Source organism: Paenibacillus sp. JDR-2, assembly GCF_000023585.1.
Taxonomy (GTDB): domain Bacteria; phylum Bacillota; class Bacilli; order Paenibacillales; family Paenibacillaceae; genus Pristimantibacillus.
This window is the reverse complement of sequence record NC_012914.1, coordinates 6003735-6119077: the sequence shown is the minus strand read 5'-3', so window position 1 is coordinate 6119077 and position 115343 is coordinate 6003735. Positions and strand designations below refer to the sequence as shown.

General features: G+C 50.0%; 100 protein-coding genes (2 of these 100 cut by a window edge). 87 read left to right on the top strand and 13 right to left on the bottom strand.

The genetic code is table 11. From position 1 onward, the window contains the following. Window positions 1–113, bottom strand: the start of a protein-coding gene (locus tag PJDR2_RS26760) for a glycerophosphodiester phosphodiesterase (RefSeq protein WP_015846874.1). It extends 619 nt beyond the left edge of the window; only the first 113 of its 732 coding nucleotides appear in the window; it begins with the start codon at window positions 111–113; its stop codon lies beyond the left edge, outside the window. A 171-nt stretch (window positions 114–284) separates the two neighbouring features. Between PJDR2_RS26760 and PJDR2_RS26755 the strand changes: the two genes are divergently transcribed. From PJDR2_RS26755 to PJDR2_RS26700, 11 genes are all read left to right on the top strand, one after another. Beyond that, on the top strand, window positions 285–623 hold the full coding sequence (locus PJDR2_RS26755; RefSeq protein ID WP_015846873.1) for a metal-sensitive transcriptional regulator: 339 nt from the start codon (window positions 285–287) through the stop codon (window positions 621–623). Window positions 624–643: 20 nt separating this feature from the next. Then, entirely contained in the window at window positions 644–844 is a 201-nt protein-coding gene (locus PJDR2_RS26750) for a copper ion binding protein (RefSeq protein ID WP_015846872.1), read from the top strand. 449 nt (window positions 845–1293) lie between these two features. Further along, the gene (locus tag PJDR2_RS26745) at window positions 1294–2220 is read left to right on the top strand and encodes a hypothetical protein (RefSeq protein ID WP_015846871.1); all 927 of its coding nucleotides are present in this window, start codon (window positions 1294–1296) and stop codon (window positions 2218–2220) included. A gap of 67 nt (window positions 2221–2287) precedes the next feature. Next, window positions 2288–3028, top strand: a complete 741-nt coding sequence (locus PJDR2_RS26740) for a GTP cyclohydrolase II (RefSeq protein WP_015846870.1) — start codon at window positions 2288–2290, stop codon at window positions 3026–3028. An 84-nt stretch (window positions 3029–3112) separates the two neighbouring features. Continuing rightward, window positions 3113–4489, top strand: a complete 1377-nt coding sequence (locus tag PJDR2_RS32165; RefSeq protein ID WP_015846869.1) for an AraC family transcriptional regulator — start codon at window positions 3113–3115, stop codon at window positions 4487–4489. Between the two features lie 199 nt (window positions 4490–4688). Beyond that, window positions 4689–6212: a response regulator gene (locus PJDR2_RS26725; protein WP_015846868.1), complete on the top strand. Its 1524-nt coding sequence runs from the start codon at window positions 4689–4691 to the stop codon at window positions 6210–6212. Between the two features lie 3 nt (window positions 6213–6215). Beyond that, a complete protein-coding gene (locus PJDR2_RS26720; RefSeq protein ID WP_015846867.1) occupies window positions 6216–8012 on the top strand; it encodes a sensor histidine kinase in 1797 nt (598 codons plus the stop codon). 19 nt (window positions 8013–8031) lie between these two features. Then, on the top strand, window positions 8032–9591 hold the full coding sequence (locus tag PJDR2_RS26715; RefSeq protein ID WP_015846866.1) for a response regulator transcription factor: 1560 nt from the start codon (window positions 8032–8034) through the stop codon (window positions 9589–9591). 91 nt (window positions 9592–9682) lie between these two features. Next, entirely contained in the window at window positions 9683–11404 is a 1722-nt protein-coding gene (locus tag PJDR2_RS26710) for an ABC transporter substrate-binding protein (RefSeq protein WP_015846865.1), read from the top strand. 83 nt (window positions 11405–11487) lie between these two features. Beyond that, entirely contained in the window at window positions 11488–12450 is a 963-nt protein-coding gene (locus PJDR2_RS26705) for an ABC transporter permease (RefSeq protein WP_015846864.1), read from the top strand. Between the two features lie 16 nt (window positions 12451–12466). After that, entirely contained in the window at window positions 12467–13369 is a 903-nt protein-coding gene (locus tag PJDR2_RS26700; RefSeq protein WP_015846863.1) for a carbohydrate ABC transporter permease, read from the top strand. Window positions 13370–13774: 405 nt separating this feature from the next. Here the strand turns inward: PJDR2_RS26700 and PJDR2_RS33655 are convergent, their stop codons facing one another. Next, window positions 13775–13885, bottom strand: a complete 111-nt coding sequence (locus tag PJDR2_RS33655) for a DUF6254 family protein (RefSeq protein WP_015846862.1) — start codon at window positions 13883–13885, stop codon at window positions 13775–13777. A gap of 130 nt (window positions 13886–14015) precedes the next feature. Between PJDR2_RS33655 and PJDR2_RS26695 the strand changes: the two genes are divergently transcribed. Genes PJDR2_RS26695 through PJDR2_RS26680 form a run of 4 tightly spaced genes read left to right on the top strand, consistent with a single transcriptional unit; the run spans window position 14016 to window position 18286 of the window. Continuing rightward, window positions 14016–15545 carry a spore germination protein gene (locus tag PJDR2_RS26695; RefSeq protein ID WP_015846861.1) on the top strand — a complete coding sequence of 510 codons (1530 nt, stop codon included), beginning with the start codon at window positions 14016–14018 and terminating at the stop codon, window positions 15543–15545. A gap of 25 nt (window positions 15546–15570) precedes the next feature. After that, window positions 15571–16746 carry a Ger(x)C family spore germination protein gene (locus PJDR2_RS26690; RefSeq protein ID WP_015846860.1) on the top strand — a complete coding sequence of 392 codons (1176 nt, stop codon included), beginning with the start codon at window positions 15571–15573 and terminating at the stop codon, window positions 16744–16746. Further along, window positions 16747–16980 (top strand): hypothetical protein, encoded by a 234-nt coding sequence (locus tag PJDR2_RS26685; protein WP_015846859.1) that lies wholly within the window; start codon window positions 16747–16749, stop codon window positions 16978–16980. 1 nt (window position 16981) lies between these two features. Continuing rightward, a complete protein-coding gene (locus PJDR2_RS26680; protein WP_015846858.1) occupies window positions 16982–18286 on the top strand; it encodes a GerAB/ArcD/ProY family transporter in 1305 nt (434 codons plus the stop codon). Between the two features lie 436 nt (window positions 18287–18722). On the opposite strand, the gene PJDR2_RS26675 is transcribed toward PJDR2_RS26680, so the two are convergent. Next, window positions 18723–19061, bottom strand: coding sequence for a winged helix-turn-helix transcriptional regulator (locus tag PJDR2_RS26675; RefSeq protein ID WP_015846857.1), 339 nt, complete (start codon window positions 19059–19061; stop codon window positions 18723–18725). 153 nt (window positions 19062–19214) lie between these two features. Here PJDR2_RS26675 and PJDR2_RS26670 point away from each other — a divergent pair, with 153 nt between their 5' ends. Then, a complete protein-coding gene (locus tag PJDR2_RS26670) occupies window positions 19215–20189 on the top strand; it encodes an aldo/keto reductase family protein (RefSeq protein ID WP_015846856.1) in 975 nt (324 codons plus the stop codon). 76 nt (window positions 20190–20265) lie between these two features. Continuing rightward, window positions 20266–21420, top strand: a complete 1155-nt coding sequence (locus PJDR2_RS26665; protein ID WP_015846855.1) for an MFS transporter — start codon at window positions 20266–20268, stop codon at window positions 21418–21420. A gap of 43 nt (window positions 21421–21463) precedes the next feature. Here the strand turns inward: PJDR2_RS26665 and PJDR2_RS26660 are convergent, their stop codons facing one another. Continuing rightward, window positions 21464–22213 carry a hypothetical protein gene (locus tag PJDR2_RS26660; protein ID WP_015846854.1) on the bottom strand — a complete coding sequence of 250 codons (750 nt, stop codon included), beginning with the start codon at window positions 22211–22213 and terminating at the stop codon, window positions 21464–21466. A gap of 371 nt (window positions 22214–22584) precedes the next feature. On the opposite strand from PJDR2_RS26660, the gene coxB reads away from it, so the two are divergent. The 20 genes from coxB to PJDR2_RS26560 all read left to right on the top strand — a co-directional run bounded on the left by coxB (window position 22585) and on the right by PJDR2_RS26560 (window position 41315). Further along, window positions 22585–23631 carry a cytochrome c oxidase subunit II gene (gene coxB, locus PJDR2_RS26655; RefSeq protein WP_015846853.1) on the top strand — a complete coding sequence of 349 codons (1047 nt, stop codon included), beginning with the start codon at window positions 22585–22587 and terminating at the stop codon, window positions 23629–23631. A gap of 67 nt (window positions 23632–23698) precedes the next feature. After that, on the top strand, window positions 23699–25543 hold the full coding sequence (gene ctaD, locus PJDR2_RS26650; RefSeq protein WP_049790179.1) for a cytochrome c oxidase subunit I: 1845 nt from the start codon (window positions 23699–23701) through the stop codon (window positions 25541–25543). Further along, window positions 25540–26157, top strand: coding sequence for a cytochrome (ubi)quinol oxidase subunit III (locus tag PJDR2_RS26645; RefSeq protein ID WP_015846851.1), 618 nt, complete (start codon window positions 25540–25542; stop codon window positions 26155–26157). The genes ctaD and PJDR2_RS26645 overlap by 4 nt, the downstream gene beginning before the upstream one ends. A 3-nt stretch (window positions 26158–26160) precedes the next feature. Next, a complete protein-coding gene (locus tag PJDR2_RS26640) occupies window positions 26161–26478 on the top strand; it encodes a cytochrome C oxidase subunit IV family protein (RefSeq protein WP_015846850.1) in 318 nt (105 codons plus the stop codon). Window positions 26479–26564: 86 nt separating this feature from the next. Then, window positions 26565–27494: a cytochrome c oxidase assembly factor CtaG gene (gene ctaG / locus PJDR2_RS26635; RefSeq protein ID WP_015846849.1), complete on the top strand. Its 930-nt coding sequence runs from the start codon at window positions 26565–26567 to the stop codon at window positions 27492–27494. A 117-nt stretch (window positions 27495–27611) separates the two neighbouring features. Further along, window positions 27612–28076 (top strand): DUF420 domain-containing protein, encoded by a 465-nt coding sequence (locus tag PJDR2_RS26630; RefSeq protein WP_015846848.1) that lies wholly within the window; start codon window positions 27612–27614, stop codon window positions 28074–28076. Between the two features lie 161 nt (window positions 28077–28237). Then, complete coding sequence (locus tag PJDR2_RS26625; protein WP_015846847.1) at window positions 28238–28963, top strand: hypothetical protein; 726 nt, start codon at window positions 28238–28240, stop codon at window positions 28961–28963. Between the two features lie 19 nt (window positions 28964–28982). After that, on the top strand, window positions 28983–29372 hold the full coding sequence (locus PJDR2_RS26620) for a GntR family transcriptional regulator (protein WP_015846846.1): 390 nt from the start codon (window positions 28983–28985) through the stop codon (window positions 29370–29372). Between the two features lie 3 nt (window positions 29373–29375). Next, window positions 29376–30284 (top strand): ABC transporter ATP-binding protein, encoded by a 909-nt coding sequence (locus PJDR2_RS26615; protein ID WP_015846845.1) that lies wholly within the window; start codon window positions 29376–29378, stop codon window positions 30282–30284. A 222-nt stretch (window positions 30285–30506) separates the two neighbouring features. Next, entirely contained in the window at window positions 30507–31412 is a 906-nt protein-coding gene (locus tag PJDR2_RS26610) for an ABC transporter ATP-binding protein (protein WP_015846844.1), read from the top strand. Beyond that, window positions 31405–32718 (top strand): ABC transporter permease, encoded by a 1314-nt coding sequence (locus tag PJDR2_RS26605; protein ID WP_015846843.1) that lies wholly within the window; start codon window positions 31405–31407, stop codon window positions 32716–32718. The genes PJDR2_RS26610 and PJDR2_RS26605 overlap by 8 nt, the downstream gene beginning before the upstream one ends. 138 nt (window positions 32719–32856) lie before the next feature. Then, the gene (locus tag PJDR2_RS26600) at window positions 32857–33297 is read left to right on the top strand and encodes a cell wall hydrolase (protein WP_015846842.1); all 441 of its coding nucleotides are present in this window, start codon (window positions 32857–32859) and stop codon (window positions 33295–33297) included. Between the two features lie 147 nt (window positions 33298–33444). Next, window positions 33445–34323 carry a hypothetical protein gene (locus PJDR2_RS26595; RefSeq protein ID WP_015846841.1) on the top strand — a complete coding sequence of 293 codons (879 nt, stop codon included), beginning with the start codon at window positions 33445–33447 and terminating at the stop codon, window positions 34321–34323. A 218-nt stretch (window positions 34324–34541) separates the two neighbouring features. Further along, window positions 34542–34904 (top strand): NUDIX hydrolase, encoded by a 363-nt coding sequence (locus PJDR2_RS26590; RefSeq protein ID WP_015846840.1) that lies wholly within the window; start codon window positions 34542–34544, stop codon window positions 34902–34904. A 186-nt stretch (window positions 34905–35090) separates the two neighbouring features. Further along, complete coding sequence (locus PJDR2_RS26585) at window positions 35091–35681, top strand: DUF6199 family natural product biosynthesis protein (protein ID WP_190276169.1); 591 nt, start codon at window positions 35091–35093, stop codon at window positions 35679–35681. A 279-nt stretch (window positions 35682–35960) separates the two neighbouring features. Continuing rightward, window positions 35961–36692 (top strand): hypothetical protein, encoded by a 732-nt coding sequence (locus PJDR2_RS26580; RefSeq protein WP_322597428.1) that lies wholly within the window; start codon window positions 35961–35963, stop codon window positions 36690–36692. An 11-nt stretch (window positions 36693–36703) separates the two neighbouring features. Beyond that, window positions 36704–38392, top strand: coding sequence for a vWA domain-containing protein (locus tag PJDR2_RS26575; RefSeq protein ID WP_015846837.1), 1689 nt, complete (start codon window positions 36704–36706; stop codon window positions 38390–38392). Between the two features lie 21 nt (window positions 38393–38413). After that, the gene (locus PJDR2_RS26570) at window positions 38414–39553 is read left to right on the top strand and encodes a toxic anion resistance protein (protein ID WP_015846836.1); all 1140 of its coding nucleotides are present in this window, start codon (window positions 38414–38416) and stop codon (window positions 39551–39553) included. Window positions 39554–39766: 213 nt separating this feature from the next. Then, window positions 39767–40597: a PPK2 family polyphosphate kinase gene (locus tag PJDR2_RS26565; protein ID WP_015846835.1), complete on the top strand. Its 831-nt coding sequence runs from the start codon at window positions 39767–39769 to the stop codon at window positions 40595–40597. Between the two features lie 178 nt (window positions 40598–40775). After that, window positions 40776–41315, top strand: a complete 540-nt coding sequence (locus PJDR2_RS26560) for an RDD family protein (protein ID WP_015846834.1) — start codon at window positions 40776–40778, stop codon at window positions 41313–41315. A gap of 3 nt (window positions 41316–41318) precedes the next feature. Here PJDR2_RS26560 and PJDR2_RS26555 read toward each other — a convergent pair whose 3' ends face one another. Continuing rightward, window positions 41319–42209: a YihY/virulence factor BrkB family protein gene (locus PJDR2_RS26555; RefSeq protein ID WP_015846833.1), complete on the bottom strand. Its 891-nt coding sequence runs from the start codon at window positions 42207–42209 to the stop codon at window positions 41319–41321. Window positions 42210–42324: 115 nt separating this feature from the next. Between PJDR2_RS26555 and PJDR2_RS26550 the strand changes: the two genes are divergently transcribed. Then, entirely contained in the window at window positions 42325–42780 is a 456-nt protein-coding gene (locus tag PJDR2_RS26550) for a DinB family protein (RefSeq protein ID WP_015846832.1), read from the top strand. A gap of 36 nt (window positions 42781–42816) precedes the next feature. Here the strand turns inward: PJDR2_RS26550 and PJDR2_RS26545 are convergent, their stop codons facing one another. Further along, entirely contained in the window at window positions 42817–43215 is a 399-nt protein-coding gene (locus PJDR2_RS26545; protein WP_015846831.1) for a hypothetical protein, read from the bottom strand. A gap of 360 nt (window positions 43216–43575) precedes the next feature. Between PJDR2_RS26545 and PJDR2_RS26540 the strand changes: the two genes are divergently transcribed. From PJDR2_RS26540 to PJDR2_RS33650, 4 genes are all read left to right on the top strand, one after another. Beyond that, the gene (locus tag PJDR2_RS26540; protein ID WP_015846830.1) at window positions 43576–43809 is read left to right on the top strand and encodes a DUF896 domain-containing protein; all 234 of its coding nucleotides are present in this window, start codon (window positions 43576–43578) and stop codon (window positions 43807–43809) included. Window positions 43810–43893: 84 nt separating this feature from the next. Further along, window positions 43894–44292: a DoxX family protein gene (locus PJDR2_RS26535; RefSeq protein WP_015846829.1), complete on the top strand. Its 399-nt coding sequence runs from the start codon at window positions 43894–43896 to the stop codon at window positions 44290–44292. 95 nt (window positions 44293–44387) lie between these two features. After that, window positions 44388–45416: a LacI family DNA-binding transcriptional regulator gene (locus PJDR2_RS26530; RefSeq protein WP_015846828.1), complete on the top strand. Its 1029-nt coding sequence runs from the start codon at window positions 44388–44390 to the stop codon at window positions 45414–45416. 157 nt (window positions 45417–45573) lie between these two features. Continuing rightward, a complete protein-coding gene (locus PJDR2_RS33650; RefSeq protein WP_015846827.1) occupies window positions 45574–48507 on the top strand; it encodes a fibronectin type III domain-containing protein in 2934 nt (977 codons plus the stop codon). Between the two features lie 44 nt (window positions 48508–48551). Here the strand turns inward: PJDR2_RS33650 and PJDR2_RS26520 are convergent, their stop codons facing one another. Beyond that, window positions 48552–49853, bottom strand: a complete 1302-nt coding sequence (locus PJDR2_RS26520) for a Gfo/Idh/MocA family protein (protein WP_015846826.1) — start codon at window positions 49851–49853, stop codon at window positions 48552–48554. A gap of 29 nt (window positions 49854–49882) precedes the next feature. Then, entirely contained in the window at window positions 49883–51418 is a 1536-nt protein-coding gene (locus PJDR2_RS26515; protein ID WP_015846825.1) for a glycoside hydrolase family 31 protein, read from the bottom strand. Window positions 51419–51662: 244 nt separating this feature from the next. Here PJDR2_RS26515 and PJDR2_RS26510 point away from each other — a divergent pair, with 244 nt between their 5' ends. From PJDR2_RS26510 to PJDR2_RS26450, 12 genes are all read left to right on the top strand, one after another. Then, complete coding sequence (locus PJDR2_RS26510; RefSeq protein WP_015846824.1) at window positions 51663–52997, top strand: ABC transporter substrate-binding protein; 1335 nt, start codon at window positions 51663–51665, stop codon at window positions 52995–52997. Between the two features lie 83 nt (window positions 52998–53080). After that, window positions 53081–53950, top strand: coding sequence for a carbohydrate ABC transporter permease (locus tag PJDR2_RS26505; protein WP_015846823.1), 870 nt, complete (start codon window positions 53081–53083; stop codon window positions 53948–53950). 20 nt (window positions 53951–53970) lie between these two features. After that, entirely contained in the window at window positions 53971–54801 is an 831-nt protein-coding gene (locus tag PJDR2_RS26500; RefSeq protein ID WP_015846822.1) for a carbohydrate ABC transporter permease, read from the top strand. A gap of 121 nt (window positions 54802–54922) precedes the next feature. Beyond that, entirely contained in the window at window positions 54923–61348 is a 6426-nt protein-coding gene (locus tag PJDR2_RS32160; RefSeq protein WP_015846821.1) for an S-layer homology domain-containing protein, read from the top strand. Window positions 61349–61484: 136 nt separating this feature from the next. Beyond that, window positions 61485–63005, top strand: a complete 1521-nt coding sequence (locus PJDR2_RS26485; protein WP_041613649.1) for an ABC transporter substrate-binding protein — start codon at window positions 61485–61487, stop codon at window positions 63003–63005. A 34-nt stretch (window positions 63006–63039) separates the two neighbouring features. Further along, complete coding sequence (locus PJDR2_RS26480; RefSeq protein WP_015846819.1) at window positions 63040–64749, top strand: histidine kinase; 1710 nt, start codon at window positions 63040–63042, stop codon at window positions 64747–64749. A gap of 2 nt (window positions 64750–64751) precedes the next feature. After that, entirely contained in the window at window positions 64752–66365 is a 1614-nt protein-coding gene (locus PJDR2_RS26475) for a response regulator transcription factor (RefSeq protein WP_015846818.1), read from the top strand. After that, entirely contained in the window at window positions 66362–67192 is an 831-nt protein-coding gene (locus PJDR2_RS26470) for an acyltransferase domain-containing protein (RefSeq protein WP_015846817.1), read from the top strand. The genes PJDR2_RS26475 and PJDR2_RS26470 overlap by 4 nt, the downstream gene beginning before the upstream one ends. Before the next feature lie 99 nt (window positions 67193–67291). Further along, window positions 67292–68149 carry a sugar phosphate isomerase/epimerase family protein gene (locus PJDR2_RS26465; RefSeq protein WP_015846816.1) on the top strand — a complete coding sequence of 286 codons (858 nt, stop codon included), beginning with the start codon at window positions 67292–67294 and terminating at the stop codon, window positions 68147–68149. A gap of 184 nt (window positions 68150–68333) precedes the next feature. Continuing rightward, a complete protein-coding gene (locus PJDR2_RS32155) occupies window positions 68334–69806 on the top strand; it encodes a PAS domain-containing sensor histidine kinase (RefSeq protein ID WP_015846815.1) in 1473 nt (490 codons plus the stop codon). 168 nt (window positions 69807–69974) lie between these two features. Further along, a complete protein-coding gene (locus PJDR2_RS26455; protein WP_015846814.1) occupies window positions 69975–70811 on the top strand; it encodes an SPL family radical SAM protein in 837 nt (278 codons plus the stop codon). Between the two features lie 87 nt (window positions 70812–70898). Next, window positions 70899–71558 carry an SGNH/GDSL hydrolase family protein gene (locus tag PJDR2_RS26450; RefSeq protein WP_015846813.1) on the top strand — a complete coding sequence of 220 codons (660 nt, stop codon included), beginning with the start codon at window positions 70899–70901 and terminating at the stop codon, window positions 71556–71558. An 85-nt stretch (window positions 71559–71643) separates the two neighbouring features. On the opposite strand, the gene PJDR2_RS26445 is transcribed toward PJDR2_RS26450, so the two are convergent. The 3 genes from PJDR2_RS26445 to PJDR2_RS26435 all read right to left on the bottom strand — a co-directional run bounded on the left by PJDR2_RS26445 (window position 71644) and on the right by PJDR2_RS26435 (window position 76841). After that, complete coding sequence (locus PJDR2_RS26445) at window positions 71644–74028, bottom strand: MMPL family transporter (protein WP_015846812.1); 2385 nt, start codon at window positions 74026–74028, stop codon at window positions 71644–71646. 36 nt (window positions 74029–74064) lie between these two features. After that, window positions 74065–74703: a TetR/AcrR family transcriptional regulator gene (locus tag PJDR2_RS26440; RefSeq protein WP_015846811.1), complete on the bottom strand. Its 639-nt coding sequence runs from the start codon at window positions 74701–74703 to the stop codon at window positions 74065–74067. Window positions 74704–76037: 1334 nt separating this feature from the next. Further along, window positions 76038–76841, bottom strand: a complete 804-nt coding sequence (locus PJDR2_RS26435; protein ID WP_015846810.1) for an alpha/beta hydrolase — start codon at window positions 76839–76841, stop codon at window positions 76038–76040. A 372-nt stretch (window positions 76842–77213) separates the two neighbouring features. Between PJDR2_RS26435 and PJDR2_RS26430 the strand changes: the two genes are divergently transcribed. From PJDR2_RS26430 to PJDR2_RS26410, 5 genes are all read left to right on the top strand, one after another. Further along, on the top strand, window positions 77214–78173 hold the full coding sequence (locus PJDR2_RS26430) for an ABC transporter permease (RefSeq protein ID WP_015846809.1): 960 nt from the start codon (window positions 77214–77216) through the stop codon (window positions 78171–78173). An 11-nt stretch (window positions 78174–78184) separates the two neighbouring features. Then, on the top strand, window positions 78185–79066 hold the full coding sequence (locus PJDR2_RS26425) for a carbohydrate ABC transporter permease (protein WP_015846808.1): 882 nt from the start codon (window positions 78185–78187) through the stop codon (window positions 79064–79066). Window positions 79067–79141: 75 nt separating this feature from the next. Then, on the top strand, window positions 79142–80761 hold the full coding sequence (locus tag PJDR2_RS26420; protein WP_015846807.1) for an extracellular solute-binding protein: 1620 nt from the start codon (window positions 79142–79144) through the stop codon (window positions 80759–80761). Window positions 80762–80779: 18 nt separating this feature from the next. Next, window positions 80780–83020 carry a helix-turn-helix domain-containing protein gene (locus tag PJDR2_RS26415; RefSeq protein WP_015846806.1) on the top strand — a complete coding sequence of 747 codons (2241 nt, stop codon included), beginning with the start codon at window positions 80780–80782 and terminating at the stop codon, window positions 83018–83020. A 196-nt stretch (window positions 83021–83216) separates the two neighbouring features. Next, window positions 83217–84908, top strand: coding sequence for an alpha-L-rhamnosidase C-terminal domain-containing protein (locus tag PJDR2_RS26410; protein WP_015846805.1), 1692 nt, complete (start codon window positions 83217–83219; stop codon window positions 84906–84908). Window positions 84909–85013: 105 nt separating this feature from the next. On the opposite strand, the gene PJDR2_RS26405 is transcribed toward PJDR2_RS26410, so the two are convergent. Beyond that, window positions 85014–85265: an IS1182 family transposase gene (locus PJDR2_RS26405; RefSeq protein WP_015846804.1), complete on the bottom strand. Its 252-nt coding sequence runs from the start codon at window positions 85263–85265 to the stop codon at window positions 85014–85016. A 364-nt stretch (window positions 85266–85629) separates the two neighbouring features. Here PJDR2_RS26405 and PJDR2_RS26400 point away from each other — a divergent pair, with 364 nt between their 5' ends. The 11 genes from PJDR2_RS26400 to PJDR2_RS26350 all read left to right on the top strand — a co-directional run bounded on the left by PJDR2_RS26400 (window position 85630) and on the right by PJDR2_RS26350 (window position 94447). Then, window positions 85630–86181 (top strand): hemerythrin domain-containing protein, encoded by a 552-nt coding sequence (locus PJDR2_RS26400; protein ID WP_015846803.1) that lies wholly within the window; start codon window positions 85630–85632, stop codon window positions 86179–86181. A 20-nt stretch (window positions 86182–86201) separates the two neighbouring features. After that, on the top strand, window positions 86202–86774 hold the full coding sequence (gene mobA / locus PJDR2_RS26395) for a molybdenum cofactor guanylyltransferase (protein ID WP_015846802.1): 573 nt from the start codon (window positions 86202–86204) through the stop codon (window positions 86772–86774). 97 nt (window positions 86775–86871) lie between these two features. Then, the gene (gene pflB, locus PJDR2_RS26390) at window positions 86872–89142 is read left to right on the top strand and encodes a formate C-acetyltransferase (RefSeq protein ID WP_015846801.1); all 2271 of its coding nucleotides are present in this window, start codon (window positions 86872–86874) and stop codon (window positions 89140–89142) included. Window positions 89143–89185: 43 nt separating this feature from the next. Further along, entirely contained in the window at window positions 89186–89920 is a 735-nt protein-coding gene (gene pflA, locus PJDR2_RS26385) for a pyruvate formate-lyase-activating protein (protein WP_015846800.1), read from the top strand. 104 nt (window positions 89921–90024) lie between these two features. Beyond that, window positions 90025–90735 carry a Crp/Fnr family transcriptional regulator gene (locus PJDR2_RS26380; protein WP_015846799.1) on the top strand — a complete coding sequence of 237 codons (711 nt, stop codon included), beginning with the start codon at window positions 90025–90027 and terminating at the stop codon, window positions 90733–90735. Between the two features lie 155 nt (window positions 90736–90890). Further along, window positions 90891–91331 (top strand): hypothetical protein, encoded by a 441-nt coding sequence (locus tag PJDR2_RS26375; RefSeq protein WP_015846798.1) that lies wholly within the window; start codon window positions 90891–90893, stop codon window positions 91329–91331. After that, window positions 91331–91984, top strand: a complete 654-nt coding sequence (locus PJDR2_RS26370) for a response regulator transcription factor (RefSeq protein ID WP_015846797.1) — start codon at window positions 91331–91333, stop codon at window positions 91982–91984. The genes PJDR2_RS26375 and PJDR2_RS26370 overlap by 1 nt, the downstream gene beginning before the upstream one ends. Beyond that, window positions 91977–93080, top strand: coding sequence for a PAS domain S-box protein (locus tag PJDR2_RS26365; protein ID WP_015846796.1), 1104 nt, complete (start codon window positions 91977–91979; stop codon window positions 93078–93080). The genes PJDR2_RS26370 and PJDR2_RS26365 overlap by 8 nt, the downstream gene beginning before the upstream one ends. A 76-nt stretch (window positions 93081–93156) precedes the next feature. Then, a complete protein-coding gene (gene ndk, locus PJDR2_RS26360) occupies window positions 93157–93582 on the top strand; it encodes a nucleoside-diphosphate kinase (protein ID WP_015846795.1) in 426 nt (141 codons plus the stop codon). Between the two features lie 119 nt (window positions 93583–93701). Then, window positions 93702–94235: a DoxX family membrane protein gene (locus PJDR2_RS26355; RefSeq protein WP_015846794.1), complete on the top strand. Its 534-nt coding sequence runs from the start codon at window positions 93702–93704 to the stop codon at window positions 94233–94235. A gap of 11 nt (window positions 94236–94246) precedes the next feature. Further along, window positions 94247–94447, top strand: a complete 201-nt coding sequence (locus PJDR2_RS26350) for a hypothetical protein (protein WP_015846793.1) — start codon at window positions 94247–94249, stop codon at window positions 94445–94447. 52 nt (window positions 94448–94499) lie between these two features. Here PJDR2_RS26350 and PJDR2_RS26345 read toward each other — a convergent pair whose 3' ends face one another. Further along, entirely contained in the window at window positions 94500–95948 is a 1449-nt protein-coding gene (locus PJDR2_RS26345; RefSeq protein ID WP_015846792.1) for a family 43 glycosylhydrolase, read from the bottom strand. Between the two features lie 291 nt (window positions 95949–96239). Between PJDR2_RS26345 and PJDR2_RS26340 the strand changes: the two genes are divergently transcribed. From PJDR2_RS26340 to PJDR2_RS26260, 17 genes are all read left to right on the top strand, one after another. Beyond that, the gene (locus PJDR2_RS26340; protein WP_015846791.1) at window positions 96240–97379 is read left to right on the top strand and encodes a glycoside hydrolase family 88 protein; all 1140 of its coding nucleotides are present in this window, start codon (window positions 96240–96242) and stop codon (window positions 97377–97379) included. Window positions 97380–97435: 56 nt separating this feature from the next. Further along, window positions 97436–99196 (top strand): cache domain-containing sensor histidine kinase, encoded by a 1761-nt coding sequence (locus PJDR2_RS26335; RefSeq protein WP_015846790.1) that lies wholly within the window; start codon window positions 97436–97438, stop codon window positions 99194–99196. Beyond that, complete coding sequence (locus PJDR2_RS26330; RefSeq protein WP_015846789.1) at window positions 99189–100787, top strand: response regulator transcription factor; 1599 nt, start codon at window positions 99189–99191, stop codon at window positions 100785–100787. Before PJDR2_RS26335 ends, PJDR2_RS26330 begins: the two co-directional genes overlap by 8 nt. Before the next feature lie 500 nt (window positions 100788–101287). Beyond that, the gene (locus PJDR2_RS26325) at window positions 101288–102220 is read left to right on the top strand and encodes a carbohydrate ABC transporter permease (protein ID WP_015846788.1); all 933 of its coding nucleotides are present in this window, start codon (window positions 101288–101290) and stop codon (window positions 102218–102220) included. A 74-nt stretch (window positions 102221–102294) separates the two neighbouring features. Next, on the top strand, window positions 102295–103065 hold the full coding sequence (locus PJDR2_RS26320; RefSeq protein WP_083778274.1) for a carbohydrate ABC transporter permease: 771 nt from the start codon (window positions 102295–102297) through the stop codon (window positions 103063–103065). Between the two features lie 107 nt (window positions 103066–103172). After that, on the top strand, window positions 103173–104549 hold the full coding sequence (locus PJDR2_RS26315; protein WP_015846786.1) for an ABC transporter substrate-binding protein: 1377 nt from the start codon (window positions 103173–103175) through the stop codon (window positions 104547–104549). Window positions 104550–104646: 97 nt separating this feature from the next. Beyond that, window positions 104647–106461 (top strand): glycoside hydrolase family 35 protein, encoded by a 1815-nt coding sequence (locus tag PJDR2_RS26310; protein ID WP_015846785.1) that lies wholly within the window; start codon window positions 104647–104649, stop codon window positions 106459–106461. Window positions 106462–106572: 111 nt separating this feature from the next. Then, window positions 106573–107817: an alpha-L-fucosidase gene (locus PJDR2_RS26305; protein WP_015846784.1), complete on the top strand. Its 1245-nt coding sequence runs from the start codon at window positions 106573–106575 to the stop codon at window positions 107815–107817. A 215-nt stretch (window positions 107818–108032) separates the two neighbouring features. Beyond that, window positions 108033–108917: a LysR family transcriptional regulator gene (locus PJDR2_RS26300; RefSeq protein ID WP_015846783.1), complete on the top strand. Its 885-nt coding sequence runs from the start codon at window positions 108033–108035 to the stop codon at window positions 108915–108917. Window positions 108918–109053: 136 nt separating this feature from the next. Then, entirely contained in the window at window positions 109054–109587 is a 534-nt protein-coding gene (locus tag PJDR2_RS26295; protein ID WP_015846782.1) for a GNAT family N-acetyltransferase, read from the top strand. Window positions 109588–109610: 23 nt separating this feature from the next. Then, window positions 109611–110480, top strand: a complete 870-nt coding sequence (locus PJDR2_RS26290; protein WP_041613646.1) for a transporter substrate-binding domain-containing protein — start codon at window positions 109611–109613, stop codon at window positions 110478–110480. Between the two features lie 40 nt (window positions 110481–110520). After that, entirely contained in the window at window positions 110521–111309 is a 789-nt protein-coding gene (locus PJDR2_RS26285; RefSeq protein ID WP_015846780.1) for an amino acid ABC transporter permease, read from the top strand. Then, complete coding sequence (locus PJDR2_RS26280; protein ID WP_015846779.1) at window positions 111299–112009, top strand: amino acid ABC transporter permease; 711 nt, start codon at window positions 111299–111301, stop codon at window positions 112007–112009. Before PJDR2_RS26285 ends, PJDR2_RS26280 begins: the two co-directional genes overlap by 11 nt. Continuing rightward, window positions 112006–112758, top strand: coding sequence for an amino acid ABC transporter ATP-binding protein (locus tag PJDR2_RS26275; RefSeq protein WP_015846778.1), 753 nt, complete (start codon window positions 112006–112008; stop codon window positions 112756–112758). Before PJDR2_RS26280 ends, PJDR2_RS26275 begins: the two co-directional genes overlap by 4 nt. Window positions 112759–112782: 24 nt before the next feature. Then, window positions 112783–113793, top strand: coding sequence for an LLM class flavin-dependent oxidoreductase (locus PJDR2_RS26270; protein ID WP_015846777.1), 1011 nt, complete (start codon window positions 112783–112785; stop codon window positions 113791–113793). Between the two features lie 23 nt (window positions 113794–113816). Then, window positions 113817–115004, top strand: coding sequence for an amidohydrolase (locus PJDR2_RS26265; RefSeq protein ID WP_015846776.1), 1188 nt, complete (start codon window positions 113817–113819; stop codon window positions 115002–115004). Continuing rightward, window positions 115001–115343, top strand: the 5' portion of a protein-coding gene (locus PJDR2_RS26260) for a DinB family protein (RefSeq protein WP_015846775.1). Its footprint extends 161 nt past the window's final position; only the first 343 of its 504 coding nucleotides appear in the window; the start codon lies at window positions 115001–115003; its stop codon lies off the right edge, out of view. The genes PJDR2_RS26265 and PJDR2_RS26260 overlap by 4 nt, the downstream gene beginning before the upstream one ends.

Sequence of the window (115343 nt, the reverse complement as noted above, 5' to 3'; positions counted from 1 at the left end):
TCGGTTTCGATCCCTGTCGCGCCAAACTCTATCGCCTTTTCGAAGGCGATCATCGTGTTCTCCGGATAATTGCCGGAAGCTCCCCGGTGCGCATAATTCACAAGTGTAGTCATAACCGTTCTTCCACTCCCATCACCATCATAGAATTGAATTGATTTTACTTTACTTCCGATTTGTTTGCGGCATATTAATCTTTATTATGTTTATGCTCAAAATGCGGATTGCATACCCCTAGGGGGTATGATATGATTAGATTATGCCATACCCCCTGGAGGTATTTAAAGATGATTGAACAAGAGAAGACCGAGCATTGCCATTCTAACGAATCGGAACAACAAGGTGCCGAGCGGAAGAGCCATCATTCCGATAAAATGAAATCCAACCTCGTATCGCGCCTGAACCGGATTGAAGGTCAAATCCGCGGCGTTAAGGCGATGATTGAGAAGGATACGTATTGCGATGATGTGCTGAACCAGATTGCCGCGGTGCAGTCTGCGTTGAACGGTGTTGGGAAGCTTCTGCTGGAAGGTCATCTGAAAAGCTGCGTGATCGAGCGCATTCAGGCGGGAGAAAGTGAAGTTATCGACGAGCTGCTCGTTACCGTAAATAAATTAATGAAATAAGATTGGGAGGGATTTGTGTTATGGCAAATGTAACATTAAAGGTTGAAGGCATGTCTTGCGGACATTGCGTAAGCGCTGTGGAGAAGGCTGTTACCGGAGCAGGCGCAAGCGGCTCCGTGGATCTGGCTGCAGGTAAAGTGACCGTTCAGTACGACGAGAATAAGGTATCGATTAATGCGATCAAGGAAGCTATTGAAGATCAAGGCTACGATGTCGTTTAACCGGCTATAATGAGGCGCTGCCAGCTCCGACGGAGTCAGGCAGCGCCTTTTTTTCTGCCCATGCCCGCGCGTTGTACGTTATGCGGGATAATTACTCATTTTCGGTGGATGTGGGGTTTTACGTTGCACGGAATGCAGCATATCGGAGAGAAACGTTCCGAAATGGCTTCAATTGGCGCAATATCCTGCATTCTGTGCAGCATAACACGCCTTTTTCACTGATTTTGGCTAATATCCTGCATTTCGTACAATGTACATTTACCGGTCAGCAGTCAGGCAAGAGAGGGGTATCCTCGATACACGGCAGCGCTTTGCAAATCAATATTTTTAAAGCCCTCTAGCCCCTTATCCACGCGGGATTGGGGGCGTTTTGCCCCTTCCCTAGGTGATTAGCATATACCGGCTATGGGTATATTGTTAGGGATAAATGGAAGGAGCGAACACAGTACATGAAGCATAAACGTCATCGAAAAAATCGAAATCGCACTCTACATATCGGACTTATGGCCGTTCTTTTATCGGCTGCCTATACATCTGGCCAAACGGGCTGGGCAGCTTCTGGTTCTGCCGCAGCAGCGGGGGCGTCCGCATCCGGGGTAACCTTTAGTCAAGGCGGCACGCGGCTAACAGGCGACACCGCTGCCGGTCACGAGCATCATCATGCTCATGAAGAAGGGCATAACCAGAGCACCACCGTACAATGGAGCTTCTTGCCGAATCAGCCGGAGGCCGGCAATAAAGCAACTATTCAGCTTAACTTTAAGGATGCGCATGGCCGTCCGGTTCAAAGCTTTGCTCTGAACCATGAGAGGGAGATTCATCTGATTGCGGTCAGCAGCGATTTGAGCGAATTTCAGCATCTTCATCCGGTCGATGAGGGACAAGGACATTTTACCGTCGATACCGTCTTTCCGAAAGGCGGAGCCTATAAGCTATTTGCGGATTTTGTACCTGCCGGAGGAAGTCATCAGGTTGCTCAGACGGAGGTGACGGTTGGCGGTAAAACATCTGCCGCCGCTTCGCTTGTACCGGACAAGAAGCTTATTCAGACGATTGAGAATACCGTTGTGTCGCTGCAAACCGGCGAGCTGCAAGCGGGTAAAGAAACATCCCTCGCTTTCTCCTTCAAGGATGCTGCAACAAGCAAACCGGCGCAGGACATGGAACCCTACCTCGGCGCGGCCGGACATGTAGTTATCATCAGTTCGAATCTCCGGCATTATTTGCATGTTCATCCGAAGGAAGGTCAGACAGCGGGACCGGAAGCTTTATTCGAGACGACGTTCCCTGCTCCCGGGCTTTATAAGGTATGGGGCCAGTTCCAGCGCCACGGCGATATATTTACCGCTTCTTATACGATTAATGTCGGTGAATAAGCATAGCTGCCCCTGTCCTTGCGCAACCTAGGTCAATAATGGAAGCGAAGGGATGGTCTAAAGAACCATGAATGATAAGGTTATTTCGATTCTTGAAGGAAAAATTCGGCATATTGACAGCGAGGACGGGGAGATTTATTTGGTTGGACCCATCAAGCTGCCGGTTAATCTGGATGATCAAACGGCTATATTTCATTGGTATTGCTGGCTGTTATGCAAGGAGGAAGTAGATAAGCTGGAGGATATTATAGATAAGCTGTCCGGCGCCAATCTCGCGGAGATGCAGCAGTCCAGCGTGCTTGTCTATGGCGATTTCGAGCATGCGGACGAGGCGTTTATCCGGATGCATAGCATTTGTCATACAGGAGATATATTCGGCAGCAAGCGCTGCGACTGCGGTTACCAGCTGCATCAGTCGATGAAGATGATTGTGGCGCATGGGACGGGAGCGCTCTTTTACCTGGCGAATCATGAAGGACGCGGGATTGGATTGTTCAGCAAAGCGATGGCTTATTTGCTTCAGGAGCAGGGCTACGACACGGTAGAGGCGAACCTTAACCTTGGCTTTGTGGATGATGCGCGCAACTACAGCGATGCAATCCGGGTGCTGCGCTCCTTACGGCCGAAGGATAAGCCGGTCACGCTTATTACGAACAACCCGCGCAAGCTGGATGCGCTGCGTTCCGCCGGACTTGAAGTTGCAGACCGGATTCCGCTCTGGGGAGATGTGTCCGAGTATAACGAGAAATACTTGCAGACGAAAATTAACCGATCGGGTCATCTCGTCAGCGGTTGCCCGGAGCAGTAGCGGCATTCCATATAATGAGTGCGTCACATCCCTATAATTCCTGTGATATAATTCAAGAAAAAGCACAGGAAGCGGTGAGGTCGCGTGACTTGGCAGACGAATCGGGACGGGGAAGTGCCTGAAGTCATTCATGAAATCATACTTGAAAGCTTTCGGCTTGCCTTTCAGCTGTTAGGCACGCATTGGCGCACCGTCGGAAAAGGCTGGTCCTACAAGGAGCATCAGCATCCGCTGCTGGAGCTGAATATCGTGCTTCAGGGGAGCCAGTTAACCGTGATAGCCGGCGAGGAATATATTCAACAGGCCGGGGATCTGCTGTTGATCCGGCCGGACGAAGTTCATTACAGCCGTAACGCTTCGGATGAAGCGATGACTTATTTTTCACTGCACCTGGATGTGGACGACCCGGATTTGTTCTACTTGCTGGGCCGGATGGAGCAGCATTTGTTCCGGGCGGAGTCGCCGCTTGTCCTGCAGTTGATGCCTCACATCGATGAGCTGATGGAGATCTGTAGCGCCGAGCCGGATAATGATCTTATCAGGCGGCTGGATATGCGGGTGAAGGTTATGCAGATTTTGTTGATCCTCACGATGGAAGCAAGGACCCTGAAGCAGCCCCATCCAAGCGTAAGCGGTCGGCCGCAAGGCGATTATTCCGTTCCCTTATTGCGCCACCGCGAGCAGAGCTCCCTGGAGAAGAAGGTCCAGACCTTGTTCTCCGAGCCGTATATGCGCGATGTTCAGAGGGATGAGGCAACACTGCCTTCCTTCCGCTGGGCGGGCGTGTTTACGTTTCAAATGGAGGACAAGCCGTTCTGGCAGTCGACGGACCGATTCTGGATGAAGGAACAGCTGGCGGAGAATATGAAGGAGCTGGGTACGGTAGTTGTTATCGACGATCCTCCCTTTATGAACGCTGCCGTTCTTACTTCGAAACACGCCGTTCCGAATATGGAAGAAATTGTGCTGAAGAAAAAAAGAGAGCTGGAAAATCGGCTTGGCATCCCGATCAAGCTGGGTTTTGGCGGGATTACCGCGGCCGTATCGGAGCTCCGCTCCTTGTATCTGAATAGTCTTCGTCAGCTGGGGCATAGGGAGGAAACGGACGGGAAGCTTCTCCGTTACGAGTTCGTGAGCCGCATTATCCGCTCCGCGATGCAGATTATGGAGGCCGAGTACGGGGACAAAGGGCTGTCTCTCGTCAGCCTGGCGAAGCGGCTTGGCGTGACGCCCAATTATTTAAGCAATCAATTCAGCTCGCAGACCGGCGCTACTTTTACTCATCATTTGACGAGCATTCGGATTCATCAGGCCATCCGGCTTATGAGAGAGACGAATTTAAAAATCTATCAGGTGGGCGAACTGGTCGGTTATGCCGATCATACCTACTTCAGCCGTTTATTCAAATTGACGGTGGGGGTCAGCCCCGCGAAATACCGTCTGTCCGAGCAGTTGTTTTAACGGTTTCGGGCAAATGCCGTAGTACCCCGGGTAACCGGGGTATTGCAATTTTATTGCAAAATAAATCGTAAACGCTTACATTTTATCTTAAGATAATCCAATAAATCTTAACTTTTTAACATTGCTGATGGTTTAACCCTATGTGACACTGAGGGTAGGTATTGACGACGAAGATAAACGTCTGAAAGGTGGTGCTCGCATGTACAACGTACTTGTTGTAGATGATGAACCGTTTATGCTGGAGGGCTGGAGAACCATGGTGGATTGGGAATCGCATGGGTTCCGGCTTTGCTGGGCGGTATCGGACGGCAAGGAAGCGCTTGAGGTTATGGAGCGGGAAGTGCCCGATCTTGTATTTACCGATCTGCAGATGCCGGTTATGGATGGGCTTGAACTGATCCGGCAAATGAAGCAAAGCCAAGGACTGAAAGAGATAAAAACGGTGATCGTGAGCGGGTATTCGCGGTTTGATGCCGCGCAGTTTGCGATCCGTCATCAGATTGAGCAGTACCTGTTAAAGCCGCTTATCGAAGAAGAGATACATGAATTGCTCGATTCGCTTCGGGTAGACATGGATCAGCGGAACAGCATGGAGGCATCGGCGAGCGAATCGTTATCCATCGTATTTGCCAGAGCGCTGCAGGAGGAGAGCGAGGAGTCTCGGACAGCCTTGACCTCCCATCTGGGCTGCTTGCCGGAGGCGATGGGGAGACTGATTGTTCTGGACGCAAAAGCTGGAAAGCCCGGGCCGACTATGGAAGAAATGGAAATTGAGTTGTCAGGGCTACCGGCTGGCTTCGGATGCATGGAGGAGCCATCGGGTTCAATCGGGCTGCTGGTATGGTCCCGGCAGCAGGATAGTATGGAAGCTGGACTTGATTCTGACACTAAGCGCGTAATAGAGAGACTTTCCGGCCAGTGGCCTTCTTGCACGATCTATGTTAGTGGAGAAACGCAGGGCTGGCGACAGCTAAGGCAGCTGTATACGCAACTTCAAGAGCTGCGGAGCAGGGGCTTGTACAAAGGACGGGCGGGTGTTTTTTGGTATGAGCACAGGCATGAGCAGGCGCATTGGCGGTGGGAGGATGCGGCGAGCCGGGCGGAGGCTGTGCTGACGGCGGTAGAACGTAACAATGTTGCTGCAATAGAACAGGCTACCAGCGCACTCGTAGAGTTTGTTGAAGGAACCCATAAACCGGCAAGCAGCCTGACGGCATCTCTCTCTTATCTGCAGGGCGGACTGCTTCGCGCTTATCATAAAGCCGGCGGAGATCCGGCCAATCCGCCGGAATGGATTCTGCCTCCATACGGCCTGCTGGGGAATGTGCGGGAACAGTTGTCGGCAGCGTGCCTGCAGGCAGCCGGGCAGATTGACGAGCTGAACAACAAGAGGCCGGAAGGCCGGCTTCAGGAGGCCGTTGCATACGTAACCGATCATTACCGGGAGAAGCTGCAACTGAAGGACCTTGCGGAGCAGTTCCGCCTGAATCCGGTCTATATGGGCCAGCAGTTCAAGAGGATAACCGGTTATTGCTTTAACGACTATATGCATCTTCTGAGGATTAAGGAAGCGAAGAAGCTGTTGCTTCGAACGGATCTGAAGGTGTCCAGCATAGCAAACGAGCTTGGCTATCATAGCACGGAATACTTCGGCTCCGTCTTCAAGTCCATGACGAAAGTATCGCCATCGGCTTATAAATCAAACCAAAGGGGATTGTCTTGAGTGATGAAAAGGCTGTTTTCGAATAAAATCAACGATATTCCCCTAAATCTGAAGTTTCTAATGATTTACGTGTTATGTATCCTCATCCCTATTATCGGCATCAACGTTTTTTTCTATCAGCAGAATTCGGACAATATCCGGATTCGCGAACAGGAGAACCTTCGCAAATCGATGGACCGGGCCGCGGCGGAGCTGCACAGCATGATTGACGAAAGCGTTGCGGTCAGCCATTCCATTGAAGGCGACGATACCCTGAACGAGGCGCTCGACAAAACCTATGACAGCCCTGTCTCCTCTTATGAAAGCTATGACAGCGTTCTTCGCAATAAGCTGAAGCGTTACATGCCCGTATACCCGAACATTTTGGAAATCCGGATTTATACGTACAACCATACCATTCAGACCGGAAACAATTACTATGTTATTAATGCCCCGGAAGAAAAAAGTCCTTGGCTGGGGCCTCTGTTAAGACAGCCGGGCCATGCTTTTCGTGTAATTGCCTATTCGGAGGTATCGGGGACAACAGGCCAGACTAAGAAAATAAGCGTTATTAGCGACATGGATCAAGGATTCAGCATTGTAAAGCCGCAATACCGCAAATTTCTAAGGATCGATTTGAACGTAGATAAAATCTACGATATTTTGAGCAGGGAAAGCGACAGCCTGCAGCTGGAACTGGTAAACGAGCAGAATCAGATTGTGGCGGAAACGGGCGGCCGCGGCAAATCGGTTTATGATGCCGATATGTCGGATTGGGGAAAGGGAGACGTTTTTGTATCGAATCTGGGCACGGTCAGTTACGTGCAAGGATGGAAATTGATTGGAAGGGCCAACAACGACCGGATTACAACTCTTCTGGATGAGGCGCGGCGTTCCATCCTGTGGCTTGCGGTCATAAGCACGCTTATTCCTTCGCTGTTAATATTCGTTATGCTCCGTTCTTACCATTATAGGATCAAGAAGTTGGCCCGGCATATGGACCGCGTGCGCAACGAACGGTTTGATCAGGTTACTCTGCCGGAAGGGAAAGACGAGATTGGCGGACTTATTAACACCTACAATATGATGACCAGGAAGATCAATACGCTGATTAACGACGTCTACAAACTCGAGATTCATCAGAAAAGCCTGGAGGTCGAGCGAGTGCGGATGGAGATGAATATGCTCCAGAGCCAGATGAATCCGCATTTCCTGTTCAATACTTTAAACGCTCTTCTTGTGGTAGCGACGAAAAACGGTTACAAGGATGTGACCGAAATTATAAAAAGCCTATCGCTTCTTCTCCGGAGGCTGCTCCGGCGGGCAGATGATCTGGTACCGCTGAAGGAGGAGCTGCAGTTCACCTTGATGTACCTGCAGATTGAGAAATTCCGTTTCGGCGATCGGTTTGATTATGTCGTTGATATCGATCCGCTTGCGAATGACGTCCGGGTACCGATCATGAGCATTCAGCCGCTGGCGGAGAATGCCTGCAAGCACGGGCTGCAGGCGATTAAAGGCGGAGGGGCCGTCAGAATCGAGGCTCGCATGTCCGAACGGGGGTTAACGGTCTCCGTAGCCGATAACGGAATCGGCATGGAGCAGGAGGCACTGGACCGCATTCAGCAGGCGGTCCGTTCCGAGCAAGCGATGGAAGGACATGTCGGTCTGCGCAACGTATACCGCAGGCTGGAGCTTTTTTACCATGAAAGCGTACAATTTCGGATGATGAACGGCCCGGAGGGCGGACTGACCGTGAGCTATCAAATACCGCTCCAGCAGCTTGACAATAACCAGACAAAGCCGGGTGCGGCTTCGTAATTTCGAAAGGGGGAGCATCATGTACCGTGTCTTGCTTGTTGATGATGAGCCATTTGCAATTGAGGGTCTTCAATTATTAATCGATTGGGAGAAGAACGGATTCGAGGTGGAATCGGCCTGCGGAGACGGCGAAGAGGCAGCCCGCCTGATTCGGGAATCCAAGCCCGATTTAGTCGTTACGGATATTCGCATGCCAATCATGGACGGATTGGAGCTTATTTCCCAGATGAGGCTGGAAGGCCATAAACAGACAAAATTTGTCGTTATGAGCGGCTACAGCGATTTCGAGTATGCAAGGCGCGCTTTGCAGCTGGGCGTCTCGCATTATTTGACCAAGCCGATTATGAGCGATGAAGCTGATGAAGTGCTGGAATGTTTGAACAAAGTATTGGGGGAAGAGAACCGCAGACAGAAGGCTGTCCGCTATACGGAGCGCTGCGCACAGCGGCGCGCGTTAACCGCATTGCTTCGCGGCGAAGAACTGTCCGATGCTGACCAATCTTCGATTAAACGCATCTCCGCGGATGCTGCCGGATGGGTATGCATACGTGTTGCAGTGGACGAATCGGAATTAGCATCCGCGTCGGAAGCGGTGGAGGAACTAATTGATAAGGGGCAAGGTGAGGGTGGAGTAGGAGGCTTTATATTGGATCAGGAGCTGACCTCATTTAGGATGGCCTGTATACTCCGGGACGACAGCAAGTCGGCTATGCAGGATAGGGCAGAGCTTCTTTACAAAGCGCTTCGGGGAGCGGTTCGTGGAAGCTTCAGCATGGTAGTCGGCAGTCTGGTTAAGGAGCCGGAGGAGCTTGGCAGCTCGTACCGGCACGCGGAGGAAGCGAGTGCTTATCTCTTTTATGACCGTATAGAGAGACCTCTCTACTATGACGAGATCAAGGAGCAGGGCTTTGGCTATGATTCACATCTATGGGAGGCAACCGAAAAAATCATAGAGGCGGTTGAAACCAATGATGAAGGGCGGATTGTAGAGCGCTTGCAGCAGATCTTTGATCATTTTGCCGATAAACGGACGATGCCTTCCTTGATTTCCGCCTTTTCTACCCACATTATGGTGCAATGCTCCGGCATCTACAAAGAGCTTGGCGGGGACGCGGACCAGCTGCTGGAGAAAACCGGGTATCCGCTTATTGGGGCGAATGAGCATTCCTTGCTGAAGCTGCATGCGTTTTTGCTGAGCTTTTGCCTATTGTGCCGTGAAGAATTGTCATTGTGCCGAAGCCGGCAGCAGGGGGGGACCATTGCCAAGGTAGAAGAATATTTGCGCCAGCACTACTGCGAATCCGTTACGGTGAAGGAGATAGCGGAGATCTTTTATATGAATCCGGTCTATCTGGGGCAGGCCTTCTCCAGGAAATACGGCGTCAGCATTCATGAATATATTCACCATCTGCGGATGAACGATGCGAAGAAACTGCTCCATAACCAGGATATTTCGGGGGCAGCGCTGGCGGAGAGGCTTGGTTATTGCAGCTATCAGCATTTCTTGAAGCAGTTCGAGAAGCGTTTCGGCATGAAGCTTGCCGAGTATAAAAAAACAATACCCTACCTTAAATCGTAGGGGTATAATGCTTAACTCTGATTATGATGTAAACGCATTCAAATGCCTCATAATGTAGAGGTAAGCACACAATCCGTAGGAGGAGAAGCAAATGGGGGTTAAAGCAAAAAAGCCATTATTGACAACTATGGCAGTCGCGGTTGCCTTGAGTATGACGGTTGCGGCGTGCAGTAACGGCAATAACGATGGCAAAAACAGCAATAGCAGTGCGTCCACTACGCCGTCTACAACTGCAAACGCAGGCAATTCGGGTACGAATGCAGCGGATGAGGCGTTGAAGCCAGTTGAAATTTCTGCATTCATCGGGGCTCCTGGTCAATCGCCAACATCGGACAACAAGCTGTTCAAAAAAATTAAAGAAGATCTGGGCATTACGTTTAAGACGGAATTCCTGGTAGGCGACCTTGAGCAAAAGCTTGGCGTTATGATTGCTGGCGGCGACTATCCTGATTTGATTACCGCGGACCCTAAGCTTGTATCGGCGGGTGCTGTTATTCCGCTTGAAGATCTTATTGAGCAGTATGCTCCAAAGCTGAAAGAGCATTACGCGAAATACTGGAACCGGATGAAGGATCCTTCCGACGGCCACATTTACTGGCTGCCTAACTACGGCGCGTATCAAGGCAATGTGAACGAAACGTTCTACAGCGGTCCAGCCTTCTGGATTCAAAAAGCCGTACTGAAGGAATTCGGTTATCCTAAACTCCAAACTCTTGACGATTATATGAAGCTGATTCGCGAATATCAGGCGAAATACCCGGAAATCGACGGTCAGAAAACAATCGGCTTTACGACACTCGCGTCCGACTGGCGGACATTCGGCCTGCTGAATGCGCCTGAGCATCTGACAGGACATCCAAACGACGGCGGCGTTGTTGTAGACAATGGCGTGGCAAGCGTTTTCGCGACACAGGATATTTCGAAAACCTACTATAAAGAATTGAATGGCCTGTACAACGAAGGGCTGATGGATAAAGAAGCATTTACCCAAAACTATGATCAGTATTTGGCGAAGCTGACTCAAGGCAATGTCCTTGGTATGTTCGACCAGCACTGGAACTTCCAGACGGCAGAGGATTCCTTGAATACGCAAGGCAAATCCGACCGCACTTACGTAGGCTTCCCGCTTGTTTATGACGCAAGCATTAAGGATTACTACCGCGACCGCGCCGTTATCAATTTGAACAACGGCTTTGGTATTTCGGTAGACGCGAAGGATCCGAAACGCATCATTCAAGCGCTTGAACAGCTGATGGACGAGAAATACCAGAAGATGTTCACTTGGGGCGAAGAGGGCGTTGATTATCAAGTAGGCACAGACGGTAAATACACGAGAACGCCTGAGCAGCGCAAAAACTACGAGGACCCGGCTTGGAAGCTTGCAAACCTCGGTGACGGAATTTTCGGATACCTGCCTAAAATTGAAGGTACTTTGAGCGACGGCAATGCAACATCGCCGGGCGGGGACCCTGTAGAGTTCTATGACAGCTTGAAAGACGTCGACAAGGAAGTTCTGAATGCTTACGGCCACAAAACCTGGACGGAATTCTTCACGCAGCCGCCGGATAACCCTGTTTATTACCCGGCTTGGCAGATCGACCTGATTGACGGCTCCGATGCTTCGATTGCAAATAAGAAAATGACGGATGCTTCGTTGAAATTCCTGCCTAGAGCCATTATGTCGAAGCCTGATCAATTCGATAAAGTATGGCAGGACTATGTAGATGAATACAAGAAAATCAACGTAAAAGCTTACGAGGATCGCATTAACGAACAAATTCAATGGCGTATTCAAAATTGGAGCAGCAATTAATGTAAGGCAGCAGAAAGCGGAAGGGATGAAGCAGACTGCCTCAGCCCTTCCGCTTTATCTTTGGAGCGGAGGAAGGAAGAGAGATGGCGAAACCCGTAGATACTATAGCTGTAGAGGCTGCTATCCAGCCTAAGAAGACCCGCAAATCCAAGCGGTTCAAAAACCAGGGTCAGCTTATGTGGATGTCGCTGCCCGTACTCATTTATGTCATGCTCTTCTCGTATTACCCGATTTGGGGCTGGACAATGGCTTTCCAGAATTATAAGCCGGCAAAATCTTTTGGCGAGCAAGAGTGGGTTGGCTTAAAGCAGTTTAAATTCTTGTTTACCGATGACAGTTTCTTGCGCGTTCTACGCAATACGATTGGCATGAGTGCCATCAATATGGTATTGGGCTTCGTAACGGCCATTATTTTCGCGATTTTGTTAAATGAAGTGAAGAACAAGCTGTTTAAGCGTTCGATTCAGACGATTTCGTATTTGCCGCATTTTCTATCGTGGATTATCGTTACGGGAATTGTTGCAACTTCGCTGTCCGTGGATGGCGGTATCGTCAATGAAGTATTGATGAAGCTTGGGATTATTCACGAGCCTATCATGTGGCTTAGCGAGCCTAAATATTTCTGGGGTATTGTTGGCGCATCGCATGTATGGAAAGAAGTCGGTTGGAATGCAATCATCTATTTGGCGGCGATTACCTCGATTGATCCATCCCTGTATGAGGCGGCGGAGATTGACGGAGCTAACCGTTACCATAAGATGTGGTATATAACGCTGCCAGGCATCAAGTCCATCGTTATTATTTTGCTCATCATGAACCTGGGCTGGATTCTGGAAGCTGGCTTTGAAGTGCAATATTTGCTTGGCAATGGCGTTGTTGTCGATTGGTCGGAGACAATAGATATCTTTGTTCTGAAATACGGACTCAAGCAGGGCAACTATTCGCTTGCAACCGCAGCGGGTATATTCAAGACGGTTGTCAGCATCACGCTTATCTACGCCGCCAATACGATAGCGAAGCGATTCGGCGAAGAAAGGCTTATTTGATAAGGAGGGGATCATAATGAGAAAAAGAACACTTCAGCTTGAGCCGGCGATATTTGGTACAGTCAATGCCATTATCATGATATTGCTGGCCGTAGTTACGCTCTACCCCTTCTTGAATACGCTAGCCGTATCCTTTAATGCGGGGCTTGATACGATTCGGGGCGGTATTTACGTCTGGCCGCGGGAATGGACGCTTCAGAATTATAAAGCAGTATTTGTTACCGGCACCGTGTTTAATGCTTTCTTTATCTCGATAGCGCGTACCGTACTGGCAACCGTGCTCAGCTTGTTCCTTACGACGATGCTGGCTTATACGGTAAGCCGCAAGGAATACGCTTTCCGTAAGGCAATAACGATTATTATCGTAATGACGATGTACTTTAACGCGGGTCTGATTCCGTATTACTTCTTGGTTAAGGACCTTCACCTTCTCAATAACTTCCTGGTTTACATTGTTCCTGGTCTGGTCAGCGCCTTTAACATGATTGTAATCCGTACCTATATCGGGACGTTGTCGGAGAGCTTGATCGAGTCGGCAAAAGTAGACGGGGCAGGAGACTTCCGTATCTTCCTGCAGGTTATTCTTCCGCTTTGCCAGCCAGTACTGGCGACAGTTGCTCTATTCGTAGCGGTAGGACAGTGGAACTCCTGGTTCGACACGTTCCTGTTTACCTCTTCGAAGCAAGAGCTCAGCACGCTTCAGTACGAGCTGATGAAGCTTCTCTCATCGGCGATGAACTCCAACAGCAATCCGGCTCTGCAAAACGGTGGCGATGCCAGTGCGGCTAAAGCGATGGTTACTCCTCTATCGATCCGCGCTGCCATTACAATCGTCGCATCCTTGCCGATCCTGGTCGTCTATCCGTTCCTTCAAAAATACTTCGTTGTTGGCATGCAGCTCGGCGGCGTAAAAGAATAGCAGCACAGCAGCACAACAAAAAGACCATCCTAAGGGGCAATGTCCTAAAGGATGGTCTTTTTGTCGTGGTTAAAAAGGGGAGCTCAGTTACAAGCTTATTGAGCTATGTAAGCAGACGAAGAAGTAAGGCTGATTTCAGCCTTTCGATAGAAGTTCGGCAGTCAGGGTGAGCTGACTGCCGACACGGCCCCTAAAAAGAAAAGGTGAGGGAGCGGAGCGGCAATAACGTACTGGAGAAGTGAAACGTTCGCCGTTGCCCCAGAATTTCATCCGCAATAAGCGGATTATAATCAAAGAAATTCGGGGGCAACAGCGATCGGAAGGACGTTATATCCGCGTAGTGCCTATTTACCGTCTACAAAGTTACGTAACAAGTGCAATTACTCACTTCGGTTTCCCCGCAGCCTACTTACCTTTGCTCAACTCTTCGAAGGATTTCACTTTGCCATGCGTTGGATGCTGCGTATGCTTACGCTGCTTCCACGCGTTCTCGCGGCGGTTTTTTGGCGATGTCATGGTTATTCCCTCCCTTCCTAAGCAATAGGTTGGCGCTTTGGGCACCGAATCATGCAAAAGAGAATGCACATCATAATTTAGGCGAATTAGGTAATCATAACCTGTATTAATCTGAACGGTGGTGACAACAGTGCCAACGAAAACAAAGGCCAGAAGCTTACCCGAAGGAAAATTGGATCATCACGCGATTAACAAGTTTCAGGATGTGCCCATCCGGCAAACGATAGAAGCGAACGGCAAAATCATGGAGGAGCTCTTCAAGGACAGCTCGGATATCGTGATGCGCGAATTCGAGATCGAGAATGGTCCCAAGGCGCTGCTTTGTTATGTTGACGGGATGGTTACGACCAGTGCCGTGGATGCGGCGATGAAGGCGCTTATGATTCTTGAGGGCGGCGAGTTTACCATTGACCTGATAACCGAGCAGACGCTTCCGGTTGCCCAAGCCTCCAAGATTCAGTTCTATAAAGAGCTGCTTACCAACCTGTTATCGGGCGACAGCGTTCTATTCGTAGAAGGGCAGGATATTGCCGTCTGTCTAGGTCTTAGAGGCGGCATCCGCCGCAGCGTAGCCGAGCCGGAGACGGAAACCGTCGTCCGTGGTCCCCGCGAAGGCTTTAACGAGCATCTCCGTACGAATACATCGCTTGTGCGAAGCAAGATCAAGTCGCCGCGGCTCAAGATGAAGTCCTTCGTTATCGGAACCGAGACGAATACGAACGTGATCCTTACTTATATGGCTGGAATAGTTAACCCCAAGCTGCTGCAAGAAGTGGAGGACCGCTTAAGCCGGATTCATATCGACGGCATTCTGGAGAGCGGTTATATCGAGGAGTTTATCCAGGATCAAGGCTTTTCCCCGTTTCCTCAGGTGCAAACGACGGAACGTCCGGACACGGTGGCGGCATCGCTTCTGGAAGGGCGGGTTGCCATCCTTGTAGACGGCACGCCTTTTGCCTTAATCGCTCCGTTTGGCTTCTGGCAGTGGCTGCAGGCTAGCGAGGATTATTATGAGCGGTTTATGGTAGGCACTTTATTGAGGTGGCTGAGATTATTCAGTTTGTTTGTTGCCCTGTTTTCCCCGGCATTGTATATCGCGGTTTCTACCTATCATCCGGAGATGATTCCGACCAACCTGCTGCTAAGCATCGCGGCCTCGCGCGAAGCGATTCCTTTCCCCGCCGTCGTGGAAGCGCTAATTATGGAGATCGCCTTCGAGGCGCTTCGCGAAGCAGGCGTACGGCTGCCCCGGATTGTCGGTCAGGCCGTCAGTATCCTGGGAGCGCTTGTTGTTGGCCAGGCGGCGGTTCAGGCCGGTATTGTGTCTGCCGCTATGGTTATCGTCGTTTCGATGACAGGTATCGCTTCCTTTACTTTGCCTCGTTACAATGCTGCAATCGCCATTAGGATGCTTCGTTTTCCAATCATGCTGCTTGCTTCGGTCTTTGGCTTGCTTGGCATTATGATCGCGGCAATGGTTGTTGTTGGTCACTTGGCTAAGCTAACGACGTTTGGCATTCCTTATCTGGCCCCGGTTACGCCGGTTGATCTAAGCGATATGAAAGATGTCATGGTTCGCGCGCCATGGTGGAAGATGCGGAAGCGTCCGAAATATTTGACTCCCGATAATCTAGAGCGTCAGCGTCCGCAGCCCGAATAAGCAGGAGGGAGTATCCTATATCCGTATGAAAATAATCACATTATGGCGTGTGGTTTCCATCAGTGTTTGTGTAGGCATGCTCCTCACGCTGACGGGCTGTTGGGACCGCCGTGAAATTAACGACGTTGCTTTTGTACTGGCAAGCGCTATCGATAAAGAGGACGATAGCTTCAGGGTTAGCGTACTAATACCTCTCCCGGGCAATATGGGAAGCATGGGCGGCGGAGGCGGCTCCGGCGGGCAAAAACCGTTCGCCATTAAGACCGAAACCGGCAAAACGGTTCGCGAAGCGGTCTCGAAGCTCCAATTCCGTCTGCCAAGACATCTGTTTTTCGGTCATCGGCGCGTCATTATTATTGGCGAAGAACTGGCAAGGACGGAAGGTGTAGAGACAGTTATTGATGCCTTGACCCGTACGCCGGAAAACCGGTTAACCGCTTTTATAGCGATTACGAAAGGGAAAGCCGTGGATGTGCTGAATGCCGATACGCGTCTTGAACGCTTCTCTGCGGAATCGATGAGGGAGCTTCTTCAGTCAGAGGCAAGCGTACGGATTTCCGTGAAGGATATTATCAGCAAAATCATCGCAGTTGGTGAAGATGCCTTTTTCCCTTATGTAGAGAAAGTGCAAACAAAGATTAAAGGCTCAGAGGCGGAGGATGTCCTCATTGAAGGTTTTGCATTGACGCATGACGGCAAGATGACAGGGGTTGCCAAAGGAAGCACGGCTATTGGCGTCCGGCTGCTCAATCAACAATTCCGTAAATACGACGAGACCTTTAGTGATCAAGGCAATTACCTTACCGTATCCATCAATGAGGCTAAGGTCTCAATTAAACCGATCATTCAGAATGACAATATCACCTTTCGTATTCACTCGAAAGTAAAAGTCAGCGTTAACGAAGACAGGAATCTGAACAGAAACTATGACGATTACGAGCAGCGCAAGCAGATCGAGCAGATAGTGACCAAGCGGGTGGTGGAAGACATCAAGCTCGCGCTGGATAGCATGCAGCGTACCAATTGCGATGCCGTCGGATTTGGACTTCACGTATACCGTGATTATCCTCATATGTGGACTAAGCAATACCGCAAAGATTGGGAAACGATATTCCCCAAGGTTAAATTCGAAGTTTCCGCAACGGCGAACCTGTACAGGTTCGGGATGACCAGCGAGAATCTGGGAAGGAAGGATCAATAAATGGATCTAGGGTTTATCGTTTTTGTGATCTTTCTACTGATTGGTACGGCGATGGTGAAATGGAAAAACATGAAAAGCGGATCAAGCAAGGCGATGTTTTTCACAGTGGTGGGTGTCATCGCCCTGTTAATCGTTTTCTGCGTCAACCACAAAATATACTCCATTATGAACATTACCTTCATGCGGGCAATGGTCATGGGCGTTTACGTTCTGATGAGGGGACAGGGGGTCTAGCATGCAGGACCGGATGAAAGTTACGACCATACAAATGTCAATGCTGGTTGGATCATTGCTGATTGCTTCGAATATGAATACGATGCCGACGGCCATTACGATGGCTTCCGAGCAGGATGCTTGGTATGCCTATTTATTTCCGATTCCGTACGGGATCTTTATGGCGTATTTGCTGTGGAGGCTGATGCGCTTCAATCCGGAAAAGAACATGTACGAAATGATGCAGTATTCCTGCGGAAAATGGCTTGGAGGGCTGCTGAACGGGATATTAATTGCGTATCTGACGCTGGATTTAATTAGCCAGCTGCGCATATACAGCGACTTTTTCAGCTCTTCCATTCTGCTGCGCACGCCGCAAATTTACATTTTGCTTATGACGATGCTTCTGTTGGCCTATTATGCAGGAGGGTCCATGGAACATTTATTCCGGACGAACGTTGTGTTTATCACGTTGTTTCTCTCCCTCTATGCATTTACGCCTCTGCTGCTGTTAAACGAGATTGATATGCAGAAGCTGAAGCCTTTTCTAAGCGGGGGGATTGCTCAGCCTTTAAAAGGCGGGGTGCTCGCCTTGGGCTCCTTTACGGATTTGATCATATTCGGATCCTTCCTGCATCATGTAAGGAAGCCTCGCGATATCTATATCGCGATGAAAATGGGCGTTATTTACTCCGCAATGATGTTAACGATCTGGCTGTTTTGCGTAGTTAGCGTCGTTAGCCCGATTCTATCCTCAAGGGTGCTCTACATCGGCTGGATTCTGGTGCAGCAGATTCACATTACCGACTTCCTGGATAGGATCGACTTGTTTCTCATCTCGCTATACGTACCAGTCCTGCTGATCAAATATGCTGCGCTTTACATTGCCATTTTGACAGGAATTGCGTCCTACACGAAGAAAAAGAAATTCGACTATATCAATTTGCCAATGGGAATCGTCATTACGATACTGGCGGCCATTTCATTCGATAATACGGACGAAGTCTCGTTATTTTACGCCTTTGGCCTGCTGCCGTTATCGTTTGGCGTACAGTTCCTGTTCCTTGGAAGCTTATTTATTGGACTTGCCGTCCGGAAGAAAAAAAGCATGCCGCCCGATATGAGAATATCCGGTTACGGAATAGGGGTATGGCTGACGCTGGCCGGGGCGATTGCCTCAGTGGTTGCGGGTACGATGGTTGGCAATATGCGGGGGATCTACGGCGATATTGGCGCCACCTTGTTTATCTGCTTCCTTGTGTTATGCGTCTTTCTGAGTTTCAAAGAGTACAGCAAAGGATTTGCGCCTAGGGGGAAAAACAGCTAGAAATGGATAACGGCACCCTTAAGCGGGTGCCGTTGGCTTGTGTACCTTATATTTAACCTCGGCGGCTTATACTTCTTGCAGCATGGTGCTGACCGCGTGGTTCATATCCCTTGTTAATTGCAACAAGATTTGTGTGAGATGTTCATCTTGCGCATACTCTGGGTTGCTTTGCGTAACGGACAAAGCAGCTTGTAAGCATACTTTAAAACAACGAAAGCCCTGCCTCTCTTCCGTCCTTGCGGCTCCTAGACCGCGCCAGTGTGAATCAAAGTTCTTACTGTTCGTAAGGAATGGAATTAACAGAAAAAGAAAAATCGAAATTCGAGGAAATCATGAATTTTTCTGTTTTTTGGAGGGATATACAGGGGTTAAATATAACACAACTTTTATAGTATACAATCACTCGCCAGAAAAAGCAAGTAAAAGTAAGAAATTGTTAAGTCCATTTGGCTGCCCACAGCTTCATTTGCTTCAGAATCGCATGCAGGTCTTCGCCTTTTGGCGTAAGCGTATATTCAACCGTCACGGGTACGGTAGGGAATACATGCCGTTCAAGCACGCCTTTTTCCTCTAGATGGCGAAGCGTACTGGTCAGTGCCCGCGGACTAACCGCCGGAATCAGACGCTGAAGCTCCCCGAATCTTTTTGTACCGCAGAATAACTCTCTGATCACAAGAAAAGCCCATTTGCCGCCTATAACGTCCAGCGTTTTCTCGATATTGCACTCAATCGTTTCAGGTTCCTTCGGAATGTAATTATTCGCGTTCATGATCATTAAAGCTCCTTTCTTTCTTAACGAGCCAAAGTTACCTTCAGTATAGTATATATAATAGAAATAATAAATTAAAAAAACATTCACTACTTTAAAAAGAATACGGACTGCCTTACACTTAGCCTTGATAGAGATCAGGCGAGGAGGAGTCAACGGATGAAATACAGAAGACTCGGCAGCAGCGGATTAAAGGTTAGCGAAATTGGTCTTGGAAGCTGGCTTACTTACGGCGACGCAACGGAGAAAGATACGGCAAGAGAATGTATCCGGTATGCGTATGAGAACGGAATTAACTTCTTCGATACGGCAAATGCCTACAACCGGGGAGAGGCCGAAAAAGTAATGGGCGAAGCGCTTAAGGAATTCCGGCGCAGCAGCTACGTACTGGCTACCAAGGTGTATTTTCCGATGGATGCCGGCCCTAATGACCGCGGATTGTCGCGAAAACATATTATGGAGCAATGCGATGCCAGCTTAAAACGTCTCGGCACGGATTATATTGACCTATACCAGTGCCACCGCTATGACCCGGAGACCCCGGTAGAAGAGACTCTTCGTGCATTAGACGATCTGGTTGCATCCGGCAAAATTCTCTATGCGGGCATCAGCGAGTGGACTGGCGCGCAAATCACCGATGCGGTTGGAATCGGCAAACGCCTTGGTCTTCGCCCGCTAGTCTCCAACCAGCCGATCTACAATATGATTGAGCGTTATATCGAGAAGGAAGTGCTGCCGGTAAGCGAAAGTGAAGGCCTTGGGCAAGTGGTGTTCTCTCCATTGGCGCAGGGCGTATTAACGGGTAAATACAAACCGGGACAAGCTGCACCTTCAGGCAGTCGCGCAGCCAACGATCGCACGAACTTCGTCATTAACAGCTATATGCGGGAGGATGTATTGGCCTGCGTTCAAAAGCTGGAGCAGCTGGCGGGCGAAATCGGCGGTACCTTATCGCAATTTGCGCTAGCCTGGGTGCTGCGCCAGCCGGGTGTAAGCTCCGCAATCATCGGTTCAAGCCGTCCGTCGCAAATTGAACAGAACCTGGCGGCCGTCGATCTTGTGCTAACGGACGAGGTGCTTACTCGTGCGCATGAAATTCTTTCCGAGATTGAAGGGTTTGCGCCGCTTCGTTAAGAAAGCTTCGAATGTATTCCTTCATTTAAATAGGGTATGATGGGTTCAGGTTTAATGAAGGGATGAAAGATAAGATATGAAGCTTGTTTTGCTTAGGGGATATAACTTCTTCTATTTCTCGATGTTTGCCATGTTTCTGTCGTTCCTGCCGTTGTACTTTGCAGAGAAGGGCATTTCGGCATCGGAGATTGGGGTTATTCTCGGAACGGGAAGTATTATCGGAGTGGTCTCGCAGCCCCTCTGGGGCATGATCAGCGATAAGTATAAAACGGTCAAGGCTGTGCTCTTGATCCTGCTCATTGCTTCAATTGGACTGGGGATGGCCCTGTTCTCGATCTCGCTTATGCCAGCCGCATTTGCGCTGACGGCGGCGATGTACTTCTTCCTGATGCCGGCCGATCCGTTAACGGAGAGCATGAATTACCGCTTGGCGGAAAAAGCGGGGGTTGGCTTTGGGAGCGTCCGGATGTACGGCGCGCTTGGGTATGCTGTTGCTTCCTATATAATAGGTTACGTCGGTGACCGCTACGGTATGGGCAGCTTTATGTACTTGTTTGCCGCCTATGGCGTTCTTGCCTTTTTGCTTTGCGCCATGCTGCCCGAAACTCCGGCAGCCGGCAAGCCGGTGGCTTGGCGGGATATGAAGCCCTTCCTAAAGGACAAACGAACCATACAGTTTCTGCTGCTTGTGCTTCTGATCGCGATCCCGCACCGCATGAATGACAGCTACGTCGGCTTGTACGTGCAAAGCCTTGGCGGCGGAGTAGGAATGGTTGGGTTGGCCTGGTTCATTATGACGCTGGCGGAGGTTGTATTCTTCGCTCTCATTAACCGGTTCATTAAGCCTGGGAAGGAGCTGCGGGTCATCTCCATAGCGGCGTTTTTTTATGTGCTGCGGTTTGCCCTATCGGCCTGGTTGGATAATCCGGTTGCGATTGTGTGGCTGCAGCTTCTGCAAGGTGTTTCGTTTGTCCTGTTCTATGCGGCATCCATTCAATATCTGTACACCTTGATTCCGGAGCAGTGGAAAGCGACCGGACAAACGATACTCGCGATGCTGCTGTTCGGGATATCGAGTATTATATCCTCGACGGTGGGTGGCTGGCTCTTTGACTGGATAGGGGGACCTGCTTTATATGCGTGCATGTCGGCCTTGTCGTTTATCGGGGCTTGCTGCGGACTGCTCATCCAGCGGAATGTGAATCAAATGAAAAGGATCAGGGTAACCTGATCCTTTTTGCATATATAATAGAAGAGATTTTTTTGGAAACCCATTAATGGGTAGGAATAATGGATTGTCCGTTTTTCTGTTTGGCGCGCATATTATCGTAATCCTTAATCTTCTGCGGCATTGTATTTCCGCCCGCAAACTGGTATTTCACCAGTGTGTTGAAGTCCTGCAGCCATGGAGTGAGGGAATGATTCATCCAGGCTTCTTTTGCGTATTCATTTAGTTCGTTTACAAAGTCCATGTTGGCCGAGATATGGACTTCCTGAACAGCCGGAGCAAGCTCCCTGACCTTTACGGCCACGGTCTGCTTCAGCTCATCGGACAGCATACTGTGGTCATTAACGGTGAAGAGGGAGTTGTAAGGCGTCACCAGATGCTGGTTATCCCAGCGTTGACTGCCGGTGTCATGGTTGTATACGCCCTCGCTGGAACCGCTGCGGTCCTGCTCATCGGTATGCCCTGCGCTTTTGGTGCCGACAGCCGACCAATCGAGAGCAAGGCCTACATAAGCGTTCTTGTCGGTAAGCATAACAATGGCCGAGCCAACCCCGCCAAGCTTGGATACCTCATTTGAGAGCTTGTTGCTGTATTCGAAAAAGGCATTGTCATGCTGGCGGGGATTGTTGGCGGAAGAAGTGCCGTACATTTTACCGCCGAGCATTTTAGCGTCGCCGGTTTTCCGGCTTCCGTAATCGTGATCGCTGCTTTGGATGTTCTTCTGGTAACCGCAGGCTGCAGTCATGCTTATCAATAAACAAGAAATCATCAATAATCCGGATACTCGTTTGTTCAAGGGTAATCAGCCTCCATTCGGGCAGTTATAGGAATAGGGTTTGTAGGGAACGATGAAATATACACTTTGGCCGCCATACATAATTGACCATGGGTTTGGTGCACAATGTAGGGTAGGGAAACCGTGTTTGGTAGCACGTTTATAAACACTTTGTCAAAGCCGCGAAACCGTGAAAAACCTGAGTTTTTGACAGCTTTGAGAACAATTTGTGAACTCTCTGTGGAACATTGACAAATAAGTACAGCAACTTTATATTTAATTAAGTGATTTAGTTCCAGTAGTTGTCATAACATCTGTGAAACACGCAGTTTGCCGCATTATTACTAAGATGTTAGCATCTGCGAAAACGTCAAAAGTGGGGTTGATTATTGATGAATCGGTGGCAGTTTTTTAGAAAGCTTGCACCGCTTCTGGCCTTGATGGTGCTCGTGCTGTCGGCATGCGGACGAAGTGACTTGTCCACGCTGAGGCCCCAAGGTCCTGTAGCGGAAGAGCAGTTCGGACTGATGAAGCTGGCGATTTCAATCATGCTCATCGTGATTGTGGTCGTGTTTGCGATTTCTTTCTATGTAATTATTCGTTTCCGCAGACGTCCCGGCGACAACACCATTCCGAAACAAGTGGAAGGTAACCATAAGCTGGAGATTATCTGGACAGTCATTCCGATTATCCTGTTGATCATCCTGGGTGTACCAACTATCCAATCGGTATTTAACCTCTCAAAGGATCACACAAAAGATCCGGAGGCGGTTAAGGTTGTTGTAACCGCTCACCAATATTGGTGGGAATTCGAGTATCCTGAACTCGGAATTAAGACTGCACAGGAATTAGTAATTCCTAAAGGCAAGACGATCTCCATCGAAGCGAAATCAGCAGACGTTCTTCACTCGTTCTGGATTCCGTCTCTTGCCGGTAAAATCGATGCAAACCCTGGAGCTAACGTGAATATCATGTATTTCTCGGCTCCAAAAGAAGGCGTTTACTTAGGCAAATGCGCCGAGCTTTGCGGACCTTCGCACGGCTTAATGGACTTTAAAGTAAAATCGGTGGACGAGGCTTCGTTTGACCGTTGGACTGCTGCTTTGCAAGCTCCGGTTGCGCTTCCAAGCGACCCAGCTATTAAAGAAGCATTTGTCAGCAAATGTCTGACTTGCCACGCTGTAGGCGATCAAGGCGGTCCGGCATTCCCTAACCTGACTGGTATCGGCAGCCGTGAGACTGTCGGTGGTATTCTCGTTAACACTGATGATCCGAAATATTCCAACGAAGGTTCGACTTACGACAACCTGCATCGCTGGATTGAAGATCCGTCGGCTGTAAAACCTGGCACGCTGATGCCTAAGGTTGATCTTACTCAACAAGAGCTTGACGGAATTTCTAAATATTTATCGGAATTGACTCTCGACTATCAACAATAATCATCGGTGATTAAAGGAGGTACCTACCTTGGCTCATGGACATGCGGTTAAACGTTATTCCGGCCTGATGGACTGGCTGACGACGGTTGACCACAAAAAAATCGGTATTTTGTATTTAATCGCCGGCGGTTTTTTCTTCCTGGTCGGCGGGTTGGAAGCACTTCTCATTCGGATTCAGCTGTGGAAACCGCTTAACGATTTCGTTAGCGCGGATACATATAACGAGCTGCTTACGATGCACGGTACTACAATGATCTTCCTTGCAGCGATGCCAGTCATCTTCGCATTGATGAACGCGATTGTACCGCTGCAGATTGGCGCACGCGACGTTGCGTACCCATTCGTAAACGCAATTGGTTTCTGGACTTTCTTCTTTGGCGCAGTCCTGCTGAATGTCAGCTGGTTTACTGGCGCTGCACCTGACGGCGGCTGGACAGCTTATGCACCGCTTTCGGGAACTACATTTAACGGCGACCATGGTTTTGACTATTACGTGCTTGGCTTGCAGATTGCGGGTATCGGTACGCTGGTCGGCGGTATTAATTTCTTGGTAACGATTATTAATATGCGCGCTCCGGGAATGACCTTCATGCGCATGCCGATGTTTACTTGGTCCGTATTCATTACTTCGGCACTGATCCTGTTCGCATTCCCTGCACTGACAGTTGGCCTTGCGGCCCTCATGTTCGACCGCATATTTGACGCAAATTTCTTTGATCCTTCCGGCGGCGGTAATGCGGTTCTCTGGGAGCATATTTTCTGGATCTTCGGGCATCCTGAGGTTTATATCCTGATCCTGCCGGCATTCGGTGTTATCTCCGAGGTTGTCAGCACGTTCTCGCGTAAGCGGTTGTTTGGATACAGCTCAATGGTCTTCGCTACGATCCTGATCGGTTTCTTGGGCTTCATGGTATGGGCGCATCACATGTTCACTACTGGTCTTGGACCGGTTGCGAACGGTCTGTTCTCCATTGCAACGATGCTGATCGCGGTACCGACAGGTATCAAAATCTTTAACTGGCTATTTACGCTGTGGGGCGGTTCGATTAAATTCAATGCAGCAAACCTGTTTGCCGTAGGATTTATCCCAACGTTCGTAATGGGCGGTGTAACCGGTGTCATGCTGGCTGCGGCTCCTGCCGACTTCCAGTACCATGACTCCTACTTCGTTGTAGCGCATTTCCACTACGTTATCGTTGGCGGACTTGTATTGGGTCTCTTTGCTGGTCTTCATTACTGGTGGCCTAAGATGTTTGGCCGCATGCTGAATGAAGGTTTGGCAAAGCTGACGTTCTGGACATTCTTTATCGGCTTCCATCTGACATTCTTCGTACAGCATTTCCTTGGTCTGATGGGTATGCCGCGCCGGATCTGGACTTATCTGGACGGCTTGGGCTTTAACGAACTGAACTTGATTAGTACAATCGGTGCAATGCTGATGGGTCTGGGTACGATCTTCTTCCTTCTGAATGTTGTCATTACGGCGTTCAAACCGAAAAATGCAGCAAACGATCCTTGGGAAGATGGCCGTACGTTGGAGTGGACGATCCCTTCGCCGGCTCCGGAATACAACTTTAAGCAAACTCCGCTTGTTCGCGGTTATGATGCATATTGGAAAGAAAAAATGGATGGTCATAAAGAAATGACACCGGCTGAACCGATCGGTTCGATCCATATGCCATCCCCGTCTATTCTGCCATTGTTTATGGCGATCGGCTTGTTTATTACAGGTCTTGGTCTCATGTACTCGCATGGCGAATGGGGTAAAATCGCTGGTATTGAAGCAGGATTCGTTGTAGGCGGTATCGGTCTGATCATTACATTTACATGTATGATTATCCGTTCCCTGATCGATGATCATGGCTTCCATATCGAACCAGAAGAACTGCAAGATAAGGGGGTTAAAGCATGAGTGCACATTCCCATACTGAAGGCCAATTGCCTCATGAGCCTGAAAAAGCAACCCTCGAGGGTCGCAATAAGATTCTTGGTTTCTGGTTATTCCTTGGTGCGGAAACGGTATTGTTCGGAACGCTCTTCTCGGCGTTCCTTGCTCTCCGCGACCAAGTGCTCGACGGTCCGAAGTCGCAAGAGCTGTTCGAGCTTCCGCTCGTTGCGCTTGCAACCGGCTTGCTTCTGACTTCCTCGCTTACAAGCGTATTCGCAACTCAAGCTCTACACCAGCAAAAGGTAAAAGCAATGGTCTGGTGGCTGGTCGTTACGGTTATTCTGGGTCTTGGCTTCCTTGGTCTGGAGATTTACGAGTTCTCGAATTACGTTCATGAGGGACATGGATTTACAACGAGCGCATTCAGCTCCTCGTTCTACACATTGGTTGGCTTCCACGGCGCTCACGTAGCGTTTGGTATCGTGTGGATCTCGCTTCTGATCGGACAATTGCTGAAGAAAGGCCTGACGGTTACAACTGCTCCAAAAGCATACGTTGCCGGCATCTACTGGCACTTTATCGACGTTGTCTGGGTATTTATCTTCACCGTCGTTTACCTGATGGGAAAGGTGGGCTAATCCATGGCAAGCAATCATACCACGGAGGAACAACGTCCGGTTCGTCATAAGGTTGAAGGACCTAAGAAACACATCGTTGCCTTTATCTTCTCGATCCTGTTGACACTGATCGCTTTCGCGGCTGTCGCCGGCGGTGAGATTAACACCGACTTTATCTACATCATTCTTATCGGCTGCGCAATCTTGCAAGTATTTGTACAGATGGCGTTCTGGATGCATATGAAGGATCGCGGTCATACGTTCGCGATAATCGGTATCCTGTTTGGCGTATTCGTTGTATTCACGTGTGTCATCATGGCAGAATATTGGGCTTGGTGGTAACGTTATCGCATAATTGAAAAGAGGAGGGTCCCCAACACAGTTACGGGCCCTCCTTTTTTGCAGATATTTGAAAGGAGCTGCCATCGATGCTTGGCTTAAAGTATTTCAGCTTTGAAGAGTTGTGGACCCCATGGTTTCTGTTCTTCATGATCGCCCTTGTGATTCTCTACTTCTATCTGATTGGACCATGGCGGGAGAAGCATGCACCGCACACGGATAAGGCAACAGTCTGGCAGAAAATCATGTTTGTGAGCGCAGCGGTCATGTTCTACCTCGTGCAGGGAGGCCCATTCAGCTTGCTGGGCCACATGATGTTTACGTTCCACATGATAGACATGTCCGTCTCTTATTTGATTGTGCCTCCAATGCTGCTGCTCTCGGTACCCGCTTTCATCTGGCAGAGAATGTTCGCAGCCCAAGGCTGGAAGAAGTTACGCTTTATGACGCATCCGATTGCTGCGATTTTAACGTTTAATATGTTGTTCTCGCTCTATCATGTACCGCTTCTAAACGATTATGTTATGACGCATTTTTGGCTGCACCGGCTTGTTTATGTCATCTTGCTTATTGCTGCCATGTTAATGTGGGCACAGATTGCGAATCCGGTTCCGGAATGGAATCGCCTTACCGATCTGAAGAAGATGGCCTATGTATTTGCCAACGGCGTACTTCTGACGCCGGCTTGTGCTTTTATTATTTTCGCGAGCACGCCGATGTATGCGGTATATAGCGATCCCGATACTTGGGTAAAAGCTATGGGCTATTGCGTAAGTGATCCCTCGCAGCTGCTTGCGCTGTTCGACGGGCCACAGTTCTTTAACCTACTGGCAAGTCCGGAGGAGGATCAGCAGCTTGGCGGTATCGTCATGAAGCTGCTGCAAGAGTTCATGTACGGCGTCATTCTGGCTTATATCTTCTACCACTGGTTTAAACGCGAGCATAAGGATGATGATGTAACAAATGCGACAAATGAAGCGCCAATAGAACTGCCCAACATGAACAAAGGCACGGTATAATAGAGCAGACTGCAGCATTAAGTTATTATTTTAAGCGTAAGCTTTCGTAGCAAGAATCATCATAAGTAGACTACACCTAGTCTATTTATGTGATAATTCTTTGTAGGTGGGATACCTTTGGACAAGTACACAATTTTTCCTACGATCAGTACGAGCTTTATCGTCATAAGCGCGATTCTGGTCGCGATCGGCTGGAATCTGGCTATTAAGCGGAGGCTCGATCAACATAAGAAAGTGATGATTGCCGCGGCAATTGCGGCGCTCATCTTCTTCATCATTTATTCGTCCCGGACCGTACTTGTCGGTAATACGGAATGGGGGGGACCGGATAGCTTAAAGCCTTATTACTTAACCTTCTTGTTGTTCCATATCGTTCTTGCAACGGTTGCAGCCGTATTTGGTATAACAACACTTGTGCTGGGCTTCAGGGAGAAATACGCAAAGCACAGGAAGTGGGGAAAAGTGACTTCGGTTATTTGGTTCTTTACGGCGATTACAGGCGTTGCCGTGTATATCCTTCTCTATATGATGTATCCTGGCGGTCATACCAAGCCGGTTATCGATGCGATTTTTGGCTGGTAAATCGTTTTTTAAGAAGAGAGAGTGAGTCTCAGATTATGAGGCACACTCTCTTTTTTATTTAAAAAATGGTAAAATCTGTTGACTCTGCAGCATCACTGTGTATATACTGTGTATAAGGATATACACAGTATAATGACTGTGCTTCGGAAGGAGAGGGGCTTTTGAATTTACGGCAAGGAGCCTGGCATATTGCTAAGCATGAGCTTACGCGGGATTGGATGGGAATTCTGTTTACCTTTTTATTTAGTCTGTATCTGGCCTTAATAACAATCGCGGTCTATAACGATACGGAAAGAATCATGTCGTGGGTGCTCGATATGATCTTTATCGTTACATTCCCAAGCTTGGCATTTGTTATGAACAAGACAACGATGCGCTTCTGGCGGGAGGATACCTTCACCGGCAAGCTGGCCGAATGGCGGACGCTGCCCATTCCGCTGTCTCATCTTGTAATCGGAAGAATGGTTCAGCTGGTTATTGTGCTGGCCTTGGTACTGACGTTATTTTTCACGACGCAATATATATTGGTTGACCGCCTGCATGATCATTTATCTATTGGAGCTTATCTGTTGTTCGCATTGTTCTGGTACTTTTACGCCTTATCGATGGCCGTCTTGTACGTTTACTTTGAAATCGGGCATACCGGAAAGGCTTACGCGATGTTCTGCTATATAAGCGTTGTCGTCTATGTGGCTATCTGCGCGGTGCTTGGTTTTTTCAATGCCGGTATCGTGCTTGGGCTTCTGGACGGACTGGAAAAGGGGCAATGGTGGTATACCGCAGCCGCATTCCTCGTGTGCGTGATTACCATGTACTTAGGCTATATGATTATTAAAAAGCGGCTTAAGAACCGTCACTATACTAAAAAGACTACGGTAAGCTCCTGATTTGGAAGAAGGTGAGACTGTGTGGCTGCCAATTCATATTAACGAACAAAGCGCGGAACCGCTCTATTATCAGATTGAAGTACAGCTAAGAGCGCTAATCGTAAGCGGGCAGCTGGAAGAAGGAATTTTATTGCCCTCCATCCGGGAGCTGGCGCAGCTGCTCAAATGCAGTGTGATTACGGTGCGCCGGGTCTATCAGGATTTGGAGAATGAAGGGCTTCTCCGGACGAAGCAAGGAACCGGAACCTATGTAGCCCGGATTGAGCAGAATGCGATGGACCGGTACCGTTTGGACGCGGTTACGGAAGCACTCGAGGCGGCTGTTGAAGCCGGAAAGCTTGTGCAATGCACGCGGGAAGAGCTAACGAAGCTGTTCCAGGAAGTGCTAGATCGAAAGTTTGGAGGGTAAAAGATGACCGAACATGCAATAAGTTTGAAGGAAGTAGAGCTGCGGCGGACGCATTTTCAACTGGGACCCATTCAGCTCGAAGTACCTAAGGGTTGTGTGACGGCAATTGTAGGGCCCAACGGCTCCGGTAAAAGCTCAACCTTCAAGCTCATTCTGGATTTGATAAAACCCCAGAAAGGAGATATTAAGCTTCTGGGCAAAAATATTTCCGAGGATGAAGACTGGCAGACGAAGAGCAGAGTCGGTTTTTTACCGGAGTTGTTTTCCCCGCATGATAATAGATTGAAGGCTTCTGCCAAGACGGCATTTGTGAAGAAGTGGTATCCCGAATGGGATGTAAACCGCTACCAGGAGTTGCTTCGGTTATTTGAAGTCGATGACGGCATCAAGCTTGGCAAGATGTCCAAGGGGATGCGGCGCAAGTACGAATTCGCGTTAATCCTGTCGCATCACCCGGAGCTGCTCCTATTGGATGAGCCTTCGTCAGGGCTTGACCCGCTCGCTTGGCGGACGATGATTGAGGTCCTTCACCGTTATATGGAGCCGGGTGACCGTACGATTCTGATGGCGTCCCATATTGTTGAAGAAGTGAAGCGTCTCGCAGATTATATCGTATTTATGATACACGGGCGCGTGCTAGGCGTATACGAGAAGGATGAGTTGTTCGGTAGCTGGCATGCCTTCTACGTGCATGGGGAGCAGGTTAACCGTAAGCGGGTTCAAGCGATGCCGGGACAATGCGGGATTGAGGACACTGGCGGCGGTATGCTCCGCGTCATTACGCGAATGGCTCCGGATGCCGAAGACTGGTGCGGGCAGGAACATATTACGATTACGCACCGGCAGGCTTTGCAGCTGGATGATATTTTGGCCATATTGGTTGAGCAGGAACGGACACGGCTCCGGTCATAGCTTGAGGAGTGCTTTCGAAGTAAGAATCATCACAAACTGCTAAACCTAGCAGTTTGGGTGATCATTCTTTAAGCGTATGCTTTCGAAGTAAGAATCATCACAAACTGCTAAACCTAGCAGTTTGGGTGATCATTCTTTAAGCGTATGCTTTCGAAGTAAGAATCATCATGAACTGCTAATTCTAGCAGTTTGGGTGATCATTCTTTTTAGGAGGAATAAAAGATGAAGCCATTAGTAGTAGATCGAGTGCATAAGCAATACGGGGAGAAGACGGCGGTTAACGGAATCAGCTTTGAGGTGGAACAAGGGGAAATTTACGGACTGCTGGGAGCTAACGGTGCAGGAAAAACCACCACGATGCGGATGGTTTTGGGATTGATCTATCCGGATGATGGCAGGATTTTGTACAACGGCCAGCCTTATACAAAGGAGCAGCTCAGCATGCTTGGTTACTTGCCGGAAGAACGCGGATTGTATCCTCGCGTTAAGGTAAGCGATCAGCTGATCTACCTGGCGCAGCTGCGCGGAATGAACAAGAAGGACGCGGATGCCAACCTTAAGCGTTGGCTGGACCGGTTCGAGGTTCCGGAATATTACGGCAAAAGAGTCGAGGAGCTGTCCAAAGGCAATCAGCAGAAAATCCAGTTTATCGCTTCGGTTATTCATCGTCCGCGTATCGTTATCCTGGACGAAGCTTTCAGCGGTCTTGACCCGGTTAACGTGGAGCTGTTGAAGTCTACGGTGAAGGAATTGCGGGATTCCGGAACTTCGATGCTGTTCTCGACGCACCGGATGGAGCATGTCGAGGAGCTGTGCCGCAACATTACGATTCTTCATCGTTCGAATCCTGTTCTGCAAGGCAGCTTAAGAGACATTAAGAAACGATATCCGCGGGAGAAGGTTGTTCTGCGCACGGAAGGCGAAGTTACCGGCCTTGAAGGGCTAAGCGGGGTAACCGGTGTGCAGAAGCATGAATACGGCTACGAGGTTGGGATTGCGGAGGAGAGCTCGGCGTCGAATATTTTGCGTCATGCCCTAGAGCAGACGACCATTCACAAGTTCGAGATTATGGAGCCGACATTAAACGAAATCTTTATTAAAGCGGTAGGCGGTGATTTGCATGAATAGTTTCTGGACGGTAGCAGGCTTTACGATGAAGAACAAGTTTAAAGGAAAATCCTTTTTAATTACTACGTTGATCTTTGTCGTCATCTTATGTATCGGTTCAAATCTGCCTTATATTATTTCTTTGTTTGATAAAAACAGCGATAAAGCATCTAACATTGGTTATGCCATTGATGCGCGAGCAGTTGAAGGCACCAAAATCGCGGAGCAGCTGCGCCAAACGTACGCGGGTCAAGATAAGCCGGCAATCAAGCTGATCGAGTATCCGGATACAGGCTCCACGGAGCAGAACGAGAAGACGTTAAAAGCCGCCGTTGCGGATAAGAAAATTAAGGGTTACCTGCTATTTGGTCCTGTCAGCGAGACGGGCTTGCCTACCGTAACTTATAAATCCGAGAAGCTGATGGACGAGAAAACGTCGCAGGCGCTGGAGCAGGGCATCCAAATTGTAAAAACCGACATTGTCCTGAAGGACAGCGGCTTGACGGATCAGCAAAAATCTATGCTGCTAAATCCTGTTGTTATTAATACGATGCAGATCGCGGCAAGCGACGGTGCAGGCGGAGCTGGCAATGGCAAGACCGAGTCGCAGCAAGGCGTGGATATGGGCTTTGTAACCCTTCTCTTGCTGCTCTTGTTCTTCGGTATTATGGTTTCGGGCCAAATGATTGCCTCGGAAATTACGGCGGAGAAAAGCTCGCGCGTAATGGAGATCATCGTCACTAGCGTATCGCCGCTAAAACAAATGTTTGGCAAAATTTTCGGAATGTTTGTGGTAAGCCTAACGCAAATTGTAGCTTACTTGGTGGTTGTCATTATCAACATCAACCTGCCGCATAACAACTCGGCGTTCATGCAATATAATATTGATCTTTCGAAAGTGGATCCGCTTCTGCTCGTATATGGCTTGCTGTTCTATGTGATGGGCTTTCTGTTATACGCGTCTTTGTTCGCAGCGGTTGGTTCCATCGTCAGCCGTACCGAGGATCTGGGCCAAGCGGTTATGCCCATTACCATGCTGTCGCTGGCAGGCTTCTACATTACCACGTTCAGCATTTCCAATCCGGATACGATGCTTGTAAAAGTCACTTCGTTTATCCCATTCTTCTCGCCTTTCGTCATGCTGCTTCGCGTTGGACTCGCCAACCCGCCAATCTGGCAGGTTATTGTATCCATCGCGATCCTCCTCGTAAGCATCTATGCAGCAGGCTGGTTGTCGGCAAAGATTTACCGTACCGGCGTTCTGCTCTACGGTAAGCGTCCGAGCTGGAAAGAATTAAGAAAGGCCATGAAGGCTTATAAAGTATAGCAACTATAATATAGGTAAAAAAATCGGACTGTGAATCCATGCAGTCTGATTTTTTTATTATCGCGCTCTCTTTAGTCCGTGTAACACTTCCGCTTTGCCTATAATATGATGAGTCTAGAAATCTAAAGAGGTGAGTCAATGGCAGTTGTAAAAGCCAGGAGTCAGGATATCGATATGTTGGCAAGGCTGCTCCGTGCTGAAGCGGAGACCGAAGGCGAGATGGGCATGCTGCTTGTTGGAAATGTCGGCATTAACCGAATAAGAGGAAATTGCTCCGACTTTAAAAATATCCGAACAATTCCCCAAATGATTGAGCAGCCTCATGCGTTCGAAGCATTGCAGCATAGTCTGTACTATCAAAGTTCAAGAGAGAGGGAACGCCGTCTGGCGCAACGGGCAGTAAATGGGGAGCGGAATTGGCCAGGCGAATTTTCTCTATGGTATTTCCGGCCAGGATCGTTCGAAAATCCCGGACCATGTCCGCCAACTTGGTATGATCAGCCCCTTGTAGGACGCTGGAAGAAGCACTGCTTCTATCAACCGACCGTTAAAGAATGTGAAAATATATATAATACGTAAATTAGGACCTCTAAAAATATCTCATTAATGCCGCGAAAAATCGCGGCTTTTTTGTTTTGTTGGATAAGGGCTCATGTCCACTGTGAATAGGTCTTATAGAAATTGATACAATAAGGGAAACCATTCCACAATGCAGGGGTGTTTGGCGTGAACCCTAATTCTTATTGGTACTTGGGACTGAGCTTCATTTGTATCGTGTTGCAGGTCATTGTGTTTTATAGAAAACGAAGAGTTCACACCTATATGCAATTCTTTATTGGAGTTGAACTTTTATATATCGTCGAAGCCGTCATATATATCTTTAACGGGAGCTACGAGTACTACCCGAAGCTGCTTAGCAATCGTTATTACGACAGCCATCTAGGTGCTTTAACATCTAACTTAATTTCGATACCGTCCCTCGCTCTGATCCTTTCGGTATTTCAATTAGGCTGGTTTTGGATTGTTGGGTTCATCGCTCTGCTAGCAGGGATCGAGTGGCTGTTTGTCGAGCTGCATATCTATACGTTGTATTGGTGGCGGATCGGATATACTTCATTGGGTCTCCTGATTTACTTCCCGTTGATAAAAAAGATCTATCCGTGGATGCTTAAGGCAAGAAATGGAGTCTCACGCGCAGTTTTGCTTTTTTTATGCTTGGGTCCTATTTCCGGAACCATCCAATTCCTACCCTTCATGTTATTCTTCAGCAGGGTTTACCGACCTGGATGGTTTAGTGACCCGGCACAAGACACAAGCGCTTTCGGCATCGTTTACTATGTATCCATTGTACTCGTCACCACCCTGCTGCTTATGATAACTTGGAAATACCGATGGATAAAATATGCTTGTCTGGAGACCATCCTTATCATTGTAACCGTACTCCTGAAGCAAAGTGGAATCTTGATAAGTCAGAGATGGTGGGACGTTTACCTGTATCTGTTGTTCCCTATGTTGCTCCTCATAATTGGAGAGATATTTGCCAAGCATTTGGCGAGAGGAGAATCCCCCGAATTCTGGCCTCGCCGCAGTTCTGAGCGTATATAACCAAAAAGCGGTAGCTAAGCTGTTTTTATAAGGGGCTTTACGCTTAAGGAGAACATAAGATTAATGCATGAACGAAGGCAGCTGATCGGTAAGGATCAGCTGCCTTCGTTCATCTTACGGGCAGGATAATGGAGTGGCTATAGCGAATCCCCTTATTTTGGAATACTGGACTTGAAGCCTCGTAATTAACTAAATGAATGTGGAAGGTGGATATTTTATTGATTGCCGAAGCAATAATTATACAAAATGACTCTGTGCTAATGGTTAAACAATACGTTGAACGGGGAGATATTGTCTGGAATTTTCCTGGAGGCGGCATTGAAGAAGGGGAGAGTCCTGAACAAGCATGCATACGGGAAGTTAAGGAAGAGACGGGATTCGAAATTCGATTGAAGGGATTATTATATGAGAGAAACGAGAAGTTTAGTTTCATTGGCGAAGTAGCTGGGGGAGAGCTGTTTCTAGATAATGACAACCAAGATAACCTAGATATAATAGAGGTTGCATGGATTCCGTTAATTGAACTTGAGAAATTTGATTCCGTAACTTTACCGATGCTTGAACGAGCAATAGAGCAATAAAAATCAACTAATTAGAGACGATAGTAGAATGAAGCATCTCCAAGGAAAGGGTGAATTAATTCTAACCTAATGATGCAACCCAAAAGGTTTCGCTTAAAAACTTACTTTATAATCGCTGGCATTATCGCCGCAAGCGTGATTATCACCTTGTTCGCCAGATGGTACTTTTTCGAGAATGCCCTAAGAGTGGATAATATCGCATATAAAAAAACCAGCGTTGAAGCAAATATCATTAAATATCATTCCTCCTATGGTCCAGGCATTAAAGTCGTCATTAAAGACCCTGTTCGGGAGGTATATATCGAAGAGGAATTATATAGAGTGATTAGATCGGAAGGACCTGCATCCACCGAATATAAGGTGGAATATGCGGATGGACACTATTATACAATCGTAGACCAAAATGGTTCTCTAATGACTTATGATGAACGCGGAGAACCTGCAATAATGATAACCGCCTATGAAGGTAATAAAAGGATTTTAGGGGAGAATGATGAACGTTATTTGCCCTCATGGATTTTATTGGCCGCCTATCCGGATTATCAGCCAAAACGGGGAAATCTCTTTGCTTTTATTGGAGCGCTCTTATTGATGGTATATGGCTGGTGCATCTTTAAGTATGAGTGGTTTCAGAACTTCTTGTTCTTGATTTCCCTTAAGTGGATATGGACGAACAGTCAAGAGCCCAGCGATTTTTATTACTTTTCGTCAAAAATAGGAGGAATTGTCCTAATAGTACTAGCTATGTCACTACTTATTAAATCATTGTCGTATTGAGGACCCCGAAACCACCCACTGAGGTGGTTTTTTTTTTTTTTTTCATAGATGCATCCATACTCCAACGCATATTCACCAATTTTCCTGAAAACGGAAACGTCAGCCGCTGCAGATGCGTATATGCCCAATAATGGCTATTAATACATGTTTTTAAAAGGTAAGACGAGTTTTCTAGGAAATACTCTCATATCCATAATTTTATACCTCCAGGATTTAACATTGTTGTACAATGATATTGAGACGAGAAACTTTTTTTGGCAGAGGGGTGTTCGATTGGGCGTGACCAGATACATAAAGCTGCTTGGTTTGACACTTGGTGTCGTAGCGTTGAATATTGTCGTGTTCTCCCGCGGATTTATCGGGATCGGGATTGGCGACAATGCGCTTTCTTCGGCAATCGGCGTGACTTTTCTCGTCGCCAGCGCCATTACGCTGACCTATGGGTGTTACTTCTTCCTTTTTAAAGCCCCGGCAGCTCTGCCGGTGAAGGACATCAAGACGCATGACGATTATGTTGAGGCATTATCTCGCTTCAGGCGGATTAAGGTTTTAGAAGAGGATATCGGATTGGCTTTGCGTCAGCTGGAACGAATGCGGAAGAAAAAGAACATGCTGCTCGAGGTCTTGAAACAGCGATTCGATCCCGCGGAATTGAGCTATAAGAAGTTTTCTTCCGTCATTTACGAGGTGGAGAAGCTCTTCTACCTGAACGTCAGGAGCATCCTCAATCGGCTGAATACGTTCGACGCGTCGGAATTCGAAAGCGTTTCGGGCCGGAAGCCGTCGCCTTTACCGCCGGAGTTATTGCAAGCCAGAAAAAACGTGTACGGTGAATACCTTTCCTTCACCAAGCAATCGCTAGGTACAAACGAGGAAATCTTGTTGAAGCTGGATCAGCTCATGCTGGAGATCTCCCGCTTGGATAGCTTGGAGCCAGGCGATATTGACAGCATGCCTTGCATGCAGGAAATCGACACGTTGATCAAGCAAACCCAATACTACAAGAATTAGAGGTGGTCTGGATGCAAAGAAAGAGTAAGTTTTTATTGATCTCCGTTGTTCTTCTGGCGGTCGTCTTCGGGCTTGTTTATGCCGGGGTAACCTTGACCTCCAATCTGGGCAAATCGAAAGCGGAGGTTACGGCCGAGAATGCCGGGGATCGTTTGAGCAAGCTGTTCAAAAAAATTTCCCCGACTACCGAAACGCCCGTAAAAGGCCAAATCGACCTGGACCCCGTCGATGTTGCCGCGTCCTTGCCCGACATCAACAAGTTTCCCATCACGGTAAACAATACGAATGACAATTTCGTCGAGATTTTCTCGTCCACGGAAAAGTCGGGAACGGGCGTCGACGGATGGCTTACGGACGTGGCGACGGAGTTTAACAAGGCGAATATAACGGTCAATGGAAAGCCCGTATCGGTCAAGATTCGCAATATCGCCTCGGGCACGGCCACGGACTATATCAAATCCGGCAAATACGTCCCCGATGCGTTCACCCCTTCGAATGAATTATGGGGCGAAATGGTTCAGGCAAGCGGGGTTAAGACGCAGCTCGTGACCAAACGTTTAGTCGGCAATGTTCCCGGAATCGTCATCGCCAAAGCGAAGTACGACGCCATGATCGATAAGTACGGCTCCGTCAATATCCAATCCGTCACGGAAGCCATCGCCAATAACGAGCTCTCCATGGGGTATACCGATCCCTTCGCGAGCTCCACGGGCTTGAATTTTCTAGTAACGGCACTTCATACCTTCGATAGTACCGATCTGCTAAGCGATAAAGCGGTTCAAGAGTTCGAAAAGTTCCAGTCCAACGTACCGTTTATCGCCTCCACGACCATTCAGATGCGTGATGCGGCCAAGTCCGGCGCGCTGGACGGATTCGTCCTTGAATACCAGACCTACGTTAACGCCACGGACCTGAAGAGCGGGTACGTATTTACGCCGTTTGGATTCAGACACGATAGCCCGCTCTACGCATTAGGCGATCTGCCGCAGGAGAAGCTGGATATTCTTAAGAAATTTGCCGAGTTCGTTACGCAAGACAAGTACATGAAGACCGCGCAGGAAAAAGGATTTAATGGTCTTGAAACCTACAAGTCGGAGCTTGCCCCTGTCGATGGCGACCTGCTTACATCCGCGCAGAAGGTATGGAAAGAGAAGAAGAATGGCAATAAGCCGATCACGGCGGTTTTCGTCACCGACGTGTCCGGCAGCATGGACGGCGAGCCGCTCAATCGTTTGAAAGAGTCGCTCTTGAAAGGGCAGAAATACTTAGGCAGAGACAACAGCATCGGCCTCGTCTCGTATTCGGACGGCGTTACCATCAAGCTGCCGATCGCGAAGTACGATACGAATCAGCAGTCCTTGTTCGTCGGAGCGGTGAATAGTCTGCAGTCCGGCGGCGGGACGGCCACCTTCGACGGGATTGTTGTTGCGCTGAAGCTGCTCGAAGATCAATTGGCCACTGACCCGAATACCAAGCCTGTCATCTTCGTCCTAAGCGACGGCGAGACGAACCAGGGCTATACGCTGCAGGACATCAAGGGATTAATCGAGACGTATAAGATTCCGATCTACACGATTGGCTACAACGCTAATATTCAAGCGCTGCAGAATATCTCCAGCATCAACGAAGCGGCTAGCATTAACGCGGATACGGACGATGTCGTGTACAAGATCGGCAATCTATTCAATGTGCAAATGTAACCAATTCGAGGAGGAATTTCAATGGCATTTTCGATGAACGTATCTAATCCAGAGGAGCTGAAGGCTGAAATCGAGCCAACAATACAGCCGTTACCGGAGGAAGAGGCAAAGCTGAAACAAGAAGCTGATTCGAACGTCGAGATGATTATGGCATTGGATGTCGAGTCTCTGGAACAGCGTAAAGAGATTCTTCAATCTATTGACGCCTACGGTCTGAATACCATGAAACGCTCTTCCGACAAAAATACCCTGCTGCAGGTATCGGTCGGCAATCTTGCGAAATCGGGCGAAGAGGGCGGCCCGGTTGCGAAGGGACTGGCCGAATTGCACACGCAGCTGAAGGATCTGGATCCGAGCATGATCGATTTTGCCAAGAAAGGATTTCTCGGCAAACTATTCAATCCGCTGCGGGCGTATTTCCTCAAGTTCGAGAAGGCCGATGATGTGATTGCCGATATTGTGGTGTCGCTGGATAAAGGCGGTGCCGTGCTTAGAAACGACAATACGACGCTGGAGCTCGAACAGCATGAAATCCGAAAGCTGACCAAAACGCTCAAGAAGGAAATTCAGCTCGGGATGCTCATGGACGAATCCATCGAAGCCCAGATTGATGCGGCCAAAAGCCGCGGCGAGGACCCCGAGAGAATTCGGTTCATAACCGAGGAAATCTTGTTCCCGATGCGCCAGCGCGTCATGGATTTGCAGCAAATGCTGGTCGTCAATCAGCAGGGGATCTTGGCATACGAGGTCGTCATCCGCAATAATAAAGAGCTCATTCGCGGCGTGGACCGAGCGAAGACCGTCACGATCTCTGCCTTGAAAATAGCCGTTACGGTGGCGAGCGCCTTGTATAATCAAGGTATCGTTCTCAAGAAAATCGAGCTTTTGAATCAGACCACCACGAACCTGATCGCCGGCACGTCCCGGATGCTTAAGGACCAAGGAGTCGCCATCCAACAGCAAGCTATAGAAGCCACGGTCTCGGTCGATACCTTGAAACAAGCGTTTGCGGACGTCCTGTCCGCGTTTGATTCGATCAGCTCGTATAAACAGCAAGCACTTCCTAAAATGAGGGACACCATCAACCAGTTCAGGACATTAGCCGACGATGGCGAGAAGCATATATTAAGGCTTGAGAAGGGCAATGCTTTGGGGCTGTAATGGGGCTGTAATGAAGAGAAAGCGACCGTAACGGGTCGCTTTTCTTGCGTCTCCTACCCGGAGTGATGACGCCGATTATCCCTAATCCCTTCAAGTTTGGTATGACGAGACCGAGTCTTGGTTATGCGGAAGATTTGTCGAATGGAAGGGTTTTGATGCTATCATCTCGAATATTTGTCAATAATGAAAGAAGCGTCTGAGGAGGTGTTTCTCATGTTGAAAAACTATCGGCTGACTAAAGCAGACAAACGTGGTCTGAGCCGCTTCGATCCGAACGATACGGGCGGCTTTGTAAGTAAAGAAGACATTCAAGATGAGTTTGAACAAATGGAACGGAAGCTTCGCAATCTGCAGGACAAGTTGTTTGCCTCGAAGACGAATGGTGTGCTCGTTTTGTTCCAAGGGATGGATTGCAGCGGGAAGGACGGCGTTATCAAGAAAGTACTGTCCAACCTGAATCCTCAGGGTTTTCGAGCGGAGAGTTTTAAGAAGCCGACTCTTGAAGAGTCTGCTCATGACTTCTTATGGAGAACGCATAAGGTTGTCCCTGCCAAAGGTTATATTACCGCATTTAACCGTTCTTATTATGAGGATGTGCTCATTACCCGGGTACACGGCTTGATACAGGACGAAGAAGCAGCAACGCGGATGAAGCATATACGGCATTTCGAGAAGCTTCTAACGAACAATGGCGTGTTGCTGATCAAAATTTTCTTGCATATTTCGCCTGAATTTCAGCTCGAGAAAATCCGCGAAAGGCTGAGCAATCCGGAGAAGCTATGGAAATTCGATGCAAGCGATCTGAGCGAGCGGCATTATTGGGATTCATATATTGACGCATACGAAGATGCCTTCCGGCATACGGCAACCAATCACGCTCCGTGGCATATTGTCCCGGCCAATGAACGATGGTTCCGCGACTACTTGGTGCTCCGGATTATTTTAAGTTCCTTGGAGAAGCTGGATCTTTCTTATCCGGAACCGGACATCGATACTCGAAAGCTTCTGGAACAACTTCAATCCAACGCCCCTCTATCCCAATAGAGAGAAATACTTGCCGTTGCAGACTGCAAGGAGAACCATAGACGATAGTTCGATAAAGCAGAGGCAGCCGAAGATGAACGGCTGCCTTTTGATTACGTTAACGGGCAGGGTCATTGAAGAAGTTCTAGAATAATAAGATAGTGTTATGTTCCCGATTTGGTCAAAGAGGGGTAGAGTCGTGAATAAACATGGAGATGTAAAAAACGTATCTTTAGGCACCCGCATAATCGCATTTTTGTGGGATTACGTTATCATCGCGGGCTACATTACCTTGCTGATCGGCCTATCTTTTCTTATACGCCCTTTAATGATTCCGCTATTTACGACAAATCCAATATTGGCGGAGTTCACTGGGTTTCTATTCATTACCTTGCCTGTATATCTTTATTTTTCCATATGTGAGGGTTCCAAATCGCATGCGACATGGGGAAAACGAAAAATGGGGATCGTGGTGACTGGTATTAACGGCCAATCAATCGGACTCGGTTCCTCGCTCTTTCGTTCCGCCCTGAAATTCGTCCCTTGGGAGCTTGCTCATTTCACCGTCTGGCACATGGCCATTCCTTCCAAGTACTCCGATTCATTCTTTTATTCTTTATTGGGAACAGTCTATGGTCTGGTACTCATCTACTTGATAAGTCCATTATGGAGCAAAAACAATCAAACTTTATATGACTTTATTACGGGGACCGTTGTAAGGTATAAGGATATGCAATAATGACTACAGCTTAATCGAGCGTGGCTTTTTCTTGTCGATGCCGTTCGGCAGCGCATTATCGACAGAAGACTTCGCTTGCCCGCCTGCAAGCGTAGCATTCACCTCTCCGCCCAGAATGATAATATTGGAGCTGATGTACAACCAGATCAGCAGGATGATAATGCCGCCTATGCTTCCGTACGTTTTGGAATAGTTGCCAAAGTTGTTAATATAGAATTGGAACAGCAACGAGGATGCAATCCAGCCAAAGGTCGCAAACAGAGCCCCCGGAAAGACTGTTTTGAAACGAATTTTGTGGTTGGGTACAATCCAGTAGAGCAGCGAGAACACAACAAGCATGAACGAAATGGGAAAGACGTATTTCAATATGCCCCAGATGAGTTCGAAGCTTACCGGAGAATCGAACCAATCAAATAGAAATTCACCAATCACCTCTCCGAAAATAAGCAAAACAATCGCTAACAAAATGGCTAGGGCTAACACAAGCGTTGCCGCAAGCGAGATGGCTCTCACCTTCCAGAACGGGCGGTTTTCTTCGACGTCATAGGCTTTATTAACCCCCTTAATGATCGCATTAACACCATTGGACGCTGACCAGAGCGTAGCGATCATACCAATCGATAGCAGCGTAACCCTGCTGTTATTCATTACATCCTGCAGAATACTTTGAATCGCTTCACCCGTTTGCTCCGGCAGCAGACGAATAAGCTCAGCCACGACGCTGTCTCCGGACAGCTGGACGAAACTCATCAAGCTCACCACGAAAATAAGAAACGGAAAAAATGATAAAATAAAATAGTACGTAAGCTGCGCCCCTAGAGCAGGAACATCATCATCACGAAAACGGCTGTACAAATTTTTGAAAAACGGAACAATCCTTGAATCTCGTTTCATTGCGCTCACTCCTCTTATTAGAAGGTAAACAGGAGAAGCCTAACTTTAAACAGGATTCGAAAAACGGATAATAGGAGATTTAGATAATCGATGAGATGAAGAGGGGGAAATCGAAATGAAGACGATCAAGCGTTTGATGGACCACCTGTACTGGGCGGACGGACGAATCTTGGACGCGCTCGAGGAGAGTCAGACGAAGAATAAGGACCTTCTGAAGCTGGTTAGGCACGTCGCGGTGGCGGAACAAGTCTGGCTGTCCCGATTGCAGGGCAAGGGCAGCGCGCAATATTCGTTATGGGAGGATGCGGAAGACCTGACGGCGATCCGGACGATGTTCGAAGAAAACGCCGAGCAATATCGCGTCTATATCGAAGGGCTTGAGGAATCCGAGCTGGACGAGATGATCGACTATGCGAACCAGAGCGGAGTTCCGTTCCGAACTTCCGTCCGTGACATCGTATTGCAGGTCCTCTTACACGGGCAATATCACCGGGGACAGATCAACCGGGCACTTCGGATGGAATCCGCAGAGCCTGTCCAAGTCGATTACATCACGTTTGCGAGGCTCTAACAGGAGACTATAGCTCAATAACACAGCGGCAGCCGATCAAAGAATCAGCTGTCGCTCTAATCTTTCCACCTCATCGTCATGTAAAGCTGCCCGACGCTTTAGAAGCTCATAGGTTTCACTCCACTCGTCAGGGTATCTTGTGCGTTGAATCCGCTTGTACAACTCTCCAAGGGCATGCTCTACTTCGTTTCTAAACTGTTTCCATACCATCCTGGCTTTGTAATAGTCACCGTTATGACGTGTAGCATTCACTACGTCATAACAGAGTTTATCTTTTCTGGAAATCTCCATACTGATTTCATCAACTGTAAAAAGAATTTCTTTTTTGAGCTTAGCGTCATTCTCCATAGTTGCGATCATTTCGGCCATAATAGAAATGATATTAGGTTTATTTTGAGCTGAGTGATTCATACGTTCAGCGAGTTGGATAGTCAAAGATTTTTCCCTCCTAACAACGGGATAGATTAATAAGATGCTTTTAACATTCTGGCTTTATATAATAGTTCGTCAGTAAAGGCTTTTTTTAGTCACTAACCAGTAGAAGACAACTGCTAGTGAAATTTTATTTTACCTGTTGACAGAATTATGAATTTAAGTTATCTTTAATTCAAGATATTTAACTTAAAGATAAGAAGGCGGTTATACAATAGCAAATCGAATCGAGAGTAACAAGCGGAGTACAATGGGAAGTGATCATCTTGTAATGGAGAGGGAATTTTTTATACCACATATCTTTAATTTAAGATAGTTTAATTAAAGATAAATATGATTAATTTTGAAAATGAGGTGCAGATTATGATTGCTATTCTGGGACGTATTAACGAATTGAGCAGAAAACAACATGCTGGGGGACTTACCGAGCAGGAGAAAAAAGAACAGGCGGAGCTTCGTACGGAGTATCTGCAGCAGATTCGGGGTCAAGTTCACGATATGCTATTAGGTGTCTCGGTAGTCGATGACAATGGGTATGACGTAACTCCGAAGAAGCTGGCAGCAGACAAAGCGATTTTGCTAAGGGATGAGCGCTAGACGGACTCACTTATTAATACTACAGGGCAGATTCGCTTATCAGCTTTATAATCATTATCATAAAAATTTGGGAGATGAATGAATATGATGGATATGGGACTTCTTATTATTCGGGTAGTGGTGGGATTGTTGTTTGTTGGTCATGGAGCACAGAAACTGTTTGGCCTGTTCGGGGGATATGGTCCAAAAGGGACAGGAGGCTGGATGGAATCGGTTGGCATTCGTCCTGGCGTTGTTATGGCGGTCTTTGCAGGAATATTGGAATTGCTGGGCGGTGCATTGTTCACCACGGGACTGTTCACGGTAGCAGCAGGAGTGATGATTCTAGTCACCATGGCAGGCGCTATAGTTAAAGTGCATCTGCCTAACGGCTTGTGGTCAACAGCCAACGGGTATGAATATCCGCTGGTACTCGTGGCTGTAGCTATCGGCGTTGCGCTGACCGGAGCGGGAGCTTATTCACTGGATGCACTGTTGTGGTAATCTAGAAATGGGGCACGTAATAATTCTAGTACGATTGACTGGATGAGATAACAAACGCTATAATTTTCTTATTATGCAAAAAAGTTTCTTAGGAAATGGAGGGAGCTCTTATCAAGCTAAAAGAAATTGCAAAAAAAGCAAACGTTTCGATTAGTACAGTATCCAGAATCATCAACAACCAGGGCAATTTCAGCGAGGAGACTCGCAAAAAAGTATTGGATATTGCCAATGAACATTTAAAACCGGGGATTGCTCCCTCCAACCAGATTGGAATATCCTATAATATCGTCGTTATCGTACCGGGGAACAATGACTTTTTCGATAACGACCCGTCTACCTCTGCCGACTTGAATCATTTAAAGGATGAGTTTGAAGCATACGGCCATCAGGTTCATATCGTGAAGCATTATTCGGACTCGCAGTCGTCCCCGGCCTATAAGCTTTTGGGCGAGGAGAAAGTGGACGCCGCCATCATATTCGACCCGGTTGCGGGCGATAAGATGTTCGAGGAATTAAATAGACTCGGGATCCCGTATGTGTTTACGAACGGAAGAACATACAATACGGGGCAAAACTATATTGATTACGATAATCGAAAAGGCGCTTACGAGGTAATCCGTTATTTGCACGGTTTAGGCCATCGGAAAATCGGGATGATTGCGGGGCCCCGCAACCATCTTGTCAATTTGAACCGGCTGGATGGATGCAAAGACGCATTCCGCGATTTGGAGATGACATGGACCGACGCCAATGTTGCAATGGGCGCGTTTGATCCCGCGCACGGTTATGAAGCCGTGAAGCGATTAATGAGGGAACAGCCGTCTATCACCGCGATTTTCGCATTTAACGACATCATTGCTTACGGGGCTATGAAGGCTTTGGCCGAGATGAACCTCCGTATTCCCAAAGATGTTTCCTTGGTCGGTTTTGATGATCTGAAGCTGTCGGAGTTTATGGTTCCGCCTTTAACGACCGTAAGAAGGTTTAGATACGATATCAGTTCCATCATCGTAAAAGTGCTGACCGAATTGATCACAAGCAAAAACATTTCCGAAGTTTACATTAGTCTTAAGACCGAGATCATTGAGCGGGAATCCTGCTCAAAAGCGTTGGGTAAGGCGTAACTAACGGATACGAATAGCCGTCTTCAGATCACCGGATCTGAGGACGGCTATTTTTGTTTTTTGATTGACGAAATAAACGCAGGTAGAATATACTAAGAACGCAAATAAATTGCGCAATTTATTTGCATAAATTTTATCACTATGGGAGGGATGATTGATGAGAAGCATGGGTTCGAGGTCAGTTTTGAAAGCGTTTACCATTTTATTGTCGTTTGTATTATTGACGGGAGGTTCGTTTGCATTGCCATTCCCGGATAAGGCTTCGGCAGCCGTTGGCGCAATCACGGTTAATTTGACGGAAACGCAAGAGGCGTTCAAAAATCCTTTAATGGGATTTCGGCCAACCCGCTTTTTGAATGACACTAGTTTTTCGAATCATGAATACGGCACTGTGTTCAAGCACTACATCAAATACACCGATTTGGAGAATGCAGCATCAGACTCTGTCCAAAAAATCAAGGATTGGAGTAACACAACCTGGGCGGGGATCGAAAGTCAGAACAAAAAGGTTATTCCTCGCGTAATCATCGTTTACCCGAACTCCGGAGAATATTGGCCGGAAGGTGTTCCTCATGGAGACGTGGCTACGCAATGGACATCGGACACCTTGAAAAACCGACTGACCGCCTTCATTCAGAAGCTTGGTCAAGCTTGGGATAACGATCCGAGAGTGGCTTACATCGAGCTGGGACTATGGGGGAATTGGGGAGAGCATCACATTTATCCGGATAAGCTTGCTGACGGGACCGACCGGATTCCGCTCGCCTTCCAGACCGCATTAGGCAATGCGGCTTCGCAGGCTTTTCAAAATAAAAAAGTGCAGGTGCGGTATCCCGATACCTTCCAGAATTTTAACTTCGGATTCCTGTGGGACTCCTTTGCCTTAATCGATGATCTGTCGGGAGGCGAAGGCATTGCAGCGAGAAATGTATGGAGAACGCAGGTTAACGGCGGGGAGGTTGCTTACGATTGGGGGCAAAAAAATATTCAGCCCGGCGATTCCCCGGATGATACGTTAAGCGATCCGAACCATCGGAACTACGTGATCGATTGGATCAAAAAAACGCACACAACCAGTCTCGGCTGGATCGATCTGTACGATGCGAACAATTCCGCCGTCTCGCAAGGGGCTGCGCTGATGCAGAAGGAATTCGGCTATCGATTCGTCATTAACCAGGCTACATACTCAGGCAGCGTGCAGCCTGGCGGGTCAATGAACGTGTCCTTCTCGGTTGTGAACAAAGGGTCGGCGCCGTTCTATTATAACTGGCCGGTGGAGGCCAGCTTGCTGCGAAGCGACCGTACCGTAGCTTGGAAGGGCATCTTTAACGGCACGGACATACGGAACTGGATGCCGGGCGACGATTGGAACAGCGCGACGCGTCAATACAATCAAGCTCCAGCCGTTCAACAGGTTTCAGGTGCCTTTGCCATTCCATCCAATATGCCGGCGGGAACTTACACCTTAGCGCTGTCCATTCTGGATCCGGCCGGTTATAAGCCAAGCGCAAGATTCGCGAATTCGAACTATTATACGGGCGGCAGAACACCGCTTGGCAAAGTGGGAATCGGCATGGATCCCGCCGATCAGAACATCGGGCCTTTCGACCAGCTGAAGCCGGATAATACGCTTTCGTACAGCTTGACCCAGACTCCTTATGATGGCGGCTACAGCAGCGGAGGGAGCACGGATACTCAGGCGCCAAGCGTTCCGGGGAATCTGACGGTAAGCGGTACGACCTCGAGCAGCGTCAGCTTGACTTGGTCGGCTTCAACCGACAACGTAGGCGTGACCGGTTATGAGGTTTATCGCGGAGGAGTATTGGCAGGGGCCGCGACAGGCACAACCTTTACCGATAACGGATTAAGTCCAAGCACGAATTACGTCTACACCGTTAAGGCCAAGGATGGAGCGGGGAACGTATCCGGCGCAAGCAGCTCTGTAACCGCGACCACCAGCGCTTCAGGAGGAGGCGGAACTTTAACGGCCTATGAAGCAGAGGCTGCAGCGAATACGCGGACCGGATCAGCGGTTATTTCCGCGTGCAGCACCTGTTCGGGAGGCTCGAAAGTGGGATATGTCGGCAATAATGACGGTACGCTGCAATTTAACGGGGTAAACGCGTCAACTGCTGGAACCTACACCATGACCGTTTCTTACCTTAGCGGCGAAGCCCGTTCGGCTCAAATACGGGTTAACGGAGGATCGCCTGTTACGCTGAACATGCCTAGCACGGGAAGCTGGACGGCCATTGGCACCGTTCAGACGCAAGTGCAGCTCAATGCAGGCAATAACACGATTCATTTCTCCAACCCGACAGGTTGGGCGGCTGACTTTGACCGTATTCAGATTAATGCCAGCGGTGGCGGCACCGGTGATACGCAGGCGCCAACTGCGCCAACCAACGTAAGCGTATCGGGCAAAACCTCGAGCAGCGTGAGCTTGGCATGGAGCGCTTCAACGGACAATGTCGGCGTATCGCAGTATGTCATCTACAGAAACGGGAATCAGGCAGGCACATCAACCGCAACCAGCTTTACGGACAGCGGATTAAATGCCAGCACGGCATACACGTATACCGTCAAAGCAAAGGATGCAGCGGGTAATTTATCGGCAGCCAGCGCAGCGGTTAATGTAACGACTAATGCCGGAAGCAGCGGGATATTGCTGGTGGATAACTTCGACAATTCTCCAAGCTGGCCGGGAAGCAATGATCTCGGCAAATGGGCGGGCGCGAACAGCTTCGCCAACAATGCGGGCGTTATTGATTCGGGGGCATTAAAGCTGGAGTATAACAACAACGGCTGGTTAGGCACGGATATTACCCAAGACGTAGGAAGCTACACCAAGCTGGTCATTCGCATCAAAGGCGCAAGCGGAGGCGAACAAAACCATATGCAGCTTACGATTGGCGGAGTGACTAAGACACTAGGTGATTTCAGCGGGGATACGATTGCGACCAGCTATAAGGATCTCGCTATTAATTTAGCGTCGAACGGAGTAGACCGCAGCAGCCCCGGACAATTGACGATGACCTTCTGGCACGGAGGCAATAGTACCGTCTGGATAGACGAGATTCGTTTCGAATAAAAAATAGGCTGGCCCGCCGTTACGCGGGCCAGCCTTTTCGTTTTTTATACCGCGGTATCGCTTGGCATAGCTACGGTTTCATTTGATGCAAAAGATTGACGGAAGAGCTTCATGTCGACAAGGGCGCCGCCATTCAGCCTTGAATTCTCGGCAGCAAAGGCCATTAAGTGGCTCTCCAGAGAGGCTTGCGCAGAGGTCAAGGTATCTATATACCTTTCATGCCGCAGATCGGACACGAATTGCCGCATGATTCCGTCGTCGCCTCCTTGATGACCGCTTTGGCTGTTAGGAATTTGAATAACCGACTGCGTGCCGGATGAGAAATCGAATAGTTCGATACGGCCGTTTAAGAGATCGCCTCGAATTTCCCCTTTGGTCCCCATGATTTGAACGATGCGGTTAATATCCCGCGTAAACCCGCTCATGCTGAACATAACGGTAACGCCATTCTCGAATTCCATGTTTACCGTTTGATGATCAACGACGTTATTATCCGTTCTGTAGACACATTTGCCATAAGGGCCTTCCAAAATCGCCTTCATTCTATTCGTTTCGGTAGGCGGATCCGCGATAAGCGCCGCAAAATGATTCGCTTTCGTGTCTTGCATGTAGAATTGCAATGCCGAATAAGGACAGGTGGATTCTACTTCGCAGCCATCCGTGCAGCGGTCCGTCGACCCTTCGGGCGCGTTTTCAATCCGGAAGTGGCTTAACGATCCGAAGGAACTGACCTTCGCGCAATCGGCATCAACAAGCCAGCGAATGAGATCCATGTCGTGGCAGGATTTGGCCAAAATCATTGGACTGGAAAGCGTATCGTTTCGCCAGTTGCCCCGCACAAAGCTATGAGCGTAATGGAGGTAACCGACGTTTTCGTTATGTTGAATGGACATGACGTTCCCGATGGAACCGTCTTGAATAAGCTGCTTCATTTTTTGCCAGAAAGGGGTATATCTCGAAACGTGACAGATAGAGAGCAAACGTCCTTCTTCGCGGGCGACAGCCTCCATCGCTACGCACTCGCTTGGGCTGTTCGACATCGGTTTCTCTAGTAAGACATGATACCCCTTGCGGAGAGCGGCAACCGTAGGCTCGTAATGCATCTGATCCTGTGTGCAGATAAGTAGCGCATCGCAAAGCTTAGGTTCGTCCAGCAATTCTTCCCATGTTGAATAGAGCTGATCCGAAGTTAAGTTTAACGCTTCCGCAAATCTCGTTCTTCTCTCTTGGTTAGGTTCCGCAACCGCGACCACCTCAACCTCGCTCGGAAATCTTTGAACATACGGCATATAGGACAGGAAACCTCGCGCACCTGCTCCTATAACGGCTAGTTTGATTTTTTTCATGTAAAGATCACCCTCCTCGAAGCAACGATTTAGATTTTTCGATACCACGGCAATCGGGACAGCGGCGCATGTACTTCTAGCTGGATAGGGCCTTCTACTACACTTTCGTCATCGCCGAGCCAACGACCTTCCGGGAATTGGATCATTCTAATAAGTTGTCCTTTCATTAAGACAGGGGCTACCAGAATGGAGTCGCCAACCATGAATTGATCCTGGATCGTGTGGTAGCCTTGATTCGGAAAAACAAATTCCAAGCTGCGCAGGATAGGCAGTCCATCTTCAGCAGCTTGATTCGCAAGCTCGGCGAGCCCAGGGCCAAGCTTCGTCCGTAGCTGTACCGCATCCATGCACCAGGACAATTCTTCACCGCTGAGAACCCGCCAAGGAGCCATGGAGAACTGCATAGCGGGGAATAATGCCGAGCATTGAACAAAACGGATAAAAAGTTCGGAATCGAATCGGAAATCAGGCGAGTTGATGTCGCCGTCCATTCCTCCGCCAATCATATCGGGACAATTATAGGCATATCCCATTAAACCTTGAGCGATGGCATTGGGGATGAGTCCCCCAAGCCCTGTCGCATCCCACGTGTGCGTCTTATCGCGCTGCCGCTGAATAAGCGCTTGGCCTCCTAGCTTCCAGCACATCCGCAGCTCGCTGAGCCCGTATCCGATTCCCAATCGCGCGTAAGCTTCGCAATCTTCCATGGGGAGAATAGGGCGCGACCATTCGACGTCCCGGGAAACGTCATTCAGCAGGCCTGGCAGTATAGGTTCTCCCGCGTCAAGCTTGAAGCCGTCAACCCCGTAATCTTGGATCAGCCTGTCCAGCTGCCGTTTGAACCATGCGGAGCCTTCCGCGCGGGTATAATCAACGACCCCGCTGTACCCATTCCACCATCTTCTTAAAACAGGCGTGCCGTCTGCATGCTTCATCAAGAGATCTTGGCTCAATAATTGCCGGAAAGTGATGCTGTCAGGACTCACATACGGGCATACCCACAGCATCACCTTAAATCCCAATTCATGCAGAGCTTGAATCATCCTGGCGGGATCGGGGAAACGGTGCTTCTCGAAATCCCAGGTTCCGTAATCCTGCATCCAATTATCGTCAATGATCAGGACGCCTGGAGGAAAGCCGTTTTCAATAATAGATTGCGCGTAATGAATAAGCTTCTCTTGCGTCGGCTCATAGAACATTTCCACCCAAGTGCAGTATTGCGGCGCCGTAAAGGCAATTTCGTCCGGCGTAACGCCGGAAGGCGGGAAATGGTTAACGCAGGCATGCCGGTAAGCGCCTTGAAGGGTGAAGTGACCTTCTTCAATCGTGATCTTCTGCGGGTGATCGATTGTCACGGTACTCTCATTAAAGGAGAAGGCAAACGGCTCTTCGGACCAAATATATCTTCCTCGATTAGACAGCAATAAGGGGGAAGCTTGGTTATCGTCGGTCAAACGCAGGTCGCGCGAATGCGGCCGATCGCCAAACGGCATAAGGTGGCCCTCATTGATAACGCCTCCCCACCAGAATTCCCCGGGCTCCCGTTGCAGTGCAGTAATTGTCATAGTAGACACTCCCAAATTTGTTTTATGAAATAATTTGCGCAATTATTTACTGATATTATGGAGGAATCTATATTTGAATGCAAACCTTTTTTCATCTTAATAATAAGGCATGCAATCTTAAAAATGAGGCATTTAAAGCGTTTGTAGAGATCGATTAGACTAAATGTGTAAAGAGGCAATGGTGATGCAAACGATAGAGTTTATGCAAAATTTTTGCCTAAACAATTCATTAGGGGGATATCAAATGGTGAAAAGAAACAAATTTTCATTCATGCTCGTGCTTGTCTTGATGGTTCTTTCCTTAATTACCGCTGCATGCAGCAACAGCTCGAACAACGCGCCAACTAACAAACCGGACGACAGCAAGAACGGCAATGCCGGTGAGGCAACGGATGCACCTAAAAAGAACGTAACGCTTACCTATGCTATCTGGGATAAAATTCAGCAGCCCGCAATGGAAGCGATCGCAAAAGAATTTACGGCGCAAAACCCAAACATCAAGGTTAAGGTCGAAGTTATTCCATGGGGCGACTATTGGACAAAAATGTCCGCTGCCGCACCTGCGGGGACGCTGCCGGACGTGTTCTGGATGCACGGAGGTCAATTCGCAACTTACGCATCCGGTAAATTCCTTGAGCCGATCACAAGCAAAGTAGCTGCCGGCGAAATCGATCTCAATAATTACGCGGCGAATCTTGCTTCTATTTATACGCTGAACGGCGAGAACTATGGTATTCCTAAAGATTTCGATACTATCGGTCTTGCTTACAACAAAGAGCTGTTCGACCAAGCGGGTATCCCTTATCCGGACGACACTTGGACTTATGCCAAGCTGGCCGAGGTAGCCAAGCAGCTGAGCCAGCCTGATAAAGGCATCTATGGTTTTGGAGCCAAAATGGATACGCAAACCGGCTATTGGAACGACATGCTGGCTAATGGCGGTAAAATCATTTCCGATGATATGAGCAAATCGGGGTACGATGATCCGGCTTCTATCGAAGCTTTGCAAGCCCGTTATCAAATGACGGTTGACGGCGCTTCTCCAACTCATCAGCAAATGACGGATATGGAAGCAACCGAGATGTTCAAGTCCGGCAAGTTAGCGATGATTTTCGACGGATCCTGGCGGATCAGCGATATCGACAGCAGCGACATTGTCAAGGGGAAATGGGATTGGGCGAAACTGCCAATGGGTAAAGTGAAAAGAGCCAATATCATTAACGGCCTCGGCAACGTGATGTCCGCAAGCGGCAAAAACAAAGATGAGGCTTGGTTGTTCCTCAAGTTCCTGGGATCGCAAAAAGCAGCGGAAATTACGGCGGAAATGGGCGCGGCTATTCCGGCATACAACGGCACGCAGGATGCATGGCTGACATCGAGACCGTATCTGAATCTGAAAGTATTCACGGAGCAAGTAGCCGACGCAACTCCGTATCCAAGCGGCTCGATGTCGTATCCGGTATGGTTCGCGAAAGAGCCTGAGATTATGTCGCAGGCATGGGGCGGAGCCATCTCGGTAGAAGAAGGCGCCAAGAAGGTTGCGGAGATGATGAATCAAGCAATCGCGGATACAAAGTAAGTGTCGTTAAAGCCAAATTAAAAAGGAATTCGGGAGACGTTCCTGCTGTCAGGAACGTCTCCGATGAATAGGGAGTGGTGAAATTGAATTCCAGAAGCAGGTATGTGTGGGCTTATTTCATGATCGCGCCGACTCTCATAGGCACATTGGTTTTCTGGGGTTGGCCGGTTATCCAATCGATCCTGTTAGGCTTCCAGCATTCGGAAAATTTCGGGACCGTCAATCATTGGGTTGGATTCGATAACTATGCGAAGTTATTCCGGGATAAAGAGTTTTGGCAGAATCTGCGCAACACCTTAGTTTATGTAGCTATGTTTGTACCCCTTACGCTTGTGCTCTCAACCTTGTTTGCCGTACTGCTGAATACGAAGATCAAAGGGGTTTCCCTTTATCGCGTCATATTTTTCTTGCCTCAAGTAACGATGCCTGCCGCGGCAGCGATGGTATGGGTGGTCTTGTTCGCCAAGGACTTCGGCCTCATCAACCATTTATTGGGAACGCATATCGCATGGCTGTCCAATGGCAATTATGCCATGCTTGTGCTTGTTATCGTAGGCGTATGGGGGGCAATCGGCATGAATATGCTGCTTGTTCTCGCAGGCTTGCAAGGAATTCCGAAATCGCTGTATGAAGCGGCGGATATCGACGGCGCCAAGCGATTCAACAAGTTTCGGTATATTACCATTCCGATGCTAACGCCAACTCTGTTTTTCACCAGTATCATTCTATTAATTGGAGCTACGCAAATCTTCGACTCGATCTATCTGATTATCGGAAAGACGAATGTCGCGCTTCCGTCGGTTCGCTCTCTTGTGTATGCCTATTACCAAAACAGCTTCATTTATAATGACCGCAATTACGGCGCTGCCATTATCAATATTCTGCTGGTGATTAACCTTGCGCTGACAGGCATTCAATTCGCATTCCAGAAAAAATGGGTCGTCTACGACTGAGGAAGGGGGAAGACGCAACTATGATCAGCTCATCGGCGAGGAAAGCTCACTTGGTTGTTCACATTATTCTTATTATCAGCGCCATCGCTATGCTCGTTCCGTTTGTATGGATGGTGTTGACTTCGCTGAAGACAACGACGGAAGCCACGCAGATTCCGATCCGTTATTTACCGGATGCCCCCAGCTTAAGAGGATATATTGAGGCGATTAAGCAATCGGAGTTCCCGCATTATTACCTTAACACGATTATATCTGCAGTAATGAAGACCGTGTTTCCCGTTATCTTTAGTTCGATGGCAGCTTATGCTTTTGCCCGGATCCGTTTTCCGGGGAGCTCGATTCTGTTTATCTTGCTTCTCTCGGTCATGATGGTGCCGAATCCCGTGTTCTATACGCCGCAATATATGATGATGAGTGAACTCGGACTCGTCAACACCGTTACCGCTTTGTGGATTGCTTCTTTGATCAGCCCTTTTGCTACTTTTCTTCTAAGGCAATTTTTCATGAGCATATCCAAGGAGCTGGAGGAAGCATCCGTTCTGGATGGCTGCAATCCGTTTCAAATTTATTGGCATATCATGCTTCCTTTAGTCAGGTCAGCTTTGGTAGCCATTGTCATTATTCAACTGCAATGGGCTTGGAATGAACTGCAATGGCCGCTTATTATCAACAGCTCTCCCGAGAAGATGACCCTGTCATCGGGCATAGCGACGCTAGTGTCCATGTTCGGGACGGACTATCCGGTGTTAATGGCAGGCGCCTTTATGGCGGTCGTTCCAATGATTATTCTTTTCTTTATCTTCCAAAAACAGTTTATTGAAGGGATCGCCTTCAGTGCTACAAAAGGATAATGGGTATCCGGACTTCTATGAGTCCGGATAAAACCTGTTTCAGATTCGATATTAGTCAAAAAGGAACAAGATTTAAGTTTATTATTGACAGCGCTTTCAAGTAGAAAATAGGAGGATTTCGATGAAACGGTTTTCCTTGCACGATATCGGAAAGACATCTCTTAAAGTGATGCTCATTGTCAGCTTGTTATTGAGCACGCTTTTTGGCAATGCCGCTAGCAGAGTTAGTGCTGACCCCGGCCCCGGCCTGACTCGCGTACCAACGAATCCGTATCCAAGCCCTGCGGTGGATAGTGCTCTAGCCAAGCATGATTTGACCTATGCGCCTAGCCCGCTGGACAATCCGCTAAAAGGATTTGCGCCGTTCTATCCGTGGGAAACGGAAACTTCCTTTCCCCATAGCTTGGAATGGTATTATGTCCCGCTAAAGGCGGTGATGAATGGCCCGGATTCCTTTACGTTCGATACGGGCATTGAGCCGGCGCTGAATGCCATTGCGGCAAGAGGGAATCAAGCAGCGCTTAGAGTTTATCTTGAATATCCGGGTAAAGACGATGCCATACCGGCGTTTATTCATGACAGCGGCGTTGCGATGCGCCATAACGATACCTTTAACCAAGACGAGCCGGATTACGACGACCCTTTAATGGTCACGTATTTGACTAACTTCATTAAAGCCTTCGGCGCAAAATATGACGGAGATCCGCGTATTGGCTATATTCATATGGGCCTCGTTGGTTTGTGGGGGGAGTGGCATACTTACCCTTACGATGAGGATACGGCTGACGGGCTGCCTAACTATATGCCTAGCGCCGATACAATCAAAGAGCTTTTTACCGCTTATGATACAGCCTTCAACTATACGAAGCTTGAGGTCCGATACCCGGGCTTGCCCGGCGCGTCGGAGTACAATATAGGCTATCATGACGACTCCTTCGGTTATAAAGAAGGTGATCCGCCGCAAAGCGTAACGCAGCCCGAGAGTATGGGCGGAGCCTATTATTCGTTCCTGACCAAGATGCTGGAAGCCGGCTCGGAAAATAAATGGATAACGGAATCGGTTGGCGGGGAAGTACGCCCGGAAATCCAGAGCCAGCTGTTCAGCGGCGGGACTAACGTTGATAATGCCATGGATGATATCGAACTGACTCATGCGACGTGGATGATTAACCAAGGCGGTATCAGCAATTATAAGGCAGGCGATGCTGCCGTTGCCGCGGGCGTGAGAAAGATGGGCTACGATTTGAATGTGAAGAGCTCATACTACAATGACATTGCTCAAGGCGACCCGCTTAAGGTTGGTGTAACCATTCAGAATAATGGCGTTGCTCCTTTCGCTTATCCTTGGAAGGTAGAGCTGGGAGTAAAGAATGCATCGGGAAAACTCGTGAAAGAGTGGGATACAACCTGGGATTTGACGAAGGTTATGCCTTCGGAGATCAGAACGTATCCGGAATGGAATGTAGCCGGCGATCCGAAATATGTTCCATTCGGCGAACCCTATTATTTCGATACAACAATTGCCGCTCCTGGCTTAACGGACGGTTACTACTATTTAGTGATGAAGGTTGTAAATCCGTTAGAGGCTATTAGCGCTAAGGCGAAAAAAGTAGGATTCGCGAATACGGATCAAGACAAGTATGGCTGGTTGAATTTGGGGTCAGTAAAGATAGGTGATTGCACTTCACCGTGTTCAGAACCTCCAACTTCACCGCCGGCACCGCCAAAGCGTCTGCTTGTGGATGATTACGACGGAACGCCGGCATGGTCCGAGAATACTCAAAATGATCTGAACCAATGGACCGGATCAAGCAACTTTGCCAATGGGAATGGCGCCGGTGTTGTAGAGGACGGCGCATTAGTGCTGCAATATCAGAATATGTCGCGCATGGAAACGAATATCGGCCGTAATCTATCCGATACGGGCAAGCTGGTCATACGGGCGAAAGGAGCTGCCGGAGGCGAAGAGAAGCAGGTCAATATCAGTATTGGCGGCGTAACGAAAACACTCGGACAATTCAGCGGCGATACGGTTACGACAACCTATAAGGACTTCGTTATCGATTTGCCTAGTCAAGGAGTAGATCTATCGCAAACGATTTGGAGCATTGCGATCTCGCAAGCTGCGTGGGGGACTACGGGAACGATCTATATCGATGAAATCTACTTTACGGATAAGGTGGAGTCAGATACGGATCCCGGTACTAACCCTGGCACGGATCCCGGCACCAACCCTGGCACGGATCCCGGCACCAACCCTGGTTCCGGTTCCGACAAACCGGGGCTTATCGAAGATTTCGAGTCCTATGCGGATGATGCTTCGCTTGGGCAAGCATGGACGGAAGCATGGTCCGACAAACCGGGCTCCGTTACAAGAGCGCTCGGACAGTCGAGCGGAAGCAAGGGCCTCCGGCTGTCGACCGCAATCGCGGATTCGGAGTGGTCGAATATTATCCATTCCATCCCTTCTGACAAGAGAGATTGGTCCAAGTATGACGGCTTAAGCTTTTGGGTGGACAATACAACAAACGACAATAAGGATTTCAGCTTAAATGTCGCGCTTCAGACGCCTGCAGCCAAAGGCGAGTTCGGATTAAAGGAAGGCGGGCATGCCTTAACGATTGCGGCGGATGGAAGCTTGCAGCCTGCGGCATTTAATGGAGCGTCGCTTAACGTTCCTGCAGGCTTCAAAGGTGTTGTGAAGCTCGGTTGGGATCAATTCGTTCAATCCGCATGGCAATGCGGCGGCGTTCAGGCAGACTGCGCAGCCCTGCTTGATCCAAGCGAAGTAACGGGGCTTCAGTTCGGATACCCGCCGGCAGGTTATCCGCATAACGTCATCACGATGGATGACATCATGCTCTATCGGGCGGATAAAAGTTTGGATGATTTCGAATCGTACTCGGACGATGCTGCCTTGCAGAACATCTGGCGGATAGACTGGGAATCCGGAGAACCGTCGACCCTTCGTACGATCGATCACGTGAATGTCTCGAATGGCACTCAAGCGATGAAGTTTTCCGTTTCTCCTCCTCCGGGCAAAACGGCATCCGATTGGGTAAACGTTAAACGCGTTGCCTTTAACGGGACGGATTCGGATTGGTCCGCCTTTGACGGGCTCACCTTCTGGGTCAACAATCTTTCGCCAAGCAGCAAAAATATGGATTTGAATATCTCGCTTGTTACGGATGCGCCAAAAGGCGAGTTCTCCTTGAAAGAAGGAGGAACCGTACAATTCTATCAAGGTGCCGAAGGCTGGAAAACAACTACTCTTGGCGGAGGCTCCCTATCCATTGCCGCAGGCTACAAGGGAATGGTGAGAATTCCTTGGAGCGCATTAGTCCAATCCGCATGGCAAGGCTGCGATGCGTGCGACGCGAAGTTTGATGCGGGCAAGGTTCTCCAAATTCAATTCGGCTTTGGCCCGAAAAATCAAGCTGACAATGTTCTCAGCATCGACCAAATTGCTCTCTATGCGTTAGCTGGCAGAACGAATGGATCAGGAGGAGGGAGCACGACCGAGCCTGTTGACCACCCGGCTCCGCCAGCTTGGGCAACAGCAGCCGGAACGGAGGCGCTTACGTATCGGAATGCGCCAGTGGACAATCCGCTTAAAGGCTTCCTTCCTTTCTACGATGCTTCGGAGGAGTCTTATTTCACCGAAGGCGATGATTGGAGAGACCGTCCAACGCAGCTTCCTTACAGCTTGGAGTTCTTCTACCTTCCGCTTAATAAGCTGATGAACAACCTGAATGATTTTAATTGGACGGAGCTGGACAAACGGCTTGAAGCCGTTGCCTCCAGAGGTAATCAGGCCGTATTCAGGGTCTATCTGGACTATCCGAACAAGCCGTCCGGAATCCCGCAATTCCTTCTGGACGAAGGGCTGGAGACTTACGCCTATTCGGAATACAACAACGGTAAGGATGCTACAAGTCTAGCGCCTGATTATAATGATGAGCATTTAATGGGAGCATTGGACAATTTCATTGGGGCGCTTGGAGCCCGATATGACGGCGATCCGCGTATCGGCTTCCTGACCATTGGATTGATCGGCTTCTGGGGCGAATGGCATACGTACCCTTACGACGGAAATATTAAGTCGCCAAATTTAATGCCGACAGACGCCAACCTGAAGCGGGTTCTTACCGATATGGATAATGCGTTTGACGAAACGCAGCTTGTACTGCGGTATCCGATGGATAACAGCACTTTAAAAACCAAAGAATTCGATGTCGGCTACCATGACGATTCCTTTGCTTTCCAGACCCTCCCGCCTAGTCTCGGAGGTCAAGGCTGGCATTTCTGGGGGAAAGTCAACGATGCCGGAGTGACGGATTTCTGGAAAACGAACAGCATGGGCGGAGAGATGAGACCGGAAATTCAACTGAAGATGTGGAACAATGATCCGCCTGTATACAATGAACCATCGGCGCCAATCGAGGGAGCGCAAGGCGAAGATTATTACACCAGCCTGAACTTGACCCATGCCTCCTGGCTGATTACGCAAGGGGTCTTCCAAACTCCGCTGGAATCCGAACCGCTGGCAAGAGCTGCCGAAGGGTCGCGCAGATTAGGCTATGAATATTATGTGCCTTCTGCCTATCTGGATGCAGCAGGCGGAAACCTGAAGGTCGGAGTAGAGCTTGAGAACAGAGGAGTAGCGCCATTCTACTATGATTGGAAGGTAGAGCTTGCGGCCAAATCCGAAAGCGGTATCGTGAAGGTATGGGAACCGGGCTGGGACTTGAAAGACCTGCTTCCCAATACAAACGGATTCGACAACAATAAGCTGTTCGAATCGGCGAGTAATCCGGCTTTAAGCAACGGAAGCTATCAAATCCTGATGCGCTACGTGAATCCGTTAGAGGAGATCAACGCGGACGCCAAGAAGTTCCGCTTCGCTAACGCGGAGCAGAATAACGACGGATGGCTGGAGCTTGGCAGCGTGGACGTATCGAATAGTGCGGCCGAGACTCCGATCAGAGTGACGGGCTTAACGGCGAATACGCCAAGCCAGCTTCAACTGTCTCTTGATTCCAGCGCACAGATCAATGTTGCAGTAGTGCCGGCGGAAGCGGGCAATAAAAGAGTAGTCTGGTCGTCGGCGAACAGTAAAGTTGCCTATGTCTCCGCTGCCGGGCTGGTCAAGGCTGTTGGTATCGGCAGCACCGTTATTACGGCTAAGTCTACTGACGGCAACTTGGAGAAGCAATTCGTTGTGGCGGTTGCGTCCAATGATTCGAGCTCGAACCCGTCCTCTGGCGGAACAACAACACAACCAGGGCCGGATTTAACGGATAAAGGAATCAAGCTGGGGCAGGACGCGGTAACCATTGTCCGTTCAACGGACGGCGTAACCGAAGCGGCCATTGACGCGAAGAAGCTCCAAGACGCCTTCCAAGCTCTTAGCGCCAAGCCATCCAGCGTAAAATTCAATTCCGTTATTATCGAGTTGAAAAACAACGGCGGAAGCGTGAAGGTGAATATTCCCTCGTCTGGATTAGCGGATGTTGGGAAGGACCTATCGGATGCGTCCATCCTTATCCTGACGGATTTCGGAAGCTACAAGGTTCCCGTCAAAGCTTTAGGCTTGGCCGATATAGCGCAAAAGCTTGGCACGAGCCTTGAGAATATGACCCTAAGCGTAGTTATCGATAAAGTTGCAGGCAGTACGGCGGATTTATTGGCTGAACAAGCAAGCAAAGAAGGGTTAACCTTGCTTGCTCCTGCTCTGGATTACAAAATCTATGCTCAAGCAAACGGAAAATCGGTTGAAATAACCGGCTTCGGCAGCACTTACATCGAGAGAACGGTTATTGTGCCGGGAGCCGTTAATCAAGCGAACGCGACTGCGCTTCTATTTAACCCGGATACAAGGACATTTACTTTTGTTCCATCTGTTCTTGAAGATAACGGGGGAAGTACGGAATTTGTAATTAAACGAAACGGGAACAGCATTTACGCGGTTGTTTCGGATTCGGGCAGCAGAACGTTCGCTGATCTTCAGGGGCACTGGGCCAAGTCGGAAATCGAATTGCTGGCCTCGAAACGAATCATAAACGGTACTGCGCCTGACCGCTTCTCGCCGGACCAACCGATTACCCGCGCAGAGTTTACGGCATTGCTTGTTCGTTCCCTTGGGCTTAGCTCTCCGGGTGCGGCTGCTGATTTTAGCGACATAGCAAAAAGAGACTGGTTCGCGGATGCTGTTGCAGCGGCCGTTCATGCGGGGATCATTAACGGTTATGCGGATGGTTCCTTTAAACCAAATGAAAGAATCACCCGCGAACAAATCGCGGTTATGACAGCTAGAGCTCTGAACTTTGTGAACAAACCGGTCCAAGCGAATGACAATGCCCTTGGAAACTATAAGGATCAGGCTTCCATAAGTCCTTGGGCTAAAGCTTCGATAGCCGAATTGCTCACTGCTCAAATCATAAAAGGGAAGTCCTTGACGACTATAGATCCGGCAGCGAATGCAACCCGAGCGGAAGCCGCCGTTATGATCAAACGGTTGTTGCAATTCGTCCAATTTATGAACTAAAAGGCAGATGAATACGGGAGCACATGGCGTTAGCGCTCATGTGCTCCTGTTCTATGACGGCGTATTCACGTTACTGGAATTAGTGTAGACTAGCATTGAGACTTGAGACTCTATGGTGAAGGGGAAGCATGACAAGATGAAGCGTGCAGTGATCGGTACCGTTGCGATACTTTCCTTATCTCTCGTATTCGCCTTATTCAGCCAGTATATTAACCTGGGTTCTTCCAAATCGCCAGGACCTCATAATCCCGGTACAACGGATAACGCTGGCAAAGACGCACCGGAATCATTTGTCACGCTGAAAGTGATTATGCCTGGAGACCAGTCGTCGCGCATGGGCGATTTTGTGGAAAATGAACTAAACGACCGGCTCAAGAAGGATTTGAACATGAACCTGGAATTGACCTATATTCCATGGTCCAATTACCAACAAAAATTGGAGCTGGCCTTATCCACCGGAGAAGATTACGACTTGTTCTGGTATGGCGCGCCATTCGTCTCCGTTTATTACAGCAAAGGCTATATTCAGCCGTTAGACGAGCTTCTTGGCCAATACGGACAGGATCTTATTAAGCATATACCCGAAGATAATTTCAAGCAGAACCGGATCGACGGGAAGCTTTGGGCGATACCTTCCCAGGCCTTTACATCCGCCGGGAAATTCTCCTCCGTTATGGTGCGCCAGGACTTGCTGGAGAAGGTTGGCATGACGGACATTAAGACGATAGCGGACTTGGAACAATTCTATCAACGAATGCATGCGATAGATTCAAGCTATTACGGCTATTTGGAAACCGACCGCGGGCATGAGTTGTTATGGCGCGAGTTGACGGACCAGAACTACACTTCCTTGGATGAAAGAATGTTATTTATGGTGGATGAGGATTCGGGAGAGCTGCTCAGCTACGTGGAGTCCGATCTATACAAGAAAGTAGCTCGATTACGCGAGTCCTGGGTGAACAAAGGGATTATCGACATGAACCTTGTGGGGAATCCGGCTGCGAAGATTGATCAGGAGAATGCGGGGAAGCTTCTATTCCGCGTAGGCGCGGTTTCCCGGGCGATGGAAAATCTGCAAACGGCGCGGAATGCCGATCCGGAAGCAAGGCTGCGCGAGTACTATCTCGCGAAAGAGAAGCCCAAGTATATTACGACGCCAAGCAATGAAGCCTTTATGATTACCTCCGCGTCGAAAAACCCGGAACGCGCAATGATGTTTATGAATTGGATTTTGCAAAGCAAAGAAAATTACAATTTTATTATTTACGGGGTTGAAGGAAAGGATTACGTGCTGGAAAACGGTAAAATCAAGCAATTAACCAATGATCAGCTGATGTACGAATGGATGTGGCGGAACAAGGACTATTTTATCGCGCCGGCTAACGTAGAGGATGACGTGATCGAGGATATGCTTGCGAACGACGAGAATTCCCGTATTTCCAAGCTGTCCGGGTTCCATTTCAACGAAGGTCCCGTTAAGAACGAAATCGCGCAAGTGATGGCGGTCTATAAAGAAAAATTCGAGCCTATCAACTTTGGGATAGCCAGTTACGATCAATATTATGACGATGCCCTCGCAGCTCTCAAGAAAGCGGGCTTTGATATTGTTTTTGCCGAATTGAAAAAGCAGTTCTCCGAATTCCAACGCCAGCATTAATGCGATGAGCCAGAAGCTGAGAGGACGATCAGTCATGAGCAGATTCAACATATTTACCAAATTGATCGCTACGTTATTGATTTTACTTATCCCGATCCTGCTCCTGTTCGCAGTATCGAATCGAACGAGCACGGATGTATTGACCGATGAGATTATCAAGGTGAAGAGATATCAGATCGAGACTTTCGCCAATCAGCTGGATCAATTGTTTTTCCGGCTGGATACGTATAAGAAAATGCTGTACGAAAGCACGGACGTGCGAAATTTAGCTTATCCCGATTTGCTTGACGATGTGCTGGGCAAATACAGGGTTAACCGAACCGTCTCGGAAGAAATTAACCGGCTTGCCGGTTACGGCGATTGGAAAGCCGTAATCGCGGTGCTCTATCCCAAGACCGGTATCGTTATCAAAAGCAACTCCAGCTTGAATGCGCTTCCAAAGGAGTTTCCTCTGCAAGATACCTTTTGGCAGTACTATTCCGATCCTAGCGAGGATTATTTTATGGGGATTTTGTCTTATCCCGAGAACTCGGCGGAGACGGGCGAGGCTCGTATGCGGGTTGTGCTTAAATTCGGCGTATCCGCGCTTCGGAGCGCCTTGTCGGAATTTAAAGCGAATGGCTCGGGCGATCCGTTCCTGTACCACCCAGGAGCGGAACCTATCTATAATTATTCGGTTAACGTGAAACAAATCGACGAATTTCTTCCCCGGCTTAAGGAGATAGATCCTTCGGCGGAAAGCGGATATATGCTTCTTCAATCCGACAAGACGAAGTACCAGGTTCATTATCAGAAGCTGGAATCTCTTGGTTGGTATCTCGTCGACTATGTGCCGATCAGCCATATTATGGCGCCGATCAGCCGGAACCAGACCATGTTTTACATCATAAGCGGCATGCTTCTGTTCATGGGGGCTTATCTAGCTTTCGTGATGTACCGCAATATTCAAATTCCGTTCCGGAAGATGATTCGGAATATGAATCTGATCGAGAAAGGGATTTATTCCGTTAGGATGACCGACAAGCCCAAAGGGGAATACCGGTTTCTGTACGACAGATTTAACTCCATGGCCTCCAAAATCGAGGAGCTGATCGTGGATGTGTACAAAGAACAGCTCAGGTCGAAGGACGCAACGCTGAAGCAGCTGCAGTCGCAGATCAACCCGCATTTTCTGTACAACACGCTTGCTTATATCAAAAGCATGATAGAGCTTAAGGAAAACAAAGCGGCTATCTCGATGACCATGAACTTAAGCAAGTATTACCGGTATACGACCAAGACGGGGAGCAAGATGGTGAAGCTGCAAGAGGAGCTGGACTTGATCCATTTCTATCTGGAAATCCATTGCATGCTGAGGGACGACTTCGAATTCCAGATCCAGATTGAGCCGCAGCTCGCGGAGCTCGAAGTTCCGCGGTTAATCGTACAGCCGCTTGTGGAGAATGTCATTCTGCATTCGTTCAATAATCATTCCGAATACGGAATGATACGCATTAGATGCTGGAGCGAAGAAGGAATGAACCATGCAGCCGTGGAGGACAATGGCACCGGGGGAGATTACGACATGATTGAATCTATGCGCAAGAAGATTCATTCGAGCAGCGAGGAAATAGAATCCGGGCTGAAAAACGTTCATCAGCGCCTGCGGTTAATGTACGGCAGCGATTCGGGCGTACATCTTAGCAAATCGGAGTTAGGCGGGCTCTGCGTGCAATTAAGCTGGAGCGGCAAGGAAGGTGTGTAAGCATGTACGAAATCTTGATCGTGGACGATCATACGCATTTGGTTGACAGTCTGGCTATCGGACTTCCGTGGGAGCAAATGGGAATCTCCAATGTTTATAAGGCTTATTCCGGCGAGGAAGCTCTGGAGCTGCTGAACTACCGTTCCGTTGATATCGTGGTAACGGATATTCATATGAACGGGATGAGCGGGCTTGAATTGATCGCCCGAATCAATGAGAAATGGAAAAATACGAAGGCGGTTATTATAACCGGCTATGATGAATTTCAATATGCGAGGGAAGCGATTCAGCAGCAGGTATGCGACTATCTGCTCAAGCCGGTATCGAACGAGGAATTGGAGCAAACGCTGCGCACCATTATCGATAGGATTAAGGAAGAAGGAAATGAGCTGCTTAATCAGCAGAAATTCGCTTACCGGTTTCGCGAAAGCCTGCCCAAATTAAGAGAAATGTTTTTGTTCGAATTGTTATCCGGCAAAAGCTACCCGTTATCGGCTTTGCAGGACAAGCTTCAATTGTACGGACTTCCTTTTTCCGCCGAACGGGAAGCCATTCTCTTGTGCATGAGAGTAGAGGAAGACTATTCGAATACGGATCTCTATAGTCTCTCGTTGATCGAATATGCCATGTTTAACATTGTGGAAGAGGTTTTCGCGAATAAATATCATGTGGCGTATTGCAAGGATTCGCATGATTATTTGATTTTTCTGGTTCAGCCCAATAGGGCGGAGCAATCAGGCAGAGACCACTCTGCGATAATAGAAGACTTAGCGAGGCTCTCCCAGCATCAAATCAAGCTTTATTTAAAGTCGAAGGTTTCCGTTGTACTAAGTAATTGGGGCGGGTTTCCAAAGGACACTCTGCCCATGTACCACTCTGCTTTATCGATTTATACCGATTATATCGGCTACCAGACCGAAAGCTTTTTTGACGCGAAGCAAAAGAAAGAGGTTTTCGAAATCCAGCCGCTTGCGGAGCTCTATCGTTCCCAAACGTTTATGGAACTAATCGATATGGAGCAATGGAACGGATTCGAGAGCAAGCTGAACCGGATATTCGATGAGCTTGAAAGCGCGGGCAGCGGAGCGCGCGAATACGGGCTGCAAATCTACGTTACCTTGCTGCAAGCCTATTCCTATTATTTGCACAAGAAGGGCAAACGGATCTTCGAAGTGTTCGGAAGAGAAATCGATAAGATGCTGAAGATTGATGCCGGTTGGAGCGTAGAGCCGTTAAAGGAGTGGGCTTTCGGCAGCTATGTTCAAATCAAAGCGTATAGCGACAGCCGCTCCGATAACATCCGCTCTGACTTGATGGAACGAATCCGCCGGTTCATACAAGAAAATATAAAGGATATCACCCTGCAAACGGTGGCCGATCATGTCAATCTGCATCCCGTCTATGTATCCAACCTGTTTAAACAGGAAACAAAGGAAAATTTCTCGAATTACGTGCTTCGGCTGCGTATGGAGAGGGCGGTGCAATTGTTAAAGAACAAGGATCTGAGGATAAGCCAAATCGCGCTTGAGGTCGGCTACCAGAAGCCGCAGTATTTCATAAAATTGTTTAAGACCCAATACGGGATGACGCCGCAAGAGTTTAAGAACGGGCAATGAAAGGACAGAAGTTTATGCATGTAAGCGAGTTTTGTAAAGGAATTCAATTAGGCGGGGAAGCCAGCCGAATCATTATAGATTACCGCATGGAAGAAGAGGAATATGCGAAGTTGAAAGAACATTTTCATACGGACCGTCATTCGTTTTTCCGTCAGGTTACGGGAACGGCGGGGTACAGGCAAATGCTGCTGTATCTGTTTGCGAGATTTGCCGTGGATGCGTACGAAGAATACCGGATTCGGGGAATCGAAGACAACATTTATTTCGATACGTTCACGGATATCCGGATTTGGAGCGAAGCCTGCTACCGGGATTACGGCGAGTATGGCATAGAAGAGTACAACTGGCTTCAGGAGCATGTCAGGCTTCAGTTATTTCGTCTGGGAAGACTGCAGTTTCAGCCAATGGCCTTTAACGGGGAGAGCTTGAAGGCAGGACAACGCTTGGTGGAAAAGAATCAGCTGGTGCTGAATGTTCACATTCCGGAAGGGGAACCGTTAACCCCGGATGCGGTATCGCATTCTTTCCTTATAGCCCGGAAGTTTTTCCGAGGAATCCCTTCGGTTTACATTTGCAGTTCATGGCTGCTCTATCCCGGTCTTGACCAGGTGCTGAAGGCTGAATCGAACATTCTGAAGTTTCAATGGCTTTTCTGCGTTTATGAAGTGAACGAAGCATCAAGGGAAGCGGAGCAAAGAATCTTTCATCGGTTAGAGACAAATCCCAATGATTACGGGGAAGTAACGAGCCTGCAGCGAGCAGCGAAAGCCTTATTGCTTAATGGCAGGAAACTTGGCAGCGGAAGCGGTATCTATATACCGGATTAAGGCGATTAATAGATAGGATCGTTTCCAAGCGTTAATCATGCTATTATTTAATAGATATTTCCATTAAGGAGTCAGCCACACTTGAAGGGAGATTCGATAATGAAATTTGGAATTAGCACTTATAGCTACTATCAAGCGCTTCAATCAGGGGAAATGGACGTTATTGATGTCATTGCCGCGATTGCCGAAATTGGCGGCGAGCATGTTGAGATTGTGCCGCTTGGCTTCAATTTGACGGAGAATCCGGAGTTAATTGAAGCGATCCGCCGTAAAGCGGATGAGGTGGGCATTGATATCTCCAATTATTTGATCGGAGCCAATTTTGCCGGTAAAAGCGAAGCGGAATTCGAGCAAGAGATTGAACGCGTTATGCGGGAAGTGGACATTGCGGCTAAGCTTGGCGTTCAATTGATGCGCCATGATGTGGCATCTTCACCGGATACGTCGATCCGTAATTTCTACAACGAGCTTCCTAAGCTGGCAGAGGCTTGCCGCCGGATCGCCGATTACGCGGCTACGAAGGGAATTACAACAACGGTTGAAAATCACGGTTATTTCCTTCAAGCCAGCGATCGTGTCCAGGCTCTCCTTCATGCAACGGACCGGGACAATTTCAGAACAACCCTGGACGTCGGCAACTTTGTCTGCGTGGACGAGAATCCGGTTGTTGGCGTCTCCAATAATATCGAGTACGCCGCTATGGTACATATTAAAGATTTCTATGTGCGTCATCCCGAAAGCGAACTTGGCGACGGCTGGTTCCGTTCCACCCGCGGCAATTATTTGCGTGGGGCTATTGTAGGCCAAGGCGATATCGACATGCGCCGTGTGCTTGGCATTGTGAAGGAATCCGGGTACGACGGTTATATTTCCATTGAATTCGAAGGCTTGGAGCCATGCCGTTTTGGCGTGCAGCAAGGCCTCAATCAATTGAAGAAGATCTGGCAATCGTTGTAATGACAGGTGGACTAATCATCATTATTTTAAACAAGGGGCGCGGCATTGCTGCGGTCCTTTTTTTGTGTGTTGCGTGAGGTGGACAATTTGTGAATTCTTAAGTAATTTTGTTTCCCGCTATTCGGATTTAACATAAGGAGTGTATAATCACTACTAGAAAAAGACAGGAATGTAGGTGGATACCATGCTGTCACTAAGAGATCACTTTAAACACGAGCTGTTCGTGAATCAAAATAGTGAACTGACACAATTTTTGTTAAACCGGATTTTGAATATGAGATCGGAATTCGTCTGCATCACGACTTTCCATGACGGCGAATTTATTTACGCCAACGATTCCGTTGTTCAAAGATTGGGCTATAGTGACGACGAGCTGTTCAAGCTGAATGTTTTCGATCTAGGGATATGGACGAATGCAGAGGAGCGGGATAACGTCATGTCGGCTCTGATGAATAGCGGACTGATCCAGGATTTAGAGATAGAAGTCAGAGACAAGCAGAATGATATCGTAACCTGCGTGCTGAATCTGGAGCTGATCAACATCTTGGCGAAGCCGTGTATTCTGATTGCGGGCAGAGACATCTCGATTGTGAAAGCCCTCGAGAAAAATAAATACGATGAAATGAAAGAGGAGCTTCTGCAGACGGTTCGTTCGGTGAACGGCTTTGTGATTCAAATGAAGAAGAGAGAAGACGGCGAGCTTTATTACGTCCTGGCCGAAGGGAAAATCGCGGAGGAGCTTGGTTATACAACGGCTAACAGCTATGGCAAAACCGTCAGAGAAATATTCCCTTTCCTCTACAAGACGGAGGGGCAATACTATGATCGGATTCTCCAGGGGGAAACGATCAGCTTTGAAACCGAGCTGCATGGAAGAAGCTTATACAAGACCTTAATCCCGTACTATAAAAAGGGCCGCGTTACAGGAATTATCGCAACGGCCGTAGATATTTCCGAGCGAAAAAACATTGAAAAGATGCTGCGCTTGTCGGAAATGAATGCGGCGCTTGGCGAATTGGCTGTTGGCGTGGCGCATGAGATTAGAAATCCGCTGACGGGCATAAGGGGATTTGTACAACTTTTAGGCGAAACACTGAAGAGGTATGGCATTGAGAAAGAGCAGCGTTATGTCGACCTCATCCAGACGGAGCTCTCCCGGATTAACGACCTGGTAAGCGAAATGCTATGGCTCCGCAAGCCTAAAGAGAGCAGTATGGAAACCATCGATATGTTGAAGCTGGTAAACGATATTCTTCCCCTCATCCAAGTGGACACGAATATGAACAATATCCAGATGGACACTTACGGGGTTGTTGCCGGCAGGTCGATTAAAGCCAATGTCGCTCTCTTGAAGCAGGTCATTCTGAATTTATGCAAGAACAGCATAGAAGCAATGGAATCGGGAGGCAGGCTGGTCCTTGGGCTGCGGGAAGCGGATCATACCGTTACTTTGTTTGTTCAGGATTCTGGGCCGGGAATTCCGCCTGACGTAATGGACAAGCTGTTTACGCCGTTTTTCACGACCAAACAGTCCGGAAATGGCTTAGGGCTGTTTATCTCCAAGCAGATTATTGTTGAAATGGGCGGGGAGCTGACGATACAGACGGGCCTACCAGGAACGGTCGTGTCCGTTACTTTTCCGGTGGAGATGGAATAATACTGAATAAGATAAAGAAAGAGTATTTGATCATGCAGGATCAAGTGCTCTTTTTTTAATGATAAGAGTTTATCACCTGGATTCCAATTATTGGGGGGAATTGATTAATAGTTGAAGTTTACGTATAATATAGGAACAAACGTTCCTGTGTAATGAGAGGGGATTGCCATGGCTGTCGAAATCAGAGATATCGTATCCAAGAGTATTCTAAGCGAAGCAAAGGGTTACTTGGATATCGGCTTTACCCATTCCCTAAATCCATATAGCGGGTGTTCGTTTGCCTGCAAATATTGCTATGTGAGAGAAATGCCGATCCAGAAGTTCAAGCAGATTCCATGGGGAGAATGGGTGGACATTAAGACAAATGCCGCGGACATTTACCGGAATGAAGTGAATAAGCTGCGCCGGAAAAATAAGCCGATAAATATTTTTATGTCCTCGGCAACGGATCCTTATCAGCCGATCGAGCGGGAAGCGGGGATTACCAGGCGGATTTTGCGGGAAATGCTGGAGGCTCCTCCCGATCTGATTCAGATTCAGACGCGCAGTCCGCTTATAAGGAAGGACCTCGACCTTATCGTGTTGCTCAAGGACAAATGCGAGGTTCTTGTATCGATGACGGTAGAGACGGACCGCGAGGATATGAAGCGGCTGTTTGCCCCCTACGCACCGGGAATTAAGCTGCGGCTGAAGGCTCTGAAAGAGTTGCATGATGCCGGAATTACGACACAGGCTGCGATTTCTCCGGTGCTGCCGTTTACGCCGGATTTTCCAAAGGTACTGAAAGGTATAGCAGACCGGATCTGGATCGATACGCTTTCTATCGGGGATGGCTCCATGGGGAGAAGGTCCAAGCGTTTAGGCATGCCTCAGCTGTTTGAGGACCATGATCTGACGGACTGGTACCGGAGCGATATTCATTCCAGGGTCGAGACGTACTTTCGGTCTTTCTATCCGGGCGAGATGATCCATGTCTCGAAGAGCGAAGCTTTCCCGCTGAATTAAGCAACAAATTAATAGCCCTTTCCGTATTTTTGTTACCACAATAGAATGTATAATGAAAACAGAAATTCGAAGAGGGGGCCATTATTAATGTTGTTGGGGAAAAATTCGAAGCTGGTCATGATCGGAGACTCGATTACGGATTGCGAACGGGCTAGACCTAGGGGAGAAGGGCTGTTTGGAGCAATCGGGAAAGGGTATGTTTCGCTGGTCGATTCGTTGCTGACCGCAGCCTATCCGGAGTTAGGCATTCGCGTGGTAAACATGGGGACAAGCGGCAATAACGTCCGGGATTTGACGGATCGCTGGGAGACGGATGTTCTGGATCTTCAGCCGGATTGGCTGTCTATTATGATTGGCACGAACGATGTATGGAGGCAATATGATTTGCCCGCTCAGACCGAGCAGCATGTCTACATAGACGAATACGAAGAGAAGCTGGAGACTTTGGTGGAGCGTACCAGGCCAACGGTGCAGGGACTTGTGCTGATGACTCCGTTCTATCTGGAGCCGAATGAAGCGGATCCGATGCGCAGAACGATGGATCAATACGGTCAGGTTGTCCAAAAGCTAGCATCCAAGTATGATGCTCGATTCGTGGATACGCAGGCGGCGTTTAACAAGGTTCTAGGGTCTATTTATCCGGCAACTCTAGCCTGGGACCGGGTTCATCCCAATATGTCGGGTCATGCCGTGCTTGCCCGGGCTTTTCTGCAAGCGATTGAATACGATTACAACCGCGGGTTATAGTCTTATACAACTCAAGCGTCTATACGATGATTACGGTGAAATAAAAAGGACCACTGCTGGCAGTGGTCCTTTCTTTGTCGTTCTTTTAATGCGCCCGGCTTGGTTTAGCCTTTTTTAATTCTTTATGGCCATTCGGATTCGACGATTTGTTAAGCTCCGCAATCAGCTTGTCGCCTTCAACGTCCAGGTTTGGAAGAATGCGGTCCAGCCACTTCGGCATGCCCCATGCTTTGTCGCCAAACACCGCCATAATAGCCGGAACAAGCGCCATGCGGACGAAGAATGCGTCAATAAGAATACCGATGGTGAGAGCAAAGCCGATTTGCTTCAGCATAATATCTTCGGTCAGAATGAACCCGGCGAAGACGGATACCATGATAACGGCTGCCGCCACAACGACGCGGCTTGCCTGCTGATAGCCTTCAACCACGCTGGAGCTTCCTTTGTGGCCGTGGACGTAAGCTTCGCGCATGGAGCTGACAAGGAAGACTTGATAGTCCATCGCAAGGCCGTACAGGATACCGGACACCATAATCGGCATAAAGCTGAGAAGCGGGCCGCCGGTATCGAAGCCGAACAGATCATGCAGCCAGCCCCATTGGAATACTGCCGTTGTAATCCCGAAGGTAGCGAGGATACTAAGCAGGAAGCCGATAGTTGCTTTCACCGGAACGATAATGGACCGGAATACGAGCAGCAGAATGATCAGCGACAAGATCAGAATGATGCCGATATAGAGCGGGAATACCTCAGCCAGCTTTGCCGACATATCGATGTTAATCGCGGTGAAGCCGGTAACGCCTAGCGTCACTTTGTTGGATTGAGAGATGCTTGAGTTGTGATCGCGCAAATCCTGGACGAGATCGTTTGTTGCTTTGTCTGTCGGACCCGATTTCGGAATAACGCTGATAATGCCAATGTCTCCGGTTTGATTGATGCCCATTGGATTAACGAGTGCGACATCTTCATGCTGCTGGATGTCTTGCACAAGCTTGCCTAATACTTCAGGGGTAATCTTTTCGCCTGAGCTTGCAGGCTCCGCGACCAGAAGCAGCGGTGAATTATAGCCTTCGCCGAAGCCGGCAGAGATCGCATCGTAGCTCTGTCTAGTTGGCGTATCCAGGTTAGCCGTATCCCCGGAAGGCATGCCCAATTTCATTTGGGCTGCAGGGATAGCGGCTGCACCCAGGATAACGATTACGCCAACAATCACGAGCCAGCGGCGTCGTACAACTCCGTTCGCCCAGCGGTGTGCCGTGCCTTGACGGGAAACACCAGCTTGTTCGTTGTTTTTCTTCCGTGCTTTCTCGGAGACGATACGTTCGCCAACCAGACCAAGCAATGCTGGAAGCAAGGTCAGGGCTACAAGGACGTTAATGAAAACACTTGCCGCAGCGACAAGCGCCATAGCGGTCAGGAAGTCGATATTCATAACAACCATGCCGCATAACGCGATAATAACGGTTAACCCGGCGAAAAATACCGCGCTGCCCGCAGTACCAACCGCTCTGCTTGCCGCTTCGCGCGCGCTTAAGCCCTGATCCAGGATCATGCGGCGCTGGCGGTTAACGATAAACAAGGAGTAGTCGATTCCGACTGCGAGGCCAACCATCATGGCAAGCGCAGGCGTGATATCGGTCATCGGAATAAATTTGGAGAGGGAATAAGCGCCCCCAACGCTGATACCTACACCAAGCAATGCGGTTACGAGCGGAAGACCGGCCGCAACAACAGAACCAAGCGTTATAAACAGAACAACGGCGGCAACAACAATACCGATGCCTTCGGTAGCGCCGATGGCCGGCTTGCCTACAAGCGTGTCGCTTGGCAAGGCTTTGATTCCCAGGTTCGCTTGCTCAACGTCGGTAACCGAAGCAACGACGTTGTCGATAACCTCTTGTGGCAGCGACATTTGCTGAACGGTGAATTGGAATTGGAACAAAGCGACATTGCCGTCGGCGGAAATCATAACGCCGGGTACCGGATTGCCGTCAACGATCAGCGGTCCGTACGATGGCTGATCAGTGGATGCAGCCGTCTGGTTCGACTCCGCCGCGCCTTGTTCAGCATTGCCGGCAGTTGCGGCGTCTCCAGCTTGCGCAGTGCTATCTTCGGCTGTCGCGCTGGATGCCTGAGCCATTTTAGCTGGATTAATGACATATTCAATGCTGTATACATCGTTAATAGCTTTCGTAACCGCTGCTATACGATCGGGCGTATCCAGCCGTTCGCCTTTCGGCGCGGTAAATACAACGCTTGCTTGCCCGCCGGAAGCTTCAGGCAGTTCTTTTGCCAGCTGATCCAGCACCTTTTGCGCTTCCGTGCCTTTGATCTTCATCTCGGAGCTGGTGTGAATGCCGTTAATGCCGATCAGGGCGCCAACAACGCCAAGAATGGCAATCCAAGCAATGATAAAATGCCAAGGCTTGTTATAAGCGGTTTTGCCTATTTTGTACAGGAAAGTCGACATAACAGTGTGGTTCTCCTTTTATATAGGGAATATGATCTAAAAACCGTTTTTCAAATAACCAAACATGTTGTCTAAATATTGATCGAGCGGGATAGAGTCCGGCGACTCTTCGCTTGATTGACCGGGGAACCGGATGTTGCTGTTGCCATATAGCATCGGAAGCGCGGCGCCGTAAGAAGCGCCAACGAGCAGCTGTATATAGCCCTTTGCATAGTTGTCTTCGAACAGATCAAGCAGCAATTGCTCGGCAAGACCTTGATGGCTATGAAGAGCGCTGAGAATGTAAGGCTCCAGGGTAGGGTGCTGTTTGGACAGCTTCACGAGCTCGCGCGTTTTTTTGAACAGGCCTGCGGTAAGCTCCATCCGGACCAAATGCTCCATAACCTCAAGCGGAGTGGAGTTCTCCGTCAAGTTCTCAATGAGCTGTTGAACCTCATCCACGTTGTTGAAGGCGGAAGCCCCCATAACAACCGCTTCTTCCTTGCAGGAAAAATGATTCGCAAACGTTCTTCTCGAATACCCCGCGCGCTGCACAACATCTTCCACTACAAAACTGTCCATCCCGCGTTCCATCGCGAGATCAAATGCCGCCTCCGCAAGCGCATTAGCCGTTGCTTCTCTTTTGACATCACGCAAGCTTTGCTTGTTCATCGTAGATCGGCCGCGTGCCTTCACCTCTCCTCGTTCGTTGCCCAATGAGCAACAATTGTATAACTATATTATTGCCCAATGGGCAATAATGCACAACGGGCAGAGTTTGACGTTTTTGTGGCAGAAGCTGCTGCAAGAGGCAAAAGGCTTGCTAATGAAAAGCCTGCTAATTTGCTGCTCGGTGCCCCGCACATCCGCGGGTATGAGCTACAGCAGGCAAAAAGCCTGCTATTGAGCAATCTGTTGCCCCGCTCATCCGCGGACATGAGCTGTAGCAGGCAAAAAGTCTGCTGCAGCGCCGCCAGCCACTCCACGCATCTGAAGAATTTAGCAGTAATACGGAAATTTCCTCTTAATTGGTCATCCACCAGCAAGCGTGCCTACCAACATGGGCTGTAACACGGAAATTTCCTCTTAATTGGTCATCCACCAGCGAGCGTGCCTACCAACATGAGCTGTAACACGGAAATTTCCTCTTAATTGGTCATCCACCAAAGAGCGTGCCTACCAACTTGAGCTGTAGCGCGGAAATTTCCTCTTAATTGGTCATCCACCAGCAAGCGTACCTACCAACTTGAGCTGTAGCGCGGAAATTTCCTCTTAATTGGTCACCCACCAGCGAGCGTGCCTACCAACTTGAGCTGTAGCGCGGAAATTTCATCTTAATTAGTCATCCACCAGCAAGCGTGCCTACTAACATGGGCTGTAACACGGAAATTTCCTCTTAATTGGTCATCCACCAGCAAGCGTACCTACCAACTTGAGCTGTAGCGCGGAAATTTCCTCTTAATTAGTCATCCACCAGCAAGCGTACCTACCAACTTGAGCTGTAACACGGAAATTTCCTCTTAATTGGTCATCCACCAGCAAGCGTACCTACCAACTTGAGCTGTAGTGCGAAAATTTCCTCTTAATTGGTCATCCACCAGCAAGCGTGCCTACTAACATGGGCTGTAACACGGAAATTTCCTCTTAATTAGTCATCCACCAGCAAGCGTGCCTACCAACATGGGCTGTAACACGGAAATTTCCTCTTAATTGGTCATCCACCAGCAAGCGTACCTACCAACTTGAGCTGTAGCGCGGAAATTTCCTCTTAATTGGTCATCCACCAGCAAGCGTGCCTACCAACATGGGCTGTAACACGGAAATTTCCTCTTAATTAGTCATCCACCAGCAAGCGTGCCTACCAACATGGGCTGTAACACGGAAATTTCCTCTTAATTGGTCATCCACCAGCGAGCGTGCCTACCAACTTGAGCTGTAGCGCGAAAATTTCCTCTTATTCCAGCTCTGTTCCTGTATTGAAAGAAAAAGAACGACCTGGGAATTCCCTGGCCGTTCTTTTCAAATCGATGTTACTCCAAACCAAGCCCGATCGAGTCCAGCCATTCGATACATAAGCCGAACCAGTGGGCGCAATGCGGATTCGGCGTATTTACTTCTTCGTTGCACAGGGACAGGCCGTGCTCACCTTTATTGAAGATATGCAACTCGAACGGTACCTGATGCTTGCGCAAAGCGCTTATAAAGAGCAGCGCATTCTCTACGGTTACCGCCGGATCATCCTCCGTATGCCAGAGGAAGGTTGGGGGAGTCTCGCTCGTTACGCGTTTCTCCAGCGAGTAGAAGCCCGAGATCTCGTCGTCTTCCCGAGAGCCGCTGATGTTATAGAATGATTCGCGATGCGCGAATTCACCGGACGTAATAACCGGGTAGCCCAGAATCAGCGCATTAGGTTTCAGAATATCTCCCGCGTAGTTCAAGCGATCCATAAGCGCAGACTCATTCCACATCGTACCGGTGGAAGCCGCCAGATGTCCGCCTGCCGAGAAGCCGCAGACCGCGATTTTATCCTCGGCAATATGCCATTTATCCGCATGCTCTCTTAGAATCCGAATCGACTCCAAAGCTTCCGCCATTGGCTGCATATTACGCGCATCCTCCATGCAGGAGTAGCGCAATACCGCCGCATGGTAGCCGGCGTTGTAGAAGGCAATCGCTACCGGCTCGGCCTCCCGTTCGGAGCAGAACCGGTACGCTCCTCCGGGCGTGACCAGAACAATAGGCCGTGCCTTTTCTCTCAGTTCCACAATGTCGTGCAGATATAGCGTCAATGTTGCCCTGCTGCTGATCTCAAGTTTAATCGTCTCCAGCTTCATAGCTCATTCTGTCCTCCTCGAACGGATCTTGAATCGATAACAACTCTTCCCAAGTTTAGCGTAAAATCAGCCGGGCTTCTCGCTCGATTTTGTGTTGTTTGGTAGAGCTGCGCAGATTTTGTCCTGCGGGGAATGAGCTGTTTTCCGTCTATGAACCGGTTTCCGAGCTCTTCACTCCAAGATGCCGCAAACCCAGTCCCGGCAAGGGATTCGGAATTCGGATAATAGCCGGAAAAGAGTCTATTGTGCCTTAACTCACCGTCCTCGTATAGTGTGGTTAGCCGGCCTGGACCGTAACGCTAGCTAATCAGGTAACAGGCCACTCAACACTCGGCACAACATTACAACACAACATAGAGAGAAGGGATGCACATGGATCGGAGCTTGGCACCAACGCAATCGCCCGGCACGCCAAAGCCAGCGATCAAACGCCGGCAGGCAACAGGAGTATGGAAGGACTACCAGCTGTATCTGCTGCTTATACTTCCAATCGCTTATTTCATTCTTTTCAAGTATGTCCCGATGTACGGCGCCGCGATCGCGTTTCAGGACTACAGCATTTTTAAAGGCGTGACGGGCAGCCCTTGGATTGGCTTCGAAAACTTCCAGGAGCTGTTCAAGATGAGCCAGTTCTACGATGTCGTTCGCAATACGCTGCTGCTGAACTTTCTGGATCTCGTATTCTCGTTTCCGGCACCGATCCTGCTCGCCCTTCTCCTTAACGAGCTGCGGGCAGTCTGGTTTAAGAAGACTGCGCAAACGCTTCTGTATCTTCCTCATTTTATTTCTTGGATTATTATAGGCGGTCTGGTGTATCAAATGTTCTCCAACAAAGGCGGCCTAGTTAACAACGTAGTCACTTCGCTTGGTTTTGACGCGATTCCGTTCCTGACGGAGAAAAACCACTGGCTGATGGTGTACCTCGGTACCGGCATCTGGCAAAGCGCTGGCTGGGGAACGATCATTTATTTGGCGGCTCTGACGGGCATTAACCGGGATTTGTATGAAGCAGCAGACGTTGACGGCGCGGGTCGGCTCAAAAAAATGTGGCATATTACGCTGCCGGGCATCCGTCCTACGATTGTCGTTATGCTGATCATGCAGCTTGGCCATATCATGACGATTGGTTTTGAACGTCCGTTCGTCATGGGTAACACACTTGTTATGGATTATGCAGAGGTCATCAGTACGTTCGTGTACAAAGCGGGTCTGCAGTCCGCGCAATTCTCGCTTGCGACCGCAATGGGCTTATTCCAGGCGCTAGTTGGGCTTATCTTCGTTATCGTATCGAATACAATCGCCAAGAAATTCGGAGAGCAAGGAATATGGTAGGAGGCACCAGCATGATAAACGAAGCGAAGTTAAAAAGAATCCGAGTATCGGATATCGTCATTATGATCATCGTTGGAGCGGCAATGCTTATTTGTCTCATACCGTTCCTTCATATTATCGCGGTATCGCTTAGCGCAAAGCAGGAGATTATCTCCGACCGGGTAACGATCTTTCCGAGGGGATGGGATTGGGAGTCTTACCGGATCGTGTTCCAGGATGCCCGAATGCTAAAATCCATGGGATTAACGATTATTTTGACCACGGTTTTTACGGCCGTCAGCATGATCATGAGTATATGCGCGGCATACCCTCTCACCAAGACGCAATTAAAAGGGCGATCCGTCTTTATGATGATCATCGTCTTTACGATGTTTTTCAGCGGGGGCTTGATTCCGGAATACCTGCTTGTTAAGCAGCTTGGCCTATTGGACAATATGTTTTCGCTTATCCTGCCGGGTATGATCAGCGCGTTTAACCTGATTATTCTACGATCTTTCTTCACCAGCATCCCTGCAAGCCTGGAAGAATCGGCTTATTTGGACGGCAGCTCGCATATTGGCACCTTGCTCCGGATTGTGCTTCCGCTGTCGCTTCCGGTGCTAGCCACGCTTAGCTTGTTTTATGCCGTATCCCGCTGGAACGGCTTTATGGATGCTCTTTTTTATATCAGCAACTCCGAGATGTACCCAATCCAGCTGAAGCTGTATCAAGTCGTCATGAACAGTATGGTCACGGACCTTACCGCACAGGAGGGCGCAGCTGCATCCGAGGTTGTACCGGAAGGGCTTAAAGCGGCAAGCATTATGTTCGCGACGCTTCCTATTCTTGTGGTCTATCCTTGGCTGCAGCGGTACTTCGTATCCGGCGTTATGATCGGGGCTGTAAAAGGATAATTTTTGGTTAATCTCTCTGCCAGGCAGAGGTGATAACATAGAGCAAGGCACCTTATTCGAAAAGGGGATTCGTACATGCAAGCAAAACAAAAAAAATGGTTTGTAACATCGGCAGCGGTTGTGCTGCTGGCAAGCGCACTGTCGGCATGCGGAAATTCGAATGACAATTCATCCAATTCTTCGGGATCAACGTCGCCGGAGAGCACAGCGAACACAAAGAAAGATAAAGTGACGCTGAAGATTGAAGTGTTCGACCGCGGCAATGCGCCGGCTGGCGCCGGCCCCGTTACGGATAACTTTTGGACGCAATGGATTCAGAAGAACTTCGGCGATCCGAACAATATCAAGCTGGAATTTGTTCCGGTTCCCCGGAACCAGGAAGTCGACAAGCTCAACGTGCTAATGGCGACGGGCGATGCGCCGGACCTTGTGTTTACTTACGATATGAATACGATTTACAATTACGTGAAGGACGGCGGCTTGACCGACCTTACCTCTCTAATCGGAAACGCGCCAAACCTGAAGAAGTTTCTCGGCGATGATGTATTGAATTACGGGGTGTTTAACGGCAAGCAATATACGATACCGGCAAAAAGACCGCTGCAGTTCACCCAATCTACTTACATCCGCAAGGATTGGCTGGACAAACTAGGCCTGCCCGCTCCATCGACAACGGAACAATTCTACGAAACGATGAAAGCGTTTAAGGAGAAGGATCCAGGCCAAACGGGCGGAAAAGTCATTCCATACGATTTCAGCGCGATCGACAGCACGGCGATCACGACGCCGTTTGTACTCGTTAACTCTTTCGTGAAAAAGATGGCGGAAGAAGAATTCTATTCCCTGACCACATCCAGCTACATTCCGGAAATAACGAAGCCGGGCTACAAGGAAGGCATGCAATATTTGAATAAATTTTATCAGGAAGGTCTCATCAATCCGGATTTCGCCCTGGATAAAGACGGCAAGCAATTCGAGAGCGACGTAGCAAACGGTTATGTTGGCGCGTTTACGGCACTTGCTGCGCATACGAATCTGATGGCACCGGGCAAAGTGTTCGATACGCTGAAGCAGAACGTGCCGGGCGCCGAATATATCGCGATTGATCCGTTTACGGATGCGGAAGGCAAAACGCCTAAATCAATCTATGATCCGATCGGCATGCACATCATGGTTCCGAAGACGAGCAAGCATGCGGCGGAAGCGATCAAATATTTGGACTGGATGGCGCAGTCGGACGTTTTGTTCACGCTGCAAAACGGTATCGAAGGCCAGCACTATTCGCTGGAGAACGGATTCCCGAAAGCCATTGCAACAGACGATGCGAAGAAAACCTTCTATAACAACAGCGATATCGCCATTATCGCTAACGGTAAAGATTTCGGCTCCGTCGACAAGGATATCGAAGCGACTGCCTACCAGTTCCCGGGCTATGAAGAAATCGCGAAGCAATCGATTCAAAACGCGCTTAAAGACGGTTATACCATGCCTCGTTTCGACCGTCCGATTGAAGCCGAAATTAAATACGGCACAACCCTGAAAGCGAAAGCTTATGAGATTGTGGTGAAAAGCATTCTGGCGAAGCCGGATCAATTCAACAAAATCTTCGATGACGGTGTTGCCGAATACATGAAGCTTGGCGGTCAGGCGATTCAAGACGAGCGCCGCGCGGCTTACCGGGAAATGAAGAAGTAAAGGAAGGAAGGCGAAGGTATGAAAATAAACAACAACTACATTATGCGGATGCTTTTTTCATACCTTCCCATTCTTTTTATTACGATCAGCGTGCTGATCTTTATTTTCTTTTCGATTATTAATCAGTTCAACGTCAGGAACGCCATTCAAGCGAATAAATTGACGGCCGAATACGTTACGAACATGGTCGACAGCTCGCTAAAAAATATATCGATTGATGCACAGAAAATGATTGAGACTGGCGGAAGCCTGGACCGGTTTCTTGAGGAGCCTGCGGACCGGGCGCTTAATTACGAGGTATCGAATGAACTCAGCAGCCTTATGGTGCGTTACGGCCTCATCGATTCCGTTTACCTGTACAGGGTCAAGGACGGCAAGGTACTCGACCAGAGCACGATTCGGCCGCTTGATCAATTCCCGGACCGCGGCTTTGTGCAAAGCTCGCTTGATCTGGCTTATACGGGGGTTTGGTCTTCTCCGCGGATTCGGGAAAGCGTTGCCCAAGGCTCGCCATCTCAATTGCGCGTGACTTCCTTGGGCTTTAAGATCCCCCGCGATTCGGGCAGTCTCGGGTATTTGATGGTTAACGTTAAGATCGCGTCGCTGAACAGCTATATCGGGCAGATGATTGACCATACGATTACGGATGCGCAGCTGTACGATGCCAAGGGGAATTCATTCTTTAACGCGGGACATACGGCGCCGTCCAAAAGCAGGCTTAGTGCCGACGTGGTATCGGACTATACCGGCTGGACGTACCGGATCAGCATCAGAGGCGGGCAGCTGCTCGATTTCCTGTTCCACGGCAGCACGTTGTGGGTTTTGCTCGGATTAAGCGCAATCGTACTGGCGATCGGCTCGATGTTCTATGTCACAAGGCGCAATTATAAGCCGATCGAATCCATTTTGCACCGCATCGAACGATTCTCGTCCATCATAAAAACCTCTGAGCCGAAAGAGAAGGAGAATGAATTTTCCTTTATCGATCAGGCAATCGAACGGCTTATTACGAACAACATGGCCTTCCAGGAGCAGCAGCAGGAGCATTTGGTTATCCGCAGGCAGCAATTTCTGCAAGTGCTGCTGAAGGGGGATTACAAGGAGGACCAAACCGCATGGGAGCAGGAATGGCAGCATTTTGGGCTGTCTGCCGGCCATTTCATGGTCGCGGTTCTGGAGCTTGACCAATACGTGCAATTTGGCTTGAAGTATAGTCCCGGCGATCAGTCGCTCTTCAAGTTTATCGTAAGCAGCGTAGCGGTTGAAACGGCCGAGCAGGGCGGACTGAAAGTAGTCGTCGAATGGATTGCGAAAAACCAGCTCGTTATCCTTCTGATCTCGGAGGAGAGCGGAGCATTGGAGCATCAGCTGCTGCAGCTCTCGGAGCAAATCCGCGCGTGGGTGGAGGGCCATCTCGATTTTACGGTTACCATCGGGATGGGTACTCCGGCTGATGACGAGGCATCGATCGCCCGCTCCTTCGAGGATGCCGAAACGGCGGTCAGCCGCAAGGTTTCGGTTGGCGTAAACCAAATCATTGACGCCGTGGAAGTGAAGGGCAGGCCGGGCGGCGAATGGTTTGATTATCTGGAGATGATCCGGACGGTCGTCCGCCAGCTCCGCATGTCGGAGCCCGAATGGCGGAAAGAGTTCGGGAGATGGTTTAACGAAATGACCGTCCATCATCTTCGCAAGGATGACGTGGACCGGCTCGTGCACTATTTTATTTTCCATTTGGAATACGAGCTCGACGGTGCATTGCCGGAGGTTAAGAAGCCGTGGCTGCAGGAAAGCAAGCCGCGGCTTGCGGCGGCAGCGGAACAGTCGGATACGCTAATGCAGCTTGAGCATGATTTTGCCGCCGCGCTGGTCCAGCTATCGGAGTATATCGAAGAACTCTCCCAGAGCCGGCGCCATAATGCGCTGATGAGAGAGATTCGGGATTATGTGGCCGAGCATTTCATGGATCCGAATCTATCCCTCACGCTTCTTAGCGACCGGTTTCAGATCAGTCCGAAATATTTGAGCCAGCTGTTCAAGGAAAGCATTGGCCTGAACTTCAGCGATTTTCTGATTGGACTTCGGATTGAGCACGCGAAAAGACTGCTGCGCGAATCGGACGTCACCGTGCAGCATATTTCGGAAATGATGGGTTACGCCAACCCGACGTCTTTCATACGGGTATTCAAGAAAACCGTTGGTTTATCCCCCGGCCAATACCGGGAATCGGCAGCGAAAGACCGTTGCGTTGGGGAATAAAAAGAAGAGGGTGCCTCCACTCGGGAGGCGCCCTCTTTCCTCCCCGAAGGAGCAGCCCGGTCTTCCGCCAGGAGGTGTTCGCGCGGAAATCGGATAACCGCCCGGAAAAAAGTCTATTGTCTCCTCCGCGCACGCAGACGTATAGTCGGTTTAAGAAGGTACCACTAAATTCGATCCGGAAGGAGCGTTTAACGCGATGAGCCTAAAAGAACTTCAGGCAAGAGGACTTGCCATTGATCCGCGTACGCGTGCTTATGTGGAACCGGTGCGTCTTGTCTGGAATACCGGTAAGGGGAATACTTCCGATGTGATTAACCCGGAGGGCTTGCTTGCGGGAAACGGCGGCCAAGTGACCAAGGAAGCGCCAAACGCCTGTCTGCTTCGCCATAAGGGAGAGGCGCCTGCTATCTTGCTCGACTTCGGAACCGAGCTGCATGGCGGGATCCGGATTGCCGTGGTTGAAGGGCGTTTCCCGGAGCCGAAGCGAAGCGTGAAGATACGCGTGCGCCTTGGAGAATCGGCCATGGAAGCGATGAGCGAGCTTGGCGGAGCAACCAACGCGACGAATGACCATGTATCCCGCGACAGTATTGTCGACGTTGGTCTGCTTGGCGGCGCCGAGTTCGGGACAACGGGCTTCCGCTTTGCGCGCCTTGATCTGCTGGATGAAGGGGAGATCGAGCTGCAAAGCGTTCAGGCTGTATTTTTGTACCGGGATATCGAATACAAAGGAAGCTTTCGATGCAGCGATCCGCTGCTGGACCGAATTTGGGAGACCGGCGCTTATACCGTTCATCTGAACATGCAGGACTATCTGTGGGATGGCATCAAGCGGGACCGGATGGTGTGGACCGGGGATATGCATCCCGAAGTAGCCACGATTTGCGCCGTATTCGGCGAGCACGAGATTGTCCCGCAAAGCATGGATTTCAAGCGCGACCGGTCTCCGCTGCCGATGTTTATGGACATGCCCACTTATTCGATCTGGTGGCTGCTCGTTCAGCATGACTGGTATATGCAGCATGGGAATGAAGCTTATCTGCTCGAGCAGCGCGATTACATAACAGGCTTGCTTCGTGAGCTGATCGGCAAGGTGGAGCCGGACGGCACGATTAACGTTTACCGCCCATTCCTGGATTGGCCGGCTTCCTCTAATCCGGCTGGCGTAACGGCAGGGGTTCATGCTTTGTTTGTGCTTGGCATGCAGGCGGGAGTCCGGCTTTGCCGGTTATTTGGCGAGGAGGGGACAGCCGGGCTTTGCGAAGAGCTTGAAGGGCGTTTGCGCGAGCGTATTCCGCATCATGCGGACAGCAAGCAGGCAGCGGCCCTGCAGGCGCTTGCCGGACTGATGGATCCGACTGTCGCCAACCGCGAGGTTATAGCGCCTGACGCGCCAAGCGGATACTCCACCTTTTACGGCTATTACATGCTGCGTGCCCGCGCGGAAGCGGGAGATATTGCGGGTAGTCTGGACAGCATCCGGTCCTTCTGGGGCGGCATGCTGGAGCTTGGGGCAACCACGTTCTGGGAGGATTTCGACATCGCTTGGATGGAGGGAGCGGCAAGAATCGACGAGCTGACGCCTCCGGGAAAAATCGATGTGCACGGCAGCTACGGCGGTTACTGCTACAAGGGGTACCGGCACAGTCTCTGTCATGGCTGGGCATCCGGGCCAACGGCCTGGCTGTCCGAATACGTACTGGGCATCCAGGTTGTGGAGCCGGGCTTCCGCAAAGTCCGGATTCGTCCAAACCTGGCTGATCTGGACTGGGCGGAAGGGACCTACCCGACGCCTCGCGGTCTCATTCATGTCCGCCATGAGCGCGGGGCAGACGGACGTATCCGAACGGATATCACCGTTCCGCCAGGCGTAACGTTTGTTGAATAATCGAATGGAAGAAGAGGCCGTCTCAAAAGGGGTTCGCTCGCTAGAGTAACGGCTCGCCTTAGTAAAATAACGAAATAATTTTCATAAAAATAGCGCTGCAGAGAGTTATCCCTGCAGCGCTATTTTTCGTTTTTGCTCCTTTATAGCTTTCTTCAGCAAATTGTGGGCAAGCGAAAGCCACCCGACCTCTAGGCTAACTTTCGGTAAGCCTCGAAGCAGGAACCGGCGGAATCCCCGGTTATTCTTGATTTGGCCAAACACACTTTCTGGTTCGTGCATGCGTCGAACCGACAAGGCATGTCCATCTTCACTCTTTAACTGCTCCCTGGCATGTTGTTTGAGGCGGTGATATTCCATGCTGATGTCCTTAAAGCATTTCATTGACAGGTTAATGGCAAACGGAGCATTTTAATGATTCTGGAGAAGCGTTAGCGGTCGCTTTTGTGAAGGGATTCCAACCTTACCTCGTTGATTCACGGAATCCCTGAGCAATGGCGATTGGAAGAACATTAAAATGCGCAGGCTGCTGTTTAACCCAAACCAAAATAACAAAGGGGGGTGTCCCATTCGTCATATTAATGACGAATGGGACATCCCCTTTTTTATTTGAACGTTCCATGTCCGTCCGGCCAACTGTGATATGCGTCACAGCCGGCTATGACCGGCAGATGGTAGGCTGGGGTATGAACATTTTTAAGGAAGCGGTACGGGAGGGATTGGAATGAGACTGGATCCGTTTAATACAGCGAGGCCAAGCTCCTTTGCAAGGCTGGCGATGAGATTGGAATCGGACCATGAACAAATAAAAGCGATGTGCAGCGCTCTATGCCAGCAAAGCATTCATCATGCTGCGGGGATGAGCAGTTACGTAACGATAGAGGGCTTAATCGGACTTCGGGAAGAAGCGGAGTTGCTTCTGCGCGAGCTGAAGCGGCATTCCGTTTGGGAAGAGGAGGAGCTGTTCCCTATTCTGATGCATTATTCGCACAAGAAGATTGAGCCAACCATTATGCCTTCGTTATGGGTGCTGGAAAAAGACCATGAGCTTGCCGTCCAGTATATTGAATCGTTTGTTCAGGCAAGCAGCAACCTGCTCCATGCTTTGCGGCTGGAGCCGATAAGCGGCGCCGATCTGCAGCGGGAAATGAAGGGAGGCTGCGACTGCCTCACGCAGGGCTGCTTTATACTGACCGCTCATTTCCAGATGGAAGAGGAGCTGCTGTTTCCGCTGGCCGAGGATATTTTGACCGATATGGACTATTTGTTCTCCTGATTGGATAAGGAGGGATTGTTGTGCTGTCCGGTGTGATCTTAGCAGGGGATCTTTATGAAGGAAGAAAAGCAGATAAACGCGCATTCCGCATCGTTGGCGGACAGACGGTTATTGAGCGCCAGATCAAGGAAATGCGGAGCAACTGCGATGACATTACGATCGTGACCAATGAGCCGCGGCTGTTCCTCCGCCATGTAGACCGGGATATCCGCATTATCAGCGATTATTATTCGAACCAGGGCGTATTAAGCGGCATGCATGCCGGCCTTGCTCTCGCCAGGCACCGGGATGTCTGGATTATCGGCTGCCATATGCCTTATCCTTCGGCTGAAGCCGCCGATCTTCTAACTGACGGCAAGCGCGAAGGATACGATGCGGCTATCCCGTGGATTGGCGGCCGAATCTATCCTTTGCATGGCGTATACGACCGGGCCTGCGAGGAGCTGATCCGAGTGCAGCTGGAGCTTGGGCAAGCCGATCTTGCCGGCTTCCTGCGGCAAATCAATTGGTTAAGGCTGAAGGAATCCGAGCTGCGGAGCAACAGGATCGACAACCGCTTTATTCGGACGATTCCGGCTGGAGAGGCGACATAACGATGAACAGGTTTTTGATTCGGATTGTGAGCTAAGTCACAGCCGGAACAACCGGAAAACCGTAACATGGAGACATAGAAAACGGAGGTGCTTGAAGATGGCGATGAAGGAAAACGAAGTCAGAAGAGGGGCGGCCGGCAAAGATGCATGGCGGGGGTTCGCTGACGGAAAATGGAAGAAACAAATTGATGTCAATTCGTTTATCGAGAAAAACCTTACACCGTATGAAGGCGACGAACAGTTCCTCGCATCCGCAACCGAAGACACGAATGCACTTTGGAGGCAGGTCAGCGGCCTGCTCAAGGAAGAACGGGAGCGCGGCGGCGTCCATGATATCGATGTTCATACCGTATCCGCAATCACCTCGCATGCGCCGGGTTATATCGATAAAAGCAAGGAGAAGATCGTTGGCCTGCAGACCGACGCGCCGCTGAAGCGGGCCGTGCAGCCGTTTGGCGGCATTCGAATGGCTGCCGATGCTTGCGAGGCTTACGGCTATGAACTTGATCCCGAGATGCTCCGGGTGTTTACGGATATCCGCAAGACGCATAATCAAGGAGTTTTTGATGCTTATACGACCGATATGCGGGCTGCGAGAAAAGCAGGCATTATCACGGGCTTGCCCGATGCTTACGGCCGCGGCCGCATTATCGGGGATTACCGGCGCGTTGCTCTGTATGGCGTCGACCGGCTGATTCAAGGGAAAAAAGAAGAGCTGCTGCAGCTGGAAGTAGACGCCGTGACGGAGGAGGTTATCCGGCTTCGCGAGGAATTATCCGAGCAGCTTCGGAGTCTTGGCGAGCTGAAGGCAATGGCTGCCGCGTACGGCTCTGACCTCTCCGCTCCTGCGGCAAACGCGCGGGAAGCGGTGCAATGGCTCTATTTTGCCTATCTAGCCGCTATCAAAGAGCAGAACGGAGCGGCAATGAGCCTGGGACGCGTATCCAGCTTTCTCGATATTTATTTCGAGCGGGATTTGAGGGAAGGTACCTTAACGGAACGGGAAGCACAGGAGCTGGTTGACCATTTTGTGATGAAGCTCAGGATCGTGAAGTTCCTGCGTACACCCGACTACAATGAGCTGTTCAGCGGCGACCCGACCTGGGTGACGGAATCGGTTGGCGGCATGGGCTTAGACGGGGCGACGCGGGTTACGCGCAATTCCTTCCGTTTCCTGCATACCCTTTATACGCTTGGACCGGCGCCGGAGCCCAACCTGACCGTCCTGTGGTCGTCAAAGCTGCCCGAGCCCTTCAAGAAATATTGCGCCAAGGTATCGGCGGAGACCAGCTCGATTCAATACGAGAATGATGACCTGATGCGGCCCTTTTTCGGAGACGACTACGGCATTGCCTGCTGCGTATCCGCCATGCGGATCGGCAAGCAAATGCAGTTTTTCGGGGCAAGGGCGAATCTGGCGAAGGCGCTGCTGTACGCGATTAACGGCGGCGTAGACGAGAAGCTTGGCGTACGGATTGGTCCGGCTATCGCGCCTATAACCTCCGAAGTGCTGGATTACGAGGTAGTCAAGCAGAAATTCGGCGTCATTCAGGATTGGCTTGCCAAGCTGTATATGAACACGCTGAACGTCATTCATTACATGCATGATAAATACTGTTACGAACGGCTTGAGATGGCGCTGCATGACCGGGACATTATCCGGACGATGGCCTGCGGCATTGCCGGGCTGTCCGTGGTGGCCGACAGCTTGAGCGCGATCCGGTACGCGAAGGTCCGTCCGGTCAGGAACGAGAAGGGGATAGCGGTCGACTTCGAAATCGAAGGCGAATATCCGCAATACGGCAATAACGACGACCGTGCCGACCAGCTTGCCGTAGAGCTTGCCGAAGGCTTTATGAACCGGCTGCGCCAGCATAAGGCCTACCGAGGCGCGATTCCTACCATGTCCGTCCTGACCATTACTTCCAACGTCGTGTACGGCAAAAAAACCGGCAGCACGCCGGACGGCCGCAAAGCCGGCCAGCCATTCGCTCCTGGCGCGAATCCGATGCACGGCCGTGACCGCAAGGGGGCGCTTGCTTCGCTCGCTTCGGTAGCAAAGATTCCTTATGAGCATAGCCTGGACGGCGTATCGAACACTTTCTCGATTATTCCGAAGGCGCTCGGGAAAGAAGAAACGGCCCGGTTCAGCAACCTGGCTGCCTTGCTTGACGGCTATACGGCAAGCGGCGGGCATCATCTGAACGTAAACGTCTTTAACCGCGAGCAGCTGCTCGACGCGATGGAGCATCCCGAGAATTATCCGCAGCTGACGATCCGGGTATCGGGTTATGCAGTCAACTTTATCAAGCTGACAAGAGAGCAGCAGCTCGATGTGATCAACCGCACCTTCCACGGAGAGATTTAGTCCAGCCAATAAATAATAGGATCAAGAAAGGAGCGCGGCGGGCATGAAAGGACGAATCCATTCGATAGACACCTTTGGCACCGTTGACGGCCCCGGCATCCGGTTTGTCCTGTTCATGCAGGGCTGCGCCCTGCAGTGCCAGTTCTGCCATAACCCGGATACCTGGGATACGGCCGCAGGACGGCAGGTGACGGTGGACGATATTTTGGAGGAGATTGAGCCTTATTTGCCTTACTATCGCGGTTCAGGCGGAGGAATTACGGTGACGGGAGGAGAGCCTACGCTGCAGGCTCCATTTGTCGCTGCTCTGTTCAAGGCCTGCAAAGAGAAATATGGCCTGCACACCGCGCTGGACAGCTCAGGCTTCTGCGACCCCTCCCATGCGTCCGAGCTGATGAACGACACGGATCTTGTCCTGCTTGATTTGAAGCAGATCGATCGAGACAAGCATGAACGGCTGACGTCGCAGCCCAATGACCGGATTTTGCATTTTGCCAAGTGGCTGTCTTCCATATCCAAGCCGGTATGGATCCGCCATGTGCTGATCCCCGGCATAACCGATCACGCGGAGGATTTGCGGTTGCTCGGCCGATTTATCGGCGGGCTGGTCAACGTGGAGAGGCTTGAGCTTCTTCCTTATCACCGGATGGGCGTATACAAATGGCAGACGCTGGGCCGTCCGTATCCGCTGGAGGGTGTTCCCGCTCCAACCGAGCAGGAGGTAACGAGAGCTATGGCCATCATCCAGGCGGAATGCCATCAGGGCATCCAACGGTAAAAATAAGGAAATATCCCCTTCAAGATCAGGTGATTCCCCGATGTTGCGGCTTTTCGAATGGCGTTATGCTGATTATAACGATCACTCGGAAGGGGCAATAAGGGATGGGAGTAAACAACGCGTCGATGGAAGGGCAGGAGCCCGTATTATCGAAGGAAAGCTTCGAGAAGCTGGACAGCATTATGTACAAACGCGCCTATGAAAAAGGAAGCTGCTTGTTCTGGGAGGGCGATGCGGCGGATAAGCTGTATTTTATTATGAAAGGCCGGGTCCGTGCGGTGAAGTCGACGGACAGCGGCCGTACCTTAACGCTGTATCTGTACCAGAAGGGGGATCTGATCGGTCAGATGGATCCTTTCCCGGACTCGGTTCACAGCTTCAGGGCGGAAGTAACGGAGGATGCGAAGATTGGCGTCATCCAGAGGAAGGATCTCGAGGTGCTCTTGTGGCAGCATGGCGATCTTGCCGTTGAGTTTATGAGATGGATGGGGCTGATGCACCGCCTGACGCAGACGAAATTCCGGGATCTCATGATGTTTGGCAAGACGGGTGCCCTTTGCTCGCTGCTTATTCGCCTTAGCAATTCCTACGGCAAACCTACAGCGGAGCATATCTTTATTACGCTCAAAATCAGCAATTCGGAGATGGCCGATATGATCGGAGCGACGCGCGAAAGCGTGAACCGAATGCTGAGCGATCTCAAGAAGGATGACGTTATCGCTTATGAAGACGGTCATTTGATCATTAAAAATTTGCGGTACCTGCGGGAAACTTGCTGCTGCGAGAATTGCCCGAAGGAGATTTGCCGCATGTAACCCCGGCTGCGGTCAGCCGGGGCTTCTTTTCTGTTATTAGGGAATTCCCTGACTCTTGAATAGGGGAACCCCCTTACATACAAGAAATTTCCCATCCCTTACAATAGGACAATAGGCAGGCGGTATCGAATACGAAAAACGAAGGGGATAGCAGCTTGAAAGAGTTATCGGAGTCTGTCGGCGAAGAGCGTATACGGCATGGCCTTCAGGAAATCCTTCACGGAAGCGAGAGCGACTTTATCGCATTTGCCGGTCCTGCCGGGCATCACGGGAGCATGAAATGGATTGCGGTGATCGGCAGCTTGAACGGCAAAGTCGAACATATGAGAATTCAGCCGGGAATAGGAATAGGCGGAACGGTGCTGCGTCATGGAACGGTTTGTCTGGTGAACGGGTGGAAAAATACGTCCTTGCTCCGGGAATGCCCGGTCATTCTGGCGGAAAAGCTGGTATCCGCTTTAGGTCTGCCCGTTCCCGGCAGCCATCCCTATTACCGTGGCGGCATTGTGCTGCTAGGCAGAAGGAAGCATCAGCCGTTTACCGAAGAGGAAGCGCAAAGAATATCTTCTTTGCTGCTTAAGAGAGGAGGCCGCTAATGATAAGAATGATAATTGTAGATGATCATGCGATGGTTCGCTCCGGATTGCGCATGCTTTTGAGCGGAACGGAGGATATGGAGGTCATTGCGGAAGCTTCCGACGGAGATGAAGGGATACGGACGGCATTAGAGCTGAAGCCCGATGTTGTATTAATGGATTTAAGCATGCCGCAAGGGAAGGACGGTCTTACGGCAGCCGCCGAGCTGAAGGGGCTGCTTCCGGATACGGCAATTCTCATTCTGACGATGCATGACGACGATGAATATCTGTTCCGCGCCATCCATGCAGGGGCGGCGGGGTATGTGCTGAAGAACGCTCCCCACGAGGAGCTGCTTACGGCCATCCGCTCGATTGCCCAAGGAGACGCTTATTTGTATCCGACGGCAACCAAACGGTTAATGAAAGAATACGTGGACCGGATGCAGCGGGGAGACAGCGGAGATCTCTTTCATGCCTTGTCAGAGCGCGAGAAAGAGGTTCTATCGCTAACGGCCAAAGGTTATGCTAATAAGGAAATGGCCGAAATGCTGGTGATCAGCGTCAAAACCGTCGAGACGCATAAGAGCAACGTGATGGAGAAGCTAGGGCTTAAATCTAGACCGGAGCTGATCAAATACGCCATGAAAAAGGGGCTGCTTAACTTTGATTAATCATCGAGCGGGGAATAAGGTGCTCGCCGAGCATGTCGACTCCTTGCTGCTCCAGCTGGAGGAACGGATCGAGGATTCGCAGTTCCGAAGCGAGCTGCAGAGCTCGCTCAAGCAGCTCGCGGATGTGAAGCTGGCGCTTGATGCATCCTCGATTGTGGCGATGACCGACCACGCGGGCAAGATTCTTTATGTCAACGATAAGTTCTGCGAGATATCCCAATATGACCGCTCCGAGCTCCTAGGGCAGGACCACCGGATTATCAATTCGGGCACTCATCCGAAAGCTTTTATGAAGGAGCTATGGACAACCATATCTTCCGGCCAAGTCTGGTATGGGGATATCAAGAACAAGGCGAAGGACGGCACATCCTATTGGGTGAATACGACAATCGTTCCTTTTGTGGGCGAGAACGGCAAGCCGTATCAGTATCTGGCGATCCGTAACGAAGTCACCCGGCTGAAGAAGGTGGAGGAGGAGCTTCAGGAAACCTTATCCAAAGTGATGACCATACAGGAAGAAGAACGGCGCAAGTTTTCCCGGGAGCTGCATGACGGTATCGGGCAAAGCTTGTTTTCCCTGCTCATTCAGCTGGATCGCGTCATTTCGGCTCCTGCTTATGGCGAGGAGCAGTTGCCCTTCATCCGCAATCAGGTGGCCGGCATTATCGAAGAGGTACGGAGCGTGGCCTGGCAGCTGCGGCCGTCTGTGCTGGATGATCTCGGCATTGTGCCAGCGCTCCGGACGCATCTGGAAAACTACACCTCCCATTACGGCATTAAGGTATCGTTCAAGAGCAATCTGCGCAAGCGGCTGGACGTGCAGGTAGAGACGGTTATTTACCGGATCATCCAGGAGGCGTTGACCAATATTGCCAAGTACGCGGACGTATCCGAAGCCGAGGTGGAAATCCTGGAGGACGAGAAGCAAGTAGTGGCCCGGATTCTTGACCGGGGGATTGGCTTTGACATGGCAGTGCAGACGCAAGGGGTCGGAAGATACAGCATGGTCGAGAGGGCGAAGCTGGCCGGAGGGAATTTGTCGATGGAATCGGCAATCGGCGAAGGGACAACCGTTACCCTGATTATTCCAAAATAATTTCAAAGGTGTGATTTTTATCACTTCTTCGGCTTACGTAAAGCAGTAAGATGAAATCAAGAAGGAGATGATAAACATGAACGAAAGAGCCTTTGTCATGATAAAGCCGGACGGCGTAAGGCGGGGATTGATCGGCGAGATCGTAAGCCGCTTCGAGAAGAAAGGGCTGAAGCCGGTTTACGCGGAGTTGAAGGAGCTATCCGAGGAAACGGCGCGCACGCATTACCGTCATTTGAAGGAGCAGCTGTTTTTCGAGGATTTGATTCAATATGTTACGTCCGGTCCCGTATTCGCCATGATTGTGGAAGGGCAGTCGGCTGTCGGGAACGCAAGATCTTTAATTGGTCCGACGAATCCCGTAAAGGCGCCTCCCGGTACGATCCGGGGCGATTACGGATCCGATATCGACGAGAATGTCATTCACTGCTCCGATTCCTTGGATCATGCAAGCCTGGAAATCCAGCTCTTCTTCGGAAAAACGGGCCTGCTGCAAAAGCTGTAATCTCGATATATAGCGTGAGAACACCGGAATCAATACGAACCGCTCGATCATCCGGTTTCTATGCTTTCTGTTAACTTTGTGATTTTATTCACAATATATTCATTAAGGGAGAGATTATTATGTTGAAGTTTATGCGCGAGAACGTTTATGCCGCGGGACTTGTTCTTCTGCTCCGTTTATATGTAGGCTGGCAATGGCTGGACGCCGGTTTTCACAAGCTGAAAGACGGCTTTAATGCAGGAGGCTTCCTGAAAGGGGCGATTGCCAATCCCGTCATTGACCATGAGACAAATGCCAATGTCTATCCGAATTTTGTCCGGTTCATCGAGCATGCGGCGCTGCCTAATGTGAAGGCCATCAATATTCTTATTCCGCTTGGCGAGACGCTTGTTGGTCTTGGACTTATTCTAGGCGCTTTAACGGCAACGGCGGCATTTTTCGGAATGCTGATGAACTTCATGTTCCTGTTCGCGGGGACCGTAAGCACGAATCCTTGGCTGATTCTTCTTGGAGGCATTGTGATGATCGCAGGGGTTAACGGCGGTAAATTCGGAGCCGACTATTACCTGCTGCCGCTGCTGCGCAAATGGATCGGCAACCTGAAGAAGGGCGGACAAGGAACGACCCCTCCGCTGAAGCAAATCATCAAGTAGGAAGCAAGGAGATGAGAACCGTGATAGATGACAACAATAGAGAAAGCGAAATTACGAAAAACATGATCAAATACTGCTATACCTGCGAGGACGCCCATAAATGCGACACGGAGGAGAAATGTATCGCCTGCTGGGAAGCGAAAGGCATTATGAAAAAGAAACAGCGGAATGAGCAGACGACGGAAGAGCTGTTGAGGGAATATGCGCAGTAACAGGAGAGCGGCCGTGGGGGTAGACCCGCATGGCCGCTTCTTTGCGTTATCGTTAACTGCCGAGCACCTTAACCTCCCATAAGGTTGGCGTATACCAGTTGCCCGGGTTGTTCCAGAGAACCGCGTTGACGAGTTGGATCCTTATATACCTGGCCGTAATATTAACGCTGTCGGTCGTGAAGCCGTACGTTTTGTTACTCGTTCGGTCGATTGTCGTATAGCTGGTACCGTTAGTGCTGTACTCGATTTTGTATTGGTGATAACCCTCGGAGCCCTTCACCATGTACCAGGAAATATCGATTTCCTTGACGTTCTTGGAGGAGCCTAGATCAACCTGCCACCAGGACGGCCAGGTAACGGCGGATGCCTTCCAGCTGGTCTGGTAATTTCCGTCATTGGCGCTGCCAGGCGCATAGCCGGAAGCCGACGAGCTGGCGGTTGCCGTCTTGCCCTGCGACAGATTCGTCAGCGTAGAGGGGGAGGTAACGGAGCCGGTTGAGGCATCCAGATTCCAGCTGCTGTACCATTCCAGAGAAGCCGTACCGCTTGAGCCGTTTAGCGTTAAAGGAAGCCAGATATACCGGGAGTCCCCTAGCGTACTGGAATTCCAACGGTCCGCCATGTACAGATAGGAGGTCGTGGAGGTTCCTTGAATCGGCAGGACAAAAGTAGATTGCGATGCAAAGGTTGAAGGATTGCCAAGCGGCTGAACAGCCGTCCAAGGACCGGCCATTGAAGTAGCCGTGGAATAACCGCCCTGATTCGGATACCAGCCGGAAGCCTGAGAGGTAATGAGAAAATATTTTCCTCCCTGTTTCACAACTGCCGGAGCTTCCCGGTAACCGTTGTCCGAATACCAGGTCTTAAAGGAAGCAACGCTCAGGTAGTCGGAGCTGAGCTGGAAGATGGCCATGGTATCGTTGGCGCCGCCGTTCTTGTTGGAGGCAGAGACGAGGTAGGCCGTTCCGTCATCATCCTTGAAGACGGTGAGATCGCGCGATTCGTAGTTCAACGGACGGAAGCTGCCGTGGTATGTATAGTCTCCGCAGACGGAAGAGCTTGAAGCAACGGCTACTCTTCCAAGACTGTAATCCGTGCCGTTTTCGTAATGCATCCACATGACGTATTTGCCGGTCGAAGAGTTGTAGATGACCTTTGGACGCTCGATTTTGCTTGAGGCAAGCTCGGAGGCGGAAGTGGTCTTGAGCGGATAGCTGACCCAAGCCCAATTCTTCAGGTCGGTAGAGGAGTAGCAGACGACATGCGAGAAGTTGGCCGAATTGTTCAGCTTATCTTCGCCAATCCAGTAATAGGTGGAGCCGACTTTGATAATGCTTCCCCCGTGGGCTTGTATCGTTCCGCCCGTTGTGTCGTACCATACCGGTCCGTTCGTAATCGCAACGCTGGCCGCATTCGTTACCTTCGGCATCGCGGTAACCGTTAAGGCCAACAGCAGCGCAATACATACCATAAGCTTGGATAATACGCGAATTTGACTCATTCTCCAACAGCCTCCGCTCATCTTGGTTTTCTTTCTTTCGGTTGCACAAGAAACATGAAACCCGTTTCATCCCTCCCTTCAGCCGGTCAAGACGGATGACAGTCTCCAGCCGACTCTAATATATTTATAAGCGCTTACAGGGAATATGACTGGTTCATGCGGAGTGATTTTTGGGTCGAACATTTGCGAAAAAGGTCAAAATTTTACACACTCGAGGCAAAAGTTGTCACTCCTAAGGCTCCGGCATTCGATTACGATAGTGAAAAATCGCAAGGCAAGGGGCGAATAGACATGTGGAAGACGGCAATTGAAGGGGCAATCGCCACGATTGCGAGAAATATTGATAGATTCGGAGATTCTTACCCACATGTAGGGGAAGGCAGCCGTTATACGCTAATAGAGAACAATGACTGGACCAACGGATTTTGGAGCGGACTGTTATGGCTCGGGTATGAATATTCGGGTGACGAAAGATTAAGAGAGGCGGCAAGAAAAATAACGGCAAGCTTCCGCCGGAGACTGAAGGACAACGTGGTGCTGGACCATCATGATATCGGCTTTCTGTATTCTCTATCCGCAAAGGCGGAATGGATCGTTGACGGCAGTGAATCGGCGAAGGAGCTGGCTCTTGCGGCGGCGGACGTCATGATGAAGCGCTGGCGCAAGGAGGGAGGTTATTTTCAGGCTTGGGGAGCGGAAGGGGATCCGGTGGAAGGCGGAAGAATTATTATCGATTGCCTGCTTAACTTGCCTCTTCTGTATTGGGCCTCTGAACAGACGGGCAACCCGGTCTATAAGGAAGCGGCCAAAGCCCAGGCGGAGAAAAGCAGACGGTATCTGGTAAGAGGCGACGACAGCTCTTATCATACGTTTTTCTTCGACCGGCAGACCGGTGAACCGGTTGGCGGCGCGACGCATCAAGGCTTCGGCAACGGCTCGGCCTGGACGCGCGGACAGGCATGGGGCATCTATGGCTTTGCATTGTCCTATCGCTATACGCGCGATCCGCTGTTTCTCGAAACCTCGAAGCGGATGGCAGTCTATTTCTTAAAGCATCTGCCGGCGGACGGCGTTGCATATTGGGATTTCCACCTGCCGGAGGAGCAGCGGAAGTACCGGGACAGCTCGGCCTCCGCGATTGCGGCAGCCGGACTGCTGGAGCTATTATCGCATTTGGATCCGAAGGATGTTGCGTTTGAAGATTTGCGTGACGGTCTGCAGTATACAATGGAGGCGCTGGTTTCTAAATATTCGACTAATGGCGGCGGGGATGAGGAAGGTCTGCTGAAGCATGGCTCTTATCATGTGCGGGGCGGGCTGGCGCCGGATGATTATATGATCTGGGGAGACTATTTTTATCTGGAAGCATTGCTCCGGCTTGATAGAGGAATCGGCGGCTATTGGTATGAAAGGAACCGGGATCGGGACTAACCAATCCTTGGGGATGTTCCCGTTATACCGATACTGCTACAATGAGGATATATCGTATGGGGAAAGAGGCGCGCGCAGCCATGACGAGATTAACCTACTACCGAAGAATCCAGTTGTCCTTTCTCTTGTTTATTATTTTTCCGATCCTCGCCGTTTCGGTTATTTCATATACGCTATTAAAGCAGAACATGATAGAGAAGTTTCAGATCAGCAACAACAGCATGCTGAACGTTATAGTCGGGGAGATCGACCGGACGATAGACGACGTGACTTTTGCCTCGCATTATATCGTAAACGATTCCGAGCTGCGGGCATCCCTTAATCTGTTCGCGGATACAAGCAGGCTGAATACGTATACCGACTACACCCGTTTTATCCGGATAAAAGACAGCTTCTCGCTGATTACATCCAAACCGCTGAACAATAGCATTCATATGTATCTGGTCAACCGGGCGAACTTTATCCTGTCGCCGGATTCGGAGAATTTGGCCGCGATCAACGGCAAGCTGGCACCGCTCCTTAAGAACGTTAATGCCTCGAAGCCGGTTGTTCTGCAGTATCTTGGACTCCTTCATGACAGTCCGGGTGAAGACGGCACATATTATCTTGCGAGAGTTATAGGCGACGGGGGCGGCAAGCCTTATACGGCTGTTTTGCTTGTCGGAATTGAAGGCTCCTACTTCGAAAAGCTGCTGGAGCGGGTTGAATTCGGTCAGATTGCGTTGTTCGACGGGACAGGCAACCGGATTGCGGGCAGTCCGAATGTCCAGCTGCAGTCAAGCGATTCTTCGGATTCGGTATACCGGACCCAGCTGACGCTGGACAAAACCGACTGGAAGCTCGCTTACGAGACGTCGGAGGATTCGCTTTTTGGCCAGATCTCGCGTGCCTTTTACATCGGAATCGGATTGGTGCTGGTGTTTACGGTGGTATTTTCGGTCATCTCGCTATTGTTCGCGAGGAAACTGCATAATCCGATTCAGAAGCTGCAGCGGGTTGCCCGCCAATTCGCTTTGGGGAACCGCGATATGCGGCTTGAAGTAAAGGGCAGGGACGATATTGCGGAGCTTGGGCATTCTTTTAATCAGATGCTTGACGAGATTGAAGTGCTGATTACGAACATTGAACAGGAGCAGGAGCAAAAAAGGGTCATGGAGCTGGAAGCCCTGTTTATGCAGATTCGGCCGCATTTTTTGATCAATACGCTTAATTCGATTAAATGCAGTCTCATTCTTAGCAAGGACCAGGTGCATAGCGGCATTGTCGATTCGTTAATGAATCTGCTGCGCGCCTATTTGAAGGTAAATACGCCATCCTCGCTTGAGGAAGAGTGCAGGCTGCTTGGTTATTACGTGGATATTATGAAGGTCCGCAGCGAAATGCCGTTATCCCTTGAAGCGCGCATCGAGCCGGAGTTGAAGGGCTTTGTCGTGCCGAAGCTGGTGCTTCAGCCTATCGTCGAGAATGCGATCGTACACGGATTGGACGAGAAAGACGAGCTTCATATCGTTGTTCATGCTTACCGGGAGCAGGGCCGTATTTATATGGCCATCGAAGACGATGGCTGCGGCATGGAGGAAGAGCAGCTTGTCTGGCTGAACAGGCGAATAAACGTTTCTTCGGACATGGATCCGGATGCGGAAGAGTATGCGCCGTATGAGCGGGTAGGGCTGCTTAATGTCATCCAGCGACTGAAGCTGACGTACGGCTCGGCAGAGATGAAGCTGCGCTCCAATGCTGCAGGCGGTATTACCGTTATTTTGGCTATTCCTATTCCAAGTCCAATTCCGTCCGTCCAGGAGGTATCCCATGTATAAAGTCATGCTTATTGATGATGATGTCCCGATGCTTAAAGTGCTGCAGCAGATGATGGAATGGGAGCAGCATGATTTGCATGTAGCCGCAAGCACGTTCTCCAGCGTGAAAGCTCTGCATCTGTTCAAGGAGACGATGCCGGATATCGTCATTACGGATATCGGATTGCCGAAGAAGAACGGAATCGAGCTGGCCGCGGAATTTACGGCAATAAAGCCGGGCGTCCGGATTATTTTTCTGACCTGCCACGAGGAATTTCATTATGCCCAGCAGGCGGTGAAGCTGGATGCCGACGATTATTTAATCAAGGATCAATTGACGGCCGACCAGCTGGAGGAGAGTCTTCGCAAATCGGTTGCCCGTCTGAAGGGACGGAAGGCGGAAGGCGGAACGGACTCCGACGCGTATAGCATCGAGCTGCAAAAACGCGCGTTATTCCAGTTGATTTTGGATGGGGCGGATCTGGAGAAGACGCGTGCATATGCGTCGCGCGTAGGCATCGAGTGGCCTTATGCGTGCTTTATGATGGGGATGATTCATCTTCGTTATTCGGATTACGAGCTGCTCTACAACAGGAGCAATATTTCGCTTATCCGTTACGCGATCTATAATATTGCCATGGAAATTGCCCAATCCTACAAAGGGATCACGCCGTTTATCGATCAGGATCATTTTATGGTGCTGTACAATTACCGTCAGAACCTGGCGGGGAATGATCAGGCTTATCTGCAGTCGTATCTGGATGAGCTGCTTCGTCAGGTGACGGCATACCTTAGAATTACGCTGCAGATCGTTCTTGTCACCGACAAGCTGGTTCTGCAGGCCGCCGGTTCCGTCTACCAGCAGATCAGAAGCGGCAAGCCGGAGTTTTACCGGATGGGCCAGCTGGCCGCGGCTGCGTCCTCGCAGCTGCTTGGCCAGCTCTTTTACCCGCTGCCGCAGGACTTTAATGCGGCATTCCGCGGCGGGCTTGAACGCACCATTTTGGAGAAGAACACGGGGGAGATGCGCGGAGTTCTTGTCCGTTTCGGTCAAGAGGCGGAAAGCCGCAGAATCGAGCCGGAGGAATGGACCGAGGCGCTTGTTCAGCTGCTTCGCGAAGCCGAAATCCTGTTCCCGCGTAGAAAAGCGGAAGAGGACGTCTATGCTTATATCGGCGCGGCAAGAACGATGGAGGACGCGCTGGAGCTGGCAGTTGGCCGGCTGGAGCGTCTAGCCCAAGAGCAGCTTGGCCATGCCGGAGGCGCCGCCAAATCGCGGGAGCCGCGGCTTCAGGTCATCCAAGCTTTTATCGACAATCATCTGTCGGACAATATTACGTCCATTGATATCGCGCAATACCTGTATTTGAACCCAAGCTACTTCTCCCGTTATTTCAAACGGCTGACGGGGCTTAGTTTCACGGACTATGTGCACCAGTACAAAATGAAGATAGCCGCCAACATGCTGAAGAGCTCCGGCCAGACGCTCGAGACGTTAGCCGTTGGGCTTGGTTATTCCGACCGCGCTTATTTCTCGAAGGTGTTCAAGAAGTACATCGGCTTCACCCCAAGCCAGTTCAAGCAAAAGCATCAGTTGGTTCGCAAATCATAATGGCGCTAACAAAAGTGTAACTAACAATAGTATCAACTGATTGGTAAGCCTAGATTGGCAAGCCTAGATTTCTCTCTCAAATGCCGCTCCTAGCAGCGGCATTTTGCATGCTCGGGTCATGCCCGTTTTTTACGTTGCACGTAATACAGCGTAATGCCGCTTATTGACCTAGTAATACGAATTATGTTGTGTTTTTTGCAGTATATTTCTCTAGAAACTGCCCTAAGAACCCCATTTCAGTCCAATATGCTGCATTTCGTACATCGTACGCATCCGAAGTACACGATTTGAGCGTATTATGTTGTAATTTGTGCAATATAGGTTGAGTGGGGGCTGTCCCCCGGAAAAGGCCGTGCCTCGAGCGCGGCTTTTTCACGTAGCCGGCACTTTGCCGGCCGTCGAAAAAGGTCAAAATCTTCCCTGTATCGGGTCAGAATACTTCGCTTACAAACCGGCTCAATCCCTTATTATGATCTCAACATAAGAGTCGAGGTGATTGTATGGAAGTCGTCAAACAAACGGCAGGCACCAGTCCTGCGGCTGCGGCCAGGAAGAAATTTTGGACGCCGTCACGCAGAGAGGCGCTGGTCGGCTGGCTATTTCTTATTCCCGAGATTGTCGGGATGCTGCTGTTAAACGTATTTGCCTTAGGGTTCTCCTTATATTTGAGCTTCTCCAAATGGGACATGTTATCCGGCCTTCCCGGCATCGAGTGGATCGGGCTTGGCAACTACAAGAAGCTGTTCCATGATCCGGCCATTCTGGAGGCGCTGAAAAACAACCTGCTGTACACTGTCATGACGGTGCCGATTCCGATTGCGATTGCGCTGGTGCTGGCCGTTGTCATCAACAACAGCGTTTTTCTGAAAAGCTACTTCAAGGTTGTTTTCTTTATCCCTTATATTTCGTCGATCATTGCGATTGCCGCGGTATGGAGCGCCTTGCTGCATCCGTCCCTCGGTCCGATTAATCAGCTTCTGATGCAGCTTGGCATTGACGCTCCGCCGAAGTGGCTGGTTGATCCGAAGACCTCGCTGCTCTCCATCGCGTTCATCGGCACATGGGCGAGCCTCGGCTACACGATTATTATTTATACCGCGGGTCTGACCAACATCTCGAATGAAATTTACGAAGCATCCGAGATTGACGGGGCGTCTCCGCTGAAGAAGTTCTTCCGCATTACGGTGCCTCTGCTGCGTCCAACAACCTTTTTCCTTGCGATTACGATGCTGATCGGCTCGTTCAAGGTGTTTGATATCATCTCGTATCTGACGGAAGGCGGTCCTAACAATTCGTCTACCGTGCTGGTTTACCGGATCTACGAAGAAGGCTTCCGCAACTATGATATGGGCTATGCCTCGGCGATCTCCTGGCTGCTCTTCGCCATTATCGGCATCATCACGGCGGCGACGTGGAAGCTTGGGAAGGACTAAGAAAAGGGGGATTACCTGTGACAACCAAACTGTCAAAAAGCATAATTACCGTCTTACTTGGAGCATTCTCTCTGATGTTCCTGACCCCGCTCGTCTGGATGGTCTCGTCGGCCTTCAAGTTCGAGAAGGATGTCATGCGCTTCCCGATCCAGTGGATTCCGGAGAAAATCAACTTTATTTACAACTTCAAATCGGTCTGGATGGGACGTGTTCCGTTTTATCATTTCTACTGGAACTCCCTGAAGGTTGCCATCATCACTACGCTTATCACGCTGCTGGTCTCGTCGATGTCCGCCTACGCGCTGACGAAGCTGCGTTTCCGGGGCCGTCATATGATCTTCCTGGCGATGTTGTCCTTTATGATCATTCCGGATCAGGCGACGCTCATTCCGCGGTTTCTCATCATTCGCTGGCTGGGGCTCTACGATACGCATGCCGCGATTATTCTGATGAGCATGTTCTCGATTTACTTCACGTTCCTGCTGCGACAGTTCATGTCCGATATCAGCGATGAATATTTGGAGGCGGCGCGCATCGACGGCGCGGGACATCTGCGGACGTTCTTCTCGATTATGATTCCGCTCTGCCGGCCGGTTCTGGCGACCGTGGCGATCATCAAATTCATCTGGACGTGGAATGATTACCAGAACCCGCTTATTTTCCTCCTGAGCAAAAAGCTGTACACCATTCCGCTGGGCATTACGCTGTTCCGGGATGATTACACGAATAACTACGCGATTATGATGATGGCAGCCTTGTCGGCGATTATTCCGCTTCTGGCTATATTCATTATCATGCAGAAGCAGGTGATTAACGGGATTGCGCTAGGCGGCGTGAAAGGGTAAGGTAGTCAAAAAAGTACTCGTTTCACCTCAAAATTATACACTTGGCAAAATGGGACGATCGTTATACTGGGTGTGTAGTCATTATAAAGTTCTAGGGGGAAGCAGAAATGAAACAAGCAAAACGCAAGTTTACGGCGGTAGCGGGCTTGCTGCTGGCCGGCACGGTTGCGCTCAGCGCATGCGGAGGCAATTCGGCGAATTCGGGAAGCGAAGGCGCATCCGGATCGGGCAAATCGGAATCCGTAACGATCAAGTATTACAACTGGGATAATGAAGCCCAAGCGGTTGCAACCGACGCGATGCTGGATGAATTCATGACCAAGAATCCGGATATCAAGGTTGAGCATGTCGTGCTGGTGCCGGGCGATTCCGTAGAGATGCTGAAAAAGCTGGACTTCCTGATCTCCTCGGGCGAGGCGGTTGACGTTGTAGCGATGCCGAGCCTTGGAGCTGTTTACGAACGTGCGACAAGAGGTGCATTGGCATCGTTAAATGATTTCTATAAGCAGGAAAACCTGGTAGCGGAAGACGAATATTACGTGAATCCGAAAATTAACGATAACTACTACGGCATGCAGCTGACTTCGGGCTTCAACTATGTGCTGCTGAACAAGGATGCGCTGGATGAAGCGGGCCTGCCGGTTCCAACCTATGGCTGGACCTGGGATGACTACCGCGACTATGCCAAGAAGCTGACCAAAGGCGAAGGCGTGGACAAGCGCTACGGTACGTACTTCCATACCTGGGAGCTGTACATGAACGCGCCGGCGCAGACGGTTATGAAGGATCCGTTCCGTTATGACGACGGTTCGACGATTTTGTCCGATCCTTCCTACAAATACTTCTTCCAGCTCCGCAAGGATATGGAGAGCGTCGACAAATCGGCCAAGCCCTATGCCGACGTGCTTGCGGCCAAGCTGAACTACCGGACGGAATTCTTCAACGAGCAGGCCGCAATGATTTTGACTGGAAGCTTTACGATTCCGGACGTAGGCAACCAGGAGCAATACCCGCATACGTTCAAGACGGCGTTCGCACCGGTACCGCTGCCTCCGAAAGGCGCCGAGCCGAAGGATTATGAAGGCGGCAAATATTTCACAAGCGGCAGCTCGGTTGTGATGGGCGAAAGCTCCAAGCATAAAGACGCGTCGTTTAAGCTGATGCGCTTTATGACAACCGCGGATTCCGACAAGCGTACCGAATTCTCCGGTTGGAAAAAAGCGGATAACAAAGCGCTGCTGGATCGCATCATTGGCGAGAATAAAGACCTGTACGATGTCGATTCCCTGAAAAGCACGCTGTTTGGCGACAACATTAAATACCTGGATGCTTCGAGCGTAATTACGGTGTCCACCGCGGCACTTACCAAGGTCATCGATGATGGCTTCAGCAAGTTTATGCTGAGCAATGAGTCGATTGACGATGTGCAGAAATGGATGGTTAGTGAAGCAACAAAAATCATTAACGAGAAAGAAAAGAAATAATCGCTCATAAGCTGACGGAAGAGAGCTTCGGAGACAACCTGCCGGTTGCTCCGGGGCTTTCTTTCTATGCGGGGCATGAGCTAATTGGAGGTATAAGGTGAGCCGGTTAACATGGAAGGATCAGAAATATAGGCTGGATGGCGAGGAGTTCCGGATTTTGTCGGGGGCGATTCATTATTTTCGGGTTGTGCCGGAATATTGGGAGGACAGGCTGCTGAAGCTGAAGGCCTGCGGTTTCAATACGGTAGAGACGTATATTCCGTGGAACCTGCATGAACCCCGCGAGGGAAGCTTCCGCTTCGACGGGTTTGCGGATGTCGCCCGGTTCATAGAGACGGCGGGCCGGCTTGGCCTGCACGTGATTGTCCGTCCCAGCCCTTATATATGCGCGGAGTGGGAGTTTGGCGGCTTGCCGGCCTGGCTGCTGAAATCGTCCATGGGCTTGCGCTGCATGGATAATGAATACCTGGAAAAAGTCGACCGCTACTATGACGAGCTTATTCCGCGCCTGCTGCCGCTGCTGGATTCGCGGGGCGGTCCGATCATTGCGGTGCAGGTCGAGAATGAATACGGCAGCTACGGCAATGACACCGCGTATTTGGCTTACTTGAGGGATGGCCTGATCCGACGCGGAGTTGACTGTCTGCTGTTCACCTCGGACGGCCCAACGGACGAGATGCTGCTGGGCGGCACGGTAGAGGGGCTGCATGCAACAGTTAACTTCGGTTCGCGCGTAGCGGAGTCCCTCGCGAAATACCGGGAGTATAGACAGGACGAACCGCTGATGGTGATGGAGTACTGGCTTGGCTGGTTCGACCATTGGCGGAAGCCGCATCATGTCCGGGAGGCGGGGGATGTCGCTAACGTATTGGATGAGATGCTGGAGCAAGGGGCATCCGTGAATCTCTACATGTTCCACGGCGGGACAAACTTCGGCTTTTACAGCGGAGCCAACTACGGTGAGCATTATGAACCAACGATAACAAGCTATGATTATGATGCGCCTCTTACGGAGTGGGGGGATATAACCGAGAAATACAAAGCTATCCGAAGCGTGCTCGAAAAGCACGGCATACCGGAAGGAGCGCCGTTCCCGGCTCCGATTCCGAAGAAAGCTTACGGCAAGGTTATTTTAACGGAACGGGGCGATTTGCTGGATCAGCTCGAGCAGGTATCCGCCGAACAGGTGCAATCCGTCAGCATCCGGCCGATGGAGCATTACGATCAGGCTTACGGCTTTATTTTGTACTCGACCCAGGTTAAGGGGCCAAGAACGAGACAAAAGCTTCATCTTCGCGAGGTGCGCGATCGCGCTCAGGTATTCCTGGACGGCAAGCTGATCGGCGTTGTTGAGCGGTGGAATCCGCAGCCGATTGAGATCGCGGTTCCCAGAGAAGGGGCAAGATTGGATGTCCTGGTCGAAAATATGGGCCGCGTTAATTACGGCCCTTATCTGCGCGATCATAAAGGAATAACGGAAGGTATCCTGATCGATAACCAGTTCCAGTCGAACTGGACGGTTACCCTGCTGCCGCTTGAGTCCGAGCAGCTCGCTCGGGTCCGCTATGAGTCTGTGGAAGTAACAGGGGGACAGCAGCATGACGGGCGTCCTGCCTTCTATCGTGGATTTGTGGAGGTGGATGAACCTGCCGATACGTTCCTCCGGTTTGACGGCTGGCAGAAGGGGATTGCCTGGATCAACGGCTTCCAGCTTGGCCGCTATTGGGAAGCGGGACCGCAGCGCGCGTTATACGTGCCGGGTCCGCTGCTGCGCAAAGGGGAAAACGAAATTGTTTTATTCGAGCTGCATGGCGTAACCGGACATCCCGAAGTGGATTTAACCGATGCTCCCGACCTTGGCGAGACGGCTGCGGTTGACGACCAGGTGCTAAACTTCGTACAGGAAGAATAGGCAGGTCTCTTAACGTAAACGGCTTATCCGAAGCCCAACAGCGGGAGCAGATGGAGAGGTATAAGGGCACCAGCTGTAATCTATTCGATGTGGAGAGGACAGAACAGGATCATGCATTCTTCTTTAAATAGACCCCTTCCAACAGAGCATCAGCTACTGTGGCAGGACTTTGAGCTTGGATTTTTTTGTCATTTCGGGATGAATACGTTCTGCGATCAAGAATGGGGTGACGGGAATGATTCGCCTCGTTTATTTCACCCAGCAGAGCTGGATGCCCGCCAGTGGGTACGTACAGCCAAGCGGGCGGGCTTCCGATATTTCGTGTTGACAGCAAAGCATCACGACGGCTTTTGCTTGTGGCCAACGCTGACAACGGATTATTCGGTTGCTTCTAGTCCCTGGAAGGAAGGCCATGGCGATGTCGTGAAGGAATGCGCTGAAGCATGCCGTGAGGAAGGAATCGGATTCGGACTATACTTATCGCCATGGGATCGTCATGAGCCTTGTTATTCGGATAAGGCAGCCTATGATGACTTCTATCTGCGGCAATTGGAAGAGCTTATAACCGGTTATGGGCCGCTAGTAGAAATATGGTTCGACGGAGCCGGCTCTGAGGGCAGAGAGTATGACTGGAGCCGGATTATGAGCCTGGTGAAGCAGCATCAGCCCGGTGCCATGATTTTTAACATGGGAGCACCTACGATTCGGTGGGTTGGCAACGAGGACGGAGTGGCACCGTATCCATCATGGAATACGGCGGAATCGGCAAGAGTCAGCATGTTCAGCGATGCCTCCTTAAACTGGCTGCCTGAGACCCCAAGCTGGGTTCCGGCGGAATGCGACGTACCGATTCGTAAAGATCGCTGGTTCTGGCATCCCGATGAGGAAGGACTTCTGCTGTCCCTGGATAGTCTGATGGATATTTATTATCGTTCCGTCGGCCATGGCGCGACTCTTCTACTGAATGTGGCCCCGGACAATCGCGGGCTTCTGCCGGATGCTGACGTTGAGCGGGTAATTGCGTTCGGTGATGAGATTAGCCGCAGGTTGGGCAAGGCCCTTGCACAAACCGTAGATCAAGAAGGCCAATTTATTATCCTTGGACTTGAGCCCAATACAGTTGTGGAGCATGTAGTTATCATGGAGGACATTCGATACGGAGAATGTGTGCGAGCCTATGCGATAGAGGCATGGTGCAGTGGGGAATGGCAAGAGATTGTTCGAGGCAGCGCGATCGGACATAAGAAGATTGATCGTATCGCACCTGCTTCAATAGATGGTTTGCGTTTACGAATATTAGAATCTGACGATAAACCCAGAATAAGATCGTTTACAGCGTATGGAAGCAACGAATGAACGGTTAAAACGTATTGGTCTTCGGTACGAATATAGGAAGAGGAATAAGAATTTAAGGCGGATCGAAGACTATTCGATTCGCCTTTTGACGTCATTTTGAAGTTTTTTACAATCTCGCTATTCCCTAAATCCGATTAATCCTATAAGATAAAACTAATTTAATTTTATCGCCCATATAGAAAAGGTCTATCGATAAGGTCGCGGAGGGATTATTCATGAATATTGAGAACATCGAAGCTTTTGTGTATGTCAATCATTACGGCAGCTTTAATAAAGCGGCGGAGGTGCTCTTCCTCTCCCAGCCATCCGTTACCGCCCGCATACAGACACTGGAGAGGGAACTCGACTGCCGCCTGTTCGACCGGCTTGGCAAGCAAATTATGCTGACCGAGAAAGGCAAGCAGTTCCTTCCTTACGCCCAGCAAATTCTTCAGACGATTCAGAAAGGCCGTCTCCATCTGCAAGAGAAGGGAGCCCGTCCGCAGGAGCTTCGGATTGGAAGCACCGTGTCCGTCTCGAACTATCTGATTCCGGATTTACTGCCGAGGCTGACCCGTTTATTCCCGCGTTTAACTTTCAAATTAACAACGGCTCCTTCGGATGACCTGGTCAAAAAGCTGCTCGATAAGGAGATCGATATCGCTTTTGTCCGGAAGCTTGTTCATCCGTCCCTGCAGTCGTTCTCCTATTATGAAGATCCTATCCGGCTGTATGTCTATGAAGGCCATCCGTTTGCGGAAGAAGGAAGGGTATCCATCGACGAGATCCGTGATCAGCCGCTTGTTTTCTTCGAATGCGGCTCGCTGGACTGGCTGCGTCTTCACCGCGTATTCGAGCATCTGGAGCAGCCTCCGCGCATCGTTTTCCATGCGGATAATTCCGAGACGGCGAAGAAGCTTGTGCTGCAAAAGGCCGGCATCTGCTTCCTTCCCGGCTTATGCGCAAGGGAAGAAGTAAGCAAGGGCAGACTCATCCCGATTGAGATTGAAGAGACCAAGGGGATTTCCCTGCATACGAACCTGATTGCGCTGACGGGAGAGAACGAAGAGTATATCCAGGCGCTGCTGCCTAAGGATAATTTGAGCTTTTACAGCATTTAGCACGGACAAATAGAATCAATCGATCGATAGAGAAAGTCTATTAGCGCGGTTAGGCGGATAGATGATACATTTATACCAACTTAATTCTTAGTAAGTTTATAGGAATTATCTAATTAGACATTTAAGGGGTGGAACTATGAGTGAATTGTTTAGGCAAGCGGGAACCCAAGATGCGGAGCGTCTGCGTGAAGTGACGTATGAAGCCTATTCGCTCATTCGGGAGCTGAAGCTGAATTGGCCAGCGGCGAATGCCGGTCTGGATCAGATACGGGACAACATTATACAGAATGAGTGTTACGTGCTGGAAGTAGGCGGCGTTATCGTTGCAACCATAACCTTGTCGAGAAACGATGAAGTGAAGGCCATTACGGACCTGCCGTTTATCAAATGGTTCGCGGTCCATCCCGGCGAGCAAGGCAAAGGGTACGGCGACAAGCTGCTGACCTGGGTCGAGAATACGATTATTAAGGGCAAGGAAGGGGCGCATGCCGTAACGCTTGGAACGGCCGAGAAGCATCCATGGCTTCTGCCAATGTACCAGCGCAGAGGTTACGAAAGCATCCGCTCCTTCGACTCCGGCAACGGGGACGGAACGATGCATCTGCTCCGCAAGATTGTGAATCCGGAGCTGTTCGAGAAAGCAAGCGAAGAACAAGCTGCGGCAAATTAATGAAAAAGACGGGGGTACTTAAAATGAAGAAAAAAGCACTAGTCGTTACAGCTGCATTGTCGTTGATTCTGGTGGCGGCAGGCTGCGGCTCAAACAATAAATCGGATAATACGCAAGCGCAAAACGGCAATAAAGCAGCTGCTAACGTATCCGCGTCAGGCAATGCCGGCGGTGAAGTGAAGAAGGTAGTCATCGGTACGGGCACCGGATTCCCGCAGGTATGCTTTATCGACGAGAACGGGAAGCTGACGGGCTTTGACGTTGAGCTCATCAAAGAGATCGACAAACGACTGCCGCAATACGAATTCGATATTCAAACGATGGAATTCTCGAACTTGCTACTGAGCCTGGAGACGAACAAGATTGATCTTGTAGCCCATGAAATGGAGAAAAATCCGGAGCGCGAAGCGAAATATCTTTTTAATACGGAGCCTTACGCTCACTGGAGAAATAAAATCGTTGTCCCGCAGGACAACAACACGATCCATTCCCTTGATGATCTGGCAGGCAAGAAGGTGCTGGTTGGCGCAACTAGCGCGCAAGCGCAAATTCTGGAGAACTACAACAAGGATCATGACAAGAAAATCAACATCGTATACCAAAACGGCGCAGCTAACGATACGGTCAGCCAAATTACGACCGGCCGCGTAGACGCTACGCTGGCAGCCGACTTTACATTGTCCTTGATCGATCCGCAAGCGAAGCTGAAGACAACGGGCGATAACCTGTCCGAAGCCGACATCCTGTTCGTGCTCCGCAAGAACGATCCGGCGGAACAAGAGCTGTCCGATGCGATTGACGTGGCACTGAAGGAGCTTAAAGCAGACGGAACGCTGGGCAAATTGAGCACGGAATGGCTGGGCGGCGACTTTACGGCGGACAGCGCGAAATAGCAAGCGAAAGCGAATGAGTAATGAGAGGTGAGACCGCAAGATGGAGTATGGCTTCGATATTAATTACGTGTTCGATTTTATTCCCAAACTGCTGAGTACGCTGAATATTACCCTGCTAATCGTGGCAGGCGCTATCGGACTGGGGCTGCTTGTCGGTTTTCTCGTAGCTTTGCCCCGCCTATACAACGTACCGGTGCTTCGGAATGTATCGATGGTGTACGTTTCCTTCTTCCGGGGCACGCCGGTTCTCATTCAGCTGTTCCTGTTTTATTACGGCCTTCCGGAAATTCTGAAGCTGGTGTCGATCGACATCTCAAAGCTTCCCGTCCTTTATTTCGTAATTCTTACCTTTGGCCTTAACGTAGGTGCTTATGTATCGGAGACGATCCGGGCAGCCGTGCTTGCGGTTAACCGGGGGCAGGTGGAAGCGGCTTATGCCGTAGGCATGACCGGGTATCAGGCTTTTACCCGGATCGTGCTGCCGCAGGCGGTAGGGATTGCCGTTCCGGTATTCACCAATCTTGTCATTGCGATGCTTAAGGATACTTCGCTTGCTTTTACGCTGGGCGTTATGGAGATGACGGGCAAAGCCCAGACGCTGGGCTCGCTGTCCCAGCATTTTATCGAAACTTATATTGCGTTAGCCCTTATTTATCTCGTTATGAGTATCGTATTGGAACGTCTTATGCTGCTCGCAGAGCGCCGTTTGTCCCGCCATCTGCGCCGGGATAGCAATGAAAAGAACCGGTTCTTTAGCAGAAAACGCAAGCGCCTGTCTTTGGGCGGCTTAACCCGCGAGTTAAAGGAGGTGCCGCGTTATGAAGCTTGATCCGTCCTTTATATGGACCGCATTCCTGCAGCTATGGTCGGCTGTTCCAACTACGCTGCTTATTACTCTCGTATCCGTGTCCGTCGGATTTGTGATTGGCGTAATAACGGCGCTTGCCCGGATTTACCGGATTCCGGTACTATCCCAGCTGTCGAGCGGTTACGTGACCTTTATCCGCGGTACGCCGATGCTGACGCACCTGCTCCTCATTTATTTCGGATTGCCGATGCTTGTTGACGGATTGTCGGCGCAGTTCGATCTCGGATGGAATTCCGCCAAGATCCCGATGATCGGCTTTGCTTACATTTCGTTCTCGATTACGGCAGGCGCTTATTTATCGGAGGTGGTCCGCTCAGGACTATTGGCGGTGGACCGCGGGCAGATGGAAGCCGCCCGGTCGATTGGGATGACAACGCCGCAGGCGCTTCGCCGCATCGTATTTCCTCAAGCGCTGGCAGCAAGCCTGCCGAACCTGTCCAACTCGGTTATCGGGATGCTGCACGGCTCGACGCTTGCTTTTACCGTATCGGTTGTCGATTTGAACGCCAAAGCGCAGATTGTGGCTTCTACGAACTGGAAGTTCTTCGAATCGTACGTAGCCGCAGCTTTAATATTCTGGGGATTAACGATCCTGATTGAACGTTGTACCGGCCTTATCGAAAGAAGAATCCGCGTGTACAGCAAGGGAGGGGTAGCATGATTAAGCTTAGCGGTATCCACAAATCGTTTGGACGCCAAGAGGTCCTGAAAGGGATTGATCTCACCGTTAATAAGGGCGAGGTTGTTGCCATTCTGGGACCAAGCGGCTCCGGCAAAACTACGCTGCTGCGCTGCATCAATTATTTGGAGAAGCCAAACGAAGGAGAGATCCGGATCGGCGATTTCGCCCTTAACGCGAAGCATGCGGGGAAAAAGGACATTTATTCGCTGCGCCAGCGCTCGGCGATGGTGTTCCAGCAGTACAATCTGTTCAGCCATAAGACGGCGCTCGAGAATGTTATCGAGGGACTGATCGTGGTGAAGAAGATCGGCAAGGAAGAAGCGCGCAAACGCGGCATCGAGCTGCTCGAGAAGGTAGGTCTTGGCGCCAAGCTGGATGCTTATCCAAGCCAGTTGTCGGGCGGTCAGCAGCAGCGCGTCGGCATCGCAAGAGCGCTTGCGCTTGAGCCCGAGGTGATCTTGTTCGATGAGCCAACCTCGGCGCTGGACCCCGAGCTTGTAGGCGAGGTGCTGGGCGTTATCCGCCGGATTGCGAAGGAAGGAATCACGATGATTATCGTGACGCACGAGATGGGCTTTGCCCAGGATGTAGCGAATCATGTGGTGTTTATGGACGGCGGCGTTGTCGTCGAGGAAGGCCCTCCGGCCGAGCTGTTCGGGAATCCGCAGGAAGAGCGGACCAAACAGTTCCTGAAGCGGTTTTCAACGGAGCCGAGCTATTCGATCTAGTAGTCTGAAAGGGGATTAAACGGCATGTCCATTACAATAAGCATTTTGGATCAAAGCCCGGTCTACCCGGGCGAAACTTCAGCCGAAGCATTCGCTCATACGGTTGCGTTGGCGCAAAAAGCGGAGGAGCTTGGCTTCCGCCGCTTCTGGGTGTCGGAGCATCATGATTCCGAGCATGTAGCGGGCTCTTCCCCGGAGGTCCTTATCTCCTATCTGCTCGCCCGCACCAATAAAATCCGGGTTGGCTCCGGCGGTATTATGCTGCAGCACTACAGCCCTTATAAAGTAGCGGAGAACTTCCATGTTCTAGCATCCCTCGAACCCGGTCGTGTTGATCTTGGCGTTGGCCGCGCTCCCGGCGGGCTTCCGCGCAGCACGCAGGCGCTGCAGCGCAATATCGTGAACCCGTTGTCGCTCACGGACAAAATCGCCGAGCTCCGCGGATACGTAGAAGGACGGACGGAGGAAGAAGGACCGTTGGCAGGCATTAAGGCGACGCCGATTCCCGCTGTTGCGCCGGAGCTTCACGTACTTGGTGCTTCCGCGGACAGCGCGGAGCTGGCTGCAAGTCTTGGTCTGCCTTACGTATTCTCCCTCTTCATCGGAGGAGACGAGCAAGCTGCCGTTGATTCGGTTCTTAAATATAAGCAAGCCTTTAATTATGAGCTGGGTGCCGCGCCGCAAGCGATTCTGGCATTGGCTGCCATCGTAGCGGATACGGACGAGGAAGCGGTAAGCCTGATTCCGCCGCAAAAGCTGGTGAAGGTGCATTTGGCCAGCGGCCGCAAGGTTACGCTTGGCACGGTAGAGCAAGCCGAGGCTTACGGTCAACAATCCGGCGAGGAATACACGATTGAAGAGAAAGAGCCGCTTATTGCGGCAGGCTCCAAAGAAACGGTACGCGGCAAGCTGCTTGCCCTGCAGGAAGCAACCGGCGTAGACGAGTTTATTATCACAACGAATATTTCACCGTTCGAGAAACGGATCCGCTCGTATGAGCTGCTTAGCGAGGCATTTGCCGAAGTAACGGCTTAAGCTTTGAAAGGTGAGGTGGACGAATGAGTAACGATACAACAACCCGCAGCGCTGCTGCGTTAGCAGGCCGGTTGACGGATATCCGCAGGGAGCTGCACCGGAATCCGGAGCTGTCCCACGAGGAATTCGAAACGACAATCCGAATCAAGAGCTTGCTTGAAGCGGGCGGCATCCGTATCGCGGATTATCCGCTGAAGACCGGCGTTGTCGCCGAGATCGGGTCGGGTACACCGGTTATTGCGCTTCGCGCCGATATCGATGCCCTTCCGATTCAGGAAGAGACGGGACTTCCGTTTGCTTCGGCTGTTCCGGGCAAGATGCATGCCTGCGGCCATGATTTCCATACGGCAGCCCTTATCGGAGCTGCTTATTTATTGAAGGATCGCGAGCGGGAGCTGAAAGGCACGGTCCGCCTGATCTTCCAGCCGGCCGAAGAGAAGGCGAAAGGCGCGCGGCAGGTCATTGACAGCGGTGCGCTGGAAGGCGTGCAGGCGATATTCGGCTTGCATAACAAGCCGGATTTGCCGGTTGGCACGATCGGCATTAAAGGCGGTCCGCTTATGGCTGCCGCCGACGGCTTTGTTGTTGAGGTTGCGGGACGCGGCTCGCATGCCGCCGTACCGGAAGCCGGCAACGATCCGGTACTAACGGCTGCGCATATCGTTACCGCGCTCCAGTCGATTGTCAGCCGTAATGTAGGAGCGCTCGACAGCGCGGTGATCAGCGTGACGAAGCTGAACAGCGGTACGGCGTGGAATGTGATTCCGGAGAAGGCTGTGCTGGACGGTACGATCCGTACCTTTGATCCGGATATCCGCCGCCGCGTCCGCGAGCGGTTCGACCAGGTGGTAGCGGGCGTTGCCGCTGCCTTCGATACAACCGCCGTAGTCCGCTGGATGGAAGGTCCGCCGCCGGTTCATAACGATGAAGGACTGGCGGAGCTGGCATGGCAGGAAGCCGTGCAGTTGGAGCTGCTTCCGGTTAGTCCGGTACCTTCCCTTGCCGGGGAAGATTTTGCGGCTTACCAGCAGCTGGTGCCGGGACTGTTCGTCTTTGTAGGGACGGACGGGCCCAAAGAATGGCATCATCCGGCGTTTGATCTCGATGAGCGAGCACTTCCGGTTGCGGCTGATTTCTTGGCCGGTACGGCTATTCGCGCATTATCACATTTTGCGGCTGAACCGCACGAATTAAAGGAGGACTTCCAATGAGTGCCATCGATATTCAAGCTTATTTGGACACGCATCTTCAATTGACTCAGGCGATCGCAGGGGTAGAAGAAGCACAGCTGAAATGGAAAGAAAACGAAGCGAAATGGAGCATTACCGAGGTGCTGTCCCATTTGGCCGATCATAATATCGTGGTATCCTTCCGCATCCGCGACATTCTTGCGGATACGAAGGCGCAGCTTCCCGCTTTCAACCAGGACCTGTGGGTGTCGGGCCAGCATTCCAATGACGGCAACGCGTCCGACATTTTGAATGTATTCTGGGCGCTGCTGCAGTACAACGGTCTGCTGTTTGGCCGGCTGAGCGAGCAGGATCTGGATA

Excerpts from the sequence above, each read along its gene's own strand:
- PJDR2_RS26755 (WP_015846873.1), top strand. The coding sequence starts at position 285 with ATGATTGAACAAGAGAAGACCGAGCATTGCCATTCTAACGAATCGGAA.
- PJDR2_RS26750 (WP_015846872.1), top strand. The coding sequence starts at position 644 with ATGGCAAATGTAACATTAAAGGTTGAAGGCATGTCTTGCGGACATTGC.
- PJDR2_RS26745 (WP_015846871.1), top strand. The coding sequence starts at position 1,294 with ATGAAGCATAAACGTCATCGAAAAAATCGAAATCGCACTCTACATATC.
- PJDR2_RS26740 (WP_015846870.1), top strand. The coding sequence starts at position 2,288 with ATGAATGATAAGGTTATTTCGATTCTTGAAGGAAAAATTCGGCATATT.
- PJDR2_RS26725 (WP_015846868.1), top strand. The coding sequence starts at position 4,689 with ATGTACAACGTACTTGTTGTAGATGATGAACCGTTTATGCTGGAGGGC.
- PJDR2_RS26720 (WP_015846867.1), top strand. The coding sequence starts at position 6,216 with ATGAAAAGGCTGTTTTCGAATAAAATCAACGATATTCCCCTAAATCTG.
- PJDR2_RS26715 (WP_015846866.1), top strand. The coding sequence starts at position 8,032 with ATGTACCGTGTCTTGCTTGTTGATGATGAGCCATTTGCAATTGAGGGT.
- PJDR2_RS26710 (WP_015846865.1), top strand. The coding sequence starts at position 9,683 with ATGGGGGTTAAAGCAAAAAAGCCATTATTGACAACTATGGCAGTCGCG.
- PJDR2_RS26705 (WP_015846864.1), top strand. The coding sequence starts at position 11,488 with ATGGCGAAACCCGTAGATACTATAGCTGTAGAGGCTGCTATCCAGCCT.
- PJDR2_RS26700 (WP_015846863.1), top strand. The coding sequence starts at position 12,467 with ATGAGAAAAAGAACACTTCAGCTTGAGCCGGCGATATTTGGTACAGTC.
- PJDR2_RS33655 (WP_015846862.1), bottom strand. The coding sequence starts at position 13,885 with ATGACATCGCCAAAAAACCGCCGCGAGAACGCGTGGAAGCAGCGTAAG.
- PJDR2_RS26690 (WP_015846860.1), top strand. The coding sequence starts at position 15,571 with ATGAAAATAATCACATTATGGCGTGTGGTTTCCATCAGTGTTTGTGTA.
- PJDR2_RS26685 (WP_015846859.1), top strand. The coding sequence starts at position 16,747 with ATGGATCTAGGGTTTATCGTTTTTGTGATCTTTCTACTGATTGGTACG.
- PJDR2_RS26680 (WP_015846858.1), top strand. The coding sequence starts at position 16,982 with ATGCAGGACCGGATGAAAGTTACGACCATACAAATGTCAATGCTGGTT.
- PJDR2_RS26675 (WP_015846857.1), bottom strand. The coding sequence starts at position 19,061 with ATGATCATGAACGCGAATAATTACATTCCGAAGGAACCTGAAACGATT.
- PJDR2_RS26670 (WP_015846856.1), top strand. The coding sequence starts at position 19,215 with ATGAAATACAGAAGACTCGGCAGCAGCGGATTAAAGGTTAGCGAAATT.
- PJDR2_RS26665 (WP_015846855.1), top strand. The coding sequence starts at position 20,266 with ATGAAGCTTGTTTTGCTTAGGGGATATAACTTCTTCTATTTCTCGATG.
- coxB (WP_015846853.1), top strand. The coding sequence starts at position 22,585 with ATGAATCGGTGGCAGTTTTTTAGAAAGCTTGCACCGCTTCTGGCCTTG.
- ctaD (WP_049790179.1), top strand. The coding sequence starts at position 23,699 with ATGGACTGGCTGACGACGGTTGACCACAAAAAAATCGGTATTTTGTAT.
- PJDR2_RS26645 (WP_015846851.1), top strand. The coding sequence starts at position 25,540 with ATGAGTGCACATTCCCATACTGAAGGCCAATTGCCTCATGAGCCTGAA.
- PJDR2_RS26640 (WP_015846850.1), top strand. The coding sequence starts at position 26,161 with ATGGCAAGCAATCATACCACGGAGGAACAACGTCCGGTTCGTCATAAG.
- ctaG (WP_015846849.1), top strand. The coding sequence starts at position 26,565 with ATGCTTGGCTTAAAGTATTTCAGCTTTGAAGAGTTGTGGACCCCATGG.
- PJDR2_RS26615 (WP_015846845.1), top strand. The coding sequence starts at position 29,376 with ATGACCGAACATGCAATAAGTTTGAAGGAAGTAGAGCTGCGGCGGACG.
- PJDR2_RS26610 (WP_015846844.1), top strand. The coding sequence starts at position 30,507 with ATGAAGCCATTAGTAGTAGATCGAGTGCATAAGCAATACGGGGAGAAG.
- PJDR2_RS26605 (WP_015846843.1), top strand. The coding sequence starts at position 31,405 with ATGAATAGTTTCTGGACGGTAGCAGGCTTTACGATGAAGAACAAGTTT.
- PJDR2_RS26600 (WP_015846842.1), top strand. The coding sequence starts at position 32,857 with ATGGCAGTTGTAAAAGCCAGGAGTCAGGATATCGATATGTTGGCAAGG.
- PJDR2_RS26575 (WP_015846837.1), top strand. The coding sequence starts at position 36,704 with ATGCAAAGAAAGAGTAAGTTTTTATTGATCTCCGTTGTTCTTCTGGCG.
- PJDR2_RS26570 (WP_015846836.1), top strand. The coding sequence starts at position 38,414 with ATGGCATTTTCGATGAACGTATCTAATCCAGAGGAGCTGAAGGCTGAA.
- PJDR2_RS26565 (WP_015846835.1), top strand. The coding sequence starts at position 39,767 with ATGTTGAAAAACTATCGGCTGACTAAAGCAGACAAACGTGGTCTGAGC.
- PJDR2_RS26555 (WP_015846833.1), bottom strand. The coding sequence starts at position 42,209 with ATGAAACGAGATTCAAGGATTGTTCCGTTTTTCAAAAATTTGTACAGC.
- PJDR2_RS26550 (WP_015846832.1), top strand. The coding sequence starts at position 42,325 with ATGAAGACGATCAAGCGTTTGATGGACCACCTGTACTGGGCGGACGGA.
- PJDR2_RS26540 (WP_015846830.1), top strand. The coding sequence starts at position 43,576 with ATGATTGCTATTCTGGGACGTATTAACGAATTGAGCAGAAAACAACAT.
- PJDR2_RS26535 (WP_015846829.1), top strand. The coding sequence starts at position 43,894 with ATGATGGATATGGGACTTCTTATTATTCGGGTAGTGGTGGGATTGTTG.
- PJDR2_RS26530 (WP_015846828.1), top strand. The coding sequence starts at position 44,388 with ATGGAGGGAGCTCTTATCAAGCTAAAAGAAATTGCAAAAAAAGCAAAC.
- PJDR2_RS33650 (WP_015846827.1), top strand. The coding sequence starts at position 45,574 with ATGAGAAGCATGGGTTCGAGGTCAGTTTTGAAAGCGTTTACCATTTTA.
- PJDR2_RS26520 (WP_015846826.1), bottom strand. The coding sequence starts at position 49,853 with ATGAAAAAAATCAAACTAGCCGTTATAGGAGCAGGTGCGCGAGGTTTC.
- PJDR2_RS26515 (WP_015846825.1), bottom strand. The coding sequence starts at position 51,418 with ATGACAATTACTGCACTGCAACGGGAGCCCGGGGAATTCTGGTGGGGA.
- PJDR2_RS26510 (WP_015846824.1), top strand. The coding sequence starts at position 51,663 with ATGGTGAAAAGAAACAAATTTTCATTCATGCTCGTGCTTGTCTTGATG.
- PJDR2_RS26500 (WP_015846822.1), top strand. The coding sequence starts at position 53,971 with ATGATCAGCTCATCGGCGAGGAAAGCTCACTTGGTTGTTCACATTATT.
- PJDR2_RS32160 (WP_015846821.1), top strand. The coding sequence starts at position 54,923 with ATGAAACGGTTTTCCTTGCACGATATCGGAAAGACATCTCTTAAAGTG.
- PJDR2_RS26485 (WP_041613649.1), top strand. The coding sequence starts at position 61,485 with ATGAAGCGTGCAGTGATCGGTACCGTTGCGATACTTTCCTTATCTCTC.
- PJDR2_RS26480 (WP_015846819.1), top strand. The coding sequence starts at position 63,040 with ATGAGCAGATTCAACATATTTACCAAATTGATCGCTACGTTATTGATT.
- PJDR2_RS26475 (WP_015846818.1), top strand. The coding sequence starts at position 64,752 with ATGTACGAAATCTTGATCGTGGACGATCATACGCATTTGGTTGACAGT.
- PJDR2_RS26470 (WP_015846817.1), top strand. The coding sequence starts at position 66,362 with ATGAAAGGACAGAAGTTTATGCATGTAAGCGAGTTTTGTAAAGGAATT.
- PJDR2_RS26465 (WP_015846816.1), top strand. The coding sequence starts at position 67,292 with ATGAAATTTGGAATTAGCACTTATAGCTACTATCAAGCGCTTCAATCA.
- PJDR2_RS32155 (WP_015846815.1), top strand. The coding sequence starts at position 68,334 with ATGCTGTCACTAAGAGATCACTTTAAACACGAGCTGTTCGTGAATCAA.
- PJDR2_RS26455 (WP_015846814.1), top strand. The coding sequence starts at position 69,975 with ATGGCTGTCGAAATCAGAGATATCGTATCCAAGAGTATTCTAAGCGAA.
- PJDR2_RS26450 (WP_015846813.1), top strand. The coding sequence starts at position 70,899 with ATGTTGTTGGGGAAAAATTCGAAGCTGGTCATGATCGGAGACTCGATT.
- PJDR2_RS26445 (WP_015846812.1), bottom strand. The coding sequence starts at position 74,028 with ATGTCGACTTTCCTGTACAAAATAGGCAAAACCGCTTATAACAAGCCT.
- PJDR2_RS26435 (WP_015846810.1), bottom strand. The coding sequence starts at position 76,841 with ATGAAGCTGGAGACGATTAAACTTGAGATCAGCAGCAGGGCAACATTG.
- PJDR2_RS26430 (WP_015846809.1), top strand. The coding sequence starts at position 77,214 with ATGGATCGGAGCTTGGCACCAACGCAATCGCCCGGCACGCCAAAGCCA.
- PJDR2_RS26425 (WP_015846808.1), top strand. The coding sequence starts at position 78,185 with ATGATAAACGAAGCGAAGTTAAAAAGAATCCGAGTATCGGATATCGTC.
- PJDR2_RS26420 (WP_015846807.1), top strand. The coding sequence starts at position 79,142 with ATGCAAGCAAAACAAAAAAAATGGTTTGTAACATCGGCAGCGGTTGTG.
- PJDR2_RS26415 (WP_015846806.1), top strand. The coding sequence starts at position 80,780 with ATGAAAATAAACAACAACTACATTATGCGGATGCTTTTTTCATACCTT.
- PJDR2_RS26410 (WP_015846805.1), top strand. The coding sequence starts at position 83,217 with ATGAGCCTAAAAGAACTTCAGGCAAGAGGACTTGCCATTGATCCGCGT.
- PJDR2_RS26405 (WP_015846804.1), bottom strand. The coding sequence starts at position 85,265 with ATGGAATATCACCGCCTCAAACAACATGCCAGGGAGCAGTTAAAGAGT.
- PJDR2_RS26400 (WP_015846803.1), top strand. The coding sequence starts at position 85,630 with ATGAGACTGGATCCGTTTAATACAGCGAGGCCAAGCTCCTTTGCAAGG.
- pflB (WP_015846801.1), top strand. The coding sequence starts at position 86,872 with ATGGCGATGAAGGAAAACGAAGTCAGAAGAGGGGCGGCCGGCAAAGAT.
- pflA (WP_015846800.1), top strand. The coding sequence starts at position 89,186 with ATGAAAGGACGAATCCATTCGATAGACACCTTTGGCACCGTTGACGGC.
- PJDR2_RS26380 (WP_015846799.1), top strand. The coding sequence starts at position 90,025 with ATGGGAGTAAACAACGCGTCGATGGAAGGGCAGGAGCCCGTATTATCG.
- PJDR2_RS26370 (WP_015846797.1), top strand. The coding sequence starts at position 91,331 with ATGATAAGAATGATAATTGTAGATGATCATGCGATGGTTCGCTCCGGA.
- ndk (WP_015846795.1), top strand. The coding sequence starts at position 93,157 with ATGAACGAAAGAGCCTTTGTCATGATAAAGCCGGACGGCGTAAGGCGG.
- PJDR2_RS26355 (WP_015846794.1), top strand. The coding sequence starts at position 93,702 with ATGTTGAAGTTTATGCGCGAGAACGTTTATGCCGCGGGACTTGTTCTT.
- PJDR2_RS26350 (WP_015846793.1), top strand. The coding sequence starts at position 94,247 with ATGAGAACCGTGATAGATGACAACAATAGAGAAAGCGAAATTACGAAA.
- PJDR2_RS26345 (WP_015846792.1), bottom strand. The coding sequence starts at position 95,948 with ATGAGTCAAATTCGCGTATTATCCAAGCTTATGGTATGTATTGCGCTG.
- PJDR2_RS26340 (WP_015846791.1), top strand. The coding sequence starts at position 96,240 with ATGTGGAAGACGGCAATTGAAGGGGCAATCGCCACGATTGCGAGAAAT.
- PJDR2_RS26335 (WP_015846790.1), top strand. The coding sequence starts at position 97,436 with ATGGGGAAAGAGGCGCGCGCAGCCATGACGAGATTAACCTACTACCGA.
- PJDR2_RS26330 (WP_015846789.1), top strand. The coding sequence starts at position 99,189 with ATGTATAAAGTCATGCTTATTGATGATGATGTCCCGATGCTTAAAGTG.
- PJDR2_RS26325 (WP_015846788.1), top strand. The coding sequence starts at position 101,288 with ATGGAAGTCGTCAAACAAACGGCAGGCACCAGTCCTGCGGCTGCGGCC.
- PJDR2_RS26320 (WP_083778274.1), top strand. The coding sequence starts at position 102,295 with ATGTTCCTGACCCCGCTCGTCTGGATGGTCTCGTCGGCCTTCAAGTTC.
- PJDR2_RS26315 (WP_015846786.1), top strand. The coding sequence starts at position 103,173 with ATGAAACAAGCAAAACGCAAGTTTACGGCGGTAGCGGGCTTGCTGCTG.
- PJDR2_RS26305 (WP_015846784.1), top strand. The coding sequence starts at position 106,573 with ATGCATTCTTCTTTAAATAGACCCCTTCCAACAGAGCATCAGCTACTG.
- PJDR2_RS26300 (WP_015846783.1), top strand. The coding sequence starts at position 108,033 with ATGAATATTGAGAACATCGAAGCTTTTGTGTATGTCAATCATTACGGC.
- PJDR2_RS26295 (WP_015846782.1), top strand. The coding sequence starts at position 109,054 with ATGAGTGAATTGTTTAGGCAAGCGGGAACCCAAGATGCGGAGCGTCTG.
- PJDR2_RS26290 (WP_041613646.1), top strand. The coding sequence starts at position 109,611 with ATGAAGAAAAAAGCACTAGTCGTTACAGCTGCATTGTCGTTGATTCTG.
- PJDR2_RS26285 (WP_015846780.1), top strand. The coding sequence starts at position 110,521 with ATGGAGTATGGCTTCGATATTAATTACGTGTTCGATTTTATTCCCAAA.
- PJDR2_RS26280 (WP_015846779.1), top strand. The coding sequence starts at position 111,299 with ATGAAGCTTGATCCGTCCTTTATATGGACCGCATTCCTGCAGCTATGG.
- PJDR2_RS26275 (WP_015846778.1), top strand. The coding sequence starts at position 112,006 with ATGATTAAGCTTAGCGGTATCCACAAATCGTTTGGACGCCAAGAGGTC.
- PJDR2_RS26270 (WP_015846777.1), top strand. The coding sequence starts at position 112,783 with ATGTCCATTACAATAAGCATTTTGGATCAAAGCCCGGTCTACCCGGGC.
- PJDR2_RS26265 (WP_015846776.1), top strand. The coding sequence starts at position 113,817 with ATGAGTAACGATACAACAACCCGCAGCGCTGCTGCGTTAGCAGGCCGG.